At 64.9% G+C, this 112,071-nt stretch carries 101 protein-coding genes and 1 pseudogene (1 of these 102 only partly in view); 47 read left to right on the forward strand and 55 right to left on the reverse strand.

Annotated features, from left to right (window positions below; genetic code table 11):
- Positions 1-139: 139 nt before the first annotated feature.
- Complete coding sequence (locus tag ACODS5_RS09810) at positions 140-1,075, reverse strand: LysR substrate-binding domain-containing protein (protein ID WP_134690490.1); 936 nt, start codon at positions 1,073-1,075, stop codon at positions 140-142.
- A gap of 146 nt (positions 1,076-1,221) precedes the next feature.
- Here ACODS5_RS09810 and ACODS5_RS09815 point away from each other — a divergent pair, with 146 nt between their 5' ends.
- Positions 1,222-2,598 carry an L-serine ammonia-lyase gene (locus ACODS5_RS09815; RefSeq protein ID WP_489108518.1) on the forward strand — a complete coding sequence of 459 codons (1,377 nt, stop codon included), beginning with the start codon at positions 1,222-1,224 and terminating at the stop codon, positions 2,596-2,598.
- A gap of 192 nt (positions 2,599-2,790) precedes the next feature.
- On the forward strand, positions 2,791-4,065 hold the full coding sequence (locus ACODS5_RS09820) for a serine/threonine transporter (protein ID WP_489108601.1): 1,275 nt from the start codon (positions 2,791-2,793) through the stop codon (positions 4,063-4,065).
- A gap of 100 nt (positions 4,066-4,165) precedes the next feature.
- Here the strand turns inward: ACODS5_RS09820 and ACODS5_RS09825 are convergent, their stop codons facing one another.
- Positions 4,166-4,843, reverse strand: coding sequence for a DUF3313 domain-containing protein (locus ACODS5_RS09825; RefSeq protein WP_489108519.1), 678 nt, complete (start codon positions 4,841-4,843; stop codon positions 4,166-4,168).
- 179 nt (positions 4,844-5,022) lie between these two features.
- Here ACODS5_RS09825 and ACODS5_RS09830 point away from each other — a divergent pair, with 179 nt between their 5' ends.
- Together ACODS5_RS09830 and ACODS5_RS09835 are read left to right on the forward strand one after the other, a co-directional pair.
- A complete protein-coding gene (locus ACODS5_RS09830; protein ID WP_198754574.1) occupies positions 5,023-5,406 on the forward strand; it encodes a type II toxin-antitoxin system RelE/ParE family toxin in 384 nt (127 codons plus the stop codon).
- Positions 5,387-5,692 (forward strand): helix-turn-helix domain-containing protein, encoded by a 306-nt coding sequence (locus ACODS5_RS09835; RefSeq protein ID WP_046855774.1) that lies wholly within the window; start codon positions 5,387-5,389, stop codon positions 5,690-5,692. The genes ACODS5_RS09830 and ACODS5_RS09835 overlap by 20 nt, the downstream gene beginning before the upstream one ends.
- A gap of 10 nt (positions 5,693-5,702) precedes the next feature.
- Here the strand turns inward: ACODS5_RS09835 and ACODS5_RS09840 are convergent, their stop codons facing one another.
- From ACODS5_RS09840 to ACODS5_RS09850, 3 genes are all read right to left on the reverse strand, one after another.
- On the reverse strand, positions 5,703-6,998 hold the full coding sequence (locus tag ACODS5_RS09840; RefSeq protein ID WP_489108520.1) for an NAD(P)/FAD-dependent oxidoreductase: 1,296 nt from the start codon (positions 6,996-6,998) through the stop codon (positions 5,703-5,705).
- 13 nt (positions 6,999-7,011) lie between these two features.
- Positions 7,012-8,100, reverse strand: coding sequence for a polyamine ABC transporter substrate-binding protein (locus ACODS5_RS09845; RefSeq protein WP_134690500.1), 1,089 nt, complete (start codon positions 8,098-8,100; stop codon positions 7,012-7,014).
- A 132-nt stretch (positions 8,101-8,232) separates the two neighbouring features.
- Positions 8,233-9,591 carry a glutamine synthetase family protein gene (locus tag ACODS5_RS09850; protein ID WP_134690502.1) on the reverse strand — a complete coding sequence of 453 codons (1,359 nt, stop codon included), beginning with the start codon at positions 9,589-9,591 and terminating at the stop codon, positions 8,233-8,235.
- A gap of 163 nt (positions 9,592-9,754) precedes the next feature.
- Here ACODS5_RS09850 and ACODS5_RS09855 point away from each other — a divergent pair, with 163 nt between their 5' ends.
- The gene (locus ACODS5_RS09855; RefSeq protein WP_489108521.1) at positions 9,755-10,657 is read left to right on the forward strand and encodes a helix-turn-helix domain-containing protein; all 903 of its coding nucleotides are present in this window, start codon (positions 9,755-9,757) and stop codon (positions 10,655-10,657) included.
- 155 nt (positions 10,658-10,812) lie between these two features.
- On the forward strand, positions 10,813-12,729 hold the full coding sequence (locus ACODS5_RS09860) for a sigma-54-dependent Fis family transcriptional regulator (RefSeq protein ID WP_489108522.1): 1,917 nt from the start codon (positions 10,813-10,815) through the stop codon (positions 12,727-12,729).
- A gap of 72 nt (positions 12,730-12,801) precedes the next feature.
- Here the strand turns inward: ACODS5_RS09860 and ACODS5_RS09865 are convergent, their stop codons facing one another.
- From ACODS5_RS09865 to ACODS5_RS09885, 5 genes are all read right to left on the reverse strand, one after another.
- Entirely contained in the window at positions 12,802-14,295 is a 1,494-nt protein-coding gene (locus ACODS5_RS09865; protein WP_489108523.1) for an aldehyde dehydrogenase family protein, read from the reverse strand.
- A gap of 296 nt (positions 14,296-14,591) precedes the next feature.
- A complete protein-coding gene (locus tag ACODS5_RS09870; RefSeq protein ID WP_134690510.1) occupies positions 14,592-15,149 on the reverse strand; it encodes a TetR/AcrR family transcriptional regulator in 558 nt (185 codons plus the stop codon).
- Positions 15,150-15,281: 132 nt separating this feature from the next.
- The gene (locus ACODS5_RS09875; RefSeq protein WP_134690511.1) at positions 15,282-17,282 is read right to left on the reverse strand and encodes a peptidase U32 family protein; all 2,001 of its coding nucleotides are present in this window, start codon (positions 17,280-17,282) and stop codon (positions 15,282-15,284) included.
- 90 nt (positions 17,283-17,372) lie between these two features.
- Positions 17,373-18,308: a hypothetical protein gene (locus tag ACODS5_RS09880; RefSeq protein ID WP_489108524.1), complete on the reverse strand. Its 936-nt coding sequence runs from the start codon at positions 18,306-18,308 to the stop codon at positions 17,373-17,375.
- Positions 18,309-18,388: 80 nt separating this feature from the next.
- The gene (locus ACODS5_RS09885; RefSeq protein WP_134690517.1) at positions 18,389-18,769 is read right to left on the reverse strand and encodes a RidA family protein; all 381 of its coding nucleotides are present in this window, start codon (positions 18,767-18,769) and stop codon (positions 18,389-18,391) included.
- A gap of 166 nt (positions 18,770-18,935) precedes the next feature.
- Between ACODS5_RS09885 and ACODS5_RS09890 the strand changes: the two genes are divergently transcribed.
- Positions 18,936-19,631 (forward strand): tRNA (adenine(22)-N(1))-methyltransferase, encoded by a 696-nt coding sequence (locus ACODS5_RS09890; RefSeq protein ID WP_489108525.1) that lies wholly within the window; start codon positions 18,936-18,938, stop codon positions 19,629-19,631.
- Between the two features lie 58 nt (positions 19,632-19,689).
- On the opposite strand, the gene ACODS5_RS09895 is transcribed toward ACODS5_RS09890, so the two are convergent.
- Positions 19,690-20,994 carry an MFS transporter gene (locus ACODS5_RS09895; protein WP_134690521.1) on the reverse strand — a complete coding sequence of 435 codons (1,305 nt, stop codon included), beginning with the start codon at positions 20,992-20,994 and terminating at the stop codon, positions 19,690-19,692.
- Between the two features lie 99 nt (positions 20,995-21,093).
- The gene (locus ACODS5_RS09900) at positions 21,094-21,339 is read right to left on the reverse strand and encodes a DUF2790 domain-containing protein (protein ID WP_489108526.1); all 246 of its coding nucleotides are present in this window, start codon (positions 21,337-21,339) and stop codon (positions 21,094-21,096) included.
- A 113-nt stretch (positions 21,340-21,452) separates the two neighbouring features.
- On the opposite strand from ACODS5_RS09900, the gene ACODS5_RS09905 reads away from it, so the two are divergent.
- Positions 21,453-22,385 carry a LysR family transcriptional regulator gene (locus tag ACODS5_RS09905; protein WP_134690525.1) on the forward strand — a complete coding sequence of 311 codons (933 nt, stop codon included), beginning with the start codon at positions 21,453-21,455 and terminating at the stop codon, positions 22,383-22,385.
- Positions 22,386-22,512: 127 nt separating this feature from the next.
- On the opposite strand, the gene ACODS5_RS09910 is transcribed toward ACODS5_RS09905, so the two are convergent.
- From ACODS5_RS09910 to ACODS5_RS09920, 3 genes are all read right to left on the reverse strand, one after another.
- Positions 22,513-22,833, reverse strand: coding sequence for a hypothetical protein (locus ACODS5_RS09910; RefSeq protein ID WP_134690527.1), 321 nt, complete (start codon positions 22,831-22,833; stop codon positions 22,513-22,515).
- A gap of 113 nt (positions 22,834-22,946) precedes the next feature.
- Complete coding sequence (locus tag ACODS5_RS09915; RefSeq protein ID WP_489108527.1) at positions 22,947-24,245, reverse strand: MFS transporter; 1,299 nt, start codon at positions 24,243-24,245, stop codon at positions 22,947-22,949.
- Between the two features lie 266 nt (positions 24,246-24,511).
- Positions 24,512-25,141 (reverse strand): hypothetical protein, encoded by a 630-nt coding sequence (locus ACODS5_RS09920; protein ID WP_489108528.1) that lies wholly within the window; start codon positions 25,139-25,141, stop codon positions 24,512-24,514.
- A 213-nt stretch (positions 25,142-25,354) separates the two neighbouring features.
- Here ACODS5_RS09920 and ppk2 point away from each other — a divergent pair, with 213 nt between their 5' ends.
- Entirely contained in the window at positions 25,355-26,176 is an 822-nt protein-coding gene (ppk2, locus tag ACODS5_RS09925; protein ID WP_489108529.1) for a polyphosphate kinase 2, read from the forward strand.
- 30 nt (positions 26,177-26,206) lie between these two features.
- Here the strand turns inward: ppk2 and ACODS5_RS09930 are convergent, their stop codons facing one another.
- Positions 26,207-26,359, reverse strand: a complete 153-nt coding sequence (locus ACODS5_RS09930) for a hypothetical protein (RefSeq protein WP_489108530.1) — start codon at positions 26,357-26,359, stop codon at positions 26,207-26,209.
- Positions 26,360-26,614: 255 nt separating this feature from the next.
- On the opposite strand from ACODS5_RS09930, the gene ACODS5_RS09935 reads away from it, so the two are divergent.
- On the forward strand, positions 26,615-27,388 hold the full coding sequence (locus tag ACODS5_RS09935) for a hypothetical protein (RefSeq protein ID WP_489108531.1): 774 nt from the start codon (positions 26,615-26,617) through the stop codon (positions 27,386-27,388).
- Positions 27,385-27,990, forward strand: coding sequence for a hypothetical protein (locus ACODS5_RS09940; RefSeq protein ID WP_489108532.1), 606 nt, complete (start codon positions 27,385-27,387; stop codon positions 27,988-27,990). Before ACODS5_RS09935 ends, ACODS5_RS09940 begins: the two co-directional genes overlap by 4 nt.
- Positions 27,991-28,067: 77 nt before the next feature.
- Here the strand turns inward: ACODS5_RS09940 and ACODS5_RS09945 are convergent, their stop codons facing one another.
- The 3 genes from ACODS5_RS09945 to ACODS5_RS09955 form a co-directional block, all read right to left on the reverse strand.
- The gene (locus ACODS5_RS09945) at positions 28,068-29,198 is read right to left on the reverse strand and encodes an HlyD family secretion protein (RefSeq protein WP_489108533.1); all 1,131 of its coding nucleotides are present in this window, start codon (positions 29,196-29,198) and stop codon (positions 28,068-28,070) included.
- Positions 29,195-30,823, reverse strand: a complete 1,629-nt coding sequence (locus tag ACODS5_RS09950) for an MFS transporter (protein WP_489108534.1) — start codon at positions 30,821-30,823, stop codon at positions 29,195-29,197. The genes ACODS5_RS09945 and ACODS5_RS09950 overlap by 4 nt, the downstream gene beginning before the upstream one ends.
- Before the next feature lie 64 nt (positions 30,824-30,887).
- Complete coding sequence (locus ACODS5_RS09955) at positions 30,888-31,397, reverse strand: GNAT family N-acetyltransferase (protein ID WP_134690541.1); 510 nt, start codon at positions 31,395-31,397, stop codon at positions 30,888-30,890.
- A gap of 190 nt (positions 31,398-31,587) precedes the next feature.
- Between ACODS5_RS09955 and ACODS5_RS09960 the strand changes: the two genes are divergently transcribed.
- The 3 genes from ACODS5_RS09960 (at position 31,588) to dksA (ending at position 33,980) form a co-directional block, all read left to right on the forward strand.
- Positions 31,588-32,148 carry a gamma carbonic anhydrase family protein gene (locus ACODS5_RS09960; RefSeq protein WP_489108535.1) on the forward strand — a complete coding sequence of 187 codons (561 nt, stop codon included), beginning with the start codon at positions 31,588-31,590 and terminating at the stop codon, positions 32,146-32,148.
- 2 nt (positions 32,149-32,150) lie between these two features.
- Entirely contained in the window at positions 32,151-33,488 is a 1,338-nt protein-coding gene (locus ACODS5_RS09965; RefSeq protein WP_489108536.1) for a dihydroorotase, read from the forward strand.
- 84 nt (positions 33,489-33,572) lie between these two features.
- Positions 33,573-33,980 (forward strand): RNA polymerase-binding protein DksA, encoded by a 408-nt coding sequence (dksA, locus tag ACODS5_RS09970; RefSeq protein ID WP_134690547.1) that lies wholly within the window; start codon positions 33,573-33,575, stop codon positions 33,978-33,980.
- On the opposite strand, the gene ACODS5_RS09975 is transcribed toward dksA, so the two are convergent.
- Both ACODS5_RS09975 and ACODS5_RS09980 read right to left on the reverse strand, forming a co-directional pair.
- Positions 33,977-34,690: an MgtC/SapB family protein gene (locus ACODS5_RS09975; RefSeq protein WP_489108537.1), complete on the reverse strand. Its 714-nt coding sequence runs from the start codon at positions 34,688-34,690 to the stop codon at positions 33,977-33,979. The genes dksA and ACODS5_RS09975 overlap by 4 nt on opposite strands.
- 341 nt (positions 34,691-35,031) lie before the next feature.
- The gene (locus tag ACODS5_RS09980; RefSeq protein WP_489108538.1) at positions 35,032-35,802 is read right to left on the reverse strand and encodes a class I SAM-dependent methyltransferase; all 771 of its coding nucleotides are present in this window, start codon (positions 35,800-35,802) and stop codon (positions 35,032-35,034) included.
- Between the two features lie 72 nt (positions 35,803-35,874).
- Here ACODS5_RS09980 and ACODS5_RS09985 point away from each other — a divergent pair, with 72 nt between their 5' ends.
- A complete protein-coding gene (locus ACODS5_RS09985) occupies positions 35,875-36,336 on the forward strand; it encodes a sterol desaturase family protein (protein WP_134690552.1) in 462 nt (153 codons plus the stop codon).
- A gap of 48 nt (positions 36,337-36,384) precedes the next feature.
- Here ACODS5_RS09985 and ACODS5_RS09990 read toward each other — a convergent pair whose 3' ends face one another.
- Entirely contained in the window at positions 36,385-37,284 is a 900-nt protein-coding gene (locus tag ACODS5_RS09990; RefSeq protein ID WP_134690554.1) for a bile acid:sodium symporter family protein, read from the reverse strand.
- 172 nt (positions 37,285-37,456) lie between these two features.
- Here ACODS5_RS09990 and ACODS5_RS09995 point away from each other — a divergent pair, with 172 nt between their 5' ends.
- Entirely contained in the window at positions 37,457-38,335 is an 879-nt protein-coding gene (locus ACODS5_RS09995; protein ID WP_489108539.1) for a Dyp-type peroxidase, read from the forward strand.
- A 55-nt stretch (positions 38,336-38,390) separates the two neighbouring features.
- On the opposite strand, the gene ACODS5_RS10000 is transcribed toward ACODS5_RS09995, so the two are convergent.
- The 6 genes from ACODS5_RS10000 to ACODS5_RS10025 form a co-directional block, all read right to left on the reverse strand.
- A complete protein-coding gene (locus tag ACODS5_RS10000) occupies positions 38,391-39,704 on the reverse strand; it encodes an alginate export family protein (RefSeq protein ID WP_489108540.1) in 1,314 nt (437 codons plus the stop codon).
- Between the two features lie 203 nt (positions 39,705-39,907).
- The gene (locus ACODS5_RS10005; protein ID WP_489108541.1) at positions 39,908-40,681 is read right to left on the reverse strand and encodes an SDR family oxidoreductase; all 774 of its coding nucleotides are present in this window, start codon (positions 40,679-40,681) and stop codon (positions 39,908-39,910) included.
- A complete protein-coding gene (locus ACODS5_RS10010) occupies positions 40,678-41,469 on the reverse strand; it encodes an SDR family NAD(P)-dependent oxidoreductase (protein WP_489108542.1) in 792 nt (263 codons plus the stop codon). The genes ACODS5_RS10005 and ACODS5_RS10010 overlap by 4 nt, the downstream gene beginning before the upstream one ends.
- Positions 41,466-42,284 carry a molybdenum cofactor biosynthesis F family protein gene (locus ACODS5_RS10015; protein WP_489108543.1) on the reverse strand — a complete coding sequence of 273 codons (819 nt, stop codon included), beginning with the start codon at positions 42,282-42,284 and terminating at the stop codon, positions 41,466-41,468. Before ACODS5_RS10015 ends, ACODS5_RS10010 begins: the two co-directional genes overlap by 4 nt.
- A gap of 76 nt (positions 42,285-42,360) precedes the next feature.
- A complete protein-coding gene (locus tag ACODS5_RS10020) occupies positions 42,361-43,017 on the reverse strand; it encodes a helix-turn-helix transcriptional regulator (protein ID WP_489108544.1) in 657 nt (218 codons plus the stop codon).
- Between the two features lie 2 nt (positions 43,018-43,019).
- A complete protein-coding gene (locus tag ACODS5_RS10025) occupies positions 43,020-44,507 on the reverse strand; it encodes an aldehyde dehydrogenase family protein (RefSeq protein ID WP_134690566.1) in 1,488 nt (495 codons plus the stop codon).
- A gap of 273 nt (positions 44,508-44,780) precedes the next feature.
- Between ACODS5_RS10025 and ACODS5_RS10030 the strand changes: the two genes are divergently transcribed.
- The 5 genes and pseudogenes from ACODS5_RS10030 to feaR all read left to right on the forward strand — a co-directional run bounded on the left by ACODS5_RS10030 (position 44,781) and on the right by feaR (position 49,868).
- Positions 44,781-45,950: a p-hydroxyphenylacetate 3-hydroxylase oxygenase component gene (locus ACODS5_RS10030; RefSeq protein WP_489108545.1), complete on the forward strand. Its 1,170-nt coding sequence runs from the start codon at positions 44,781-44,783 to the stop codon at positions 45,948-45,950.
- A 68-nt stretch (positions 45,951-46,018) separates the two neighbouring features.
- Positions 46,019-46,528 (forward strand): annotated as a pseudogene (locus ACODS5_RS10035) (flavin reductase family protein); the annotation flags it as partial.
- Between the two features lie 194 nt (positions 46,529-46,722).
- On the forward strand, positions 46,723-48,222 hold the full coding sequence (locus ACODS5_RS10040; protein ID WP_134690572.1) for an APC family permease: 1,500 nt from the start codon (positions 46,723-46,725) through the stop codon (positions 48,220-48,222).
- Positions 48,203-48,757, forward strand: a complete 555-nt coding sequence (locus ACODS5_RS10045; protein WP_489108546.1) for a DUF3156 family protein — start codon at positions 48,203-48,205, stop codon at positions 48,755-48,757. The genes ACODS5_RS10040 and ACODS5_RS10045 overlap by 20 nt, the downstream gene beginning before the upstream one ends.
- A 145-nt stretch (positions 48,758-48,902) precedes the next feature.
- Complete coding sequence (gene feaR, locus ACODS5_RS10050; RefSeq protein WP_134690578.1) at positions 48,903-49,868, forward strand: transcriptional regulator FeaR; 966 nt, start codon at positions 48,903-48,905, stop codon at positions 49,866-49,868.
- A 57-nt stretch (positions 49,869-49,925) separates the two neighbouring features.
- On the opposite strand, the gene ACODS5_RS10055 is transcribed toward feaR, so the two are convergent.
- The 7 genes from ACODS5_RS10055 to ACODS5_RS10085 all read right to left on the reverse strand — a co-directional run bounded on the left by ACODS5_RS10055 (position 49,926) and on the right by ACODS5_RS10085 (position 57,018).
- A complete protein-coding gene (locus tag ACODS5_RS10055; RefSeq protein ID WP_489108547.1) occupies positions 49,926-51,035 on the reverse strand; it encodes a class II histone deacetylase in 1,110 nt (369 codons plus the stop codon).
- A complete protein-coding gene (locus tag ACODS5_RS10060) occupies positions 51,032-52,195 on the reverse strand; it encodes an MFS transporter (protein WP_489108548.1) in 1,164 nt (387 codons plus the stop codon). Before ACODS5_RS10060 ends, ACODS5_RS10055 begins: the two co-directional genes overlap by 4 nt.
- Positions 52,196-52,204: 9 nt before the next feature.
- Positions 52,205-53,074, reverse strand: coding sequence for a transporter (locus ACODS5_RS10065; protein WP_489108549.1), 870 nt, complete (start codon positions 53,072-53,074; stop codon positions 52,205-52,207).
- Positions 53,075-53,165: 91 nt separating this feature from the next.
- Complete coding sequence (locus ACODS5_RS10070) at positions 53,166-54,137, reverse strand: helix-turn-helix transcriptional regulator (RefSeq protein ID WP_489108550.1); 972 nt, start codon at positions 54,135-54,137, stop codon at positions 53,166-53,168.
- Between the two features lie 138 nt (positions 54,138-54,275).
- Entirely contained in the window at positions 54,276-54,641 is a 366-nt protein-coding gene (locus ACODS5_RS10075) for a cupin domain-containing protein (RefSeq protein ID WP_134690584.1), read from the reverse strand.
- Between the two features lie 30 nt (positions 54,642-54,671).
- Positions 54,672-55,970 carry an NAD(P)/FAD-dependent oxidoreductase gene (locus tag ACODS5_RS10080; RefSeq protein WP_134690586.1) on the reverse strand — a complete coding sequence of 433 codons (1,299 nt, stop codon included), beginning with the start codon at positions 55,968-55,970 and terminating at the stop codon, positions 54,672-54,674.
- A 259-nt stretch (positions 55,971-56,229) separates the two neighbouring features.
- On the reverse strand, positions 56,230-57,018 hold the full coding sequence (locus ACODS5_RS10085; RefSeq protein WP_489108551.1) for a formate/nitrite transporter family protein: 789 nt from the start codon (positions 57,016-57,018) through the stop codon (positions 56,230-56,232).
- Between the two features lie 315 nt (positions 57,019-57,333).
- Between ACODS5_RS10085 and ACODS5_RS10090 the strand changes: the two genes are divergently transcribed.
- The 3 genes from ACODS5_RS10090 (at position 57,334) to ACODS5_RS10100 (ending at position 60,905) form a co-directional block, all read left to right on the forward strand.
- Positions 57,334-58,272, forward strand: a complete 939-nt coding sequence (locus ACODS5_RS10090) for a Dyp-type peroxidase (RefSeq protein ID WP_489108552.1) — start codon at positions 57,334-57,336, stop codon at positions 58,270-58,272.
- Between the two features lie 86 nt (positions 58,273-58,358).
- Complete coding sequence (locus tag ACODS5_RS10095) at positions 58,359-59,189, forward strand: DNA-binding protein (RefSeq protein ID WP_489108553.1); 831 nt, start codon at positions 58,359-58,361, stop codon at positions 59,187-59,189.
- A gap of 147 nt (positions 59,190-59,336) precedes the next feature.
- A complete protein-coding gene (locus tag ACODS5_RS10100; RefSeq protein ID WP_489108554.1) occupies positions 59,337-60,905 on the forward strand; it encodes a sensor domain-containing diguanylate cyclase in 1,569 nt (522 codons plus the stop codon).
- Between the two features lie 116 nt (positions 60,906-61,021).
- Here the strand turns inward: ACODS5_RS10100 and ACODS5_RS10105 are convergent, their stop codons facing one another.
- The 3 genes from ACODS5_RS10105 to aceE all read right to left on the reverse strand — a co-directional run bounded on the left by ACODS5_RS10105 (position 61,022) and on the right by aceE (position 66,357).
- The gene (locus ACODS5_RS10105; RefSeq protein WP_489108555.1) at positions 61,022-61,981 is read right to left on the reverse strand and encodes a ribonuclease Z; all 960 of its coding nucleotides are present in this window, start codon (positions 61,979-61,981) and stop codon (positions 61,022-61,024) included.
- A 163-nt stretch (positions 61,982-62,144) separates the two neighbouring features.
- Positions 62,145-63,302: a cationic peptide resistance protein CprA gene (gene cprA, locus ACODS5_RS10110; RefSeq protein ID WP_489108556.1), complete on the reverse strand. Its 1,158-nt coding sequence runs from the start codon at positions 63,300-63,302 to the stop codon at positions 62,145-62,147.
- A 385-nt stretch (positions 63,303-63,687) separates the two neighbouring features.
- The gene (gene aceE, locus ACODS5_RS10115) at positions 63,688-66,357 is read right to left on the reverse strand and encodes a pyruvate dehydrogenase (acetyl-transferring), homodimeric type (protein WP_489108557.1); all 2,670 of its coding nucleotides are present in this window, start codon (positions 66,355-66,357) and stop codon (positions 63,688-63,690) included.
- Between the two features lie 121 nt (positions 66,358-66,478).
- On the opposite strand from aceE, the gene ACODS5_RS10120 reads away from it, so the two are divergent.
- Positions 66,479-66,928 (forward strand): MarR family winged helix-turn-helix transcriptional regulator, encoded by a 450-nt coding sequence (locus tag ACODS5_RS10120; RefSeq protein ID WP_134690603.1) that lies wholly within the window; start codon positions 66,479-66,481, stop codon positions 66,926-66,928.
- 33 nt (positions 66,929-66,961) lie between these two features.
- Here ACODS5_RS10120 and ACODS5_RS10125 read toward each other — a convergent pair whose 3' ends face one another.
- Positions 66,962-67,792: an alpha/beta fold hydrolase gene (locus tag ACODS5_RS10125; protein WP_489108558.1), complete on the reverse strand. Its 831-nt coding sequence runs from the start codon at positions 67,790-67,792 to the stop codon at positions 66,962-66,964.
- Positions 67,793-67,906: 114 nt separating this feature from the next.
- On the opposite strand from ACODS5_RS10125, the gene ACODS5_RS10130 reads away from it, so the two are divergent.
- On the forward strand, positions 67,907-68,335 hold the full coding sequence (locus ACODS5_RS10130) for a MerR family transcriptional regulator (protein ID WP_134690607.1): 429 nt from the start codon (positions 67,907-67,909) through the stop codon (positions 68,333-68,335).
- A gap of 28 nt (positions 68,336-68,363) precedes the next feature.
- On the opposite strand, the gene ACODS5_RS10135 is transcribed toward ACODS5_RS10130, so the two are convergent.
- Positions 68,364-69,290, reverse strand: a complete 927-nt coding sequence (locus ACODS5_RS10135) for an acetoacetate decarboxylase (ADC) (RefSeq protein WP_489108602.1) — start codon at positions 69,288-69,290, stop codon at positions 68,364-68,366.
- A gap of 243 nt (positions 69,291-69,533) precedes the next feature.
- Between ACODS5_RS10135 and ACODS5_RS10140 the strand changes: the two genes are divergently transcribed.
- Both ACODS5_RS10140 and arfB read left to right on the forward strand, forming a co-directional pair.
- A complete protein-coding gene (locus ACODS5_RS10140; protein ID WP_134690609.1) occupies positions 69,534-70,760 on the forward strand; it encodes an NADH:flavin oxidoreductase/NADH oxidase family protein in 1,227 nt (408 codons plus the stop codon).
- 56 nt (positions 70,761-70,816) lie between these two features.
- Positions 70,817-71,230: an alternative ribosome rescue aminoacyl-tRNA hydrolase ArfB gene (gene arfB / locus ACODS5_RS10145; protein ID WP_134690611.1), complete on the forward strand. Its 414-nt coding sequence runs from the start codon at positions 70,817-70,819 to the stop codon at positions 71,228-71,230.
- A gap of 50 nt (positions 71,231-71,280) precedes the next feature.
- Here arfB and prpR read toward each other — a convergent pair whose 3' ends face one another.
- A complete protein-coding gene (prpR, locus tag ACODS5_RS10150) occupies positions 71,281-73,236 on the reverse strand; it encodes a propionate catabolism operon regulatory protein PrpR (protein ID WP_489108559.1) in 1,956 nt (651 codons plus the stop codon).
- A gap of 201 nt (positions 73,237-73,437) precedes the next feature.
- Between prpR and ACODS5_RS10155 the strand changes: the two genes are divergently transcribed.
- The 7 genes from ACODS5_RS10155 (at position 73,438) to ACODS5_RS10185 (ending at position 80,844) form a co-directional block, all read left to right on the forward strand.
- On the forward strand, positions 73,438-74,496 hold the full coding sequence (locus tag ACODS5_RS10155) for a phosphotransferase family protein (protein WP_134690615.1): 1,059 nt from the start codon (positions 73,438-73,440) through the stop codon (positions 74,494-74,496).
- A complete protein-coding gene (locus ACODS5_RS10160; protein ID WP_489108560.1) occupies positions 74,493-74,849 on the forward strand; it encodes a DUF6285 domain-containing protein in 357 nt (118 codons plus the stop codon). Before ACODS5_RS10155 ends, ACODS5_RS10160 begins: the two co-directional genes overlap by 4 nt.
- Before the next feature lie 56 nt (positions 74,850-74,905).
- Positions 74,906-76,078, forward strand: a complete 1,173-nt coding sequence (locus ACODS5_RS10165; RefSeq protein ID WP_134690619.1) for an acyl-CoA dehydrogenase family protein — start codon at positions 74,906-74,908, stop codon at positions 76,076-76,078.
- Positions 76,078-76,845, forward strand: a complete 768-nt coding sequence (locus tag ACODS5_RS10170) for an SDR family NAD(P)-dependent oxidoreductase (protein ID WP_489108561.1) — start codon at positions 76,078-76,080, stop codon at positions 76,843-76,845. Before ACODS5_RS10165 ends, ACODS5_RS10170 begins: the two co-directional genes overlap by 1 nt.
- Positions 76,846-76,969: 124 nt before the next feature.
- Entirely contained in the window at positions 76,970-78,625 is a 1,656-nt protein-coding gene (locus tag ACODS5_RS10175) for a long-chain-fatty-acid--CoA ligase (protein ID WP_489108562.1), read from the forward strand.
- 142 nt (positions 78,626-78,767) lie between these two features.
- Positions 78,768-79,802, forward strand: a complete 1,035-nt coding sequence (locus tag ACODS5_RS10180; RefSeq protein ID WP_489108563.1) for an AraC family transcriptional regulator — start codon at positions 78,768-78,770, stop codon at positions 79,800-79,802.
- Positions 79,795-80,844 (forward strand): AraC family transcriptional regulator, encoded by a 1,050-nt coding sequence (locus ACODS5_RS10185; protein ID WP_489108564.1) that lies wholly within the window; start codon positions 79,795-79,797, stop codon positions 80,842-80,844. The genes ACODS5_RS10180 and ACODS5_RS10185 overlap by 8 nt, the downstream gene beginning before the upstream one ends.
- A 255-nt stretch (positions 80,845-81,099) precedes the next feature.
- On the opposite strand, the gene ACODS5_RS10190 is transcribed toward ACODS5_RS10185, so the two are convergent.
- From ACODS5_RS10190 to ACODS5_RS10230, 9 genes are all read right to left on the reverse strand, one after another.
- Positions 81,100-82,026 carry an NAD(P)-dependent oxidoreductase gene (locus tag ACODS5_RS10190; protein ID WP_489108565.1) on the reverse strand — a complete coding sequence of 309 codons (927 nt, stop codon included), beginning with the start codon at positions 82,024-82,026 and terminating at the stop codon, positions 81,100-81,102.
- Between the two features lie 49 nt (positions 82,027-82,075).
- The gene (locus ACODS5_RS10195) at positions 82,076-83,455 is read right to left on the reverse strand and encodes an aspartate aminotransferase family protein (RefSeq protein WP_489108566.1); all 1,380 of its coding nucleotides are present in this window, start codon (positions 83,453-83,455) and stop codon (positions 82,076-82,078) included.
- A 96-nt stretch (positions 83,456-83,551) separates the two neighbouring features.
- Positions 83,552-84,805, reverse strand: coding sequence for an aspartate aminotransferase family protein (locus ACODS5_RS10200; RefSeq protein WP_046855845.1), 1,254 nt, complete (start codon positions 84,803-84,805; stop codon positions 83,552-83,554).
- Between the two features lie 43 nt (positions 84,806-84,848).
- Positions 84,849-86,273 (reverse strand): gamma-aminobutyraldehyde dehydrogenase, encoded by a 1,425-nt coding sequence (locus ACODS5_RS10205; protein WP_489108567.1) that lies wholly within the window; start codon positions 86,271-86,273, stop codon positions 84,849-84,851.
- A gap of 79 nt (positions 86,274-86,352) precedes the next feature.
- The gene (locus ACODS5_RS10210) at positions 86,353-87,684 is read right to left on the reverse strand and encodes an APC family permease (RefSeq protein ID WP_489108568.1); all 1,332 of its coding nucleotides are present in this window, start codon (positions 87,682-87,684) and stop codon (positions 86,353-86,355) included.
- 12 nt (positions 87,685-87,696) lie between these two features.
- Positions 87,697-88,854: an iron-containing alcohol dehydrogenase gene (locus tag ACODS5_RS10215; RefSeq protein ID WP_489108569.1), complete on the reverse strand. Its 1,158-nt coding sequence runs from the start codon at positions 88,852-88,854 to the stop codon at positions 87,697-87,699.
- 218 nt (positions 88,855-89,072) lie between these two features.
- Positions 89,073-89,948 carry an alpha/beta fold hydrolase gene (locus tag ACODS5_RS10220; RefSeq protein WP_489108570.1) on the reverse strand — a complete coding sequence of 292 codons (876 nt, stop codon included), beginning with the start codon at positions 89,946-89,948 and terminating at the stop codon, positions 89,073-89,075.
- On the reverse strand, positions 89,945-91,471 hold the full coding sequence (locus tag ACODS5_RS10225) for a flavin-containing monooxygenase (RefSeq protein WP_489108571.1): 1,527 nt from the start codon (positions 91,469-91,471) through the stop codon (positions 89,945-89,947). Before ACODS5_RS10225 ends, ACODS5_RS10220 begins: the two co-directional genes overlap by 4 nt.
- A gap of 260 nt (positions 91,472-91,731) precedes the next feature.
- Entirely contained in the window at positions 91,732-92,313 is a 582-nt protein-coding gene (locus ACODS5_RS10230; protein ID WP_102682332.1) for a TetR/AcrR family transcriptional regulator, read from the reverse strand.
- Positions 92,314-92,633: 320 nt separating this feature from the next.
- On the opposite strand from ACODS5_RS10230, the gene ACODS5_RS10235 reads away from it, so the two are divergent.
- The 7 genes from ACODS5_RS10235 to ACODS5_RS10265 all read left to right on the forward strand — a co-directional run bounded on the left by ACODS5_RS10235 (position 92,634) and on the right by ACODS5_RS10265 (position 102,655).
- On the forward strand, positions 92,634-93,521 hold the full coding sequence (locus ACODS5_RS10235) for a phytanoyl-CoA dioxygenase family protein (RefSeq protein WP_489108572.1): 888 nt from the start codon (positions 92,634-92,636) through the stop codon (positions 93,519-93,521).
- A 65-nt stretch (positions 93,522-93,586) separates the two neighbouring features.
- Positions 93,587-94,954 carry an NAD(P)/FAD-dependent oxidoreductase gene (locus ACODS5_RS10240; protein ID WP_489108573.1) on the forward strand — a complete coding sequence of 456 codons (1,368 nt, stop codon included), beginning with the start codon at positions 93,587-93,589 and terminating at the stop codon, positions 94,952-94,954.
- An 88-nt stretch (positions 94,955-95,042) separates the two neighbouring features.
- Positions 95,043-95,690, forward strand: coding sequence for a hypothetical protein (locus ACODS5_RS10245; protein ID WP_489108574.1), 648 nt, complete (start codon positions 95,043-95,045; stop codon positions 95,688-95,690).
- A 474-nt stretch (positions 95,691-96,164) separates the two neighbouring features.
- On the forward strand, positions 96,165-97,586 hold the full coding sequence (locus ACODS5_RS10250; protein ID WP_489108575.1) for a DUF1329 domain-containing protein: 1,422 nt from the start codon (positions 96,165-96,167) through the stop codon (positions 97,584-97,586).
- Between the two features lie 26 nt (positions 97,587-97,612).
- A complete protein-coding gene (locus tag ACODS5_RS10255) occupies positions 97,613-99,259 on the forward strand; it encodes a DUF1302 domain-containing protein (RefSeq protein ID WP_489108576.1) in 1,647 nt (548 codons plus the stop codon).
- An 8-nt stretch (positions 99,260-99,267) separates the two neighbouring features.
- Positions 99,268-101,682: an efflux RND transporter permease subunit gene (locus ACODS5_RS10260; RefSeq protein ID WP_489108577.1), complete on the forward strand. Its 2,415-nt coding sequence runs from the start codon at positions 99,268-99,270 to the stop codon at positions 101,680-101,682.
- Between the two features lie 10 nt (positions 101,683-101,692).
- Positions 101,693-102,655: a WD40/YVTN/BNR-like repeat-containing protein gene (locus ACODS5_RS10265; RefSeq protein WP_489108578.1), complete on the forward strand. Its 963-nt coding sequence runs from the start codon at positions 101,693-101,695 to the stop codon at positions 102,653-102,655.
- A 127-nt stretch (positions 102,656-102,782) separates the two neighbouring features.
- Here ACODS5_RS10265 and ACODS5_RS10270 read toward each other — a convergent pair whose 3' ends face one another.
- Positions 102,783-103,652, reverse strand: a complete 870-nt coding sequence (locus tag ACODS5_RS10270) for a phytanoyl-CoA dioxygenase family protein (RefSeq protein ID WP_489108579.1) — start codon at positions 103,650-103,652, stop codon at positions 102,783-102,785.
- Between the two features lie 242 nt (positions 103,653-103,894).
- On the opposite strand from ACODS5_RS10270, the gene ACODS5_RS10275 reads away from it, so the two are divergent.
- The 3 genes from ACODS5_RS10275 (at position 103,895) to ACODS5_RS10285 (ending at position 107,544) form a co-directional block, all read left to right on the forward strand.
- Complete coding sequence (locus ACODS5_RS10275; protein WP_489108580.1) at positions 103,895-105,106, forward strand: PucR family transcriptional regulator; 1,212 nt, start codon at positions 103,895-103,897, stop codon at positions 105,104-105,106.
- Between the two features lie 280 nt (positions 105,107-105,386).
- Positions 105,387-106,925: a catalase KatB gene (gene katB / locus ACODS5_RS10280; RefSeq protein ID WP_489108581.1), complete on the forward strand. Its 1,539-nt coding sequence runs from the start codon at positions 105,387-105,389 to the stop codon at positions 106,923-106,925.
- A gap of 88 nt (positions 106,926-107,013) precedes the next feature.
- A complete protein-coding gene (locus ACODS5_RS10285; protein WP_134690658.1) occupies positions 107,014-107,544 on the forward strand; it encodes an ankyrin repeat domain-containing protein in 531 nt (176 codons plus the stop codon).
- Here the strand turns inward: ACODS5_RS10285 and ACODS5_RS10290 are convergent.
- From ACODS5_RS10290 to ACODS5_RS10300, 3 genes are read right to left on the reverse strand one after another with little or no spacing between them, the layout of a single operon-like run.
- Positions 107,541-107,792 (reverse strand): MoaD/ThiS family protein, encoded by a 252-nt coding sequence (locus ACODS5_RS10290; RefSeq protein ID WP_489108582.1) that lies wholly within the window; start codon positions 107,790-107,792, stop codon positions 107,541-107,543. The genes ACODS5_RS10285 and ACODS5_RS10290 overlap by 4 nt on opposite strands.
- Positions 107,792-108,292, reverse strand: coding sequence for a cyclic pyranopterin monophosphate synthase MoaC (gene moaC, locus ACODS5_RS10295; protein WP_489108583.1), 501 nt, complete (start codon positions 108,290-108,292; stop codon positions 107,792-107,794). The genes ACODS5_RS10290 and moaC overlap by 1 nt, the downstream gene beginning before the upstream one ends.
- Positions 108,289-109,206: a LysR family transcriptional regulator gene (locus tag ACODS5_RS10300; protein ID WP_489108584.1), complete on the reverse strand. Its 918-nt coding sequence runs from the start codon at positions 109,204-109,206 to the stop codon at positions 108,289-108,291. Before ACODS5_RS10300 ends, moaC begins: the two co-directional genes overlap by 4 nt.
- Before the next feature lie 239 nt (positions 109,207-109,445).
- Between ACODS5_RS10300 and moaB the strand changes: the two genes are divergently transcribed.
- Together moaB and ACODS5_RS10310 are read left to right on the forward strand one after the other, a co-directional pair.
- Positions 109,446-109,985: a molybdenum cofactor biosynthesis protein B gene (gene moaB, locus ACODS5_RS10305; protein WP_134690665.1), complete on the forward strand. Its 540-nt coding sequence runs from the start codon at positions 109,446-109,448 to the stop codon at positions 109,983-109,985.
- The gene (locus tag ACODS5_RS10310) at positions 109,982-111,181 is read left to right on the forward strand and encodes a molybdopterin molybdotransferase MoeA (RefSeq protein WP_489108585.1); all 1,200 of its coding nucleotides are present in this window, start codon (positions 109,982-109,984) and stop codon (positions 111,179-111,181) included. Before moaB ends, ACODS5_RS10310 begins: the two co-directional genes overlap by 4 nt.
- 80 nt (positions 111,182-111,261) lie before the next feature.
- Here ACODS5_RS10310 and ACODS5_RS10315 read toward each other — a convergent pair whose 3' ends face one another.
- Positions 111,262-112,071: the 3' portion of a bestrophin family protein gene (locus tag ACODS5_RS10315; RefSeq protein ID WP_134690667.1), read on the reverse strand. It continues 90 nt past the right edge of the window; only the last 810 of its 900 coding nucleotides appear in the window; its start codon lies off the right edge, out of view; its stop codon occupies positions 111,262-111,264.

Raw genomic sequence — 112,071 nt, forward strand, 5'->3', positions numbered from 1 at the left:
TCCCTTCGCAAGGCCTGCGTTCGGCCTCCTGAAGTCGCGAAGTTACGGGCGGCGCTTGCACTGGCGCAGCTGTCGCTCGCTGGGGTTGGCGCTAGCCTTTTGATCGGCAACGGCAACGGCAACGGCAACGGCAACGGCATCAGCCTCGCTCCCACATCGATCTGAAACCTTGCGCTTCCTCCACCAGCCAGTCATGCACCGCCCGTGCGCCTGGCTGGTTCAACCCACCCGGCGGGTACAGCAGCACATAGCGCTTGTGGTTGGCGATCGGCACGCCGAACGGCACGATCAAGGCGCCACGCTCGAGCTCGTCGTTGAGCAGCGTGCGCCGGGCGATGGCCACGCCGATGCCGGCAATGGCCGCCTCGATGGTCAGGTGGTTGCGGTTGAACGTATGTCCACGCCGCACGTCCAGCCCGGCGGCACCGATACCGTCGAGGTAAAACTCCCATTCCGCGTACTCCGAGCTGCCGCGCCAGGCAGTGATGTCGTGCAGCAGCGGATAGTGGGCCAGGTCGGCCGGGCCATGCAGCGGCGGGCGGCCACGCAATAGTGCCGGGGAGCAGACCGGGAAGATCTGCTCGTCCAGCAGCGGAGTGGAGAGCATGCCCGGGTAGCTGCCGTCGTTGAGGTCGATGGCCAGGTCGAAGTCCTGCGGATGCAGGGCCTGGTTGCTGTCCTCGGCCACCAGGCGCAGTTCGATGTCCGGGTAGCGCTGCTGGAAGCGCGGCAGGCGCGGCGTCAGCCATTTGGCCAGGAACGAGGGGATCGAGCGCAGGCGCAGGGTACCGCGGATTTCGCCAGCATCCAGGCGCAGCAGTTCGGCTTCGATGCTGCCGTAGGCCTCGGCCACGGTCTGGGCCAGACGCTGCCCCTCGGCCGACAGCTCGACCCCACGGGCACGACGCAGGAACAGGCGAAAGCCCAGGCGCTCCTCGAGCTGGCGCATCTGCTGGCTGACCGCGCCGGGAGTGATGTGCAGTTCCTCGGCGCAGCGGGTGAACGACAGGTGCCGCGCGGCGCAGGAAAACACATGCAGCCAGACGAACACCTGGCCATTGAGCGGCCCTTTCATCGTTTAGTCCTGCTAAAGGCTTGTGTAGGAAGTTTCGTTGGTCAAGCCGACCTGAGCGCGGCAGTATCGCGCAACTTTGTAATACCGTTCAATTTTTTCAGAGAGCCATGGCGTGTTTCTGTTGTGCGTCATGGTCAGGCATTAGCATGGCTATCAGTGTTTTCGACCTTTTCAAGATTGGCATCGGCCCGTCCAGCTCCCACACCGTCGGCCCGATGCGCGCCACCGCGACCTTCGCCCAGGCCCTGCGTGAACAAGGCCTGCTGGCCCAGGTGACGCGGGTCGAGGTGCGCCTGTATGGCTCGCTGTCGGCCACTGGCGTGGGGCATGCCACCGACCGCGCGTGCCTGCTGGGGTTGATGGGCCAGTGGCCCGACCGTATCGACCCGCAGAGCATCGAGCCACGCATCGACCAACTGATGCAGGAAAACTGCCTGCTGCTCGATGGCAGCCATCCAGTCGAATTCCAGTATGCCCGCGACATGCGCCTGCTCGACGAGAACCTGGCCTACCATCCCAATGCCATGACCGTCGAAAGCTTCGCCGGCCAGGCCAGCCTGTTCAGCCAGACCTATTATTCGGTCGGTGGCGGTTTCATTGTCGAGGCTAGCGAGATCGATGCGCCGCAGGGTGGGGGTGGGCAGGTCGAGCTGCCTTACGAGTTTTCCAGCGGTGCCGAACTGCTGGCCCTGTGCAAGGCCCACAACCTCAGCGTCAGCCAGCTGATGCTGGCCAACGAATGCGCCTGGCGGCCAGAAAGCGAAGTGCGCGAAGGGCTGCTGAAGATCTGGGCGGCGATGGGCGAGTGCGTCAGTAACGGCCTGCGCAACGAGGGCATCCTGCCCGGTGGGCTCAAGGTCAAGCGCCGTGCCGCGCGCCTGCACCGCAGCTTGCAGGAACTGGGCAAGCCCAACGTGATCGGCTCGACCCTCAGCGCCATGGAGTGGGTCAACTTGTTCGCCCTGGCGGTCAATGAAGAGAACGCCGCTGGCGGGCGCATGGTCACCGCGCCCACCAACGGTGCGGCAGGGATCATCCCGGCGGTGCTGCACTACTACATGAAGTTCAACCCCGGTGCCTGCGACGACGACGTGGTGGCGTTCCTGCTGGCCGCCGCCGCAGTGGGCATCCTGTGCAAGAAGAACGCCTCGATTTCCGGTGCCGAAGTCGGTTGCCAGGGCGAGGTCGGTTCGGCCTGCTCGATGGCCGCCGCCGGCTTGGCCGAGGTGCTGGGCGCCACCGCGCCGCAACTGGAGAACGCCGCCGAGATCGCCCTGGAGCACAACCTGGGGCTGACCTGCGACCCGGTCGGTGGCCTGGTGCAGATTCCCTGCATCGAGCGCAACGCGATCGCCGCGGTGAAGGCGATCAATGCCGTGCAGATGGCCCTGCGCGGCGATGGCGAGCACTTCATTTCCCTGGACCGGGTAATCCGCACCATGCGCGACACTGGTGCCGACATGCATGCCAACTACAAGGAAACCTCCCGCGGCGGCCTGGCTGTCGCTTTCGTCGAGTGCTGAAAAACAAGCGCTGACTGCATGGGAGCGGCGGTGCGCCGATGCGACTTGCCCGGCGATGGCAAACCCATCGCGGGGCTAGCCTGCTCCCTCGCAGTGCCCCGCAAACCTGAATGAACCTGCAATACCCGCTGTACCTGCGACAAAAACAACTACAAGGCGATACCCATGACTGATGTACAAAGCACCACGCGCATGCGTGCGGATTCGGCTGCCCCGGCTGCGGGCTCGACCACCTGGAACCGTCACGACACCACCTGGGCCCTGGGCCTGTATGGCACGGCCATCGGCGCCGGCACCCTGTTCCTGCCGATCAACGCCGGGGTTGGTGGCTTCTGGCCATTGCTGATCCTGGCACTGCTGGCCTTCCCGATGACCTTCTTCGCCCACCGCGCCCTGACCCGCTTCGTGCTGTCCGGGCGCAAGGGCGGCAACGAAGACATCACCGAGGTGGTCGAAGAGCACTTCGGCACGGGTGCCGGCAAGCTGATCACCTTGCTGTACTTCTTTGCCATCTTCCCGATCTTGCTGGTTTACAGCGTTGCGCTGACCAATACCCTGACCAGCTTCTTCGAGCATCAGTTGCACATCGAGCCGCCGCCCCGGGCCTTGCTCGCGTTGCTGCTGATCTGCGGGCTTATGATCGTGGTGCGCTGTGGCCAGCAGATCATCGTCAAGGCCATGAGCGTGCTGGTCTATCCCTTCGTCGCCTCGCTGCTGTTGCTGGCCCTGAGCCTGATCCCCAACTGGAATGGCGCCTTCTTCGCCCAGGCCAACGAGGGCTTGAGCGCCTCGAAACTGCTGCTGACCCTGTGGCTGGCGATTCCGGTGATGGTGTTCTCGTTCAACCACTCACCGATCATCTCGGCCTTCGCCGTCGACCAGAAGCACCGCTACGGTGGCGATGCCGACCGCAAGAGCGGCCGCACCCTGGCCACCGCCCACGTGATGATGGTGCTGACGGTGATGTTCTTCTGCTTCAGTTGCGTGCTGGCCCTGAGCCCGGCGGACCTGGCCGCGGCCAAGGCGCAGAACATCTCGATCCTGTCGTACCTGGCCAACCACTTCCAGACCCCGGTGATCGCTTTCGTCGCGCCGCTGATCGCCCTGGTGGCGATCACCAAGTCGTTCCTGGGCCACTACATCGGTGCCAGCGAAGGCTTCCAGGGCATGATCGTCAAGAGCCTGCGCGGGCGTGGCAAAGCCTGGCCGGCCAAGCGCCTGGAGCGCGTCACGGCGCTGTTCATGGTGCTGACCTGCTGGGCGGTGGCGACCCTGAACCCGAGCATCCTTGGGCTGATCGAGAGCCTGGGCGGCCCAGTGATCGCCTGCCTGTTGTTCCTGATGCCGATGTACGCCGTGCACCGGGTGCCGGCGCTGCGCCAGTATTCGGGGCGGCTGTCGAATGTGTTCGTGGTGCTGATCGGCCTGATCACGCTGTCGGCGATTTTCTACAGTTTCATCGCCTGAGGCGCTAAAGCATCGCGGGACAAACTCGCCCCCACGCCATGATGCGGACCTGGGGTGAGTTTGTCCCGCGCGGGTTTCACCGCTCAGGCGCTGTGCACCCTCACTTGGCTTTCTGTCGCAGGGCCACGAAGCTGCGGCGCATGTCGCTAGCCCAGCCATCGAGCACCGGTTTGACGTCGTTCAGGGTCAACTGGGTGGTCTTGTTCTCCAGTTCCTTGCCGCTGCCTTTGCGCACCACCTGGGCCACGACCTTCTGGCTGGCAGCGTCGAGGAAAGCCGCTTCCACGGCGATGTCGACTTGCTGGTCGCGGCCACCGGCGGCGGTGTTGACCGCGGCGGCGACCAGTGCGATGGGGATCACTTCATAAGGTTTGAGGCCTTCCGTGCTGGTGGACACGGCGGTGATCGCCGGGCGCACCACGATGGTATTCGGCCCGGGGGTCTTGACCAGGGTCAGCACGCTGCCCAGCTCCCGGCGCATCGCTTCGTTGAAGTAGCGGGTGATCTCTTGCAGGGTCTGCGCCGAGATCACGTCGGTGGGCTGGGGCTTGGGATAGAACTGGCTCGGTTCGATGAACACCTTGGTGTACTGGCTGGCCTTGATGTCTGGGTCGATCCAGCGCATCACCGGCGCGCCGGAGACGCTTTCGGCCGGCTTCAGGCGGCTGTAGTCCTTGAGAAACCCGGAATAGTCCTTGGGATCGACACGGTTGCTGGAGCAGGCAACCAGGGCCAACAAAGCAGCGCACAGCAGGGTGGTGCGAGGCAGGTGCTTCATGATGACGAGGTCCATGAGGGAAGGGGCCAGAACAACGCTAGCAGGTGGTGGGCCGAAGGCCAGCGTTCGGGCTGTCGACAGTTGCCGTTTCCCACCAATCAACCTGATTGGGCTGACTATCCATTCATCACTGAAAGTGGAAAAGTATGCCCTTTACGGGTATGTTTAGAGTGCCGATCATGGATGTCTACAAGCGTAGGGAGTTTGCCCGCTGGCAAGCCAGGGAGTGCTTGCCGGACCACCTGCTCTGTCGGGCAGTTGCAGAAATGCAGAGTGGGTTGGTTGACGCGAGTCTTGGCGGTTTATTGTTCAAGAAGCGCATTGCTGGCCTTTGCAGTGGCAAGCGGGGTGGTTACCGCACGCTACTGTCGGCTCGTATAGGCGATCGATATGTGTTCCTGCATGGATTCGCCAAAAGCGACCTGGCCAATGTCACGCCGGCCGAGCAAAAGGCCCTGCAGTTCACCGGCAAGGTATTTCTGGAATTATCACCCCACGCCCTGGCCAAGGCATTGGGCTGTGGGGTATTGATGGAGGTCCACTGTGACCAGCAAACTCATTGAGTCATTGCGTGCCGACCTGTCGGCCCTGGAGCAGGCCGGTGCTGTCGGCAAGGTCACGCTGAGGGACTTCGAGGCGATCTGCCCGGCTCCGGTGCGAGCGTTCACTGCCCAGGACATCCGCCACTTGCGTGAAGCCCTTAACTTCAGCCAACCGGTGTTCGCCCTGCACCTGCACACCAGCGCATCGACAGTGCGCAAATGGGAGCAGGGCGAAACACGCCCGGCCGGTCCGGCCTTGAAGCTGCTGAACATCATTGCCGACAAGGGGCTGCAGGCCATTCTTTGACGGTGGGCCGTCAGCCCAGTGTCTCGCGCAAGCGGTACCACAGCATTCCCAGCGCCAGCAGCGGCGAGCGCAGTGCCTTGCCGCCGGGGAAGGTCAGGTGCGGCACCGCGCGGAACACATCGAAGCCATGGCTTTGCTCGGTGGCGATGGCTTCGGCGAGCAGTTTCGCCGTCCAGTGGGTGACGTTCAGCCCATGCCCGGAATAACCCTGGGCATAGAACACGTTGGGGTGCTGGCTGAGCCGGCCGACCTGGGGGAAGCGGTTGGCGGTGATGCCGATCATGCCGCCCCACTGGTAGTCCAGACGCACCTCGGCCAGATGCGGGAACACCTTGAGCACCTTGGGCCGCATGTAGGCGCCGATGTCCTTGGGGTCGCGTCCGGAATAGTGGCAGGCGCCCCCGAACAGCAGGCGGTTGTCGGCGGTCAGGCGGTAATAGTCCAGGCCCACTTTCTGGTCGCATAGCGCCATGTTCTGCGGGATCAGCGTGCGCGCCAGGCCTTCGGGCAGTGGCTCGGTCGCCACCACGTAGCTGCCGGCCGGCAGCACCTTGCCGCTCAGGCGTGGCTCCAGTTCGTCGAGGTGGGCGTTGCAGCCGAGCACCAGGCTCTGCGCCCGCACCCTGCCGCGGGCGGTGTGCAGGGTCACCGTACTGCCATGTTCGATGCGCAGTACCGGGCTTTGCTCGAAGATGCGCACCCCCAGGCCATGGGCGGCGCGGGCTTCGCCCTGGACCAGGTCGAGCGGGTGCAGATGGCCCGAGCCCATGTCGACCAGGCCACCGGCGTACAGGTCGCTGGCGACGATCTCGTGCATGCGCTCGGGGCCGACCAGGTGGGTCTCATGCGGATAGTCCAGGTCGGCGAGGTCGCGTTGCTCGTCCTCGAATGCGGCGAACTGGGCAGGAGTGTTGGCCAGCTCGCAGAACCCCCAGCGCAGGTCGCAGTCGATGCCATATTGCGCGATACGGCGGGCGACCAGCGCCACCGAGTCGATGCCGGCCTGCTTGAGGTAACGCACGCCCTCCTGGCCGACGTGCCGGGCAAAGCCCGAGACGTCATGGCCGATGCCGCGGATCAGTTGCCCGCCATTGCGCCCGCTGGCGCCCCAACCGATGCGGCGGGCCTCCAGCAGGATCACCGAGAGGCCGCGCTCGGCCAGCTCCAGGGCGGTGTTGACCCCGGTCAGGCCGCCGCCGAGCACGCAGACATCGACCTGCAGGTCCTGGTCCAGCGTGGGGTAGGTCGTGCCCTGACGCGCGCTGGCGGCATAGTAGGACGCGGTGTGTTCATTCATCTGTGGCATGGGCGGGCTCGGCTCAGCGGTTGGACTTGATCTTGCTCCAGGAGCGGGTCATCTGCCGCAGGATCCCGGGGCTGGGCATGGTCGAGACATACAACTTGTCCAGCACCTCCTGGGGCGGGTAGATCTCGGGGTTGTCGACCAGCGCCGGGGCCATGTCGGCCTTGGCATCCGGGTTGGCGTTGGCGTAGCCGACCGTGGCGCTGACCTTGGCGATCACCTTCGGTTCGAGCAGATAGTTGATGAAGGCCAAGGCCTGGTCGGCGTTCTTGGCATCCTTGGGGATGGCCAGCAGGTCGAACCACAGGTTGCTGCCCTCCTTGGGAATGCTGTAGGCGACCTTGACGCCGTTGCCGGCTTCCTCGGCGCGATGGCTGGCCTGGAACACGTCGCCGGAGTAGCCGAAGGCCACGCAGACATCGCCGTTGGCCAGGTCCGAGACGTACTTGGAGGAGTGGAAGTAGGTGATGTACGGGCGCAGCTCCAGCAGGCGGGCCTCGGCCTTCTTGTAGTCGTCGGACTTCTCGCTGCGTGGGTCCATGCCCAGGTAGTTGAGCATGGCCGGGAACAGTTCGTCGGGAGAGTCCATGAACGCCACGCCGCACTGCTTGAGCTTCTTCAGGTTGTCCGGCTCGAACAGCACGGCCCAGGAGTCGACCTTGTCGATACCCAGCACGGCCTTGACCTTGTCGACGTTGTAGCCAATGCCGTTGGTACCCCACAGGTAGGGCACGGCGTACTGGTTGCCAGGGTCGTTCTGCTCCAGTTGCTTGAGCAGTTTCGGATCCAGGTGCCGCCAATTCGGCAACTTGCTGCGGTCCAGGGGCAGGAACGCGCCAGCCTGGGCCTGGCGGGCGAGGAAATGGTTGGAGGGCACCACCACGTCGTAGCCGGTGCGCCCGGCCAGCAGCTTGCCCTCCAGGGTCTCGTTGGAGTCGAACACGTCGTAGACCACCTTGATGCCGCTGCTGGCTTGGAAGTCGGCGAGGGTCGTCTCGCCGATATAGTCGGTCCAGTTGTAAACGCTCACCGTCGGCTGGGCCTGGACGCTGGCGCCGAACAGCAGGGCGAAGGTTGCGGGAAGCAGGGCTTGTGGATGACGCATGTCGACACCTCGTTGGTCTTGTTCTGGGTCGTGATGGTTCGGTGTTGGGACGTCGTGGGAGCGGGCTTGCCCCGCGATCGGGTTGAAGGTCTCGTCGCGGGGCAAGCCCGCTCCCACAAGGTGTGTAATTGATCAGACGCTGAGCAGCAGGAACTCCCGCTCCCACGAACTGATCACGCGCTTGAAGTTTTCGTGCTCGGCACGCTTGACCGCCACGTAGCCCTGGACGAATTGCTGGCCCAGGTACTGGCGCACCACCTCGCAGTCCTCCATGTGTTGCAAGGCGTCCTCGATGGTGATCGGCAGGCGCAGGTTGCGCCGCTCGTAGGCGCGACCTTGCACCGGGGCGCTCGGCTCGAGTCGTTCGACCATGCCGATGTAACCGCACAACAGGCTCGCGGCGATGGCCAGGTAGGGGTTGGCGTCGGCGCCCGGCAGGCGGTTTTCCACGCGCATGGCCTCGGGGCTGGAGGTTGGCACGCGCAGCCCGGCGGTGCGGTTTTCCTCGCCCCACTCGACGTTCACCGGCGCCGAAGTGTCGGGCAGGAAGCGGCGGAACGAATTGACGTTCGGCGCGAACATCGGCAGCAGCTTGGGGATGTACTTCTGCAGGCCACCGATGTGGTGCAGGAACAATTCGCTCATGCTGCCGTCTTCGTTGGCGAAGATAGGCTTGCCGCTGGCGATGTCGATCACGCTCTGGTGCAGGTGCATGGCGCTGCCCGGTTCGTCGGTGATCGGCTTGGCCATGAAGGTGGCGGCGACATTGTGCTTGAGCGCCGCCTCGCGCATCGTGCGTTTGAATACGGTGATCTGGTCGGCCAGGTCCAGGGCATCGCCGTGGCGGAAGTTGATCTCCATCTGCGCCGGGCCGTCTTCGTGGATCAGCGTATCCAGGTCCAGGCCTTGCAGTTCGCACCAGTCGTAGACGTCTTCGAACAGTGGGTCGAATTCGTTGGCCGCGTCGATGGAGAACGACTGGCGACCACTTTCGGCGCGGCCCGAACGGCCCATTGGCACTTGCAGCGGCAGGTCCGGGTCTTCGCAGCGCTGGGTCAGGTAGAACTCCATCTCCGGCGCGACGATCGGCTGCCAACCCTTGTCGGCGTAAAGCTTGAGCACTTTTTTCAGGACGTTGCGCGGCGACAGCTCGATGGGCTTGCCCTGTTTGTCGAAGGTGTCGTGGATGACGATGGCGGTCGGTTCGATGGCCCAGGGGATCTGGTATACCGCCGTGGGGTCGGGGCGGCAGACCATGTCGATGTCGGCGGCGTCGAGCAGGCTGTAGTAGATGTCGTCATCGACGTAGTCGCCGGTGACGGTCTGCAGCAGCACGCTTTCAGGCAGGCGCATGCCGCGCTCGTGGAGGAACTTGGCGGTCGGAGCGATCTTGCCGCGGGCGATGCCGGTCAGGTCGCTGATCACGCATTCGACTTCGGTGATCCGGTGTTCTTTCAGCCAGGTGGACAGCTGATCGAAGGGGGCGTTCATACAGACCTCTTGGTTGGGTTGTTGTGGTGGGACGCAAGGCGCGCTGTGCCGTGGGGCACTTCCCACAGGTGACGCTGAGGGCTATCTTGGGCGCAGCCCCGCGGGGCGATCTATCCACTTTCTTCGCTGTTTAATGCACCAAAAGAGTGCAATAGGACCGTGCGTGAATACGCCAACCGCCTTGCAGGTCCAGGATTTACGGACCACCGATGTGACCGAGCAGATCCGCGCCACCCCAGGTTGGCAGCAGCAGTACCGGCAGATGTCCCCGGGGCATTTCAACGGGCAGTTGCGCTGGCTCGAGCTGGAGGGCGTGGAGGTCTACGAAGAGCGCCTGAACACCCGGGTCGAGCAGTTTTTCCGGGCGCCGAGTGGTGCCTTGGCGTTCTGTTTCGACCGCAGCGAGAACAGCCTGTACCTGCTCAACGAAGACAGCCGCAATATCTGGATCACCCCGGAGAACTACCAGGAGGTGGCGGTGGTGTTCGAGCAGCCGTTCCTGGCCAGCCATGGCCTGGACCTGGAGCGCTTGCGCGGGCTGTTCATGGTGCCGCTGAGCTGCCAGCAGAACGCCCTGTTCGGCAACTGGCTGAGCGCCACGCTGACGCGCCTGGGGCAGGCTGAGCGCCCGCTGGAGGGGCGGGTGCTGGCCGAGCAACTGCTGGAGGACTGCCTGTTCATCCTCGACAACGCCGGCCAGCGCCTGCAAGGCCAGGCCCTGGGGCGGCGCGACGAGGAACGGGCGATCATGCGCCGAGTCAGCGAATGGGCCGCCGATTGCCCGGAGGAAACCCTCAACCTGCTGGAGCTGGCCCGGGTTGCCGGGGTCTCGCTGCGCCAGTTGCAGCAGGCGTTCAAGGCCTTCACCGGCTTGCCGCCGGCGCACTGGCTGCGTTTGCGCAGGCTCAATGGCGCGCGGCGCGATCTGCTGCGCGAAGACGGCGTGACGGTAGCCGAAGTGGCCATGCGTTGGTCGTTCTGGCACCTGGGGCGGTTTTCCGAGAGTTATCGGCAGCTGTTTCGCGAGTTGCCGAGCGAGACGCTGCGACGGGCCCGCGGGTTTTGACGCGCGGGGGGAGCCGGTGCTCGGTCGCATAGGCGCCGAGTATCTAACGGTAGATCCCTCTCAACGCCAACAGCAGATGACGCCAAGCCATTTCTGACGCACACTGCCGAAAAATCCGATGCCTCGTCCCCACGAGACACCGCAGGAGCATGCCAATGGCGCGACCCAACACCTCGACCCCCAACGCCAGCGACCCCCTGCAGCAATCGCGCCTGGTGCGTTTGAAACTGGCCAATGAAGGCGAGCTGCCCTCGGGCATGCTGCGTGACGAGATCGACGCCTCCTGGCGGCGCAGCCTCAGCCATGGCCTGGACTGCCTGCAAGGCGAGCAGGTGGGCCTTGGCACCGACCAGGGCCTGGACCTGCGTACGCTGCTGGAGCACAACCGCCAGCTCATCGATGCCGTCACCCCGGAGCTGGATTACCTGGTCAAGCGCCAGGGCAAGAGCGGCATCGTCATTCTTGGCGATGCCCAGGCCAATGTGCTGGCCATCGAGGGCCAGAAGCAGGTGCTGGCCCGCGAGGGCCTGCGCGACCTGCACCCAGGCAGTTGCTGGAGCGAGGCGCTGCGCGGCACCAACGCCATTGGCACGGCGGTGGTCGAAGGCCAACCGACCCTGATCAACTGCGGCGAGCACTACCTCGACCGGCTCAGCCCGTTCTCCTGCACCTCGGTGCCACTTCGCGACCCGCAAGGCGAGGTGGTCGGCGTGCTCGACGTGACGCGCGAGGGTGTCATGGCCCAGCCCCAGGACAGCCTGTCGACGCTGCTGCTGGCCGCCGGGCAGATCGAGAACCGGTTGTTCGCGCTGCAACAGGCCGAGCACCTAGTGCTGGCCTTCCATAGCCGCCCGCAGTACCTGGCCAGCGCCTGGCAGGGCTTGCTGGCGTTGAGCCTGGACGGCGAGGTGCTGGCCGCCAACGACAATGCCTGCCAACTGCTGCGGACAAGCCGCCAGGCCCTGCTCGGTCAGCATGCCAGTGACCTGCTGGGCGAACGCTCGCCAGCTTTCATCGCCCGTCTGTGGCAGGGCGGGGTGAGCAGTGCGCAGACCGCCCGCGGCGAATTCTTCTTCCGTGCCCTGCAACTGCCGCGGCAAACGGCGCTCAAGGGCGCGGTGGCGCCGCCCCGGTCGACGTCGACGGCCAAGGCCCAGGCCCTCGAGGCTCTGGCCGGTGGCGACACGCGTCTGGCCCGGGCCTTGCGCATGGCCCGCCAAGGCCTTGCCAGTGGATTGCCGGTGTTGCTGCTGGGCGAGACCGGCACCGGCAAGGAAGTCACCGCCCGCGCCCTGCACCAGGCCGGGCCGCGCGCCGACAAGCCGTTCGTGGCGGTCAACTGTGCGGCGATCCCCGAAGGTTTGATCGAGTCGGAACTGTTCGGCTATCGCGACGGCGCCTTCACCGGGGCGCGCCGGGGCGGCATGGTCGGGCGGTTGCTGCAGGCCCATGGTGGTACGTTGTTCCTCGACGAGATCGGCGACATGCCACTGGCCCTGCAGGCCCGCCTGTTGCGTGTGCTGCAGGAGCGCCGAGTCGCGCCGCTGGGCGCCGGCGACGAACAAGACATCGACGTCGCGCTGATCTGCGCCACCCACCGCGACCTCAAGCGCCTGGTGGCCGAGCAGCGTTTTCGCGAAGACCTGTACTACCGGGTCAACGGTGTATCACTGCGCCTGCCGGCCTTGCGCGAACGCGAGGACCTGGCGGCGATCGTCCGGGGCTTGCTGGATAAGTCTGGCGGCCGTGGCGTGAGCCTCGACCCGCCATTGACCGCGTTGCTCGAGGGTTTCGACTGGCCAGGCAACATCCGCCAGTTGGAGATGGTCCTACGCACCGCCCTGGCCATGCGCGAGGTCGATGAACAGGTGCTGACCCTCGGTCACCTCACCGATTGCCTGCTCGACGAGCTGGCCAGTGAGGCGGCGCCCTCCGGCAGCCTGCGCGACAACGAAATGGAGTTGATCCGCGCCGCCCTGGCCCGGCACCAGGGCAATGTCTCGGCCGCCGCCGGGGCCCTGGGCATCAGCCGGGCGACGCTGTACCGCAAGCTCAAGCAGCTGCCCGGCTGAGCCACCGGGCGCCTGCTCTCGTGTGGTGCGCCAGCAAGGCTGGCGCCTACAGGTGCACTTGAGGTCGGGCCGTCAGAGCTTCATCATCACCGCCTTGAGCTCGGTGTAATGCTCGATCGCCGCCGCGCCCATTTCCCGACCCACGCCGGACATCTTGTAGCCGCCGAACGGCAGCGCCGGGTCCAGGGCGCTGTGGCAGTTGACCCACACCGAACCAGACTTGATCCGCGGGATCATGCGGTGCACCGCCGCCAGGTCGTTGGACCAGATGCTCGCGCCCAGGCCATAGGGGTTGTCGTTGGCCAGGCGCACCACTTCGTCGAGGTCATCGAACGGCATGGCCACCAGCACCGGCCCGAAGATCTCCTCCTGCACCAGGCGGTGGCGCTGATCGACATCCACCAGCACCGTGGGCTTGACGAAGTAGCCCGGGCCGAAGCCTTCGCCGCCGCAGGCCAGGGTCGCGCCCAGTTCGCGGCCCAGGTTGATGTAGCCAGTGACCCGGTCCTGCTGCTTGGCCGAGATCAGCGGGCCCATCTGCACCGAAGGGTCCAGGCCGTTACCCAGTTTCATGCCATTGGCGATGCCGGCGATGTCGGCCACCACGTTGTCGAAGTGCTTGCGGTGCACGTACAGGCGCGAGCCCGCGCAGCACACCTGGCCCTGATTGAAGAAGATCGCCATGGCGGCGCCGGCGGCGGCTTCCTGCAGGTTGGCATCGGGCATGACGATGGTCGGCGACTTTCCGCCCAGCTCGAGGGTGACACGGGTCATGTTGTCCATGGCCGCCTTGCCGATCAGCTTGCCGACCTCGGTGGAGCCGGTGAAGGTCAGCTTGTCCACGCCGAGGTGGCGGCTGAGGGCCGCGCCGGCGTTCAGGCCAGTGCCGGTGACCACGTTGAGCACCCCAGCCGGGTAGCCGGCTTCATCCACCAGCTCGGCGAGCTTGAGCACGCTCAACGGAGTTTCGTCGGCGGGCTTGAGGACCATGGTGCAGCCGGTGGCCAGGGCCGGGCCGAGTTTCCAGCAGGCCAGCAGCAGCGGGAAGTTCCAGGCGACGATGGCGCCGACCACGCCCACGGCTTCGCGGCGGACGAAGGCGTGGAAGTCGCCTTCGGGCATCAGTGGCATGGAAGGCTCGACCGTGCTGCCTTCGATCTTGGTGGCCCAGCCGGCCATGTAGCGCAGGAAGTCGATGGCCAATTGCACATCCATCACCTTGGCCACCACGGCGCTCTTGCCGTTGTTCAGGCACTCCAGTTCGGCGAGCTGCTGGGCATCGCGCTCCATCAGGTCGGCCAGGCGCCACAGCAGGTTCTGCCGTTCGCGGGGGCGCATGCGGCTCCACGCCGAGTCGTCGAAGGCCTGGCGCGCGGCCTGTACCGCGCGGTCCACGTCCTGGGCCTGGGCCGAGGGCACTTCACCAAGCACTTCCCCGGTGGCCGGGTTGCGGAAGGTCATGGTCTGGCCACTTGCGGCATCCTGCCACTCGGCGCCGATACGCATCTTCAGCTTGCGCGCCAGGAAGGCGCGGGTAGCGGGGAGGATCGGCAGTTCGGTATTCATGGGACGGTGCCTCTTGGCTTTTGGGGGTGGCCAGGGCTTTGGCAAGGGGCGTGCCAAGGGCTGTGAAGTTGCGATGAGGCCCGGCGCTAACGGGTTTGGTCCTGGGTGGCGCGGGCTGGGGTTGGCGTGGGGTGTCGCAGAATGAGACGGGGTGAGACAGGGGCTTGGGGTTTGCGTGATGGCTGACAGGTGTTCGACGACGCAGATGCAGCGCCTATCAAGCCGAGCGCCGCCCGCGCGGCACTCGGCTTGATAGGCGACACAAGGTGCTCGCCGAGCGCTAGCTGCCGCTGGCTTCAGGCTGGCGCCAGGGCCCCGTGCAGGAACAACTGCTCGAGGGTCTGGGCGGTGTTGGCGCTGGCGGCTCGGCCGCGGCGTTCGGCATCGACCATGCCGTAGATCATGGTCATGAACATCTCGGTGAATACCGCCGCGCTGATGTCGATGCGCAGCACGCCCAGTTGCTGGGCGCGCAGGAAGAAGGCGTCCATGGCCTGGGTATAGGCCAGCCAGCGCTGGTCCTCGGCGTCATTGAGCAGGGTGTCGGGGCGATACTGAAACATTAGAAACACCAGCATCTCCCGATGCTTGAGGTGTTCGGCGATCAGGTGACGAATACCGTTGAGCGGCTCGGCCTGGGTCAAGTCAGCTTCCTGGATGACATGGTTGAGTACTTGTTCGCCATGGTCTTCGAGCATGCTCACCAGCTTTTCCCGGGTGCCGCAGAAGCGGTGCAGGGTGGCCTTGCTGACACCAGCGGTTTCTGCCAGTTCCTTCAGGGTGGCGCGGGGGTGGACCACGATGGCGTGGGCCAGCGCCTTGAGCAGGCGTTCTTCTTGGAGGGTGATACGCATGGGTGGCCTCGAGTCGATGTCTGGCTATGCCAAAGAAGATCAAGTGTGCCATATGAGACTAAAAAGACTCAAATTTACTGATGCGTCTTGCCGACGAACCGCTGGTTCGCCGGCAAGCTGGCTGCTACTGGATCAGTGAGGGGCGCGTGGGATGGTCTTGAGCAGGTCTTCCGGGCTTATGTGCCCGACCACCTGGGCCACCGCGCTGCCGGGGGTCGGCAAGTCGATGATGTGGCTTTTCATCTTGCCGATCACATGCATCTCGCACGGTTTGCAGTCGAACTTCAGGGTCAGCACTTCGTCGCCCTGGATCAGTTGCATCGGCGCTACCTTGGTGCGCACCCCGGTGACGCCCTTGGCCTGCTTGGGGCACAGGTTGAACGAGAAGCGCAGGCAGTGCTTGGTGATCATCACCGGCACTTCGCCGTGCTCCTCGTGGGCTTCGTACGCCGCGTCGATCAGTTGCACGCCGTGGCGATGGTAGAAGTCGCGGGCCTTCTGGTTGTAGACGTTGGCCAGGAACGACAGGTGCGACTCCGGGTACACCGGCGGTGGCGTGGTTTCGGCCTTGCGCGAGCCGCGTGGGTGGGCCTGGACGCGGGCCTGGGTCAGTGCCTCGATGGCTTCGCGGCGCAGGGCCTTGAGCTGCGAGTTGGGGATGAAGTACGCCTGTGGCGCATCCAGCTCGATGGCGTTGGCGTGGTACATCGTGGTACCCAGCTGGCCGAGCAGATCATGCAGTTGCTCCAACGCCTGCTGTGGCTTGTTGGCCGCGCCGAATGGGCCGTCCAGCGCTACTTGCACGCTGATGCCTTCCTCACTGCCGAGGGTCAGCAGCAAGCGCTGTTCGCGCAGCACCGCGTGCCATTGGACGCCGACACGGCGCTCGGACGAGGTGCGCTGCAGGGCCTGCTGCCAGTTGTGGTCGAGGTTGCGCGACAGCGGGTGGTTCGGCCGCAGCTTGTCCAGGCCCTGAGGCATTTCGTTGGGTTCGACGCGGTAGCGGTAGCGCTTCTGGCCGTCCTCCTCGGACTCGCTCTTGAGCTCGGCGATGTTCGCGCGAAAACCTACGACTTCGCGCTTGACCAGCACGTTCAAGCCGTCACCGTTGGTCAGCGGCACCTCGGTGACCACTTGCAGGTCGCGCTTGCCGACTTTTTCCACCACGCCCACCGGCAAACCAGTGAAGGTCGGCGAGTCGAAGGCGCCGATGTCGACTTTGCGGTCGGTGACGAAATAGTCGGTGCTGCCGCGGTGGAAGGTCTTGTCCGGGTCGGGCAGGAAGAAGTGCTCGGTGCGCCCGCTGGAAGCGCGAGCCAGTTCCGGGCGGCCTTCGAGAATGGCGTCGAGTTCCTTGCGGTAGTGGGCGGTGATGTTCTTCACATAACCCATGTCCTTGTAGCGGCCCTCGATCTTGAACGAGCGCACGCCGGCATCGACCAGGTCGGCCAGGTTGGCGGTCTGGTTGTTGTCCTTCATCGACAGCAGGTGTTTTTCGAAGGCGACCACGCGGCCCTGGTCGTCCTTGAGGGTGTACGGCAGGCGGCAGGCCTGGGAGCAGTCGCCACGGTTGGCGCTGCGCCCGGTCTGGGCGTGGGAGATGTTGCACTGGCCGGAGAAAGCCACGCACAGCGCGCCATGGATGAAGAACTCGATGGCCGCGTCGGTTTCGCTAGCGATGGCGCGAATCTGCTGCAGGTTCAGTTCACGGGCCAGCACCAACTGGGAAAAACCGGCCTGGTCGAGGAACTTGGCCCGCTCCAGGGTGCGGATGTCGGTCTGGGTGCTGGCATGCAGCTCGATTGGCGGGATGTCCAGCTCCATCACCCCCAGGTCCTGGACGATCAGCGCGTCGACGCCGGCGTCGTACAGCTGGTGAATAAGCTGGCGCGCGGGTTCCAGTTCGTTGTCGTGGAGGATGGTGTTGATGGTGGTGAACACCCGGGCGTGATAGCGCCGGGCGAACTCGACCAGGCCGGCGATGTCGCTGACATCGTTGCAGGCGTTGTGGCGCGCGCCGAAGCTCGGGCCGCCGATATAGATGGCGTCAGCGCCGTGCAGGATCGCCTCGCGGGCGATGCTCACGTCACGGGCAGGGCTGAGCAGTTCCAGGTGGTGCTTTGGAAGGGACATGTCGTTATAGGTCGGGCTTCACGGTGAGGCGGGCATTGTAGCGGTGAATGCGCTTTGGCGCACGGCCAGCAGGAATATACAACTCAACGGCTAAAGTGAAGCCAGCCACTGGTCGTGACTGTACTCGAAACCAGCAAGGTTCGCGCTAGCCAGAAACCTGTCCAGTTGCGTGAGGATCGCTGATGCGTTGCCGATACCGGCGAACACTCGTGGTTCCGGCGCAGCCACTTGCATAATCCGGCTCAGGATCGCCAGTGACACAAGCGCAGGATTCGCACTCAAGCCTAACGCGGTGTTTATGGTGTCCTCATAGGTATCGAGGATTCCCTCGATCAGCGCCGCATCCTGGCTGAAATCCAGTGCGCTTTCCTGCGCCGTCGCGTGCATGAAGCAGTCTACCGAGGCCGCCGCTGGGTGAGTCAACTCGCACAGGTCGCTGTACAGCGCCTTCGCCCCGCTTGCGCCCATCGCTTCGAGCCCGGCGATGTATTGCGCATTACTGCGATTGGCGTGGTGAGGAAGGGCTTTTTCCTGTTTTGAATGCCTGCGTGCGAAGGCGTAATGAATCAGCAAGTTTTCCAAGTGCTCCAGGTCGGGAACTGGAAGGTTTCGCTGCGATTTGTGCAGGCGCAAATAGAGTAAGGGAAAGGAGTGGTGCAAGCACTGCAACAGGTACATCAGTACATCATTGGCATCTGCCGCGGCCTCCAGAAACCCTCTCAAGGATGCCGAAAAACCCAGAATATTCGCGGCGTCACGTTGTTGCTCGGTAGCTCGCATCCAGCGTACGGATCTGGCGAGGGAGGTGATGCAGGCCAGATGGCAGCGCTCCAGTATCCCCATCAGATACACATCGACATAGTCCTCTGCCTGTTCATGGCTAAGTTCCTCTACCGGGACCGCGGGTTCGATGTAATGGGCGAAGTAGCGCTGGCCTTGGGCGTGCCTCTGCAACTCTTCGATCAGCTTGGTATAGACAGAAAACCTGAGGCGTGCTCGAGGTTGCGGTGGACCATCGACGGTCATGGCAGCTTGCTCCGAAGGCAGTGGTTCACATGCGGTTTGGAGGGTGCGAAGCCCGCTGCTTGGCGAGCTTCACACGGCAATCAGCCCTTGGCCGCCATCGCCGTCACTTCCACGCGCATCCCTTCGAACGCCAGCGCCGCCACGCCCACTGCCGCGCGCACCGGCCATGGCTTGCTGAAGAAGCGCTGATAGACCTCGTTGAACGCGGCGCGGTCGGCCATGTCGGTGAGGTAGATGGTCAGGTGCAGCACCCGGTCCATCGAGCTGCCCGCGCGCTCCAGGGCGACTTTCAGCGCCTGCAGGGTGCATTCGCACTGGGTGGTGATGTCGCCGAGTTCCAGGCTGCCATCGGCGCGCACCGGGATCTGGGTACTGACCAGGATGCCGTTGTACTCGGCGACGTCCGAGGAAATCGAGTCGGTGTCCGGGTCGGGGGTGTAGATGATGTCGTTATTGGCCATGGGGGCTCGCCTTGCAACCGAAGGAAAGCGCCAAGCCTACTTGAGCGCGCCGGGCAGGTCGAGGCGGGTGCTGGTCGCGGGCATTTGAAATGCACGGCCAGGCCCGGCAGAATCGCGCCCCGACCCGGCCGTAGGCGCCGGGGCCAGGTTGTGAGAGAGGCAGCAGTTGAACCAACACAGATTGTCCGCGCGCCTTGAGCGCGTGGCGGCCCATGTACCGGCGGGCGCGCGCCTGGCCGATATCGGCTCGGACCACGGCTACCTGCCGGTGGCGCTGGTGCGCCGTGGGGCGATCAGCGCCGCGGTGGCTGGCGAGGTGGCATTGACGCCGTTTCTTTCGGCGCAGCGCACCGTGCGTGAGAACGGCCTCCAGGCGCAGGTCAGCGTGCGTCACGCCGATGGCCTGGCGGCGATCGCGGCGCAGGATGGCATCACCGCGGTCAGTGTCTGCGGCATGGGCGGCGAGACCATCCGCGCCATCCTCGAGGCGGGCAAGGCGTATCTCAGCGGCCAGGAGCGCCTGATCCTGCAGCCCAACGGCGGCGAGCAGGCGCTGCGTCAGTGGTTGATGGATAACGGCTATCGGATCTTGGTCGAGGAAGTGCTGCGCGAGAACCGTTTCGACTACGAGATCATCGTTGCCGAACGCAGCGAGGCGGTGAGCTATAGCGCCGAGCAGCTGTATTTCGGCCCGTTGCTGATGGAGGCGCGCAGCCCGGCGTTCCTGGTGAAATGGCGGCGCATGCTGCGCCAGAAGCAGCAGACCCTGGAAAACTTCGCCCGGGCACGGCAGGCGGTACCGGAGGAGAAAGTACGTGAGATGACCCAGCAGGCCCGCTGGATCAGCGAGCTGCTGGGCTGATTGCTGCGCGCGACACCCCGCTAACCATAGGAACCAGGCTGGCCGGAGCCTAAGGCGATCACCGCGGATTCGCCAGTGCCGCCGGCACCTTGAGCACCAGCAAGCCTCCCAGCATGATCGCCACCGCCAGCACCTGCAGGGCCAGCCCCGGGCTGCCGGCGGTATCGCGCATCCAACCGATCAGGTAAGGCGCCAGGAACGCCGCGATGCTGCCGAACGAACTGATCATGGCAATCCCGGTGGCCTGGGCAGCGCCCGCCAGGAACGCCGGCGGCAGTTGCCAGAACATCGGCAGGGCCGCGCTGGCGCCCATGCCGGCGACCACCAGCCCAGCCATCACCAGCACTGGGCTAGCTGGCACCAGGCCCGCCAGGGCGATGCCGGCGGCGGCCATCAGCAGCGGCACGCACAGGTGCCAACGACGTTCAGCCAGGCGATCGGACGAGCGCCCGCAGGCCAGCATGAACAGGCAGCCGGCCAGGTAGGGCATGGCACTGAGCAGGCCGACCTGGCCGTCGCTGCCGATACCGGCGCCATGGATCAGGCTGGGCATCCAGAACGCCAGGGTGTTGACCGCCAGCATCACCGCGAAATACACCGCCACCAGCAACCACACATGGGCATCGCTGAACAGCCCGCGCCAGGAGGTGACCGGTTTGCGGCGCTGCTCGCCGGCCATTTCCGTGCGCAGGGCATGCTTTTGCGCGGTGCTCAGCCAGCTCACCTGCTCGAAGCTGTCCGGCAGGGCCTTGAGCACCAACAGGCCCAGCAGGACCACCGGCAAGCCCTCGATCAAGAACATCCACTGCCAGCCGCGCAGCGCGCCGTGGTCATGGAAGGCCTGGAGGATAGCGCCGGACAGCGGCCCGCCGAGCACCCCGGCCAGCGGCACGGCGATGGCGAACAGCGCGGTCACCTGGGCCCGGCGTCGGGCCGGGTACCAGCGGTTGAGCACCACCAGGATGCCGGGGAAGAAGCCCGCTTCGGCCACCCCCAGCAAAAAACGCAGGGCATAGAACCCGGTGGCGCCCTCGACGCTCATCATGGCGCTGGACAGCAGCCCCCAGGTGATCATCAGCGTGGCGATCCAGCGGCGCGGCCCGACCCGTTCCAGGGCCAGGTTGCTGGGCACGCCGAATAGCGCGTAGGCGATGAAGAACAGCCCGGCGCCAAAGCCGTAGACCGTGTCGGAAAAGCCTAGGTCGGCGCTCATCTGCATCTTGGCGAAGCCGATGTTGATGCGGTCCAGGTGGGCGAACAGGTAGCACACCAGCAATAGCGGCATCAGCCGCCAGGTAACACGGGCATGGGCGCTGGACGAGGCGAGCGCGCGGGGCGCGGCGGAGGTATCGGTCGGGTTCATGGTCCGGGCTGTTCTTGTTGTTGTCCCGGAAGATCATGCGGTGCGGCGAGGGCAGGGCAAATGCACTTTCAGCACGTTGGCTGGTATTTTTCCCGCGGCTCACTGCTGCGAGCAGTTGCCCATTTCGCGGTAGTCGACTTCGCGGGTCTGGCCCTGGCGGTCGATGTAGACCATGTGCGCGGTGCCGAGCTGGCAACTGGCGGCGTTGCTCGCCGGGGTGATCGAGATGACCTTGGCCACGTCGAGCGGCATGCCGTATTCGTAGGCTTGCGCTTCGGTGGCGGCAAAGGCGCCGAACGAAGCCAGCGAAGTGCAAAGGGCGATGAAGGCGAGTGAAGATTTCATGAGCAGCTCCTGTTTATGAAACATGCCTCATGATCCATTCATTTACGTTTCACAATAAATGGGCTATCCCGTGATAGATTCATGCCCATTATGTATGAATGAGGCATCAGCTCATGGATATGCTGCATGCAATGCGCACATTCGCCCGGGTCGTGGAATGCGGCAGCTTCGCGGCGGCGGCCACGGCCCTGGACATCTCGGCGGCGCAGGTGTCGCGGATCGTTGCCGAACTGGAGAACCAGTTGCAGACCCGCCTGCTGCATCGCACCACCCGACGCCTGCGCATGAGCGAGGCGGGCGAGCGCTTCCTGGAACGTGCCCGCCAGATCATGTTGCTCACCGAAGAAGCCATGGACGAGGCCCGTGGTGCCCACCTGACTCCGCGTGGGCGCTTGCGCATCCATTGCACCCACGGCCTGGGGTTGTTGATGATGCCCCTGGTGGCGCGCTACAACGCGACCTGCCCGGAAGTGGTCATGGAGCTGACCCTGTCCCAGCGCAACCCCGACCCGCTGGCCGAAGGACATGATGTGGTGATCGCCATCGGCCAGGGCCTGCCGGACTCGCAACTGATCGCCATCCCCTTGGGCAGCATCCACAGCATTCTGTGCGCCTCGCCTGACTACCTCGAGCGCCAGGGCGTGCCACGGCGCCCTGAAGACCTGCACGGGCATGTCTGCCTGCGCACGGTCGACCCGTTGTTCGAGGAGGACTGGTCGTTCGAGGGTAACCCGCAGGAGTGCGTGATCGTGCCGCAGGACACCTTCCTGACCAACGTCGCCGACGCGATGCTCAAGGCCACGGAGCTGGGCATGGGGATCGGGCTGCTGCCTTATTATTCGGCGAGCCTGGCGATGGAAGAAGGCCGCCTGCTGCGTTTGTTGGCCCCGCACCGTCTACGCCAGCGCGAGATCTATGCGATCTACCCGTCGCGGCATTACCTGGATGCCAAGGTGCGCACCTGGCTGGATTATCTCAAGGCACAGTTGCCGTTGCTGTTCGCCGAGCACGAGCGGGTGGTGGAGCAGGCGCGATATTGGCGTTGAACGGCCTGATTGGCGGCCCTGCCGGCAGGCGCCAACCTTGCTGGCGAATCACGCGCCCCGGTGCCTGGCACCGAGGGCGCCGCTGGTTCGCCGGCAAGGCCAGCTCCTACGGCAATTGCCTCAAACCTTAGCGGCTGTCCTGGTCCTCGGCGGTACCTCCCGATGCCCCAGCGCCACTGCCGGTTGCCTCGCCGGTGCTATTGGAGCCGCCAGCGGCCCCGTCGGCGGCATCCGCACCGCTGCCGGTATCGTTGCTGTCATTGCTCCGGCCGCCGCCGGGAGCGTTCACGCTGCCATCCTCGCCGGCAGTCTTGCCCTTGGGCTGATCCCCCGATGAATGTTCACTGTGGCTAGAACCACCGTGCATATCGGTGGCGGCGAAGCTGGCGGTCGAGGCCAGGCCCATGGCCAGGGCCAGCAGGACGGCGAGGGGGCGGTTACGGACCATGATGCGTCTCCTGTCGGATGAACTGTCATGGCTTTGGCCGCCGATGCGGCGCCGGGGTGCCGGCGGCGCGACGACCGGTCATGAGCAGGGCCGCGCAGCGGCCCTTGGCGGGCTCAGCCGAGGTCGGCCCGAGCGCTCGGGGGCGCGGCCTGCATCGCATCCAGGGTCGGATGCTCTTGGGCCGCGTGCATCAGGTCCTCGGTGACCCGCAGTTCGGCACCGGTCGGCGAGAAGGTCGCCGTCGGCGCGAACGGTGCCGGGTGCTCCGGGGCCGGGCGTTTGCCACGGCGCCACAGGAAGAACCCGACCATGGCCAGGTTGATCACCGCGAAGGCCCAGAACAGCCCGACCTCGCCGTAGGAGGTCATCATCGGCGAAATGGCCAGCGGCGCCAGTGCCGAACCCAGTGAGTTGATCAGCAGCAGGCCCTGGATCATCGGTACCAGCGCATCGGCCGGGGCGCGATCGGCGGCGCTGCTGACCGCCACCGGGTACAGCGCGAACACACCGCCGCCGAGCAGGAACAGCAGGGCCGGCAGCAGCACGGTGTCGGTCGGCAGCAGCACGATCAGCAGCGACAGCACGGTACACAGCGCCGCCAGGGCGATCAGCACGGTCTGCCGGTCCTTGCGGTCGGACCAGCGGCCCACCGGGTATTGCAACAGCATGGCACCGAGGATCACCCAGGCCATCATCCCGCCGACCTCGCCCACATCCATGCCGATGCGCTGCAAGTACAGCGGCAGCAGGGTGTAGATCGCGGCAATGGCCACGCCGGAGCCAAAGCAGCCGACCAGCCCGGTCGGCGCCACGCCCAACAGTTGGCGCGGCTTGAGCGGCTCGACCTGGTCCAGCAGCGGCGATACCCGCGGCAGGATCACGATCGGCAGCACCGACAGCGTGGCCAGCATGCCGGCGAGCATGAACGGCGCGGTATCGCCCAGCCGGGTGATCTCGCCGAGGCCGGCCTGGGCGATCACTCCGGCGCCGTAGAAGGCGATCATGTACAGCGCCAGCAGACGACCGCGGATCTTGGCGTCGCCGGCCAGCAGCAACCAGCTCTCGATGACCAGGAACACGCCGACGGCGGCCCAGCCGTTGATCAGGCGCAGCACCGACCACCAGATGGTGTCGTAGAACAGCCCCTGCAGCAGGATGGTCGCACCGATCAACGCGGCGAAGCTGCTGTAGGCGCGGATATGGCCGATGCGCAGGATCAACCGGTCGTTGAACACCGCGCCCAGGGTCAGGCCGATGAAGTAGGTCGAGGAGACGATACCGATGGTGGTTGCCGATTCGCCGGCGGCGCCCAGGCGCAGGGTGGTCAGGGACGACAGGAAGCCATTGCCCAGGGCAATGATGAACAAGCCGAGCAGGGGAGCCAGCGCCATCGCCAGCAAACGCGCAGACATACGTACCTCAAGTTGGAACACGCGGATGTACGCCGTGTCGGCGTGCGAGCGCTGCGCTTGGGCAGGAGGCGCAAGGCCGGGGGCGACGGGAAAAGGAGGCGGGATTTTACGGTGTGTGGCGGATTTGCCAAGGGGGAGGTGCCTGCGACGAGAGGCCGCAGCGGTGTTTGTCCTGGCATTTACAGCGCCTGGGGCACCGAGCGCCGCCCGCACGGACGGCACTCGGTGCCCCAGATGCAGCCTGATTCGCGGCAAACACCCCTATTTCAATTGACCAGCAACCGCTCATGCACCCAGCCCTGTTCGGTCAGCACCATGCCGCGGGTTTCCTCCAAGGGTTGGCCAGCGCTGGCCACCGCCTGGCCAAGCCCGGCGATGCCCGCCTGCACCGCGCGATCGGCGGCCCAGCTCGGCAGGTCGGTCACCCGGTAGCTATAGGTGACCTGTGCCTGGGTGCGTCCCTGGCGCTCGCTGGGTTCACTGAAGCCCTTGATGGCGGTGACCTCGGCCTTGCCAAAGCACAACCCACCCAGGCTGCCAGCCTTGTTCCGGCGCACCTCGGGCTTGTAGTAGCGGCGGCCCTCGTCGGTGAGCTCGTAGGCATAGTAGATATCGGTGCGCGCCGGTTGCCAAAGGCGCTCGGGGACTTCGGTGCGGCTGATCTCGCGTTCGCTGACCACACCGACCTGGGCCAGCGCATGCAGGGCCTGGTTGGTTCCCTCGACATCGAAGTCGCGGGTGCGGGTAGGAAAAGCGCTGATCACGAAACAGTAGGGGTACTGGGTATCGAGGTAGGCCTGGGCGGCCTGGCGCAGGTCGGCTTCGTTGGGCTGCTGGCCCTCCGAGCAGCCGGCCAAGGTGGCCAGCAGTGCCAGCACTATGAGCTTCCTGTCCATCGTAAGGCTTCCTTGAATGTACGACGCCAGGATTAAAACCCGTGCCCCAGAGCCCCCGCAATCATGGCAAGACGACATATCGGCGAGGTTGTGCGGCGCTTGGCAAAGAACGCTGGCATCGCGACTGCTGCTTGCCCGGCAATATGCCTGTGCTCATCCATACTCTTCTGATCCGCCCCGGTTGCACCGGGGCCCGTCAACGAGGAGCAGGCGATGACCAAGGCCGGGGGCAGCAAACGCAAGCGCGACAACGGGTCGGAAAAGCTCGGACGCAAGCCCTACGAGGCGCAGCTCAAACGCCTGCACGTGGAGCTGGTCAAACTCCAGCAGTGGGTGTTGGCCAAGGGCCTTAAGGTATGCATCGTCTTCGAGGGCCGCGACGGTGCCGGCAAGGGCGGGACGATCAAGGCCATCACCGAACGGGTCAGCCCGCGGGTGTTCCGCGTGGTGGCGCTGCCAGCGCCCACCGAGCGGGAAAAGACCCAGATGTACGCCCAGCGCTACCTGACCCACCTGCCGGCCGCCGGCGAGGTGGTGATCTTCGACCGTAGTTGGTACAACCGCGCCGGGGTCGAGCGGGTGATGGGTTTTTGCAGCGACGAGCAGGCGCGCAAGTTCCTCACCGTGGTGCCGATGTTCGAGCGGATGATGGTCGAGTCGGGGATCATCCTCATCAAGTATTGGCTCGAAGTCAGCGCCGAGGAGCAGACCCGGCGCCTGCAGGACCGTATCAACGACGGACGCAAGCTGTGGAAGCTGTCACCCATGGACGTCAAGTCCTATACCCGCTGGGACGACTACACCCGCGCCCGCGACGACATGTTCGCCGCCTCCGATTCATCCTGGGCCCCCTGGTACATGGCGCGCTCGGAAGACAAGCGCAAGGCGCGGCTGAACATCATCAGCCACCTGTTGCAGCAGATCCCCTACAAGGACCTGCGCGGCGAACACACAGTGGTGCTGCCCAAGCGCGGCAAGATCGGTAAATACAAGGCCCAGCCTTATCCGTTCAAGATGGTTGCCGAGTGCTTTTGACTCCGGAGGGCAGCATGCACGACAGCACTTTCAGGCCCGCTGTCGATGCGACAGGTGGGAACGCTGGTTGCCCGGCCTGCGGGCGCTGGCGATCCGTTCACGGCCATCATCCTGGTCAGCGCCATGGCCCTGGTGTCGGGGCTTACCTGCGTCGCGGTCGGTGCTGCTGCGCCAGGGCTTCATCACCGAACTTCTGTGCAAGCCGATCTGCTAAGGCTTTATGAACGGCATAGTCCTGACCGTGCTGAGCAGCCAAACGTCGAAGTTGTTCGGTATCCTGCATCGATGTCACCTTCGCCGACCTGCGAGTGGAGCTTAAGCGAGCCCTGCGCGGCGCGGGTGTCGAGTTGCGCATTGCCGATTTTACTGGACAATGCCCCCTTCTGTTTGATCGCAAGGATCAAAGCCCCCGAGTAAGTTGTATCAACGAGGAAAACGATGCTGACCGCAATATTGCATGGGAAGGCAGGGCGAGTGGGGCTGGATGGACAATCGTTGAGCTGGCGCGAAGTATTCCGCCGACGTGAGGATTTGCTCAGCGCCGTTTTGTTCGGGCGAATGCCGTACTTGTCAGATCAGGCTCAAGCACATTTCGCCACTTTGCTATTGGGGCAGGAAATCGCCCAGGCATTGGGTCCTCTGGAGGATATCGCGTTCTGGCCGAAGTTGGGCAAGGAGGGAGGTGGATTCGTTGAACCGGATGTCGTCATCGAGTACACCCAGCACAGGATTCTGGTCGAAGTGAAACCACCGGCAGGAGGAAAACAGTCACTCGCTCAATGGCGTGCCGAGCTGCAGGCTCTGTATTTACAGGATGACGACTCCAAGCAAACGGTGCTGCTCGCACTAGGGAACAATCCTGCTCGATGGAAACAGTGGGTCGCGACCTTGCAGAGCGAATACGCTGATCGCCAGCTGCGCGTGGTATGTCGGGAGTGGAAGGCGCTGCATAAGGATCTGGTGGCGCACAGCACTCGGTCCCAGGGCCGGGATGCGAGGGTGTATGACGAGTGGCTCCAGGCATTTCGCCTGTTCGGCATGAGCGTCGAGGCCTTGCCCTTCAGAGACTTGCTTGCTCCGGCGCTCAGGCTTGGCGATCTACATTGCGCACTAGATGCTCTGCGATGTTGGCCGGCGTGCCTGGATGGGCGCGGCATGGGGGTGGATATTCGCATAACGGCAGTCACAACGGATGAGGGCATGCAACCGTGACAATCACTCAAAATGAGGCAGCCGCGCTGGTCAGACAAGTTCAAGGCGCCCACCGATTGCTGGCGGGCTATTATGGTCGGCTGCTGATGACGCTGGACAGTTTGGCGGCCAAGTTTGGTGCCAATTTCTGGTATTGGAATCCGATTGATTTTGATCGTCCATGCCGCTCGTATACGTCACCTACAAGTAAATGGTCATGGGATTTTCTGCCCTTGCTCAACGCCAACCTGGTCTATACCCGCACTGACGATATCCAGCAGGTCGCGATCCAGTTCAGGGTGTTGACGGACCCATCGTTGCTCAAGGAAAACCGTCGTGGCAACAACCAGCCCGATCCAGTTTCTCTGGCAACATCGACACCGTTGCTGCGGATCTACGCCTACAGGTTAAAGGACGGCTCGCCGCAAGCGATCAAAGATGCCTGGGATGATATGTCTTACCCTAAGAGCGAACCCCTAGAAGTCTGCGACCTGTCGGAGCATGTCAGTTGCATCTGGTGGGAAAGTGACCTGGGTGATTTCATCGTATCCACCCAGGACACACTCTTGAAACTCACATCGTTCATTGCGCAGCCGCAAATACATGACGGACAGGATGGCTGAACCTCGCGTCTTGCCATACCGGGCACAAAGCTAGGCGATAAGCGCTAACGAGCAGTGATCGTGACGGCCAAGGACTATCATCGTTCGCGGGTATCGATACTCACCACCACCGACATCCCCGGCCTCAGGTGCCGGGCATCGGCCTGGTCGGCGTCGACGGTGATGCGCACCGGAATGCGCTGGGCGATCTTGACGAAGTTGCCGGTGGCGTTGTCGCCTTGCAGCAGGGCGAACTCGGAACCCGTGGCTGGCGAGATCTGTTGCACATGACCGCGTAGCTTGAGATGGTTGAGCGCATCGACGGTGAAGGTCGCCGCCTGGCCGATGCGCACGTTGGCCATCTGTGTCTCCTTCATGTTGGCGATCACCCACAGGGTGTCGGGCACCAGCGCCATCAACTGCGCGCCTGGGTTGACGTAGGCGCCCAGGCGAGTGCCGATCTGGCCGAGCTGGCCGTCGCGCGGGGCCTTGACCCGAGTGTTGTCGAGGTCGATGCGGGCCAGCTCCACGGCAGCCTTGGCGTTCTCCACCGAAGCCTCCAGGGCGGCGCGATTGACGATCACCGTTTCGCGGTCCTGGCGGGCGATCTCCAGCGCCGCCTTGGCCTGGGCCAGGCTGGCGATGGCGGCGGCCTGGCTGGCGCGGCTGAGGTCGAGTTCGCGGCGCGACACCGAGCCGTCGCTGACCAGCGCCTGGTTGCGCTGCAAGTCGGCGCGGGCCTTGTCGGCCTGGGCGGCTGCGTCGGTTATTGCCGCCTGGCGCTGGGCGATGGTGGCCTCGGCGCTATTGCGTTGCTGCAGGTTGTTGGCCAGCGCCGCCTGCTGCTGCTTGAGCTGGGCAATGGCCTGGGCCAGGCGCTGGGTGTAGATGCGGTCATCCAGGCGCACCAGTAGGTCGCCTTGCTTGACGAACTGGAAGTCGTGCACCGGCACCTCGACGATATAGCCCCCCAACTGCGGGCCGATGATCGTCACCTGGCCGCGTACCAGGGCATTCTCGGTGCTTTCGATGGCACTGCTGAACGGTGGCAGGCGCCAGGCATAGAGCACCAGCAGGATGCCAGCCAGGGCCACGGCAGCGAAGCTCAGCGACGACAGCAGGCGTACCCGCCGGGTGCGCGCCGGGCTGCTTGGCTCGCTGGGTGGCGAGCTGCCCTCCGGGGTTTCGGCGATGGCGGTTGTGGTGGTCGTTGGCGTTTCCTGGGTCATCGGGTCGGGGCACCACTGGTGGAGTTGAGGTAGCGCAGGTACAGGCTGCGGATGAAGATCCAGATCATGGTCAGGATAGCGATCACGCCGATCAGCATGAACACATCGTTGTAGGCCAGCACGTTGGCCTCGCGGGTTGCCGCGTTGGCCAGCAGGCGCATGCCCACCTCGTTGCGCAGCGCCGGGTCGACGATGACCCCGGCATAGCTGGCGCCGCCGCCCTGGATTCGCGCGCCGACCAGGGGTTCGAGGCTGCTGAGCTGCTCGACCAGGGTGCTGGAATGGAACTTCTCGCGCAGGGTCTGGAAGGTGCCCAGCAGCGCCGAGCCGATCAGCCCGCCGAGGTTGTTGCAGATACCGAACAGCACCGAAAAACTCACCAGGTTGCGCGGGTTGGCGCGCACATGGCTGATACCCAGGGCCATCGATGGGCCGAAGAAGAAAGTACTGCCGAAGGCCAGCAGGAATTGGCTCAGGTACATCTGCGCAGGGCGGGTGAGGTTGCTCGAGCTGCTGTCCATGAAGGCGCCAGTGGCCATCGCCGCCAGCGAGATGAACAGCGGCAGCACCAGGTGGGCGGGGTTGATGGTCAGGGCGCTGCTGGCCAGCCCGGCGATAGCGCCCAGCAGCATGATCGCGTAGAGCGTGCGCATCTGTTCGCTGCTCATGTTCAGCGCCTGCAGAAAACCCACCGCGCCGGTGGATTGCTCGGAGGTGACCATGCGGATCAGGATCACGCACAGGGCCAGGCGGATAATCGCGCCGCTGCCCAGCCAGCGCGTCATCAACAGGGGGTTGCTGCGGTTATGCTCGATGGCCAGCCCCGAGAAGATCAGGGTGATGGCCGCCGCCAGTGCCACGCCGATCCACGGCGCATCCAGCCACCAGTCGATGCGCCCGAGCGACAGCGCCGCGCAGAGCAGGGCGGTACCGCTGGCCATCAGCGTGAAGGTGAGGAAATCCAGCGGCTCGAAGGTCTTGAAGCGGTCGCCCGGTGGCAGCTTGAGCAGCAGCACGCAACCCAGCGCCGCCAGCGCCAGGCCCAGTTCGAACAGGTACAGCCCGCGCCATTCGGCGATCTGCAGCAGATCCTCGGAGAAGATCCGCGCCAACGGCACCGCCAGCTGGGAGGCGCCCAGGCCCAACACCATGGCCTTGAGCCGCCACTGGGCGGGGAAGGCCTGGATCATGTAGTACAACCCCAGCGAGCTGAGCGCGGCGCCGACCATGCCGTGGGCGGCGCGCACGGCGATGGCCGAGTTGAGGTCGTTGACGAACAGGTGGGCGAAGGTGACCAGGGCATAGAGCACCAGGAACACCTCGGTGAAGGCGCGCAGGCCGAACTCCTGGCGGAACTTCACCAGCAGCAGGTTCATCGACACGTTGGTCATCACGAAGGCGGCCGGCAGCCAGGCCATCTCGGCGCTGGTGGCGCCCAGGGCGCCTTGCAGGAACGGCAGGTTGGCCACCACCAACGCGTTGCCCAGGCCACCGGTGATGGCCACCAGCAGGCCGACCACGCCGAAGGCCAGGCGCTTGGCCGGTGCGTGCAGGGGCGTGGAAGGCGAACCGGGCAGGCTGGGCTTTTCGTGGGGCAGCCACTGGCGAGGGGCGAATTTATCCATCGGGTTGTCCGTTACCGCAGGTCAGCTGACTTTACGTGAGAGGCGGGGCCTTGGAAACCGCAGCTCACAGGGTGAGCGACAGGCGCATGGCGCAGCGGTTCTGCAGGCCGTGGGCGAGTTCCGCGGCGAGCACGGCTGAAAGGCGCGCGTCGAGTTGCCGGGCGGGTAGCGAGACGAAACCATAGCGCTGGTAGAACGGGGCATTCCAGGGCACCTCGGCGAAGGTGGTCAGGGTCAGGCAGCGCTGGCCGTGTTGGCGGGCGTATGCGCCGGCCTGGTCGAGCAAGCGCCGCCCCAGCCCATGGCCCTGGGCCTCGAGGCGCACCGACAGCTCGTCGATGTGCAGGGCGTCGCCTGCGACCGTCGCGCAGAGAAAACCCACCGGGGTGTCCAGTTCATCCACCGCGACCCAACTGCTGGCGGCGCTGACATACGCCAGGTGGTCGCTTTCAGCCATGACGGCGCTGTCGGCCAGCCAGGCCAGGGTCGGCAGTTGCCGGAAGGCCTGGGCGGCCGAACGCTCGAGGGCGGGCAGCAGGGCTACGTCGCGGGTGAGGGTGGGACGAATGCGCATGGTAAAGGCCTGGTTGTGAGACTTGAGGGGTAGGAGCCAGCTTGCTGGCGAACCAGGCCACAGGGTGAATGGCGCCGGCAAGGCCGACTCCTACAAAGGGCCGAGTGTGCCAGATCCTAGTGCAAGGGTGTTGCAATGTAATTGTTATAACGTAACATCCAGGCTCTTCCTTTTGCCCAGGACCGCCCCCGTGATCCGCAAGAACCCCTCCGGCCATCTCCCTGAAATCGCCGAGTCGGCCTACATCGACCACACCGCCATCATCTGCGGCAAGGTGATCATCCATGACAACGTGTTCGTCGGCCCCTACGCAGTGATCCGCGCCGACGAGGTGGACGCCAGTGGCGACATGCAGCCGATCGTCATCGGCGCCAACTCCAACATCCAGGATGGCGTGGTGATCCATTCCAAGTCCGGCGCCACGGTGCGCATCGGCCAGTACAGCTCCATTGCCCATCGCTCCATCGTGCATGGCCCCTGCGAGGTGGGCGACCGGGTGTTCATCGGTTTCAACAGCGTGCTGTTCAACTGCAAGGTCGGCGACGGCAGCGTGGTGCGGCACAACTCGGTGGTCGACGGCCGCGACCTGCCGCCGCGCTTCTACGTGCCGCCCACCGAGCACATCGGCCCGCACACCGACCTGACCAGCTACCCGCCGGTCAGCGTATCGGCTGCGGAGTTCTCCGAGGACGTGGCACGCACCAACATCGACCTGGTCCAGGGCTACAAGGCCCTGCAGAACGAGTTCTGACGATGAACAACTTGTTGGTGCGCAACGCCCGGTTGGTCAATGAGGGGCGCGAATTCGAAGCCGACCTGCTGGTGCGCAATGGCCGCATCGAGCGGATCGCCGGTAGCCTCGGCAACGTCCAGGCGGCGTTGGAGCTCGATGCCGCAGGGGCCTGGCTGTTGCCGGGGATGATCGACGACCAGGTGCATTTTCGTGAGCCGGGCGCGCCGCACAAAGGCAGCATCGCCAGCGAGTCGCGGGCGGCGGTGGCAGGTGGCATCACCAGTTTCATGGACATGCCCAACACCCAGCCCGCGACCCTGACCCTAGAGGCCCTGGCCGACAAGCAGCGGCGCGCGGCCGCCGGCTCAAGGGCCAACTACGGTTTCCACTTCGGCGTCAGCCACGACAACCTCGACACCATCGCCGCCCTCGACCCCTGCGCAGTGGCCGGGATCAAGGTGTTCATGGGCGCCTCCACCGGCAATCTGCTGGTGGACGACCCACAGGTGCTGGAGAAGCTGTTCATCTATGCGCCGACCATTGTCCTGGCTCATTGCGAGCACACCCCGAGCATCCTCGAAAACGAGGGCTGGTGGCGCAGCCGCCACGGCGAGTTCATTCCGCCGGCGGCGCACCCATTGATCCGCGACGCCGAGGTTTGCTACCGCTCATCCAGCCTGGCGGTGGAGCTGGCCCGGCGTTTCGGCACGCGCCTGCACGTGTTGCACCTGACCACCGCCCGAGAGCTTGGGTTGTTCCAGCCGGGGCCTGTGGCCGGCAAACACATCACCGCCGAAGTGTGCCTGCATCACCTGCTGTTCGACGACAGCGACTACGCCACCCTTGGGCATCTGCTCAAGTGCAACCCGGCGGTCAAGACCGGCAGCGACCGCGATGCCCTGCGTCGGGCGTTGGCCTGCGACCTGATCGACGTGATCGGCACCGACCATGCGCCGCACACTCTGGAGGAAAAGCGCCGGGTCTACACCCGTGCCCCGGCCGGACTGCCGCTGGTGCAGCATGCGCTGCCGGCAGCGCTTGAGTTGGTCAGTGAGGGGGTGTTGAGCATGCCCCAGGTGGTGCGCAAGACCAGTCACGCGGTGGCCGAGCTGTTCGCCATTCGCGAGCGGGGTTTTCTGCGCGAGGGCTACTGGGCCGACTTCGCCCTGGTCGAGCGCCTGACCACGCCGCGTCCGGCAGCCGACGACCCGGTGCTGGCGCGCTGCGGCTGGACTCCATTCCAGCAGCGCAGCTTCCACCACGTAGTGCGCAGCACGGTGGTGTCGGGGCAACTGGCCTGGCACCTGGGACGGGTGCGCGATCAGTGCCAGGGCTTGCCATTGCTGTTCGACCGCTGACAGCGTGGGGCTGCGTCGCAGCCCTGTAGGAGCGGGCTTGCCCCGCGAAAAGGCGCTTGGCGCCTGGCTTTTGGGATGTTTTCCATGACTGAAGAACAACTGCTGCAACAACCCGCCACCGCCTACATGAACGAACCGCAGCGCCAGTACTTTCGCAACCTGCTGCTGGCCCAGCGCGCAGCCTTGCAGGTACGTATCGAGCAAGATTTCCGTGCCTTGCGCGAACAGGAGGTGCACAGCGACCCTGCCGACATCGGCAGCGCCGAGCAAGAGCGGCATTGGCAACTGCGCACCCTGGAGCGGGAAAAGAAGCTGCTGGACAAGCTCGACCAGGCGCTGGAGCGCCTGGCCCGAGGGGACTACGGCTGGTGCGCCGAGACCGGCGAGCCGATCGGTCTGCGCCGCCTGTTGCTGCGACCCACCGCCACCCTGTGCATCGAGGCCAAGGAGCGCCAGGAATTGCGCGAGCGGCATGTGCGCGATGACGTCTAGTCGCTGTTCAGACCCTGGACCTGGAGCTGCCAGCGCACCGAGCTGACGCCTTTCTCCAGGCTTACCCGGCCGACCAGGCGCTCCAGCTGGGTCGGCGCCTGCGGCGTGCCGAGCAGTTCGGCGCGCACTTCCAGGCGCGCAGGGTCGGCCAGGTCCTCGCTGTGCAGCGACTGTAGGCGTAGCCCTGGGTCGCTCAGGCTGTGCAGCATCAGGCTGCGCACCTGGATCTCGTCTTCGGCGCGGCAAACGATGCGCACTTCAAAGCGCTGCTCCACCTCGCTGGCCGGCAGCACTTCCTGGCGGTCCAGGCGCTGGGCCAGGTCGCGCAGAAGGATATTCGCGCACAGCACCACCAGGCTGCCCAGGCTGGCCTCGAGCAGCAGGCCGAGGCTGCACAGTACGCCGATCGCGGCGGTGCACCAGAGAGTGGCGGCGGTGTTCAGGCCGCGCACGTTGAAGCCGTCGCGCATGATCACGCCGCCGCCAAGAAAACCGATGCCCGACACCACATAGGCGGCGATGCGCGAGGCATCGGTGGGGGCCATGCCCGGCACCGCCTGGGTCATCAGCACGAACAGGCAGGCGCCGGTGCTGACCAGCGCGTTGGTGCGCAGGCCGGTCAGGCGTTGGCGCAGTTGACGCTCGGCGCCGATCAGCGCGCCGAGCAGCAGGGCCACGCTGACGCGCAGCAGAAAGACTTTCCAATCCATAGCGAACCTCGTTCCACGGGTGAATACCCGTTCAGGCGCCGGTCCAAAGGCGGCGCGATTGAAAGCAACGAATGCGCAGGACCACCGACCCGGCCCGTCAGCGGGCAAGGTATGAGGAAACAGGGGGAAGAACCGGCCGCCAAGGGCCGGGGAACCACCGTCTACCGTGTGCGGCGAGACAGTGGCAGGGACGCTGCCGGACTAGCTCGCCGTGTGGGCCTGTCGCAATCGACTGGGGCTACTGTCCAATGCAGGGGTCTCCTGTGAGGGGATGCTTGAGTGCGCGGCGGACCATACGCCTCGACCTGCTCGGGGTCAAGGCGTGGCGCATGACGATTGTGTTACGCCAGGCGCTGGCAGACGTAGGCCTGGGTCTGGTAGGGGAAGGCGATGCTGTCACGGCCCTTGAGGTCCGGGTGGCTATCGATCAAGGCCTGCAACTGGCCCATGACCTTGTCTTGTTCGGCCTGGGGCAGGGCGGCGATGAAGCTCACCGAGCGCAGGCGTTCGAGAATCACCGTTTGCGGGCTGCCGACGTGGGCGTGGGGCAGGGTGGTCAACTGCGGTGCACTGAACCAACGGCCATCGAAGGCATCGCGCCAGCGCCCGGTATGGAAACGGGGTGTGTCACCTTCGTAGGGGGTGATGATCGCGGTGATGCGCGCCACCCAGTCCACCGACTCGTCGCGCACGTTCCACACCATGCCCAGGCGGCCACCGGAGGCCAGCACCCGGTGCATCTCGGCCAGGGCGGCGCTGTCGGCGAACCAGTGAAAGGCCTGGGCGCACACCACCACCTGCTGGCTGGCGTCGGCCACCGGGATGTGCTGGGCGGTACCGTCGAGCACCGGCACCTGCGCCAGGTGCTCGGTGAACTGCGCGCGCATCGCCGCCACCGGCTCGACGGCCGTCAACCGCGGCGCAAGGGTACTGAGCAGACGGGTGAACTTGCCGGTGCCGGCGCCCAGGTCCAGCACCGCTGTGCCGTTGGCAATGCCCAAGGTGTGGCGCAGCCAGTCCTGCAAGGCGGCGGGATAGTCCGGCCGGCCTTGCTCGTAGTTGCCCGAGTAGCGGGTGTAGCCGGTGCTGGCTGCTGCGTGTACATCCTTCATGGAAAACCCCTCCGAATGACCTGCCGGCAATGTTACCCTTGCCGCTTTCGTTGCCAACCCCCGGATCGTCTGATGTTGTTCAATCTCGCCGTGCTGTTCGGCACCCTGGTGGCCATGGAGGGCGTCGGCACGCTGGCCCACAAGTACGTCATGCATGGCTGGGGCTGGTGGTTGCACCGTTCGCACCATGAGCCGCAGCTGGGCATGCTGGAGACCAACGACCTGTACCTGGTTGCCCTGGGCCTTGTCGCCTTGGCCCTGGTGGCGCTGGGCAAGGCCGGGCATGCGCCGCTGCAGTGGGTCGGCGCAGGGGTGGCAGGGTATGGCGTGGCCTATGTGCTGGCCCACGATGGTTTTTTCCACCGGCACTGGCCGCGGGCGCCGAAACCGGTCAATCGCTACCTCAAGCGCCTGTACCGTGCGCACCGCCTGCACCATGCGGTGAAGGGGCGCCAGGGCTGCGTGTCGTTCGGGTTCTTCTATGCGCCGCCGCTGCGCGTGCTGAAGCGGCAGTTGAAGCAGCGGCGCGGCTGAGGCGCACGTTTACCGGCGGCGGGCCTGGTTCGCCAGCAAGGCTGGCGTCTAGGGTGCCGGCGGCAGTGGGGCGACCACTTCCGCGGCGCGCTGCCCGCGGCTGACCCACCAGCCGAACCCCGCCGCGGTGAAGAACATGATCAAGCTGTAGATTGCCGCCGGCACCGCCATGGTGGCGTTGTTCAGCAGCGAAGGGCTAAGCGCCAGGGCGATGGCCAGGGTGCCGTTGTGGATGCCGATCTCCATGCCGATGGCAATTGCCTGGCGCTTGGGAATGCGCAACAGCCGTGGCAGCCAGTAGCCCACCCCCAGGCTGAGCAGGTTGAACAGCAACGCTGCGCCGCCAACGATCGGCGCGTACTCGACCACCGTCTGCCAGTCCTTGGCCAGCGCCAGGACAATGGTGAAGGCCAGGAACAGCGCCGCCACCAGTTTCATGGGTTTCTCCATGCGCGCGGCGAAGCCCGGTGCCCAGTGCCGTATCAGCATGCCCAGCGCCACTGGCAACAGGACGATGGCGAACACCTGCATGACCTTGGCAAATTGCAGCGGGATGGCCTGGTCGGAGGCCATGAACCAGGTCAGCGACAGGTTCACCAACAACGGCATGGTGAGGATGGCGATCAGCGAGTTGACCGCGGTCAGGGTGATGTTCAGCGCCACATCACCATGGGCCAGGTGGCTGAACAGGTTGGCGGTGGTGCCGCCCGGCGAGGCGGCCAGCAGCATAAGGCCCACCGCCAGCGCCGATTCCAGGCCGAAACCGTTGGCAATCAGAAAGCACACCAGCGGCAGCAGCAGGATCTGGCACGCCAGGCCGACTACCACCGGCTTGGGGTACTTCACTACCCGGGCGAAGTCGGCCAGGGTCAGCGACAGGCCCAGGCCAAGCATGATGATGCCCAGGGCCAGGGGCAGGATGGCGGTCAGCAGGGGCGAGGCGGTCATGGGCGGGTTCTCGGGCGAAGGATTTTTCGAGTGTAGGCGGCGCCTGAACGATAGCTAATTGCAATGCGCGAGCTTTGGTAACCGTTTATTACCAAGGCTGTGCGCCCGCGTCGCGTTGCGGTCAGGCGCCTGGCGCAGTAGCATTCGCGCTTTTGCCGAGGATTCGCCCGTCATGCCGTTCCAGCAAGGTCTGCTTGCCACCCCGGTGCCGGCCCATGCCCGCCACCTGTTTTTTGCCCTGGATTCGCACGAGGCCCTGCCGGGGGTACTCGACCAGTTGATCACCCAGGTCGACGGCCAGAATCTGATCCTCGCTATCGGCGCGCCCCTGGTCAAAGCCTTGGGCCGTGAAGTGCCGGGGCTGCGCAGTTTCCCGCAACTGGACGCGGTGGTGGAGAACCCGGCGACCCAGCACGCCCTGTGGCTGTGGCTGCGTGGTGACGAGCGCGGCGAGCTGTTCCTGCGCGCCGAAGCCTTGCGCCAGTTGCTGGCCCCGGCGTTGCGCCTGGTCGATAGCGTCGACGGCTTCCTGCATCGCGGTGGCCACGACCTGACCGGTTATGAAGACGGCACCGAGAACCCGGTGGACGAAGACGCCGTGGCCGCCGCCATCGTGCCTGGCGATGTGCCGGGCCTGGCCGGCTCCAGCTTCGCCGCTTTCCAGCTGTGGAAGCATGACCTGAACTACTTCAAGTCGCTGCCTCAGGCCGAGCAGGACAACATCATCGGTCGTCGCCTGAGCGACAACGAAGAGCTCGACGACGCGCCGGCATCGGCCCACGTCAAGCGTACCGCCCAGGAGAGCTTCGAGCCCGAGGCGTTCGTGGTACGCCGTTCGCTGGCCTGGGCCGACGAGCGCGGCGCGGGCCTGGCATTCGTTGCCCTGGGCTTCTCGCTGGACGCCTTCGAAGTGCAGCTGCGGCGCATGAGCGGGCTGGAAGATGGCGTGATCGACGGCTTGTACCGCTTCAGCCGGCCGTTGAGCGGCGGCTACTACTGGTGCCCGCCACTGGCTGCTGACGGCGCCGACCTGAGCTTGCTGCTGGGCTGAACCCAGCAATGGCCTGCGCTGGAGCCAAGCATCGCCTTGCTTGGTTCGCGGCGGCCTAGAACGGCACCGCCACCGTCAGCTGGCTATACAGGTTAGTGCCACTACCCACCTGATTGCCGCCATTGCTCTGATCCTTGCGCGGCTTGAACAGCCCCAGCAGTGGGGTGACGATCAGGTGCGGGGTCACCGCCCATTCCACATACAGGTCCAGCTCCTGGGCATCCAGGTTCAGGTGGTCGCGGCTGCGCACGGTATTGAAGTCGAAGTACAGCGCGCCGAGGGTGACATCGTCCCGCGGCGTGGCCTTGAGGCCGACATGGTGGATGCCGCTGTTGGTGTTGAAGGGCCCGGCGTAGTTGCCGGCCACCTCGCCCTGGATCCAGGTGCCGTAGCCGCTGGACAACCCGGTGAACAGCAAGTCCCAGCCCGCAGAGTAGCGTGTGTAGCGGTAGGTCAGTTGCGGCGCCCAAGGCGCTTCGGCGAAGGTATAGCCAGCCTCGCCGTACCAGGCGGTCTCGCTGCCGCCGCGCTTGTCCTGCCAGGCGTATTCGAAGGCGAAACGGGTGTTTTCCAGCCCGGCGCTGCCTTCGCCACGCAGGCTGTATACATCCATGCCTTCACGGGCTTTCTGGAACTCGCTGGCCCACTGGTCGGCGACATCGATACCGTGAATATAGGTCAGCCCCAGGGTGCCCAGGTCGTGGGTATAGTCCAGGGTGCCAGCGGCCAGCTCGGTCTCGGCCTGGGCGCGGTTATCGGACTTGAGCCAAAGCACGCTGCCGTGCAGGCCTTCCTTGCCGCCCAGGCGCAGTACCGCGGTGCGGTCGAAGGCATGGCGAGCCCCCAGATAGAACCCCCCGCCACGGTTGAGCTGGCCATCGGCCGGGCCCTTGCCAAGGTTGGGGCCGTCATCGTTGATCAAAAAGCCGCTCCCCAGCTGGATCACCTGGCGGCCGCCGGAAATGTCCACGCCGTCCTGGCCCAGCAACGGGAACAGTGCGCCGGAGCGCCAGCCCAAGTAAGCGTCCTCGATCTTGGTGGTGCGCTCGGAGCCGTCCTGGTTGCCGCCGGCATCGCCATCGCCCCAGGCGCCGGAGCTGACCCACTGCAGCGAGCCGTACAGCGTACCGTTGCTGCCCAGGCCCTGGTCGCCGCTGAGCCCGTACTTGACGAAGCCTTCGCGCCAGGTCGAGCCGCCGGGCCTGCCATCGTAGTTGTGACGGCTATTGAACATGCCCCAAACGGCGAGCAGGTCGGCATTCAGATGGGTGTCGTCGTCGGCGTACAGTTCATAGGCCGAGCTGGCCGGGCCGTGGACCAGCAAGGTCAGGGCTGCGGCCAGGGCGGTGCGACGTGGGTTCAGACGCATGGAGCGATCCTCGTTTGTTGTGTGCGGTCTTGGTTGCCGCGTTGTTGTGGAGGCAGGTTGCGCGGGTATTAGCGCCTGGAAGCCAGGCGGCGGTCTTGCTCGTGGCTGCCAGGCGGCTTGGCTGTCACCGCCAGGGTTGCGCCATGTAGAGTGCGCTGTCCCTTGTGGGAGCGGGCTTACCCGCTCTCACAGAATCATGTCGCTTACAGGGCTTGGCCGGCCAAGGTCTCCGGCAGGGTCGCGCCACCGTCGACCACCAGCGTCTGGCCGGTGACATAGGCCGCCGCATCGGATGCCAGGAACAACATCGCCGCGGCGATATCAGCCGGCTCGCCCAATCGCCCGAGCGGCACCCCGGCGCCGATCCTCGCGTTCAACGTCGCATCACCCAGGTTGTCCATGGCCGGGGTGCGGATCATTCCCGGCTCCACACCGTTGACCCGCACCTTCAGCGGCGCCAGTTCCAGCGCGGCATTGCGGATGAAACCGTTGACCCCGGCCTTGGACGCGGCGTAGTGACAGAGGCCGGGATAGGCCACCCGTGGTCCGGTCACTGACGAGGTGACCAGCACGCAGCCACCACCCTGGCGGGCGAACAGCGGCAAGGCGCCCTGGGTGAGCCAGAACAGCGCCTCCAGGTTCACCGCCAGGGTACGTCGCAGCCGTGCCGGGTCGAGTTCGGCGAACGGCGTGAGCGGAAAATACGCGGCGTTGTGGACCAGCACGTCGAGGCGTTCCAGGCTCGCCAGCAGGCTGGCAATGGCGCCAGGGTCGGCCAGGTCCAGGGCATGGGCCTGCACCTCATGGCCCAACGCCGAATGCCGCTGCGCCAGGCTCTGCAACGCGTGCTCATCGAGGTCCACGGCCAGCACCTGGGCGCCGCCACGGGCGAATCCCTCGACGATGGCCTGGCCAATGCCGCCGGCCGCGCCGGTGACCAGTACCCGGTTGCCGGCAAAGTCGTAGCGGGCATTCATGGCTGTGACGCCAGGCGGGTGTAGGCCAAGGTCGGCACATCGACCACGGTGGCGCCGCCATCGGCAGTGATCACCGCGCCGGTGACGATGCTGGCCTCACTGCCGGCCAGGAACTGGCACACCGCGGCGATCTCGTCGCTGCTGGCGGCGCGGCGTAGCGGCACATCGGCGCTGACCCGCCGGTAGGCCGCATCCAGGTCCTCCTGGTGGTGGTTCATCAGCGCCTGCATCTCCTGGTCCGCCATGGGGGTGCGCACCCAACCCGGGCAGACGCAATTGACCCGCACCCCGTACGGGCCATAGTCGCGGGCCAGGGAGCGGGTCAGGCCGACCAGGGCGTGCTTGGCGGTGGTGTAGCCGCACACCTCGGGGCCGGCCGCGAGCGAGGCGATGGAGCCCAGCAACACCAGGCTGCCGCGCCGTTCGCGCAACAGTGGCAGGCAGGCGCGGGCGGTGTGGAACGCACTGTCGAGGTTGCTGCGCAGCGCTTCACGCCAGGCCGCGTCATCGATATCACCAGCACGGCCAAGACCATGGCCACCGGCACAGGCGATCACCGCATCGAGTCCGCCGAAGCGTTCGCGCACCTGGCCGATGAAGCCTGGCCAGGTGGCGCTGTCCGCCGCGTCGCCGGCCAGTACCAGGCCCTCCGTGGCCAGCGCCACCTGCTCCAGTGCTGCCTGGCGCCGGCCGACCAGCGCCACCTGCCAGCCCTGGCGGGCCAGGCGCTGGGCGCACGCGGCGCCGATGCCGCTGCCAGCGCCGGTGATCAACACGCTGCGGCTCACAGCGGGTACTCCGTGCGGTTGACCACCTGGCAATAGGAAGAGACCGGGAAGTTGGCCAAGGCATCGAAGCCACCGCCTTGGTAGCCGAAGATCTTGCCGTCGCTGCGGTGCTGGGCCAGGTCGATCATCACCAAGCCCAGGGTCGGCACGATCTTCTCGCACCAGACGAACAGGTACAGCTGCTCGGCGATCTTGTAGTAGTAGGCCCGGTCGGTGTCGCACAGGCCCTGCTCGACGCCTTTGAGGCACTGCCAGCTGTAATGGTTGGGGTTGAGGTAGAGGTGCTCGTATTCCTCGGTGGGACTGTAGCGGTAATGGTTGCGCAGGCCCACCAGCTCGGTGGTCGGCGCATGCGGGCAGGCGCCGGGCTGCCAGGGCAGGTCGAGGCTGCCATGCAGGAAGGTGGCCTCGACCCCGGTCAGTGGCTCGCCGGCCAGGGCCAGTTGGTACAGCCCGCGCTGCGTGCGGGCCTGGTCGGGCAAACGGCCGAGCACGGCGGTGAAGGCCTGGGTGTGGGTGTCGAGCACCAGCGACACCGACAAGGCCTGGCCGCCTTCGTGCTTGATGAAATCGACCAGGTAGATGCCTGGCCGCACGGAGGTGGCGCGATAAGCGGCGCTGCCGTTGCTGTGGCCATCGGCGGCCTGCCAGTGCAGGCGTTGGCTTTCGAAGCAGTGTTCGATGACCCAGCCGTTGGCGAAGTGCAGGGTGAGGCTGCGCCCGGACAGGTCGGCCAGTTGCGGCAGGATGAAGGCGTCCGGGGCGAAGCCTTCGGCGAGGGCGCCCACGGTAATCCAGTCGGCGTGCTTGGTCATGGCGGTGACTCCTGTGGTTGAAAGGCTCACAGGGTGCAATGCGGCAGAGGCCGGCGGTATCAACCGGAAGGTTGAGTCACAGGTACAGCAGCGTCACCAACTCGGTGCGGTTGCGCACGTCCAGTTTGCGGAACAGGTTGATCAGGTGGGTCTTGACGGTCGGCAGGCCCAGGTCCAGGGCGCGGGCAATCAGCTTGTTGCTGCAACCTTGGCGCAGCAACTCGGCGATCTGTTGCTCTCTTGGCGTCAGTTCAGGCAGGGCCCGCCTGGCCGGCGGCTGGCTGGCCAGTGCCAGTTGCATCAGGCCATGCAGCGGTAGCAGGCGTTCCAGTTCGTCGGCCTGGAACGCGCCGAGCCCCGGGCAGCGCAACAGCGACACGCCAGCCACGGGGCGCGCATCGACCTGGGCGATGATCTCCACCACATCCACCACCTGGTGCTGGGCCAGAAAGCGTCGGTAAGTCTGCCCCTGGGCCTCGGGCAGGCAGGCCAGGCCCTGGCCCAGCGACACCACCGGCCTGCCGATGGCCATGCAGCGACTCGGCTGCAGTGGGTCGTAGGCCCGGTAGTGCGCCAGGTAACGCGCATGCATGGGCGCTTGCAGGTCCTGCAACAGGAAGTCGCAGGCCTGCTGCTCGGCGTCGATGCGATAAAAGGCCGCCAGCGATGCCGGCACCTGCTGGCTGAACGCCTGCAGGCAGTAGCGGCCAAGGTCCTGCCCGCTGCCAGCCATGATCAATAGCGGATCATCACCGACTTGAGCTCGGTGAAGTCGTCGATGAAGGCCGAACCGAACTCGCGGCCGATGCCGGAGGCCTTGATGCCGCCGAACGGCACCGCCGGGTCGAGCAGGGTGTGCATGTTCACCCACAGCGTGCCGGCCTGGATCTCGGGGATCAGGCGCATGGCCTTGGCCAGGTCGTTGGTCCACAGGCTCGCGCTCAGGCCGTAGGGCGAGGCGTTCATCAGGTGCAGCAACTCGTCCTCGTCATCGTAGGGCAGGAAGGTCGCCACCGGGCCGAAGGTTTCCTGGTTGAGCAGGGTGTCGCTGGCCTGGTTGGCAAGGATCACCGTGGGCTCGACGAAACAGCCCGGGCCGTCGCCCAGGCGCCCGCCGTGGACGATCCGGTTGCCCTCGGCGCGGGCGGTGGCGAACAGCTCGCCGAGTTTTTGCTGGTGCGGCTTGTTGGCCACGGGGCCGAACTGGGTGGTTTCGTCCAGTGGCGAGCCGATCTTCAACTGGCCCAGGCGCTGGCACAGCGCTTCGAGCAGGGGCTCGAGCCTTGAGCGATGGACGTAGAAACGCTCGCCGGCGGCGCAGATCTGCCCGCAATGCAGGAAGCCGGCCTCGATGATGCCGTCCACCGCCTTGTCCAGGCCGACGTCGGGGAGGAAGGCCACGGCGTTCTTGCCGCCCAGTTCCAGGGTCGCGCGGGTCAGCTTGGCGCCCATGGCCGCCTGGCCGACGGCGATGCCGGTGGGCACTGAGCCGGTGAACGACACCTTGTCGGTGCCGGGGTGCTCGACCAGCGCCTTGCCGACGTGACCGGCGCCGGTCACCACGTTGAGCGCACCAGCCGGCAGCCCAGCTTCGCTGCCCAGCTCGGCGATGCGCAGCAGGGTCAGCGGGGTGAACTCGCTGGGCTTGAGCACGATGCTGCAGCCGGTGGTCAACGCCGACGCCAGCTTCCACAAGGCGATCATGGTGGCGAAATTCCACGGCACGATACCGGCCACCACGCCCACCGGTTCGCGCAGGGTGAAGGCGCTGTAGCGCTCGCCGGCGAAGGAGGGCAGCGACGGGGTGATGGTCTGGCCGGTGATCTTGGTCGCCCAGCCGGCGTAGTAGCGCAGGAAGTGCGCGGCCTGCTCGACCTCGAAGGCGCGGGCGATACCGATCAATTTGCCCGATTGCAGGGTTTCCAGCTGTGCCAGCTCTTCACGGTGGGCTTCGAGCAGGTCGGCCAGGCGCAGCAACACACAGGCCCTGGCGGCAGGACTGCTGCGCGACCAACTGGCAAAGCCCTGGCGCGCGGAATCCACGGCACGCTCAACGTCGGCCTGATTGGCGTCGGCGATCTGCGCGATGGCCTGGCCGTTGGCCGGGTTGTACACCGTGAGGCGAGCGCTGGCCTGGCTGGCGACGTGCTCGCCGTGGATGTACAGCCCGTGGTCGCGGGCGAGGAAGGCGCTGACGGCGGGGAGAAGGGCAATGTCGCTCATGGCGTGGCTCCGGACAATGGATGCGCTGGCATGCCAGCGATGGGCCCACAGCGGCCCCGGTTGCCCGCAGATTACGGCTCTAGCGGCGTTGGCTTCTTGTCTGCCCATGCCACCCCCATGACCGAGCCTGCCAACTCGAGGAAAAGTGCAATGCGAGCTGCGGAATTTGCATTTTCCACACCCTGGCTGGCTCCCATACTGGCCTGGCATTCAGCGGCGGGCAGCCTGCTCCGTGCCGACGCTCGCCAAGGTCCAATAACAATGAGCCAGACCATGAAAAAGCCAAACGCCCTGCTCGAAGACTTAAAGCCCCTGCTGCCGGCCATTGCCGCCCGTGCCGACCAGGCCGAACGCGAGCGCACGGTCCCTGCCGAGAACATTGCCGCGCTCAAAGGCGTTGGCCTGCACCGGGCTTTTCAGCCAAGGCACTACGGTGGCCTTGAAGTCAGCCTGGCGCAGTTCGCCGAATGCATTGCCGCCCTGGCCGGTGCCTGCGCCAGCACTGCCTGGGCCATGAGCCTGCTATGTACCCACAGCCACCAACTGGCAATGTTCCCGGCACGTTTGCAGGATGAAGTCTGGGGCCGCGACCCACACGCCACCGCCAGCAGCAGCATCGCCCCCTTTGGCCGTGCCGAGGAGGTCGACGGCGGCGTGCTGTTCAGTGGCGAGATGGGCTGGAGCAGCGGCTGCGACCATGCCGAGTGGGCGATCATGGGATTTCGCCGGGCCAATGGCGAAGGCGGCCAGGAGTATTGCTTCGCCGTGCTGCCACGCAGCGATTATCAGATCCGTGACGACTGGTACGCGGTGGGCATGCGCGCCAGCGGCAGCCGCACGCTGATCGTCGACCGTGCCTTCGTGCCCGAGCACCGTATCCAGAGGGCCAAGGACATGATGGAAGGCACCTCGGCAGGTTTCGGCCTGTACCCGGACAGCGCGATCTACTTCAACCCGTACCGGCCCTATTTCGCCAGCGGCTTCTCCACCGTGAGCCTGGGTATCGCCGAGCGCATGCTCGAGGTATTCAAGGACAAGACCCGCAACCGCGTGCGCGCCTACACCGGGGCTGCGGTGGGCGCCGCCACCCCGGCGCTGATGCGCCTGGCCGAGTCGACCCACCAGGTGGCCGCGGCACGGGCGTTGCTGGAAAAGAGCTGGGAGCAGATCGCCGACTACAGTGCCCGCCACCAGTACCCGACCCGCACCGAGCTTGCGTTCTGGCGCACCAACCAGGGCTATGCGGTCAAACTCTGCATCCAGGCGGTGGACCGGTTGATGGCGGCGGCCGGTGGCGGCGCCTGGTTCGACAGCAACGAATTGCAGCGGCTGTTCCGCGACGCGCACATGACCGGGGCCCATGCCTACACCGACTACGACGTCTGCGCGCAGATTCTTGGCCGTGAGCTGATGGGCCTGGAGCCGGATCCGGCGATGACCTGAGCCGCAACAGCTGACCGTGGTCGGAACAACCGCGCCGGCCCAGACCCACGACAATCAAGGAGCCTTGCATGGCCATTTCTTTCGATAGCCGCGCCTTGCGCCGCGCCCTGGGCAACTTCGCCACCGGCGTCACGGTGATCACTGCCACCGATGCCTCGGGGCGCAAGGTGGGCGTCACCGCCAACAGTTTCAACTCGGTGTCACTCGATCCGCCGCTGGTGCTCTGGAGCATCCACAAGCGCTCCAGCAGCCATCCGGTGTTCGAGGCCGCCGGGCATTTCGCCGTCAACGTCCTGGCCGCCGACCAGATCGAGCTGTCCAACACCTTCGCTCGGCCCAGCGACGACCGCTTCGCCGGTATCGAGCACGAGACCGGGGAGGGGGGCGCGCCTCTGTTGCCGGGCTGCTCGGCGCGTTTTCGCTGTGAGAAGCTCCAGCAGATCGATGGCGGTGATCATTGGATTCTCATCGGCCGGGTGCTGGCGTTCGACGACCTGGGGCATTCACCGCTGCTTTATCACCAGGGGGCCTATTCCAGGGTTATGCCCCATGCATTGTTGGACCGTTGCGCGCAGGGGTAACTGTTTCGAGGTGTTCGACGCAAGAGTTGCAGCACCTGGCACCTGGCAACACGGATCAAGACCGGCGGCAGGCAGTGGCAAGACCCGCCCGGGTGCAGGCCGCAAAGTGACAGGGACGACCCGGCGATCGCCAGCACTTGCGGCGCGCCGGGCAAGCGGTCATCTTTCCCTCGTCCACCCAGGGCCCAGCCATGACAATCAACAATAAGCTCACCGAGCACCTCAACCGCGGCAGCGTCGGTTTCCCCACCGCGCTGGCCAGCACTGTCGGCCTGATCATGGCCAGCCCCGTGATTCTCACCGCGACCATGGGCTTCGGCATCGGCGGCAGCGCCTTCGCCGTGGCCATGGTGATCGCCGCGGTGATGATGCTGGCCCAGTCGACCACCTTCGCCGAGGCGGCGGCGATCCTGCCGACCACCGGTTCCGTGTACGACTACATCAACTGCGGCCTGGGCCGCTTCTTCGCCATCACCGGCACGCTTTCGGCCTACCTGATCGTCCATGTCTTCGCCGGTACCGCCGAGACCATCCTCTCCGGGGTAATGGCGCTGGTGAACTTCGAACACCTCAACACCCTGGCCGAATCGGCCGGCGGCTCCTGGCTGCTGGGGGTCGGCTTCGTGCTGGTGTTCGGCGTGCTCAATGCCTTTGGCGTCAGTGCCTTCGGCCGCGCCGAAGTGGTGCTGACCTTTGGCATGTGGACCACGCTGATGGTGTTCGGCGTGCTTGGCCTGCTGGCGGCGCCGGCGGTGCAGCTGGACGGGCCGTTCGGCGTATCGCTGGTCGGCACCGACCTGATGACCATCCTCTCGCTGGTGGGCATGGCCATGTTCATGTTCGTCGGCTGCGAGTTCGTCACCCCACTGGCCCCGGAACTCAAGCGCTCGGCCTGGGTGATGCCCAAGGCCATGGCCCTGGGCCTGTTCGGCGTGGCCAGTTGCATGTTCATCTATGGCGCGGCGATGAAGCGCCAGGTGGAGAACGTGGTGCTCGACGCCGCCAGCGGCGTGCACCTGTTGGATACGCCCATGGCCATCCCGCGCTTCGCCGAACAGGTGATGGGCGATATCGGCCCGCTATGGCTGGGCATCGGCTTTCTGTTCGCCGGCGCCGCGACCATCAACACGCTGATGGCCGGCGTGCCGCGGATTCTCTACGGCATGGCGGTGGATGGCGCGCTGCCGAAAGTGTTCAGCTACCTGCATCCGCGTTTCAAGACGCCGCTGCTGTGCATCCTGGTGGTGGCGCTGATCCCGTGCCTGCATGCCTGGTACCTGGGCGGCAATACCGACAATATCCTGCACCTGGTGCTGGCGGCGGTGTGCGCCTGGAGCACCGCGTACCTGCTGGTGACCCTGTCGGTGGTGCTGCTGCGCATTCGTCGCCCAGACTTGCCGCGGGCCTATCGCTCGCCGCTGTTCCCGTTGCCGCAGATCGTCTCCAGCATCGGCATCCTGCTGGGCATGTGGTTCATCACCCCGCCGGGCATGAACCCCGCCGATGTCTATGTGCCCTTTGCCGTGATGCTGGGCGCCACGGCGGCCTATGCGCTGTTCTGGACCCTGTGCGTGCAGAAGGTCAACCCGTTCAAGCCAGCCAGGGTCGAAGACGTGCTGGAGAAGGAATTCGCCGCCGAACCCGGCCAGGCCCACAGCGAGCAGGTGCAGCATGTCGGCAAGCTGGCTTGAGCGCCTGAGCGCGCCGCGCGCCCCGGCCGGATACCGGCCGGGGGCGACCCTGGCGCGGGTGGCGCGCAACCTCGGCGTCGAGGATGCGCGCAGCTTTACCTACCGGGAGGATGGCCCGCTGATCGAGGTGCGTGAACGCACCGAGAGCCACTTGTTGATGCACCTGGTGATGTGCGAGTTCATCCTGCGTCTGCCTGCCAGCGGCCAGGGGACGCTACGCGTCGAACTTCAACATACCGGCGTATTGCGCCGCACCGGCCTGGCCTGCCGACTACGGGGTGGCGATCCGACGTTGTTCAATGCGCTCAAGGCCCGTCTTGGGGAGGTTGACGCCGCACTGATGCCCCTGGATTTCAAGCGCCTGCTCATCGACTGCATCGAAGGTGAGTGGCGGGTCAGCCTGGAACACATGGGCGCAAGCGAGGTGGTCAACCGCATGCCCGCCTTGCGTCGCTACATTCCCCTCGACGCCGAGCAGCTGCGCCTGCTCTGGCAGGCGTTCGACATACTGCTGCATACCCTGCAAGCCCTCTGAACCCAACGCGCCCCTCTGTAGGAGCGGCGCAAGGCCGCTCCCACAGGGCGTGTGCGCCATTTTCAGAGGCAATCATGGTTGTACCTTTATAGATAACATGTTAACAATTACCCCATAACAACAACCGTTGCGTGTGGAGGTAGCCATGCCCCAGTCCACTTCTCCGTACAGCGCAACCCTGGCCGCCGATGGCCTGGAGCGCTGGACCACCGCCATGCAGCAAGTCTGCGGCCGTTTCCAGACCGAACTGGCGTTCAACCGCTCGCTGTTCATCGGCGAAATCGCCACCTTCAACCGCGCCGGCCTGGCCCTGGCCAACCTGCGTACCAACGCCGGCAATATTCGCCGGCTGGGCGACAACGCCGACTGCGACGACGACCAGCACTGCTTCCTGGTCAGCCAGCGCATGGGTTATTCGCAGATCACCCAAGACGGCGTCAGCATCCAGTTGTCGCCCGGCGAAGTGCTGTTGATGGATTCGGTGGGGCCTTGCGAGATCACCCCGTTCGGCTTGATCGAGCATGTCTCGCTGTCGTTGTCCCGCGAACAGGTGCGCAAGCATTTGACCGGACCGGGGCCGACCTTCGGCAAGATCTCCTCGACCAATGCCTGCGGGCGCATGCTGCACCTGCTGATGGACCAGCTGTGCCGCGAGGGCGACGACAACGGCGAGACCCAGGGCGAAGCCTTGCAATCGGCGTTCATCGCCTTGCTGGCACCGGGTTTCGAGCGCGGCGAGGATCACCCCGGGGCGCTGACGGGACTTGGTGGCGCGAACCTGCGTGGCTATGTGCAGAAAGTCATCGATGAGTCGCTGGGCCAGCCTGGCCTGACCCCGGCCAACCTGGCCGAGCGCCTGAGCATTTCGGTGCGCCATCTATACCGCCTGTTCGAGGAGGAGGGCGACAGCGTCTGCCGCTACATCCAGCGTTCGCGGCTCAAGCGCAGCGCCGACGACTTGTCCAACCCGTTCCTAAAGCGCGAATCGATCACTTCGATTGCCTACAAGTGGGGGTTCACCGATTCGGCGCATTTCAGCCGGGCATTCAAGAAGCACTTCGAGCAGTCGCCGAAGGATTATCGGGCCATGGCCCTGATGGCAGGGCGCTGATCCTCATCGCTGCCACAGGTTATGCCGCGAAAGGGCCGCAGAGCGGCCCCAGCAATCTCAAGCCAGACGCGCAGCCAGTCTCTCTACATAATCAGCCACAAACCGCCCATGCTCCGCCCCCGGCTGCTGTAACTCGATGAACGTCAGCATCGGGTCCTCCACCGCCGTCCTCACGCCCGCCAGCTCCTCCATCACCGCCAACCCGCAGAACGGCACATACGCCTCGGCATATCCCCCCTCGTGCACCATCACCAAGCGCCCCGCGCAAAGCCGCTCGGCGGCCTCGCGCAGCATCCGTGTCATGACCCGGAACGACTCGCTGTGCAGCAGCATCCGCGCCAGCGGGTCGACTGCGTTGGCGTCGTAGCCGCAGGCCACCAGGATCAATTCCGGCTCGAACCGCTGCAATGCCGGCAAGACGATCCGTTCCATCGCCTGCAGGTACCCCGCATGCCCGGTACCGGCCGGCAGCGGAATGTTCAGGTTGCAGCCTTCGCCATCGCCCACGCCACGGTCCTCGGCGCCGCTGTAGCCGGGCGGGTAGCAATGTTCCTGGTGCAGCGAGACGGTCAGCACATCAGCCCGCTGCGCGTAGATCGATTGGGTGCCATTGCCGTGGTGCACATCCCAGTCGATCACCGCCACCCGGCCCAATCCATGACGCGCCTTGGCGGCCTCGATGGCGATGGCGATATTGGCCAGGAAGCAGAAGCCCATCGCCTGGTCGGCCAGGCAGTGGTGCCCTGGCGGGCGCGAGAGCGCATAGGCGTTGTCGGCCTCGCCGCGCAGCACGCAGTCCACCGCGGCGATGGCCAGCCCGGCGGACAGCTTGGCGATCTCGTAGGTGCCCGGGCCGATGGGCGCCTGCAGGCCCAGCTCGCCGCCGCCGGCATCGCTCAGGGTCTTGAAGCGTTGCAGGTAATCGGCAGGATGGACGCGCAACAGGTCGACCTCGCTGGCGGGCTCGGCACCGTGCAGGTGCAAATGCCGCGTCAGCCCCGACACCAGCAGCAGGTTCTTCAACCGCCGTTTGGTTTCCGGAGATTCGGCAAACCCTGCGGCGGCGGGGGGCTGCACCCAACCGCCGACCGGCAGGGTCAGGGCATGCAGCCCGGCGCTGTGCCAGAAACACAGCTCATCGGAAAAAAACGCGGTACGGCGGCTCATGGGTGAACTCCAGTGGTGGCGAAGGAACGAGAGCGGCGGGCGAGCATCAGGGCGATGAGCGCCAGCAGCAGGCAGGCGATGGCGCCGAGCAATACGGCAGGCATGCCATGGCGAGATTCGAGCAGCGGCCCGGCGATGGCCGGGCCTAGGGCCAGGCCGCCGCCGATGACCAGGTTGGCGCTGCTCATCAGTCGTCCCTGGCGGTCGTGTTCGGCCAGGCAGGCGAGGATGAACGGCAGGGCGAAGGTCCAGCAGTACTTGAACAGCAGGGCGGCCAGGGCGAAGCGCGGCAGGTTCGGGCGTCCCAGCAGCAGGCCGATCGCCGCGGCCATCAGGCCCAGGCCTAGTAGCAGTAACAGGTTGCGCGGCCAGCGTGGCCCGATGGCCGTGGCGCAGAGCGAGCCGACGATGCCCATCAGGGTGGCGAGCGACAGGATGCGGCCACTGCTAGCCGGGTCGATGGCAGCTGCCGCGGCGACACTGCCGATGAAGGTCCACACCGCGCTGAGCCCGGTGTAGAACAGCAACACCGCGAACAGCCCGCACAGGCCGGGCAACCAACGCGTCGTGGACGCCTGAACAGAGCGTTCGGCCTGACCAGCCGCCGCCGGGAATGCTGTGGCCAAGGGCAGGCACAACCCCATCAGCAGGGCCAGCCCCAGATACAGCGCCTTCAGGCCGACCTCGGCGAACAACGGCGGTAACAGCCATAGGCCAACGGCACCGAGAATGAGCTGGCCACTGACCCACAGACCGTACACCCGGTCCGGCTGTTGGCTGCTGGCGGCACTGGCGATGCATACCACCATCAGCGTGCCACCGGCGAGGGCGCTGAGCACGCGCAGGGCCAGCAACTGAGTAAAGCCGTCGCACAATGCCGACGCCAGGTTGGCGAGGATGAACAGCAGTGCCGCCAGCCGCGCCACTTGTCGCCAGTCCCAGCGCGGCTGCCAATAGTAGGCGGGCAGGGTGGCCAGGCTCATGGCCGCCAGTTCCGCGCCAAACAACTGGCCGATGCGCGCCGGCCCGAGGCCCAACTGGCTGGCGTACTGGGCGGCGACCGCCGGTGCGGTCATCAGGACGGCGGGGACCACGGCGGCGAACAGGATGATGGCCAGCAAGCGCAGCGGGGGCAGGCCGAAAGCATTGAACGTGGGCATGGCGGCTCCTCAGAAGACATGGACCAGGCGCAGCAGCAGGTTGTCCTGGGCGTAGGCGTTGTCGGTGGCGACGTTGCGGGTCAGGCCCAGCAGCACCTGGTTGCGCTTGTCGAGCCAGTGGCCGAGCTCGAAGCCGACCTGGGTATAGCGCTGGTGGCTGTCATCCAGGCGCCGGCCGCCCAGTTCGAGCTCGCCACCATCGGCATGGATCAGGCGCAACGCGCCGTAGGTGGTTGCCGTTAAGTCGTAGGAGGCGAAGGCCTGCAGGCGGTACAGCGGTTTCTGCTTGAGTGTGCTGTCGAAGTAGCCGTTGTTGCGCCCGTACAGTTGAGCTTCGAGGTTGGCCTCGAGCAGCCAGCGCTCGCCGACGCCCTGGGTGTAGTTGTAATTCAGGTGCAAGGCCCAGCGGTTGGCGCCGGGCGAGACGCCGGGATTGTTGCCGTGGTACTCGCCGACCGGCACGCTCAGCAGCGCGAGCAGGCCGCTGTAGGTGCGGGTTTGCGGGTCGTTGATGAAGAACAGCGTGCCGCCGACCTGCGGGTCGCCGATGCCATGCTCGCGGCTGTGCCGGTCGCTGCCGGGCAGGCGAGCCTCGGTGTCGACATAGGAGATGATGAACTGCGGCGTGCACAGGGCGCCGCAGATATCGCTGAACCACAACTGGCGCCAGGCCACGGCATTCACGGCGAGGTCGGCGTTGCCCCGCCTGTCGGCGGTGCCGTGGTAGTCGTTGGCGCGGGTCAACGGCAGGTAGGCGACCCCCAGGTGGGTGCCCAGCGGGGCGCTGACGAAATCGCGGGCATTGAGGTCGGCGGCGTCGACGCCCGCCCCGGTCAGGGCGAGTGTCAGCGGCAGGGTTCGGGCGAGGCGAGCGGGCATGGGCGTGTTCCTTTTGTTGTTGTAATTGGCGAACAGCGGGCAAAGCTTCCCCGGCCCGCCATGGCGCATGGCGGGTGCAAGAGGCTATGGCCTAGAGCGGTGGGTGGTGCAGCAAGTGGGTGATGCCGGCTTTGCTGTTGACCCCAAGCTTGGAGTAGATGCTGCGGATGTGGTGGCGCACGGTGTTGGGCGCCACGCCCAGTTCGCGGGCGATCTGCTTGTAGGTGCCGCCGCCGCCGAAGCGTTCGGCCACGTCCGCCTCGCGAGCACTGAGCTGGGCCAGCGCCGAGCGCGGCCGCGCGGCGAGCAGGAACAGGTCGCCCACCGCGGTGGCCTCCAGTTGCAGGTGCTGGCCGCGATAATGGCTAGGGCTGACTTCGGCGGGCAGGTGCGGGCCGCTCCAGCGTGGCCACTCCAGCAGCAGGCGCTCGACGAAACCGCGCTCGGCGTGGTGCAGGGTGCCGAGACGGTCGCACACTGCCAGCGACAAGGTGTTGGCGCCGTCCAGCGTCTCGCGCAGAGCCACCAGGGCGCGGATCTGGTTGGCGCCTTCAGCGGCGACCAAGTGTGGCATCAGGTGTTCGAGCAGGCAGCGTTCGGCGTCGCTGAACGGGGTGTCGCCGGGGCCGCGATAGAGCGTCAGGTGCACGCTCAGGCGGGTTTGCGGGTCGATATGGATGATGCACAGGAACTGCCCGAAACCATGGCGGGCGCCGAGCCAGCGCAGGCCTTCGGGGGCATCGGTGGCCTGGCTGTCGACGATCACCGCGTGGCCAGGGTGGGCATGCACCCGCTGCACGGTGATGTCCTGGTCGCGGATCGATTGCCAGTCCTGCACATAGCTGGCCGGCAGGCCGTAGACATGGCTGCTGTGTTCATGGGGCAGGCCGTCTATAAGTGCGGCCCGCCCCCACCAGGCCTTGGCGAACGGCAGCATCTCGCCGCTGCGCTCGAGCATCTGGTCGTGAAAGCGTTGCAGCGGCTGTTCCTGGGCCAGGCGCTGAAGTTCCAGCACCAGGGCGTTGAACAGCATGAAGCCGGGGGACGCAAGGAAATCGGACATGGGCGGTACCTGGCTGCGACGTTCTTGTTGTTGTCAGGGCCTGGGGGGAGTATCGCCAAAGGGGGAGGGGCAAGACCATCCTGCAGATGCAGGATGCGGGGGCGCCGCGAACGGGCCGCAGCGCGGCCCCGCGGTGGATCAGGCAATCGCCAGGTAATGCTTGACGAAGGTCTCGCTCAAGACCTCCCACAGCACCGGCGTACCCTTGGTCACGAACCAGGCATCGCCTGCCTTGTAGCGCGTCACCTGACCGGTGGATTCGTCGGTCAGCTGGATTTCGCCGGTGACGATCACCGCCTGTTCATTGAACGGATAGACCATGCGGAACTTGCCTTGGGTGGTGCCGAAATAGGCGCTGCTCAGCGGATCGGTCGGCGCGCCATGGGTCATCTTGCCGTAGCACTTGAGCTCGCCTTCGAGGATGGTCGAGCCGAGGTCGGCAACGGTGCCCCAGGCGTCGAGTTCGGACAGTTGCACACCCTGGCGGACGGCGGTGAGGGTCATGGTGGTTCTCCTGGTCTTGTTCAAAAGGAATCAACGGCGGCCGTTGAAGAAGCCCGACAGCTGATGCACGGTCTTGCCGGCGGTCAGCAGCAGCGGGCGGATATGGTCCTTGCCGAGGATGCGCGCATGCTTGACCGAGCTGATCAGGTCATAGCGGCTGGAGCCTTCGCTCATGCCTTCGGCGAGAATCTTGCAGATGATGTGGCTGGGGGTGACGCCAAAGCCCGAATAACCCTGTACGTAGAAGGCATTGGGGCGATCGCTCAAGGTGCCGATCTGCGGGAACAGGTTGGCGCTGGTAGCCATCGGCCCGCCCCAGGCGAGATCGATGCGCACGTCCTTGAGGTAGGGGAAGATCTTCAGCATCAGGTTGCGGTTCCAGGCCTTCAGGTCCTTGGGGATATGCTCGACGAAAGGCGTGGCGGCACCGAATAGCAGGCGGTTCTCGCGGGTCACCCGGTAGTAGTCGATGACCGGGCGGATGTCGCTGTAGGCGCCGCGTATCGGGCTGATGCGCTGGATCAGTTCGTCCGACAGTGGTTCGGTCATCAGTTGGAAGGCATAGGTGTTGACAGTGCGCGCATGCAGTTCGGGCTCGAGCTTGTTGAGGAAGCTGTCGCAGGCCCACAGCAGCTTGCCGGCCTTGACCGAGCCGCGCCCGGTGCGCACGGTGATGCGTTCGCCGTAGTGCACTTGCAGCGCCGGACTGTGCTCGAAGATCCGCGCGCCGTGGCCGACCAGGGCCTGGGCTTCGCCCAGCAGCAGGTTCAGCGAATGCACATGCCCGCCACCCATGTGCAGCAGCGCGCTGCTGTAGGCGTCGGAGCCGATGATCTGCTTGACCTCCGAGCCGCCGAGAAAACGAATCTCATCCTTGCTGTTGATCGCCTTGAAGTCCTTTTCCCAGGCTCGCAAGGTTTTCTCCTGGCGGGCGTTGAAGCCCATGTAGCCGTAACCGTGGCAGAAGTCGGCGTCGATGGCATAGCGGGCGATGCGGTCCTTGATGATGCCGGCGCCCAGCTCGCTGATTTCGAAGATCTCGCGCAGGCCTTGGTCGCCGACGCTGCTCTTGATCTTCTCCAGGTCGTGGCCGATGCCGGCCATGATCTGCCCGCCGTTGCGCCCGGTGCCGCCGAAACCCAGGTAGCGGGCTTCGAGCACGACGACGTTGGTGATGCCTTTCTCGGCCAGTTCCAGGGCGGTGTTGATGCCCGAGAAACCGCCGCCGATGACCACCACGTCGGCGTCTATGTCGCTTTCCAGGGTCGGGAAGCTCAAGTTGTACTTCTTGGTGGCGGTGTAATAGGTGGGCGTTTCTATGTTGATCATGGCGCAGCCTGGACAGTTGGAATTATTGGAAAGCAGGGCTTGCACAAGCGCTGGCTGTGATTGGCATTGAGCACCTAACGATCGGTAGGTGTCTTGCCTGTGGCTGCCAGGGTTTTGATCGAGGGTGCCAGCCTGGTATGGGCTGGAGATGGCGGGAAAGCGGCAGATGCCAAAACCTCGAACAAGGTTCCGGCATCATGCGCCTCATGAAGATGTTAAGTAAATCGCGAGCGGGGGCGATTCACTGCAAAAGGAGGGACTACTGCGCGGCTTGCTGCTTAGCTGCAGGCTCAGCGTAGGAAACGTAATAGGCCAGGCCGACGAAGATCGCCCCGCCCACCGCGTTGCCCAGGAACACCGCCAGCAAGTTGTGGGCGAACTGGGCCCAGTCCAAGTAACCGGCGAAGATCGCCGCCGGGATCAGGAACATGTTGGCCACCACGTGCTGGAAGCCGATGGCGACGAACGCCATGATCGGGAACCAGATACCCAGGATCTTGCCGCTCATCTCACGGCTGGCATACGACAGCCAGACCGCCAGGCACACCAGCCAGTTGCAGCCGATGCCCGAGACGAAGGCATGGACGAAGTCGGCGCTGGCCTTGCTGGTTGCCGCGGCCAGGGTCTTGCCCAGGTAGGGGCCTTCGGTGAGGCCGAGCAGGTGACCGAAGCACCAGGCGACGAACAGTGCGCCCATCAGGTTGGCAAGGGTCACCAGCAACCAGTTGCGCGCTACCGCGCCGAGGCCGATGCGCCGGGCGAACATCGCCAGTGGCAGGCTCATCATGTTGCCGGTCAGTAGTTCACCGCCGGCCAGGATCACCAGAATCAAGCCGATCGGGAACACCGCTGCACCCAACAAGTTGCCGAACGACGCCCATTGCGCGGGAATCATCGTGCTGACATGAATCGCCAGGAGGAACCCCAGCGAAATGAACGCGCCGGCGAGGAAGCCGAGGATCAGCGTGGCGCGGGTGGGCAGGTGGGCTTTCTTCACGCCAGCTTCGATGACGAGCTCGGTGATCTGGGACGGGGCAATGACGGACATGTGGCAACTCGAACGCAGGCACGGCGGTGGCACAGGGCCTACCGCAATACGGGGTTGAACAACTGGGGCGCTGGGAGATGGGGCGAAGGGCAGGGCGACGGCAATCTCTGAAGCAACTTCGAACAGGACGGCACGTTATCTGAGGCAATTTGACGCAGTCAAATCGATAGCTTGGATGAGTTGATAGATATTATCGATCATGCACTTTCGTGATAACCAGGTGTGCTATACCACACGGGTTGTCATGGTATTGAATTAGTTGAATGCAACGCAATAATTCGAAGTTTCCCACTCTTCACGCGAGGTATGAATGCCATGGATGTCCAAGACATCGAATCCCAATCCGTCGACAGCCCGGTGACCCGCAGCGCGATTTTCCTGGTGGCCACGCTGAACCCTGACGAGCCGGCCCGCGAGCAGGTGCGGGCCTTGTGCGGTGACTTGGGCGGGCTGGTCCGTTCGGTGGGCAAACGGGTGCCAACAGGCAACCTGTCGTGCGTGATCGGCTTTGCCGCTGCGGCATGGGAAGGGCTGTTCGGCGCGCCACGGCCCGCGTCGCTGCACGCCTTCCGCGAATTCGGCAGCGGCCAGCGCAAGGCACTGGCGACACCGGGCGATATCCTTCTGCATATTCGCGCCGAGCACATGGACCTGTGTTTCGAACTGGCCGCGCTGGTGGTCAAGCGCCTGGGCGCGACGGTGACGGTGGTCGATGAAGTTCAGGGTTTTCGTTACTTCGACATGCGCAGCATCATCGGTTTCGTCGACGGCACCGAAAATCCCGGCCCACGGCAAGTGGCCAAGTTCACCCTGGTGGGTGAGGAAGATGCCAACTTCACTGGTGGCAGTTATGTACTGGTGCAAAAGTACCTGCACGACATGGCCGGTTGGGAAGCGTTATCCACGGTCGAACAGGAACATATCATCGGCCGCACCAAACTGTCCGATATCGAACTCGATGCCGCGATCAAGCCAAGTTGCTCCCATAGTTCGCTGACGACCCTGGAAGAGGGCGGCGAGGAAATCAAGATACTGCGCGACAACATGCCCTTCGGTCGCCCCGGCGCGGGGGAGTTCGGCACCTACTTCATCGGTTATGCCCGTTCACCGGCGCCCATCGAGCAGATGCTGGAAAACATGTTCGTCGGCAAGCCGGTGGGCAACTACGACCGTTTGCTGGACTACAGCCGGGCCGTGACCGGTGGCTTGTTCTTCGTGCCGAGCGTGGACTTTCTCGAGGGGCTCGAGGGCTGAGGTGTGTTGAATTGTGCGCGCCTTTGGCTCATCATTTGCATCGTATTACATGTTACGTACCATGGTACGCTTAAGCGGAGTAACGAATGGCCAGGGCGGGGATCGATAAAGGTATAGTGGAGCGGGCGCGCGATGCATTGCTGGCCCGGGGCGTACACCCCAGTATCGATGCAGTACGTATCGAGTTGGGCAATACCGGTTCGAAGACCACCATCCATCGCTACCTGCGCGAACTTGGCCGGCAGCCCAAGGTCGGGCTTGAAGGCACGGCCTGCCTCAGCCAGCCGTTGGCCACGTTGGTCGAGCAACTGGCCAGCCAACTGCAGGCAGAAGGGCAGGCGCGGATCGAGGCTGCCGAAGCGGCGCTCAACCAACAGGGCGAGCAGTTGCAGGCGCAGTTGGCCTTGGCCCAGCGTGCCCTTGCCGCCGCGCACCAGCACAACGAGGCCCAGGCACGGCAACTGGCGATGGCCCAGGAGCGGTTGCAGGCCGAACAGTTGCGCAGCGCCAGCCTCAAGCAGGCACTGGGCGAGGTGCAACTGCGTCTGGCCGACAAGGACGGGCAGATCCACTCCCTGGAAGCCAAGCACCGCGATGCCCGCGAAGCGCTGGAGCTATACCGCACCCAGCGCGAGCAGGAACAGCGCCGCATCGATACCCAGGTGCGCCAGGTGCAAGGGCAGTTGCAGACATTGCAGCAGGGCGCGCTGGCCCACCAGCAGGAATCGACCCAGCTCAATCGCGCCAACGAGCGCCTGCTCGCCGAGCAGCGCCAAGCCCTGGCGCAACAAGCCGTGTTGGCGCAGCAACTGGAACAGCGCGATGCCCAGGTGCAGGGGCTGCGGGCCATGCTTGCCCAGGCCCAGGGCGCGAGCGAGGAAATGCGCCGGCGCCTGGCCGTCTGCGAACAGCGCTGATCACCTGGCATTGCTGCAAACGAAGCGTAGGCGCCAACTTTCTCGCCTCGGTAGTGGTCCCGCAACTCCTTGCCCAGCCCCTGGGGATGGGCGCACGCCGCTGAACTATAGTCATTTGCGGCAAAAGCTCGATGACAAGGGACTTCAATGCGCACAGCCAGGAAACAGACCGACGACGGTGTCTTCCCGGTGACGGGGGAGGCCCGCGCGGTGTCGTTGTTCCGCCTGATTCTGGGTTTCATGGCGGTGGTGATGCTCGCCTTCGTGCTGGTCGAGGGCTGGCGGATCTGGCGCGACTATCGCCAGGTCTTCATCAATGCCGAGAACGCGGTGAGCAACCTGTCTCGCGCCACAGCCCAGCACGCCGAGGATGCCATGCGCCAGGTCGACGCGATCACCGCCGCGCTGTCCGAACGGCTGGAGGGTGATGGTTTCGCCCTTATCGACCGGCCACGCTTGCACGCGCTGCTCAAGCAGCAGGCGCAGATCATGCCGCAGTTGCATGGCTTGTTCGTGTATGGCGCCGATGGCAGCTGGATCGTCACCGACAAGGATGTGGTGCCGGCCAACGCCAACAATGCCGACCGCGACTACTTCATCTACCACCGTACCCATGCCGACCGCCAGGTGCGCATCGGCTCGGTGGTGCGCAGTCGCTCCACCGGCGACTTGATCATCCCTATCTCGCGGCGGCTGGATCACCCGGACGGCAGCTTCGCCGGAGTCCTGCTGGGGACCATCAAGGTCGACTGGTTCGTGCGCTACTACGGCGATTTCAAGATCGACGAGCGGGGCGCCCTGGTGCTGGCCAAGCGCGACGGCACCATCCTCGTGCGCCGGCCGTTCGTCGAACAGGTGATCGGCCGCAATCTGTCGGCCAGCGACATCTTCCGCAAGTACCTGCCTTACGCCAGCGAGGGGGTGGTCGAGGCGGTGGCGGTGGTCGACGGCACGCCGCGGTTGTATGGCTTCCGGGCCTTGTCGAGCTATCCGTTGGTGGTCGAGGCGGGCCTGTCGCGCGAATCGATCCTCGCCCCATGGCGGCACGACATGATCAAGTCGGTACTGGTGTTGCTGCTGCTGTTGATCGGTTTGTCTGGCTTTGGCTGGATCGTCCTGCGCCAGTTGCGTGAACGGATCGTCATCGAGCGCGCGCTGCACCAGGCGCACCAGACCCTCAAGGCCCTGGCGCTGACCGACAGCCTGACCGGCTTGGGCAACCGGCGGCGCCTGGATGCGGTGCTCGAGCCGGAAATCCGCCGGGCGCGCCGCCAGGGCTCTGCCCTGGCGCTGGTGATGCTCGACCTGGACTACTTCAAGGCTTACAACGACCGCTACGGGCACCCGGCCGGTGATCAGTGCCTGCGGCGTTTCGCCGAGGTATTGCGCCAGGCGTTGAAGCGCCCAGGGGACCTGGCGGTGCGTTATGGCGGCGAGGAGTTCACCTTGCTGTTGCCCAATACCGATGCCCAGGGGGCGAGCCAGATCGTCCAGGAGATCCTGGCCATGTTGCGCAGCCAGGGCATGGCGCACGCTGGCAGCCCGCTGGGGCGGGTGTCGGCCAGCGCCGGGATTGCGGTGGGCGCACCTACGGTGGAAGCAGTGACGCCTGAGAACCTGATGGCGGCGGCGGATGCGGCGTTATATCAGGCCAAGCGTCAGGGGCGGGATCGTTATTGCCTGGCGGCGGGGGTGGAGGTGGGGCTGCAGCCTTGAGGTGGGTTGGGGGCCGTTGGGGGACGCCGTCGTGTTTGCAGCGCCATTGAGATGGAAAAGCGTTCGCCACAGCAGATGTTGCGCCTGGGAGGGGTTCGCACAGATGCGGCGCCCCCTCACTCCACCTCCACCAACACCCCATCACGCCCCAACCGATACCGCCGCAGATCCCGCGCCAGGGTCAGGTGCCCGCTGTAACAAGCGCGAGCCTCATCCCGCACCTCCTCGATCGAGCCGCCACGCCCGCCCTTGTCCTGGTAGCGAGCACTGAAATGCGTGAGCACCAGGTTCCTTACCCCAGCCCCCTCGGCAAAGCGCGCCACCGCGGCGGCCGTGCTATGGCCGAAACTGCCCTGGGCGCGCTCGATCACCGGTTGGGTGAAGGTCGCTTCGTGCACCAGCACATCGACATCCCGCGCCCACTCGCCCAACAGCTCCGGGCGGTCGTTGTCGCCGCAAACGATGAAACGCTGCACTGGGCGCGTGGCCAGCAGGTACTGGCGCGGTTCGAGCCTACGCCCCTGGTACTCGACGGCCTGGCCGTGGGCCAGCTGCCCCCACAGCGGCCCCGGCGCAATGCCGTCTGCGCGCAGGCGTTCAGTATCAAGGCGCGGTTGCGGGTCGCTTTCCTCGAACACAAAGCCCCAGGACGGCACCCGGTGCGACAGCGCCAAGGCGCTGACCCGCACATTGTCGAATGCCATCCCGGCGAAGGTCTCCAGGTCGGTGAAGCGCAGCTCGAATGCCAGGTAGCTTTCGCTGACCGCCAGGCTCTGCCGGACCCACGCCTGCAGCGCCGCGGGCATCACCAGCAACAGGGGCTCCTTGCGCCCGGACATGCCGGCACTGGCCAGCAAGCCTGGCAAGCCGAAGCAATGGTCGCCGTGCACATGGGTGATGAAGATGGCGCGCAGCTCGCGCAGCGACAGCGGGCTGTGCAGCAACTGGTGCTGGGTGCCCTCGCCGCAGTCGACCAGGTACCAGCCCGTGCCGCTGGCCTCGATCACCGCTGTGGCGCTGACATTGCGGGCCTTGGTCGGCACCCCGGAAGAGGTGCCGAGGAACTGCAGGTCCATTGCCTGACTCCTTGAGCTAACGACGCGCCCCGCAAACCGGGGCGCGCGGAGGCTAGCACGCTGGTGCCGGACTGTCATCGCCGGCAAGGCCAACCCCTGTAGGAGCCGGCCTTGCCGGCGAACACCGGCGCCAGCCGGTGCCCTGGCGCAGGCAACCCCAGGCTTACTTGAAATCCGCCTGCATTTGCGTGGCGATGCTCACCCCATTGGAGGACTTCACGCAGACATCCAGATAATCGGTGAAACGCGGCGGCATCGCGATGCCTTCTTCGAGCAGGCGGCTGTTGTCGAACAAGTAATTAAGGTCGGCGAAGCCGCTGTACAGGCGCAGCGCGCGCAGCACCAGGCGCGGGTTGGCCGGGCCGATGCGGGTTTCGAAGCTGCTGGCCAGGGACTTGAGGTCGTCCGGGTCGACCTTGCGGTAGCGCTCGCCCACCGGTTGTGCGCCATTGGCCAGGGCAAAGGCCTCGTCGATCTCGGCGAAGGTGCAGGCCGAGCCGTGGCCTGCGGAGATGTGATAGAGGTCATGGCCCAGCGCCGGCTTGAGCGTCAGGCCGATCAGCGCCTCGGCGCAGTAGTCCACTGGGATCACGTCGATCTGCTCGTCCAGGCCGCAGGTGAAGCTTTCCAGGGCAAAACCCATGCGGAATACCCAGAAGATGCTGCCTGATGCCTGGCAGCCCAGGCTGCGGTGGCCGACGACGATGGACGGGCGCGCCACCACCAGCGGCAGGGTGGGCAGCGCTTCGCGCATGCGCCGCTCGATCTCGGCCTTGGACGCGGTGTAGTCCACCAGTTGCTGCTCGGCCTCGGGGAACTCCCAGGATTCGCTGATCGGCGATTCGCGCTGCGGGCCGCAGCACATGGCGGTGCCGACATGCAGGAAGCGCTTGAGGCGTGGCGAGCGGCTGAGCACCTGGGCAAAGGCGAAGGTCCCTTCGACGTTGACCGGCCAGATGGTCGGGTTCTTCGAGAACGAGGCCACCGCGGCGCAGTTGATCACCCGGTCGACCTGCATCAGGCGCGGGGTTTCGCGGGCCAGCCAGGCGGTGTCGAGGAAGTCGCCGAGGATGATCTGCTGCGCGCTCAGGGCCTTGCTCTGGGCAGCGCTGACACCGTGTTGGCGCAGGTTGTCGCGCAGGCGTTGCAGGCCTTGCTCGGGGGTTTGGCCGCGGACCAGAAAGGCGAGGGCCGGGCCATGGCCGCTGGCGATCAGCTGGGCGGCCACCGAGCCACCGAGAAAGCCGGTGGCGCCCGTCAGCAGAATGCATTCGTGCGGTGGAGTAACGGTGATGGTCGCACCAGTGGCGGGGGCGTTCATAAGTTTCCTCGGCAATGAGTTGCCTGCTTTACATCACTTGAGGTGATGTAAAAGTTGTGTGAAAAGTTTGGCCTCAACTAAACATTTAACTGAGGTCGCGGGGCGTGGCCCTTGGGTTCAGACGTCTGCGTCTGGGCTGGCACAGGAAGGCAAGTGCCGACCAAGGTTGGCCGGCGACTGATTGTCGGCGGGAGAAAAAATTAATTCAATTAACAGATCAGACAGTTTGAGGGGGTTTTAGTGAAAGAATTTTAATGAGTGTTGAAAGGCTGTAAGTGTCTAGGGGGAATGTGTAAATAAGTTTAAAGTTCCCAGGTTTTTCGTTCAGCTCGCACAAGCCGCGAAAGGGCTGCAACGCAGCCCTGACAATCTTCGAGGAGAACCGTCAGACGCCGGCCGGGTCCGCCTTGTCCACGGCGATCTGCAAGCGCTCGAGCGCCTGCGCCACCACCTCGCGCGGCAACGCGCCATCATCGGCCAGGGCCTTGAGCGCCGCCAGCACGATGAACTGCCGATCTACCTCGAAATGCCGACGCAGCGCTTCGCGGGTATCGGACTGGCCAAAACCATCGGTCCCCAAGGGCACGAAGCGACGCGCGCCGACCCAGGGGCGAATCTGCTCGGCGTGGATCTTCATGTAGTCGGTGGCGACGATCAGCGGTCCTTCATGGGCTTGCAGCAACTGCGTGACGAACGGCAGTCTGGGGGTGTCCAGCGGGTGCAGCAGGTTCCAGCGTTCCACCTGTTGGGCCTCGCGGCGCACTTCGGTGAGGCTGGTGGCGCTCCAGATCTCGCTGCTGACCTGGTAATCGCTGGCCAGTATCTGGGCTGCGGCGATCACTTCGGGCAGGATCGCGCCGCTACCGGCCAGCTGGACATGCCGACCTGCAAGCACCTTGCGCTCGATGGGCAGGCGATACAAACCCTTGAGAATGTTCGCCTCGGCACCTGTGGGCAGGTCGGGGTGCGCATAGTTTTCGTTGAGCAGGGTGATGTAGTAGTACACATCCTCCTGTTCCTGGTACATGCGCCGCAGGCCGTCCTGCACGATCACCGCCAGCTCGTAGGCGTAGGTCGGGTCGTAGGAGATACAGCAGGGCACGGTGGCCGACATGACATGGCTATGGCCATCGTCGTGCTGCAAGCCTTCGCCCATCAAGGTGGTGCGCCCAGAGGTGGCGCCCAGCAGGAAGCCCCGGGCACGGGCATCGCCGGCTGCCCATAGCAGGTCGCCAACCCGCTGGAAGCCGAACATCGAGTAGAAGATGTAGAACGGCACGGTCATCACGCCGTGGTTGGCATAAGCGGTGCTGGCGGCGATCCACGACGAGGTGGCGCCTGATTCGTTGAGGCCCTCCTGGAGAATCTGGCCGTCGACGCTCTCCTTGTAGTACGACAGCGTGCCGGCGTCCTGGGGCGTATACAGCTGGCCGACGGCGGAATGGATGCCGATCTGGCGGAACAGGCCTTCCATGCCGAAGGTGCGTGATTCATCCGGCACGATGGGCACCACCAGGCGGCCTATCTCGGGGTCTTTGAGCAGGGTGCTGAGGATGCGCACGAAGGCCATGGTGGTGGAGATGGTCCGCTCGCCAGTGCCCTTTAGCTGCGCCTCCAGTGCGGCCAGCGGCGGCACCCTGAGCGCTGCCACCTGGGCATGGCGTGCCGGGACCTGCCCGCCCAGCGCGGCGCGGCGCGCCCGCTGGTACTCGGCTTCGCGGCTGTCCGGCGCCGGGCGCAGGTAAGGCAGCTCGCCCAGTTGCGCTTCGTCCAGCGCCAGGCCGAAGCGGTCGCTGAAAGCCTTGACCGCATCGGCGCCGATTTTCTTCAACTGGTGGTTGATGTTCTGCGCCTCGCCGGCCTCGCCCAGGCCGAAGCCCTTCACGGTCTTGGCCAGGATCACCGTGGGCCGTCCCGTGGTGCGCATGGCCGCGGCGTAGGCGTTGTATACCTTGACCGGGTCATGGCCGCCGCGGGCCAGCTTCCAGATCTGCTCGTCGGACAGGTCGCTGACCAGGGCCAGCAACTCGGGGTGCTTGCCGAAAAAATGCTCGCGCACATAGGCGCCATTCTGCGATTTGTAGGTCTGGTACTCGCCGTCGACGCATTCCATCATCCGTTGCTGCAGCAGGCCGCTGTGGTCCTTGGCCAACAGCGCGTCCCAGCCGCTGCCCCAGACCACCTTGATCACGTTCCAGCCGGCGGCGCGGTACAGGCCCTCGAACTCCTGGATCACCTTGCCGTTGCCGCGCACCGGGCCGTCGAGACGTTGCAGGTTGCAGTTGACCACGAAGATCAGGTTGTCCAGCCGCTCGCGGCCGGCCAGGGAGATCGCCGCCAGCGACTCGGGTTGGTCCATCTCGCCGTCGCCGAGGAAGGCCCACACCTTGCGCCCCTGGTGCGCCTTGAGCTGGCGGTTCTCCAGGTAGCGCATGAAGCGCGCCTGGTAGGCGGCGGTGATGGGGCCCAGGCCCATGGACACCGTGGGGAACTGCCAGAAGTCGGGCATCAGCCGTGGGTGCGGGTACGACGACAGGCCGTCGCGGTCGGTCTCGCGGCGGAAGTTGTCCAGTTGGTCCTCGCTCAACCGCCCTTCGGTGTAGGCGCGGCCATAGATACCTGGCGCGGAATGCCCCTGGATGTACACCAGGTCGCCGGCGAAACTGTCGCTGCGGCCACGGAAAAAGTGATCGAAGCCCACGTCATACAACACCGCCGCCGAGGCATAGGTGGCGATATGCCCACCAACCCCGGAGTGCCGGCCGGCGCGCAGCACCATGGTCAGGGCGTTCCAGCGGATATAGGCATTGAGCCGCTGTTCGATGGCCAGGTCGCCAGGGTAGGGCAGCTCGCGCTCGGGTGGGATGCTGTTGACATAGGGCGTGGTGACTCGGCCATGGAAGTCGCCATGGCGCGACACGTCGAATTCGAGCAGGCGGTCGATCAGGTAGTGCGCCCGGGGGCGCCCCTCGGCTTCCACCACCGAGGCGAGGGAGTCGAGCCACTCGCGGGTTTCCTGGGGGTCTTCATCACGCAGGGCATGTTGCGGGGTCATGGTAACGCTCCTTGTTGCAGGGGCCGGGCATCTCCGGCAGCGGATGTCGTTGCAGTTGCAATTGAATCTAACGCTGACGGCGGTATCATTGCAACTGCAACGAAAATCCCTTGGAGAAATCATGACCACCCCCGCGCCAGACCTCTGGTACAGCTTCATCCGCGCCCACCGCTGCTTGATCAGGGAAATCGAACGGCGCCTGGCCGAGCAGAAACTGCCGTCCTACGCCTGGTACGACACCTTGTGGGGGATCGAGAGCGGCCAGGATGGCGCACGACGCATGCACGAGCTGGCCGACGCCATGGCGATCGAGCGCTACAACCTGACGCGCCTGGTCGATCGGCTGGAGAAGGAAGGCCTGGTGACCCGGGAAAAGGCCCTGGACGATGGGCGCGGCGCCATCGCCCGGATCACCCCCAGTGGCCGGGCGCTGCGCAAGCAGATGTGGCAGGTGTACGAGCAATCGGTGGCCGAGCTGTTCCTGGTCGAGTTCGACGAACAGCAGCGCGGGGTGTTCGCCCGGGCGCTGGAGCAGGCCAGCCGCAACGCCCGGGTTTCAGGCAAAGGTTGAAGTGCAAGAGCCAGCCTTGCCGGCTCCTGCGCTTCAGCTACGGAAGAACGCCAGCAGGTCGGCGTTGATCACCTCGGCATGGGTGGTCGGCATGCCATGGGGGAAGCCGGCGTAGGTCTTCAGGGTGCCTTTGGGTAGCAGCTTGGCCGACAGCGGCCCTGAGTTGGCATAAGGCACGATCTGGTCGTCGTCGCCGTGCATCACCAACACCGGTATGTTCACCTGCCTGAGCGCTTCGCTGAAGTCGGTTTGGGAGAAGGCCACGATACCGTCGTAATGCGCCTGGGCGCAGCCCATCATGCCCTGGCGCCACCAGTTGAGGATCACACCCTGGTCGGCCTTGGCGCCGGGGCGGTTGTAGCCGTAGAACGGCCCTGCCGGGATGTCATGGTAGAACTGCGCGCGGTTGGCCTTGAGCTGCGCTTGCAGGTCATCGAACACGCTCTTGGGCAAACCGCCGGGGTTGCTGGCGGTCTTGACCATCAGCGGCGGCACCGCGGCGATGATCGCCGCCTTGGGCACCGGGTCCCTGGGGTGCCGCGCCAGGTAGTGGATCACCTCGCCACCACCGGTGGAGTGGCCCACGTGGATGGCACCCTGTACACCCAGGTGCTGCACCACGGCGGCGACGTCATCGGCGTAGTGGTCCATGTCGTGACCATCCCAGACCTGGCTGGAACGCCCGTGGCCGCGGCGGTCGTGGGCGACCACGCGGTAGCCCTGGGCGATGAAGTAAAGCATCTGCGCGTCCCAGTCGTCGGCGCTCAAGGGCCAACCATGGTGGAAAAAGATCACCTGGGCATCGCGTGGGCCCCAGTCTTTGTAGAAGAGGTCGATGCCTTCGCTTGTCGTGACGTAGCCCATTTCGCGTCTCCTGTTATCGAGGGGTGCTGCTCATGAGGGGGGGCCATCGCTTGGCCGCCAGGTAACTCTAGGTTTAAAGTGCACTTCAAGGTCAATCGCATTGCAAGGTGAGGCATGAGAATAGGTGAACTGGCCAAGGTCACAGGCCTTGCCCCGTCGCGGATTCGGTTCTACGAGGCCAGCGGGCTGATCCAGCCGGTGCAGCGCAAGGCCAATGGCTATCGCGCCTACGATGCCGACACGGTGTGGGTGCTGGAGATGATCACCAACGCCCAGGCCGCCGGTTTCTCGCTGGAGGAAATCCGCCACCTGCTGCCAGCCAGGGCCAAGGGCTGGCAACACGACGAGCTGCTTGGCGGGCTCAAGCGCAAGGTCGAGGAGATCGAGCGGTTGCAGGAGCGCCTGGCGCGCAACAAGGCGCAGTTGCTGCTGGTGATCGAAGGCATCGAGAGCAAGCCCGAGGGGATGGCCTGCGTGGACAATTCGCAGCGGGTGCTGGAGCGCCTGCGTGAAGAGATGGCCCAAGGCAAGGCAGGGCGTTGAGCCAGGGGCCCAACGCTGCCCTAGGGCGTCAGTTATCGGCTTGCAACGCCGCCAGCGGTTTGGGCGCATACAGCGCGCTCTGGAACGCCGGCACATACTCGTACTTGAGCATCCGCCCCAACTGCAGCTCACGGATGTACTGCGCCAGGCTACCATCGCCGAGCACCAGTTCCACCGCCTCGGCGCTCATGCTCGAGGCATGGGCGGTCTGCCGCGAGGTGGCATAGCCATAGGCCAACCGCCCCTGGTGATCCAGGTTGGTGAAGCTGTTGGTCACCAGCCCCGGCTCATGGGAGAGGTCCTCCAGCTTGCGTCCACGCATCACCACATCGACCTTGCCGGTCTGTGCGTCGATGATGTCGTAGGTCACAGCGGCCGCGTCCTCGCGGCGGTTGATCGGGGTCAGCCACTTGGGCAGGTTGTAGCCGACCACGCCGCGCACCCGCGCCAATTCGGTGTTCACCGGCAGCTTGAGGACATAGCCCCAGAAGTCCTTGGACAGCGATTGCCCGACCAGGGTGAACGGCCCGAAGTTCGACTTGCCCGGCTTGTTGGTGATGATCGACAGGGCGATTTCGTTGTAACTGTCGTTGTCGCAATAGTCATAGCTGTAGGCGGTGAGCGCCACCAGGCCGCGGCCCGGCCACACTTGCAGCGGCTGCACCTGGGCCAGTACCTCGGCGGGCATCAGCGCGCGCAGGCGCTCCAGGTCGGCGGTGTACACCGCGGTGATACGGCTGTTCTGGTAGTAGAAGTTCGGCGAGTAGGACGCGAAGCCCATGTCGACCTGGGTCTTTTGCAGCCCCTTGAACCAGCTCAGGTCCAGCTCCGGCGCTTGCTCGTGGATCACCGACAGCGGCGGGTTGGAGCGATAGCGCTCGTACAGCCCGCCCTTGAGCACCGGCACGGGATGCCCGGCAATGTCGATCAGGGTGGTGTCGGCGTGCTCGGGGATGCCGTTGGCGGCATGGCTGACAGGGGCCAGCAGGGCGCCGGCCAGGGCGGCGACAGGTCCAAGTTTCACGTTGCGGTTCTCCAGGGCGTGCTTGACGAAGCGAGAAAGAAAGTCACTGCACCGGCACCCTAACGTTCAACCCAACTTGAGAGTCAATGGTCAAGTTTTTCGCTTTGCCAAGGCTTGACCTTAAAGCTGACTTTAAGGCTAAGGTCGCCGCACCAACTCGCTGAGGTGCTGTCGATGGACGTGTTCTCCCCCCTGACCCTGCCCAATGGCTCGATCATCCCCAACCGCATTGCCAAGGCCGCCATGGAGGAAAACATGGCCGATGCCGAGCATGCCCCTTCCGCGCAATTGATGCGCCTGTACCAGGCCTGGGCCGAGGGCGGCGCGGGGTTGATCATCAGCGGCAATGTCATGGTCGATAACCGCGCCATGACCGGCCCGGGCGGGGTGGTGCTGGAGGATGACCGGCAACTGGCGCGCTTTCGCCAGTGGGCCGCCACCGGGCGGGCGAAGGGCGCGCAGTTCTGGTTGCAGATCAATCACCCTGGCCGGCAGATGCGCGCCAACCTGGGTCAGGTGACCTGGGCGCCGTCGGCCGTGGCGTTGGACCTGGGCAAGATGTCCAAGCTTTTCGCCACGCCGCAGGCGATGACGGCCGAGGTGATCGAGGAGGTGATCCGGCGCTTCGCCAACACCGCCCGGTTGGCGGAGCAGGCGGGCTTTACCGGGGTCGAAATCCATGCCGCGCACGGCTACCTGCTCAGCCAGTTCCTGTCGCCCCTGACCAACCAGCGCAGCGACCAGTGGGGCGGCTCGCTGGAAAACCGCGCGCGCTTGCTGCTGGAAATCGTCAAGGCGGTGCGCGCGGTGGTGTCGCCGGGCTTCGCCGTGGCGGTCAAGCTCAACTCGGCGGACTTCCAACGTGGCGGTTTTAGTGCCGACGATGCCAGGCAAGTGGTCGGCCTGCTCAACGGCTTGTCGATTGACCTGGTGGAGCTGTCGGGCGGCAGCTACGAGGCACCAGCGATGCAGGGCCAGGCCCGGGATGGCCGGACATTGGCGCGTGAGGCCTATTTCCTGGAGTTCGCCAAGGATATTCGCGCGGTGGCGAACATGCCGGTGATGGTCACCGGCGGGATCCGCCGTCGGTCGATTGCCGAGCAGGTGGTGCACAGCGGCGTGGAGATGGTCGGCATCGGCACCGCGCTGGCCATCGACCCGGCCTTGCCCCGCGCTTGGCGCGCGGGCAGGGATGCAGCGCCAGCGCTGCGGCCGATCACCTGGAAGAACAAGGCGCTGGCCTCGCTGGGCAACATGGCCATGGTCAAGTTCCAGTTGCGCCAATTAAGCCAAGCCAAGGCGCCCGACCCACAGGTGGCCCCCTGGTGGGCGCTGCTGCGCCAGCAATGGGCCGATGCCGCGCGCACCCGCCAGTATCGCCGGCGCATGGCGCGGCAATAACGCCACGGCACGGCCAGTAGATGTGATAATGCCCGGGTTACCACCAGGGCTTGCGCATGCTGACCATCTCCAACACCGTGCATCTGCCGGATGCCGAAATCGAGCTCACCTACATCCGTGCCCAAGGCGCGGGCGGGCAGAACGTCAACAAGGTCTCAAGCGCCGTGCACCTGCGCTTGGACATTCCTGCCTCGTCGCTGCCGACGTTCTACAAGGAGCGGCTGTTGGCGCTGCGTGACAGCCGCATCACCGCGGATGGGGTGCTGATCATCAAGGCCCAGCAGTACCGCACCCAGGAGCAGAACCGCGCCGATGCCTTGGCGCGCCTGGTCGAGCTGATCCAGGGCGCCACCAAGGTCGAGAAAAAACGCCGGCCGACCAAGCCGACCCTGGGTTCGAAGACCCGCCGCCTGGAATCGAAGGCGCGGCGTGGCACGGTCAAGGCAGGGCGCGGCAAGGTCGATTTCTAGGCGACAGAACCGTGCACTGGGGGCTGTGGGCGTGAATGCGTTCGCGCAGCTTACAACTCTTGCGCCGCGCGCAAGCGCCGCCACAGAGTCGTCCGGCTGATCCCCAACTGGCGGGCGGCCTCATCGAGATTGCCCTGGCAGTTGTCCAGGGTCTGCTGCACATGGCGCAACTGCGCGGCCTTGCCGACGCTGTGCAGGTCCGACGCCCGGGATGGCCTGGCCCGGCCCAGCGACGGGGTGCCCTCGCACAATTCAGGCAGCACGCGCGCCAGGTACTGCTCGTCCAGCTCTTCACCGCGCAGCAGCTCCCGGGCCGACAGCATCGCCCGCTCGATCACGTTCTCCAGTTCGCGCACATTGCCTGGCCAGCTATGGCGCGCCAGGTACGGCAACAGCGCCGTCACCACCTGCGCCGCGCCTGGCGGCTGGCCCTGCACCAACAGGCGTTGGCTTATGCTGCGGCTGATCAAGGCGATATCCTCGGTGCGCTCGCGCAGCGGCGTGGTCTGCAGGCGCAGGATGTTCAGCCGGTAGTACAAGTCCGTGCGGAATGCGCCTTGCGCCATGGCCGTGGGCAGATCCTGGTGGGTCGCGGCAATGATGCGCACATCGATGGCGATCGGCTCGGTGCTGCCCAGGCGTAGTACTTCGCGCTCCTGCAGCACCCGCAGCAGGCGGGTCTGCAGCGACACTGGCATGTCGCCGATCTCGTCGAGGAACAGCGTGCCGCGGTGCGCGGCCTCGAACAGGCCGGGCTTGCCGCCTTTGCGCGAACCGCTGAAGGCGCCTTCCTCGTAGCCGAACAGTTCGCTTTCCAGCAGCGTTTCGGGAAACGCCGCGCAGTTGATGGCAACGAAGGGGCCTTGCCGGCGCGGGCTTTCGTTATGGATGCCCTGGGCCAACAGCTCCTTGCCGGTGCCGCTCTCGCCGGTGATCAAGATGGTCGAGTGGCTGGCGGCGAAGCGCTCGGCCAATTGCAACATCTCACGGTTGGCCTGGCTGGCGCCGCCCAGTTGCGCCAGGCGGTAGCGCGCGGTGAAGGCGCCGGGCCGGCGACTGGCGCGGATGCGCTGGTCGGCGCGCTGCACGGCGGTGATGTCCTGGCAGGTCAGCACCAGGCCGGTGCGCTCGCCGTTCTCCAGGATCGGCAACAGGTTGCTGACCACGGCTTGCGCGCCCACGCGGATGACACGGTTGTCCTCGCCCGTGCCGTCCTGCAAGGCTTGCTGCCAATCCAGCTCGGGGCACAGTGCCTGCAACGGACGCCCCAGCGCCGCGCTGGCCGGCAACGCCAGCAACTGCGCCAAGGCGGGGTTGAGCGACTGCACCAGGCCCTGGTTGTCGATCGCGGCCACGCCAGTGGGGATGTGTTGCAGCACGGCATCGAGGTGTCGACGCTTGGCGTTTTCGATGCGTTGGCTGTCGAGAATGCCCAGGGCCTCCTCGAGGGCCCTGCGCACGGTTTCCTCGCTCAGTGACAGCACGCCCTGCAGCCCGGCCTGTTCGGCGAGCTCCACCACCGTCGACGACCCGATGATGCTGCCACAGCCCATTAGCGCCGCCTGCTCGACGGCCTGGCGGGCTTGCTCCAGCGAGCTATAGGCAGCCTGATGCATCTGCACGGTGAACAGTGCGGCCAAGGCCTGCAGGTCTTGATTGATGTGGTTGTAGCTGAGCACGGCCACTTGCCCGCCGTGATCGCGGGCCTGGCCCAGGGCTCGCAGCAGGTCGCCGCCGCCGACACGCATCGCCAGCACTGGTCGGGCCAGGTGGCGGCGCAGGTAGGCGGCGGTGGCCCCGGCGCAGACGAATACATCGACCGCGCCGCGCTGCTCCAGCTCGCGGGCAGTCTGCAGCGCCTCGGCCACCGAAGTGTCGAGTACCTCGATACGGGTGTCGGGGTAATCGGCGGTGAGCCCGGCCACTACCTGGGCGAGCCGGCTGCGTTGCCGGGGACGCTGCAGGTGGCTGATCAGCACGACGACCTGGGCGGTGGGGGAGTGCATGGCGAACCCTGTTCATGGTTGCAATGTTTCCATGGTGAACGAAAGCCTTGCATAAGTGAAACAAAGGTTGTGCCGCCGGCCTTTGCCGAGAGCACCGTAGGTTAGGTCCGACGGGGCCTGCAGCTGGATCCTTGGCAGTTGGCCCAGGCCTTGCTCTAGCCCTCCTGGCAATTCACCCGTGAACACAGGGCCCATCGACCCATGAGCAGTTCCCCCACGATTCCCCTGGCCAGCGATCCGCTCGCGGCCAGTCCCCATGACCAACGGTTGGTCGATTTCATTCGTCAACGGGCGGCCGCCGAGCGGGTGTCCATCATCGCGCGCAAGCGTTTGAGCGGCGGTGCCATCCAGGAGAACTGGCGCCTGGACCTGCAGATCGAGGGTGGCCCATGGGCCGGCGCTCGACGTTGGGTGCTGCGCAGCGACGCCTTGTCCGCGCTGCCCGCCAGCCTCGATCGCGAACAGGAGTTCGCCGTGCTGCAAGTGGTGCACCAGGCCGGGGTCAAGGTCCCCAGGCCGCTCTGGTTGTGCCGCGATCCGCAGGTTCAGGGACGGCTGTTCTTCCTCATGGAGTACGTGCCGGGTATCGCCGCCGGGCGCCTGCTCAGCGCCCAGGCCGGGCCACAGGGCCAGGCCGGGCTTGCGGCGCAACTGGGCGCCAACCTGGCACGCCTGCACCAGGTGCGCCCCCCCTCGGCGACACTGGATTTCCTGCCAATCCCTGACACCTCGCCGGCCCTGGCGACCATCGGCGCCTACCGCCACTACCTCGACAGCCTCGATGCGGCCTACCCGGCCCTGGAGTGGGGCCTGCGCTGGTGCGAGCTGCACGCGCCGCGCAGCCACGCGCTGTGCCTGCTGCACCGCGACTACCGCAGCGGCAACTACCTGGCCAGCGAGCAAGGGCTCGAAGCGGTGCTCGACTGGGAGTTCAGCGGCTGGGGCGACCCCTGCGAAGACCTGGGCTGGTTCACCGCCCGTTGCTGGCGCTTCACCCGTCCCGACCTGGAGGCGGGCGGCATTGGCCTGCTGGAGGACTTCCTGCGCGGCTACCACGAGGTGTCGACCCTGGCCATCGAACCCAGCCAACTGCACTACTGGCAGGTCATGGCCACCCTGCGCTGGGCGGTGATCGCCTTGCAGCAAGGGCAGCGCCACTTGTCCGGCGAAGAGCCTTCCCTCGAACTGGCCCTGACCGCGCGCCTGCTGCCGGAGTTGGAGCTGGACATCCTGAACATGACCGGAGCCGAAGCGCCATGACCCAACCGAATGCCGCGCAACTGCTCGACATCGCCCGCCAGACCTTGCTGGAGCAGGTGTTGCCCACGCTGGCCAGTGAGCTGCGCTACCCGGCGCTGATGATCGCCAATGCCATGGCCATCGCCGCGCGCGAAAGCCGTCTGCAAGACCAGCTGAGCGCTCAGGAACAGGCCCGTCTGGGCGCCTTGTTGGAAACGCCGCCGGCGACCCTCGCCGCTACCCGGCAGCACCTGGCCCTGGCGATCCGCGCGGGCCGCCATGACGCCCCGCAGGCGCGTCGCACCCTGGTCGAGGCCCTGCGCCGGACCACGCTTGCCCACCTGACGATCAGTAACCCCAAGGCCATGCCTTGAGCACGGCTAGCCGCCGATCCATTGCCAAGACTGCAACCGCACAAATAAGGACAACCATGAACTTCAACCTTTCCGACGACCTGCTGGCCTTGCAGGCCAGGACGCGCGATTTCATCGCCAACCACGTGATCCCTTTCGAGAACGATCCCCGCCAGGACCGTCACGGTCCCAGCGATGCCCTGCGCCAGGACTTGCTGGAAAAAGCCCGCGTCGCCGGCCTGCTGACCCCCCATGCCAGTCCCGAGATGGGCGGCATGGGCCTGAGCCACGTGGCCAAGGCGATCGTCTTCGAGGAAGCTGGGTATTCGCCCCTGGGCCCGGTGGCGCTGAATATCCACGCCCCCGATGAAGGCAACATCCACCTGATGGACGTGGTCGCCACCGAGGCGCAGAAGGACCGCTGGCTGCGCCCGTTGGTCCAGGGCCGGGCGCGCTCATGCTTCGCCATGACCGAGCCTGCGCCGGGCTCGGGTTCGGATCCGTCGATGCTGCGCACCACCGCCACCCGCGATGGCGACGACTACCTGATCAACGGCCGCAAGTGGTTGATCACCGGCGCCGATGGCGCCGATTTCGCGATCATCATGGCGCGCATGGAAGACGGCACGGCGACCATGTTCCTGAGCGACATGCAGCGTGAGGGCATCGTCCACGAACGGCAACTGGACTCGCTGGACAGCTGCTTCACCGGTGGCCACGGGCAACTGCGTTTCGACAACCTGCGCATCCCGGCAAGCGATGTGCTCGGCGAGATCGGCAAGGGTTTCCGCTATGCCCAGGTGCGTCTGGCGCCGGCACGGCTGACCCACTGCATGCGCTGGCTCGGCGCCGCGCGGCGTGCCCACGACATCGCCTGCGACCATGCGCGCACCCGCGACGCCTTCGGCAAATCCCTGGGCGAGCACCAGGGCGTCGGCTTCATGCTCGCCGACAACCAGATGGACCTGCATGTGGTGCGCCTGGCGGTATGGCATTGCGCCTGGGTGCTCGACCAGGGCGAACGGGGCAATGTCGACTCGAGCATGGCCAAGGTGATCAGCTCCGAGGCGCTGTGGCGGGTGGTCGATCGCTCGATGCAGGTGCTGGGTGGGCGTGGTGTGACCGGGGACACGGTGGTGGAGCGGATCTTCCGCGATATCCGGCCGTTCCGCATCTATGACGGCCCGAGCGAAGTGCACCGCATGAGCCTGGCGAAAAAACTCCTCGACCAGCGCTTGGGAGGTCACTGATGCAGCCGCAACTTGCTCGACTGTTCTCTCTCGATGGCCGTCGCGTCCTGGTGACCGGGGCCTCCAGTGGCCTGGGCCGGCACTTTGCCCAGACCCTGGCGGCGGCCGGCGCCGAGGTGCTGGTCGCCGCCAGGCGCGAGGCGCCGTTGCAGGCCCTGGTCGAGACCATCCAGGCCAGCGGCGGCCGCGCCCGCGCCTTTGCCCTCGATGTCACCAGCCGCGACGATGTCTGCCGGGTGCTCGATGCCGCCGGCCCGCTGGATGTACTGGTCAACAATGCCGGGGTGAGCGACAGCCAGGCGCTGCTCGACTGCGACGATGGCAGCTGGGACCGCGTGCTCGACACCAACCTCAAGGGCGCCTGGACGGTGGCCCAGGAAAGCGCGCGGCGCATGGTCGCCGCAGGGCAGGGCGGCAGCCTGATCAACGTCACCTCGATCCTCGCCAGCCGGGTGGCCGGCGCCGTTGGTCCTTATCTGGCGGCCAAGGCGGGCCTGGCGCACCTGACCCGGGCCATGGCCCTGGAGCTGGCGCGCCATGGTATCCGCGTGAACGCCCTGGCGCCGGGGTACGTGATGACCGACTTGAACGAGGCATTCCTGGCCAGCGACGCGGGGCAGAAGTTGCGCGCGCGTATTCCGAGCCGGCGTTTCAGCCAGCCGGCGGACCTGGATGGCGCCTTGCTGCTGCTCGCCAGCGACGCCGGCCGCGGCATGAGCGGCAGCGAGATCGTGGTCGATGGCGGCCACCTGTGCAGCAGCCTGTAGATACACCCCCCAGCCTTGCAAACCCCGTGATGAATGGCACCGGCTGTGCCGGTCAAGAACAACAAGAAACAGAGGTGGTTATGTGCGTGCAACCGTTGAACTGCCCATGGACGAAGGACCCGTCATGATGAACCCGAACCTGGAACACGAACTGGCACCGAATGCGGCCAACCACGTGCCGCTGTCGCCGCTGTCGTTCCTCAAGCGCGCCGCGCAGGTCTATCCGCAGCGCGATGCGGTGGTGTACGGCGACCGTCGCTACACCTACCAGCAGTTGCACCAGCGCAGCCGGGCCCTGGCCAGCGCCCTGGAGCGGGTCGGCGTGCAGCCGGGCGAGCGCGTGGCGATCCTGGCGCCGAACATCCCCGAGATGCTCGAGGCGCACTATGGCGTGCCCGGCGCCGGGGCCGTGCTGGTATGCATCAATATTCGCCTGGAAGCGCGCAGCATCGCGTTCATCCTGCGCCATTGCGCGGCCAGGGTACTGTTGTGCGATCGCGAGTTCGGCGCGGTGGTCCACCAGGCGCTGGCGATGCTGGACACGCCGCCGCTGCTGGTGGGCATCGATGATGCCCAGGCCGAGGGCGCCGACCTGGCGCCGGACCTGGACTACGAAAGCTTCCTGGCCCAGGGCGATGGCAACCGGCCGTTGAGCGCGCCGCACAACGAATGGCAGTCGATCGCCATCAACTACACCTCCGGCACCACCGGCGATCCCAAGGGCGTGGTGCTGCATCATCGCGGCGCCTACCTCAATGCCTGCGCCGGGGCGCTGATCTTCCAGCTCGGCCCGCGTAGTGTCTACCTGTGGACCCTGCCGATGTTCCACTGCAACGGCTGGAGCCATACCTGGGCAGTGACCCTGTCGGGCGGCAGCCATGTGTGCCTGCGCAAGGTGCAGCCCGAAGCGATTCACGCCGCCATTGCCGCGCACGGCGTGACCCACCTGAGCGCCGCGCCGGTGGTGATGTCGATGCTGATCCATGCTCCGGCAGGCGCCGCGCCGTCCCAGGCGGTGTCGGTGATCACCGGTGGCGCCGCACCGCCCAGCGCGGTGATCGCCGCCATGGAGGCGCGCGGTTTCAGCATCACCCACGCCTATGGCATGACCGAAAGCTATGGCCCCAGTACCTTGTGCCTGTGGCAGCCAGGCGTCGACGAGCTGCCGCTGGAGGCTCGCGCGCGGTTCATGAGCCGCCAGGGCGTGGCCCATCCGATGCTCGAGGAAGCCACGGTGCTGGATACCGATAGCGGCCAGCCGGTGCCCGCCGACGGGGCGACCCTGGGCGAGCTGGTGGTGCGCGGCAACACGGTGATGAAAGGCTACCTGCACAACCCCGAAGCCACCCGCAGCGCCCTGGCTGGCGGCTGGCTGCACACGGGCGACCTCGCCGTGCTGCACCCCGATGGCTATGTGGAGATCAAGGACCGGGCCAAGGACATCATCATTTCCGGCGGCGAGAACATCAGTTCGCTGGAGATCGAGGAGGTGCTCTACCAGCATCCCGAGGTGCTCGAGGCTGCCGTGGTGGCGCGGCCCGATTCGCGCTGGGGCGAAACCCCGCATGCCTTCGTCACCCTGAGTGCCGAGGCCCAGGCGGGCATCACCGGCGAAGAGCTGATCCGCTGGTGTCGCGAGCGCCTGGCGCACTTCAAGGCGCCGCGGCATGTCTCGTTGGTGGAGCTGCCCAAGACGGCCACCGGCAAGATCCAGAAGTTCGTCCTGCGCGAATGGGCTCGCCAGGCGGCCGCTGCAGCCAGCGATCGACCGGAAGGGTGATGCGTGGTCACCCTCCCGGTCGGCCGCCGGCCTGCTCGAGTCTGCTATATCGAGCCGAGGAAAAGCTTCACACTATGCGCCAAAATACAGGTAGGCACTGTACCTGCCTGTGAGCCAACATTCATCAGCCGGACCTGCAATGATGACGTCCTACATCCAGGGTACCGCGTTAATTGGATTCGACGACTTCGCTCTGGCCCAGGGGCTAGAGCCTCATGCGCTGCTTGCAGAGGTTTCGCTTGCCCTTGGCGAGCCCGATGGCGCAATCCAAACCCGCCCGTTCAACGCGCTACTGGCGTTGGCTGCGCACCGCTCGGGCAATCGCCTGTTCGCGCTGCAGTTCGGGCTTGAACATGGCATGCCGGGAATGGGGACCCTGCTGCATGCCATTCAGGGCGCGGACACTGTCGGTGAGGTGCTGAGGGCATTGGTCCGGTACGCCCATGTGCTCGGCACGGCAGTGGAGTTTCGCCTGGAGCGGCATGCCGGCAATGCACGCTTGATCTGTCAGGTCACCGACGCGGATCTTCCCTGTGTGCGACAGACCGTGGAGTGGGCGATGGGAATGAGCGCGCAGCTGATGCACAGTTTGCTCAAGCACCTCTGGTGCCCGCATGCCCTGCTGCTGTGCCATGGCGCAGGGGCGGAACCTTCGGCATACCGGCGTCTGCTGGGGGTGGCGCCGCGTTTTTCCAGCACGGAAAACGCCTGGGTGTTCGCCCCTTCACTGCTGGACGCAAGGCTTGGCGCAAAGGATCAACGCATCCTGCAACTGACCCGACAGTTCCAGGACGAGCTGGCGGATATCACGCTGGAGGCGTTGCCCATGCACGTGCAAAAGCTTATGCGCATTCGCATGCCCCAGGGACGTGTCACGGTCGAACAGATTGCCATGGACCTGAGGATCAGCTCGCGCAGCCTGCAGCGCTACCTGCTGAGCCAAGGCACGAGTTTCCAGGCATTGCTGGACGGGACCCGCCAGGCGATGGCCACACGCTTGCTGCGGGATGCCTCGATCAACCTGACGCAGGTGGCGGAGTTGTTGGGATACACCCAGCTTGCCGCGTTTTCCAGGGCATTCAGCCGCTGGCATGGCCTCAGCCCGCAACAATGGAAACGTCAACTGCGCCAGGCACCGGCGCTCGATGCCGTAAGCGGGCGTGGTCGACATGGCTGACGTTCCCTTCGTCCGGGCAATCAGCCTCACCGGGTTTCATGCCTTCGCCGCCGGGCAGGGGCTCGATCCGGGGCAGATGCTCAAGCACGTCGGCCTGCCGGGCCAGGGCCTTCAAGACGAGGACGATTTGCTCCCCTACCAGCAATACTGCGCTTTGCTCGAGGCCTGCAGTCGGCATTCGGGCAATGCGCTGTTCGGCCTGCAGTATGGTCAGTTCCAGGCCGCCGATGTGTTGGGTGAGTTGCTCCATCTGCTGCGCAATGCGCGCACGGTCGGTGATGCGCTGGTGGAATTGCGCAACCATTACGCCCTGTACAATGGTGCGGCCGAAGTCGGGCTGGACAGCGAAAACGGCCTGACCATACTCAGCTATCATGTTCGCCTCTCCCACGCGCCCGGCGTGCGCCAGGCAGAGGAGCTGGCCGGTGTCGTGGGCATTGCTCTGATGCGCGCATTGGCAGGCCCGCACTGGCTACCCAGCGCCCTCTGGCTCAGCCATTCGCCCAGTACCGATGTCGCCTTGTATGCCCAGGCGCTCGGCATTTCGCCCACCTTCAATGCGCGTTGTGTCGCCCTGGTGTTCGAATCATCGCTGCTGGCGCAGCCCTGTGTCCTGTGTGATGAGGCGTTGCACCAACTGGTGGTCAAGAGCATGCAGCGCCTGGAGCGGCTGTCCGGCGACGAGCTGGCCATCCAGATCAAGCAGTTGCTGCATCACCTGCTGCCCAGTGGGCGGGCCACGGCGCAGAAGGTGGCCAGCATCATGGCGCTGACCCCGAACGAGTTGCGTCAGGCCATGACGCAGGAAGGGCTGACGTTCCAGCAATTGCTCGAGGAGGTGCGCCAGTCCATGGCCCAGGCCTACCTTGCCAGGCCTTCGGCCAACATCGGCGAGCTGGCCGCGCTGCTCGGCTATTCCGACACCAGCGGATTTTGCCGAGCCTTTCATCGCTGGTTTCAGATGAGTCCGTTGAGCTGGCAGAAGGCCCACGGCATCAAGCGCCAGCCGCGTCTGTTGGGGCGCGGACGTACGCGCCCCTAGAGGGTGTCGGCCCTTCGCTAGTAACCCCGGAATATATCGCCAATGCTCGCAATCGGGTGTGCCGCGTGTGCCGTTTGTGCCACGGATCGACTGGCTATGGAAGACTGAGGGGCGTAGACCGCCGTCAGGAACAGGGCAAGTGTCACGCTGGCCACCAGAAAGGCAAAGATACGCATGGGAACCTCCAGCTTTTGTTTTTGTAGTTACCGTCGAGTCTGGTCCGTGGCGTTGGCTAAAGCTTGATAAAGCGCGCCATTAAATGGTCCTTTGTGCGGTCGTTTCGGGAAGATTGGCCGCTGCGAACACCTGGGTGGCCGCCACGATGTCCTGATCGCCGTAGCCCATGGCTTCGGCACGCTGCACGACCCCACACACGGCGTCGAAGACCGGCGTCCAGGCCCCTTGCGCGTGCAGCGCCTGGGCGATGTGGGCGAAGGCGCCGGCATGCACATCGAGCCTGGCCTGATCGCCTGCGAAATCCTGCGCTTCGAGTCGGCATACCGCTTCCTCGAGCGCATCGCTGATGAAAAACCGTGACGTGTCGAGCAGCAGCCGGGCCGTCTTCGCCACGGGCAGGCCGAAGCGCTCGCTCGCGCCCACGGCCTCGAAGAATGCCACCATCGTGGCGAATGCCTGGGCGTGGAGCACGCTGGCAAAGGCCAGTGCTTCGTCCCAAGGCAGGAACATCGTTTGACCGGCCAGCGCCTCGAGCAGCGCCCGATGCTGCTCGAAGCCCTCACGATCGCCGGTATGCAGGGTATGGCTCTGGCGATGACCGACGTTGCGTGGGTAGGCCACGATCATGCCTTTGACGTACAGGCCGCCAGCGGCGTTGACCAGCGCCTGAAGCGCCAGGCCCTCGTCGCGGCCGTTGGTGGTGTAATCGACCACCGTGCGACCTGCGAGCGCAGCCATCACCCCCGGCATGCCAAGCACGCCATGGGTCGCCTGGTCGTCCAGAAGCACGAAGACCGTGACCGGGCTTACGCTGAGCGCGGCGTGAGCCGAGTCGCACAGCCGAGCACCAGCGGCGACCAGCGCCGCCGCTTTGCCAGGCGATCGGTTCCACACCGCCACGCGTTTGCCCTGCTTGAGAAATGCATGGGCCATGATCGTGCCCATGGCGCCGAGCCCGACTACCGATACATCGAAGTCGAAGCGCTGGTCATTTTGTGTGCTCACATTCCAACCCTCATGATTTTTGTTCTAGGTGTCTAGTGTGGTGCGTCGTCTACAACAGGTTCTGTGCGCGGGCCCATTCAGTCACGTCGGCCAGCGTGCGTTCGAAGGCGCTGAAGATCGCCTCGATATCGGCCTGGGTGCAGATCAACGGCGGACAGAAGGCGATCGTGTCGTAGATGGCGCGAATGATCAGCCCGTGCTTGTGCGCCTGTTTGAACACATAGCCACCCAAGGTGCCGGGCTGGGCGAACGGTTGGCCGGTGGCCTTGTTCACCACCAGTTCGATGGCGCCCAACAGCCCGACACCGCGCACATCGCCCACCAGCGGATGGTCGGCGAATGCGCGCAGACGGCGTTGGAATTCAGGGGCCAGGCGCTGGACCTGGCCCACCAGGTCGCGCTCCTCGATGATGCGGATGTTTTCCAGCGCCACCGCAGTGGCGACGGGATGTCCCGTGCAGGTCAGGCCATGGGCGAAGGCCCCCAAACGCTGGCTCTGGCTGAGCAGGACGTCATGGATGGCATCGGACACCAGCACGGCGGCCAGGGGCTGATAGGACGAGGTGAGCTGCTTGGACAGCACCATGATATCGGGCTGGATACCGTACAGCTCGGCGCCGAACATCGTCCCGAGCCTGCCGAAACCGGTGATGATCTCGTCGATCACCACGAGGATGTCGTAGCGTCTGCACACCGCCTGGATCGCTGCCCAGTAGCCTTGGGGAGGAGGAACCACGCCGCCTGCGGCCATCACCGGTTCGCCGATGAACGCCGCGATGGTTTCCGGCCCTTCGTCGAGGATGTAATGCTCCAGCTCGTCCGCCAGGCGCGCCGAAAAGGCTTCCTCGGTCTCGCCTGGCCGGGCGAATCGATAGAAGTTCGGGCAGGTCAGGTGGTGCACCGGGATGGCCGGCAGATCGAAATCACGGTGCATCGACGGGATTCCGCTCAAGCTGGCGCAGGCGACGGTGGCGCCGTGATAGGCCTGCTGGCGGGAGATGAACTTCTTCTTGGCGGGCTTGCCCAGTGCGTTGTTCACGTACCAGACCATCTTCACCACCGAGTCGTTGGCCTCGGACCCGGAGTTGGTGAAGAACACATGGTTCAGGTCGCCGGGCGCAAGCTCCGCCAGCTTCGCGGCGAGCGCCGCGGCCGGGGCGTTGGTCTTGTGGCTGAAGCTGTGGTAGTAGGGCAGTTGCCTCAGTTGCTCGACGGCGGCGTCGACCAGGCGCTGTTCGCTGAAACCCAGGGCAACGCTCCACAGGCCCGACATGGCTTCGATATAGGCATTGCCCTGTTCGTCGAAGACCCGCACACCGTCGCCTGCGGTGATGACCAACGGCCCGATTTCCTGATGCTGGGCCAGGTTGGTGTTGGGGTGAATGAGTGCTGCCAGATCGTTGCGCGCGGTTGCAGTGAACGTGTTCATTGGTTCATGTTCCTGTCGCAGGCTTCCATCGCCCGCAAGTGAGCAGGTTGCCTGCGCCCCGTGGATCGTCACGGGACGCACGGCAGGATCCTGCGGTTACTGACCAAGCGCTGCCGCGACCGCTTCGCCGAACGCCTTGAGACCCTGTTCGAGCTGCTCGGTCGGGGTGTTCACCGGTGGCATCAGCTTGATGATCTCGCCGTTCGGCCCGCAGCGGTCGACCAGCACGCCCGCCTGCAGCACACGCTGTTGGGCATCCTTGGCCAAGGCCACGTTGCCGCGACCAAAATCGATGCCGGCGATCATGCCGCGACAGCGCGCGGAGGCGACCCCTGGAATCTCGGCGTAGCCGGCGACCGCGCGTTCCATGGCCGCGCAGTTGGCGGCCAGCAACTTCAGGAACTGCTCGTCGCGCCAATAGCCGAGGGCGATCTGGGCGGTGAGGAACGCCAACTGGTTGCCGCGGAAGGTGCCGATATGATCGCCCGGCTCCCAGACATCCAGCCCGGCGCCGATCAACACGATGGCCATGGGCAGGCCGTAGCCACCGATCGATTTGGCACAGGTGATCAGGTCAGGGACCACCCCAGAGCGCTCGAAGCCGAAGAAGTCACCGGTGCGGCCGCAGCCCGCCTGGATCTCGTCGCAGATCAACAATACCCCGTGCGCCCGGGTCCACTGGCGCAGGCGCTGCAACCATTGGTTTGAGGCCACGTACACGCCGGCCTGGATCTGCACGGATTCAACGATTACCGCTGCTGGCAATTCCGAGCCGCTGCCCTGGTCGTTGGCCAGGCGCTCGAGGAAGCCGATGCTGTCGAACTCACCGTAAGGGCTGTCTTCGTAGGGCACGAATACCACGTCGGTGGACAGCCCCGGGCCGCGCCGAGTGCGGTTGCCGGTGACTGCCAGCGCACCGGCCGTCATGCCGTGGTAGGCGCCGTAGAACGACACGATCTTGCTCCGCCCGGTCGCTTTGCGCGCCAGTTTCAATGCAGCCTCGACGGCATCGGCGCCGGTCGGGCCGGTGAACTGCACCTTGTAGTCCCAGCCGCGCGGCTTGAGCAAGTCGCGTTCCAGCGCCTCGAGGAACTGGCGCTTGGTGGTGGTGTGCAGGTCCAGGGCATGGGTCACGCCGTTGGCCGACAGGTACGCGATCAGCGCATCGCGCATACGCGGATCGTTGTGCCCGTAGTTCAGGGCACCGGCGCCGGCAAAGAAGTCCAGATACTCGCGGCCATCCTCGCCGCGGATCTTGCTGCCCTGGGCGGTATCGAAGACCAGCGGCAGATCGCGGCAATACATCCGCACGTTGGACTCGAGCCGTTCGAATGTCTCGATGTTGTTCATGCATAACCTCTTGAAGTGATCGGGCAACGTTTGCTTGGCGCTATCAGTGCTTGAACATCACGTGGCGCACCACGGTGTAGTCTTCCAGGCCATACATGGACAGGTCCTTGCCATAGCCGGACAGCTTCACGCCGCCATGGGGCATCTCGCTGACCAGCATGAAATGGGTATTGACCCAGGTGCAGCCGTATTGCAGGCGCGCAGCCAGGCGATGGGCGCGACCGACATCGGCGGTCCACACCGAAGAGGCCAGGCCGTAATCGGAGTCATTGGCCCAGGCCAGCGCCTGGGCTTCGTCCTCGAACGACGAGACCGTCACCACCGGGCCGAAGATCTCCCGGCAGACCACCTCGTCGTCCTGGCGGGCACCGGCCAGGACCGTCGGTTCGAAGAAGAACCCGCTACCTGCGGCGCGCTTGCCACCGGTGACGACTTCGATATGAGGCACTTCCCGGGCACGCTTGACGAAGCCCTCGACGCGGCCCAGGTGCTCTTCGGTGATCAGCGGCCCCATCTCGGTCGAGGGATCATCCTGCAGCCCGCACTTGATGCTGGCCACGGCCTCGCCGAGCTTGCGCACGAACTCCGGGTAGACCGACTTCTGCACATACAGGCGGCAGGCGGCGGTACAGTCCTGGCCTGCGTTATAGAAGCCAAAGGCACGAATGCCTTCGACGGCCGCGTCGATATCGGCATCGTCGAAGATCAGCACGGGGGCCTTGCCACCCAATTCCATGTGCATGCGTTTGACGCTGTCGGCGGTGCCCTCGATGATCCGGCTGCCGGTGCGCACGGAGCCGGTCAGCGACACCATGCGCACCTTGGCGTGGCTGGTCAGCGGCTCACCAACCGTGGCCCCCCGACCATGAACGATGTTGACCACGCCGGCAGGGAAGATCTCGGCCAGCAGCTCGCCCAGTTTCAGGGTGGTCATCGGCGTGTGTTCCGAGGGTTTCAGCACCACGGTGTTGCCGCCGGCCAAGGCCGGGCCGAGTTTCCAGGCCGCCATCAGCAAGGGGTAGTTCCACGGCGCGATGGAGGCGACCACGCCGACCGCATCGCGACGAATCATCGAGGTGTGCCCCGGGATGTACTCGCCCCCGGCCGAGCCTTGCAGGCAGCGCACGGCGCCGGCGAAGAAGCGGAACACATCCGACACCGCCGGCAGCTCGTCCTGCAGCACGGCGCTGTAGGGCTTGCCGCAGTTGTCGGCTTCCAGGCGCGCGAACACCGCTGCCTGGGCATCGATGCTGTCGGCGAGCTTGAGCAGCAGGGCCGCGCGGTCCTTGGGCGGGGTTTGCGACCAAGCTTCGAAGGCCGCATCGGCGGCTTGCACCGCGGCCTCGACCTGGGCTTGGCTGGCCTCGGTGGTTTGCACCAGGACGCTGCCCAGGGAGGGGTTATACACGGCCAGCTCGTCGCCTTCGCCGGCTACCAGGGCACCATTGATCAGAAGTTTGCTTTGCATGTCGATTCTCGCCATTTAACGGCGCGGCCAATGGCCGGCCTTGTGATTGTCGTCAGAGCATTCGATTGAAACGAGGTCGCTATACCAATGCCTCAGGCACGGGGCTGCGGAAGAAGCTGGTGCGACAGGCCAGGTAGACCAGCCCCAGGCCGAGCCAGCAACTGCCCATGATCAGCGCGTCTTTATCCAGGCTGATCAGCATCCACCCGGCCGTGACCAGGCCTATGAGCGGGAACAGCACGCCACGCAGCAGGCCGGCGCCATCCTTGACCCGGGCATCGAAGGTGAGCCGCAATGCACACAGATTGACGGCGGTGAAAGCGACAAACGCGCCGAAGTTGACCAGCGACGTCGCGGTGGCGATCGTCAAGGCAAAACCCGCCGTGCCGAAAACGCCGCAGAGCAGGATGTTGAAGGCCGGGGTCTTGAAGCGCGGATGCAGGACACCGAACACCTTGCGCGGCAGCTGGTTGTCCCGGCCGAGGGCGTAGAGCAGCCGCCCCACGCTGGCCTGGAACGACATGCCAGCGGCGAAGTGGGCGATGATGATCCCCGCCAACACCACGGCGAAGAACAGGTCACCGCCGATCATCCGGGCGATCTCGAAGGCGGCCCCGTCCACCTGCTCGAAGCTGGGGGAGGGATGGGCCAGGTACATGAAGTACGAGGAGCCCACGTACACCGAACCGCCGATCAACGCGACCAGCAGGATGGCGCGTGGCAGCGTCCGGCCCGGATCGCGGGTTTCCTCGCTCAGCGTGGACAGCGCGTCGAAGCCCAGGAACGAGTAGGCGGCAATGGCGGCGCCGGCCATGCTGGTGGCGAAGGGCACGTCCTGGTTGAAGAACGGCTTGGCCGAAAGCAGCCCGCCAGGGCCGTTCGCCGCCACGATGTAGTACATGCACAGGCCCAGGAACACGACGATGATCGCCAGTTGGGCCGCCATCAACAGCACGTTGAAGCGGTTGGCGACCTGGATGCCGAGGACATTGAGCAGTGACGTGGAGACGATGAAGCCGCTGATCCACACCCACTGCGGGACCTCTGCAAAGGCCATGTTGAGGTAGCTGGCACCGAGCAGCCAGATCAGCATCGGGATGAAGAAGTAATCCAGCAGGGCGGCCCAGCCCACCATGAACCCGAGATTGGCATTGAGCATCTTGCGGGTGTAGGTGTAGGCCGAACCGGCTACCGGGAATACCCTGACCAGCCGCCCGTAGCTCAACGCGGTGAACACCACCCCGGTCGCCGCGATCAGGTAGGCCATCGCCGTGGTGTTGCCGCTGGCCTGGGTGATCACGCCGTAGGTGCCGAAGACGATCAGCGGGGCAAGGAACGCCAGGCCGAACAGCAGCACCGAGAACGGCCCAAGGGTGCGCCTCAACGAGGCGCTGGAGGTTGAATGACTCATGACGCAGCCCTCCTACGCGACGAAGTGGTAAGCGGTGGTGATGATGTCGTGATAGGCCTCGACGGACATCGCCTTGGCATTGCTGGCGTCGGAGAAGTTAAGCTTGGATTTTTCGGCGATGGCCTGGAAGTCTTCCTCGCGCACGCCCCTGACCTCGGCGAAGGAGGGGATGCCCAGGTCCTTGCTCATCTGGAACAGGTGGCCCACGGCGGCCTCGGCGGCGTCCACCGGCGCCAGCGTCGGGTCGATCCCCAGGGCGTAGGCCACCTGGGCGTGGCGGAGAATGTCGGCATCGCGGTTGTGGCCAAAGACGAAGGGCAGGAAGATCGCGTTGCCAACGCCGTGCGGGGTGTCGTACATGCCGCCAATTGACTCGGAGATGCAGTGCACGCTGCCGACGTCAGCGTTGCCGAATGCCATGCCGGCGATCAGGCTCGCCACCAACATTTGCTCGCGCGCCTCTTGATTGTCTGGCTCCAGTACGACCGCCTTGAGGTGCTGGCTGATCAGGCGGATGGCATGTAGTGCCAGGCCATCGCTGATCGGGTTTGAAACGCGGCAGGTGTACGCCTCGATGGCGTGGGTCAGGGCATCCATGCCGGTGGCGGCGGCAATCGACGCGGGCAGGGTGTCGAGGATACGGGAGTCAAGCAGCGCCAATACGGGGCCGACGCGGTAATCATGGACGCTCATCTTGAAATGACGGGCAGTGTCGGTGATCACCGAGAAGCAGGTCACTTCGCTGCCGGTGCCCGCGGTCGTCGGGATGGCGACGATCGGCGGTATGGCATGCTTGAGGGTGAACGACCCTTCGTAGTCCTCGATCCGACCCTCGTGGGTGAGCAGCAGGCTGATGGCCTTGGCCGCGTCCATCGCGCTGCCGCCGCCCACCGCCAGCAGGCCGTCGATGCCTTTGCCACGATACTGCTGCGCGGTGCGGTTGATGTCTTCGCTGCGCGGGTTGGCCTTGATGTCCGCGACTTCCTCGTAGGCGATACCGGCCTTGTCCAGGCTGGCATAGACGCTGTCCAGCAGGCCGGCGGCCTTGACCCCGGCATCGGTCACGATCAGCACCCGTGCCAGGCCGAGGCCCTGGAGATGTTCACCGGTGCGCTCGCGCAGGCCAGGTTCCATCACGATCTTGCTGGGGAGTAAGAATTTGAATTCCATACGTACCTCTTGCTCAATTGTTGTCATTGTCGAAAGGGCAGTGGAGGAGCACCCGCGCCTGGTCGCGGTCGGCCGCTCAGGCGTGTGATGTGTGGCCTGGCGCTTTGGCGCAAGCCGGTATGTTGTTGTTTTGGGTGGTGTTGCAGCGTGCCGCTAAAGGCCTCCAGTGGAATAAAAAGAGGGGCGGCCAAGCTGCACGCCCCTAAAGAAAATTGTTGTTAACGCAGGTGTCCCGTCAGCAGGGACAGTAGCGTGGTGGACAGGCAAGCCGGAAAGTCATGCCCCATCCCGGGCAACAGCACCAGGCTGGAGCCACGGATCGCCGCCGCCGTGGCGTAGCCGCCGCTGGTGGCGACCATGAGGTCTTTTTCCCCATGGATGACCAGGGTGCGGCAACGAATCCGCTGCAGCTCCTCGGTGCGGTCTGCGGAGTTGATGATCGCGCCGATCTGCCTGGCGGTACCGAGGTTGCTGGCCTCGCCACCACCTCGCTCCCAGGCTAGCTGGGCATACTCACGCAAGGCAGGCTCGTTCCACTCGAGGGTCGAGCCGATCAGACGCATGATGTCCACGTAGTCGCGAACGCTTTCCTGCTCGCTGCGCGGCGGGCGGCGCAGCAACTGCAGAAGGGCCTTGAGCGCAGGTTGGCCGACGCGCAGGGAGCCTGTGGTGGAAAAGATCGACGTGAGGGTCCTGACCCGTTGCGGGTAACGCGCGGCGAGGGTCTGGGCGATCATGCCGCCCATAGACATCCCCACGACATGCGCCGCCTCCAGTTGCAAGTCGTCCATCAAGCCGATGACGTCGTTGGCCATGTCGCCCAGGTCATAGCCTGCGGTGCGCTTGCGCAGGAACTGCTGCAGGGTCGTGGGGGGCGCCACGTCGGTGAAGAACGACCTGCCCGAGTCACGGTTGTCCAGCGTGATGACCCGCAGCCCTTGCTCGACCAAGCCAGCGATAAGCGCTTGCGGCCAGTAGGTCAGCTGCAGCCCGAGGCCGACGATGAGCAGGACCGCCGGGGCACCCTCAACACCGTAGCTGCGGTAGCAGAGCTTGCCCTTGCCCGGTAGCTCGCAGAAGCGATCACGGCTCATCGGCGGCTACCTGGCTGCTGCAGTTCGACGCCGGCATGCGCGGGCACGTTCGGCACGGTGCTGAAGCTGAGGCACTTTTCCGCCACTGTGCCGCGGCGCAGCAGTTTGATATCGCGGAAGTAGTCCATCGACATCACCCAGGGTTCGCACGGCCCCTGGCGCGGCATGCTGTCGAGCGCGCGCTGCACATAGCCGGCACCAAAGTCCAGCAGAGGGCGGGTTTCGATGCCGGCCGGCGCCTTCGGTTCGCAGACGTTGTAGCCTTCGCGCGCCATGAAACCGAGCAGGCGGCAGAAGTGGTCGCACAGCAGGCAGACCTTCAAGGTCCAGGACGAGTTGGTATAGCCCACCGCGAAGGCGAAGTTGGGCACGCCGGAGAGCATCATGCCTTTGTAGGACAGGGTCTCGCTAAGCACCACCGGCTTGCCGTTCTTGTGCAGGGTGATGCCACCGAACATTTGTACGTTGAGCCCGGTGGCCGTGACGATGATGTCGGCCTCCAGCGTCCTGCCCGATTTGAGCAATACGCCGGACTCGGTGAAGCGCTCGATATGGTCGGTGACGATGTCGGCCTTGCCGGCACTGATGGCTTTGAACAGGTCGCCCTCGGGCACCGAGCACAAACGCTGGTCCCACGGGTTGTAGGGTGGGTTGAAGTGCACGTCGACCGGGTAGTCTTTCGGCAATTCCTTGCGGGTCAGCCACAGCAGCAGTTTTTTCGAGAGCTTGGGGAAACGCTGGCAGAAGCCCCAGAACGCCAGGGTGATCTTGGCGTTCTTGTAGCGCGTCAGGGAGTAGGCGGTTTGCGCCGGCAGCACCTTGCGCAGGAACGCGGCAACCCCGTCATTGGCCGGCTGATTGATGATGTAGGAAGGCGTGCGCTGCAGCATGGTGATGCTGGCGACCTTGTCCGCCATGGCCGGAATCAGCGTCACCGCGGTCGCGCCACTGCCGATGACGACCACGCGCTTGCCCGTATAGTCGAGGTTTTCCGGCCAGTGTTGCGGATGAACGATCTGCCCCTTGAACTGCTCGCTACCCTCGAAGCGGGGGGTAAAGCCCTGATCATAGCGATAATAGCCACCGGCACTGAACAGCCAGCGGCATTCGAGCGTACGCACCTGAGCCGCCTGGCCTTCCTCGATGCGCACTGCCCACAGGCCCCTGTCGCTTTGCCAGTTGGCCGAGACGACTTTCTGCTGGTACTGGATGAACGGCTCTAGCTGGTACTCGTCTATGGCTTCGCGCAGGTACTCGAGAATATCCGCGGCATCGGCCAGGGATTTCGCCTTGGTCCAGGGCTTGAAGTCGAAACCGAAGGTGTAGAGGTCCGAGTCGGAGCGGATGCCGGGGTAGCGGAACAAATCCCAGGTGCCGCCCATGCGTTCGCGGGACTCGAGAATTGCGAACGTCCTGTCGGGTTGCTGGCGTCGCAGGTAGGCCGCCGCGCCGATGCCAGACACACCGGCTCCAATGATCAAAATGTCGAGCGGCTCAACCGGAAGAGCAGTGTGCGAGGACATGTCGCCTCCTATTGTAGTGTTATAGAGACTGATCTTTTGACTTGATCATTTGACCAGAATAGGGCGGCCGATTATGTGGGGCAAGGTGCAAAATGCACCGGGTCGTCATCGTTTTGAGATGATTTGCACCTTCTCGATCCGCCGGTCAGTACGCCGGTTGACGGACAAGCTCGGGGGGCGGGGAGGAGTAGGCGAGGTGCGCCCACCTGGGAAATGCGGATTGCCGTGCGGCGGCGCAGCCCGGCAATCCGAATGGCGTCTCAGTAACTGGCCACCAGCAGCTTGACCGCCTGGCAGGCGGTCTCGGTTTCGCTTTCGAGGCGTGCACGGTCGCCGTGGGCGGACCAGGCCAGCATCAGGCCGTCGAACAGGTTGATCAGCAAGCGGCTGACGGTGGCCACTGCGGCCTGGTCCAGCGCCGAACCGGTGACTTTGGCGATGGCCTGCTGGGCCGCGTCGATGGACACGGCATAGATCTTTGTCGCCATTTCGGGGTTGTTGCGCAGGTTCCAGCAAAACAGTTCGAATTGCGTGGTGGCCATTTCCGGGTGGGCGGTGAACCAGTTGACCAGCTGGCGCAACATTTCGCCCACCGATTCAGCTGCCGTGGCACCCGCCGGCACGTGCTGCAGCGATTGCTGCGGCAGGTTGATCAAGGATTCGTAGACGGCATAGAACAACTCGTCCTTGGTGTGGAAGACATAGTGCAACGAAGCCAGCGGAGAGTCTGCCGCCGCTGCGATACGCCGCGTCGTGGCGTTGGCCACCCCATGTTCCGCGATCACCTTCACGGTGGCCTCGATGAAATCCTGCCTGCGCTCTTCTGCGCCAATTCGAGCCATAGAGCGTTCTCCCTTTTCGATGTTGTCGCCGGCCTTTTGGTCCGGCGTCGACGGTGACGAATGCTATCGCAAGGTGGTGCCTCGATCCATGCGTCGAAGCACGCCTGCGCAAAGGAACATGAAACAGCATGAAAAATAGTTAAATCAAACGACTTGATCAAATGACCATGTTCGGTGATGATGATTTTCACACCCAGGCACCACCGCACTGCGCAAGTACCGCAGGGAAGGGGATGGCCTGGTCGGCACTGGCGGGTTGAGCCACGTTGCCCAGCTTCGCTGGATCAGAACAATGACAAAACCAGACAGGTACAAAGCAGATGGATACACGAACGCTCTCGACGCTCGGCAGCGATGCATCGGTCGAGCAGGTGGTGGAGATCATTCGGCGTGACGGTGGGGTCATCATTTCCGACCTGGTCTCACCGGCCACGCTGAACGCCCTGCGCGACGAACTGGACAGCTATCTGAATGTCACCCCTTGCGGCGTCGATCCCTATTTCGCGGGCACCCAGACCCGGCGTGTCGCGCGGATCATCGGGCGCAGCGACACGGCTGTCGAAGTAGCGATGAACCCGCTGTTCCTCGGCGTGGCCAGGCAGATCCTGCAAACTCCTACCCACGTCTGGGTAGGCAGTGACCGCATCGAGATGGCCCCCGATATTCAGCTGAGCATCACCCAGGCCATTCAGATCGGCCCGGGCCAAGGCCTGCAGCCCCTGCACCGTGACGATGCCACTTCGTTGTGGCGCCACCCCCAGTTCGGGCGTGAGGCGCGGCTGCAAATGATGCTGGCGATTTCCGATTTCACCGAAGAAAACGGTGCGACCCGTGTCATCCCCGGCAGCCATCTGTGGGATGACGAGCGCATGCCGACCCAGGAAGAAACCGTCGCCGCGCAAATGCCGGCAGGTTCCGCATTGCTGTGGATGGGCTCGGTTTACCACGGCGGTGGCGCCAATACATCCGCAGCCCCACGCACCGGCCTGACCATGGCTTATGACCTGGCCTTCCTGCGTCTGGAAGAGAATCACTTCCTGTCCATTCCCATCGAGCGCGTTCGCCAGCTCCCGGCAGAAATGCAACGTCTGTTGGGCTGGAGCGCCAGTTCCACGTTGCTCGGCTGGGTGGAAATCGATGGTCAGATGCGCGACCCGCAAGAGCTCCTGAACATGCCGGCATTCTCCGAGCCTGGGAAAGGGTTCTGACAGTTCCGATCCGTCTTGGGGCCATTAGAGATGGAAGCAAGAGCCGGTATTTGGGAGTCATGTAGATGAATGCAGTGAACAAAGCAGCCCACGGTGACGCTGCACCGTTGAAGTTTCGCAGCCTGGGTGGATGGGTGGAGCGCCCCGCCGATCTGCAGCCGTCGCTCGAAGGGCACCTGAAGGCTGATGTCATCGTGGTCGGCGCCGGATTTGCCGGGCTGTCGACCGCGCTGGAACTAAGGGCGCTGGGCGCGCAGGTGATCCTGCTGGAGCAGGAGTTCGCCGGCTTCGGCGCCAGTGGCCGCAATGCCGGTTACCTGCTGGGCAGCATGGGTATCGAGTACGACATGTTCGTCAAACGTTTGGGGGTCGAGCAGGCGACGCAGTTCGTCAGGTTCTACGACGAGGCCGTGCCCTATGTGGAAGGCCGAATGAAGGCGTTGGGCATCGACTGTGACTACAACCCCTCCGGCGTGCTGCGCGCAGGTGTTCATGCCAGCCAGGAAAAGCGCTTGCGGGAAAACATGGCACTGGGGCAAAAGCTGGGGGCCGTGACCCGCTTCGTGGACGGCGCCGAGATGCGCGCTCGGGGAATCCCACCGGCGTTTCTGTTCGCGGCCGAGCAGTGTGGCGGCACCCTGAACCCGGGGAAATACGTCGCCGGCCTGCGCCGCGCGGCCATCGAGGCGGGCGTGAAGCTCTACGAGCGCACACCGTTGCTCTCCTTCAGCGAGGGGCCGGTCATTACCTGCAAGACTGGCCACGGCAGCGCGACCGCGCCAGTGATGGTACTGGCCACCAATGCCTATACCCCGCAGCTGGGGGTGTTGCGCAACAAGGTCGCGGCGATTCGGGTCTCGGCGATCGAAACGCAACCGCTCTCACCGCAGCAGCTCGCTGCCGTGGGCTGGCAGGGGCGTGAAGGGATCATCACGCCGCACTACACCATGGAGAGCCATCGCCTGACAGCACACGGCACCATGGTGCTGACCGTCAAGAAGCTGGGTTATGCCTATGGTTCGAAGACCCCCAACATCCCAGACCAGGGCGCTTACGCGGCATTGGCGCAGGTACTGCGCGAACGCCATCCGGCCTTGCACGGCCTGGGCATTCAGCATTGTTGGAGTGGCTATGTCAGCGGCGCCTATGACTTCCTGCCGATGATCGGTGCCATGGGCGAAAAGCAGAATATTCTCTACTCCACCGGCTGTTCGGGCCACGGGCTGGGCACCCAGTCATATGTCGGGTCGCTGTTTGCCGCGCAAATCAACGGCAAGACACCAGAGCTGCTGACGGCCATGCAGCACAAGACGCCGTCCATGCTGCCTGAGCCCTTGCAGTGGTGCGCCATCCATTCCGCGTTCGCGGCGGCCAAGTTACTGGATGACTGGACCGATAGAAAAGTGCGTAAACACACTGCCAGCAAAGGCTGACTGCAGTTGATGTCGTTGTCCAGTACAACGGACTGCGGGACAACGCCGCGACCCTACTGAAGAGGCTATTATCGTGGAACTAATAGATATGTTCGCGCTGGTCGCATGTGTGCTGCTGGTGATATGTGGTTTAGGTTATGGCGCGGCATTCATCAGGCAAAAAAACTATCTGCTCGGTGTCGAGTTTCTGATCGTGGGCATATCGGCAACGAACTTCACGACGTTCATCGCCACCGGTTGGCAGACTAACTACAATATTGCCATTTTTCTCGATGCGTTTTCCCGCGGTGTCGGCGTTCCGATTATTGCGACACTCGGATTGATGGCCGTGACGCATAATTACAAGCCGACACCGGCGAAAGATTTCATATTGTTTTTTCTGTCTTTCGTTGCCGCAGCTATTTACTTTCTCTCGTCCGCATTCAAGCCATGGCTCCCTTATTTCTATGTGCTGATGTGGTCGATCGCCACGGTGTACCTGCTCTACTTCACGTGGCGACTGGCGCGTGCGAGCGAGATTCTGCACGCGTTGGCAACACTCCTGGGGGCGGCAGCGGGCTTGACGATTGCACTAAGGTATGACTTTTTCCCGATCCCGGGGGATGACACGAAGATGATATTCATGAGTTGTGCCTTCGTGACCTGGTCCTATTCGATGGCGCAGTTGTTCTATGCCTATGGTGCGCTTCAACGCTCCCGAAAAGTTTGTACACAGGCCATGCTTCACTCGCATTGACGCAACAGTACCTACGCGCTTCATCATTTTTCAGAATGTCACATCTGCTATTTACTCCATGGCGGGCCGATGGCCTGCTTTTTTACCGCCCCTCGGGGCGGTTTTTTTATGGAGCTCTTATTCGCGAGAGTAGTGAGCCTGAATAAGCTTGACCTATAAAGCGGCTCGACGGCTTCAGCTTCTTCAGAGGGCGAAATACTTATACAGCGCACCAAGAATAAGCATCTTTTGGTAACACATGTTTCCTTACTTCCCACTAATGAACAGGCGCTTGCCGCCTATAAAGCAATAAGCAATTCCAACTAGCTGATTTATCTAATGTAATCCGCCTCTCAGGCTTTTTGGCATATGACTTGCGTGTTGATCATTCGACATGGTCAGTTGACCATGTCTAATGACCAAGATTCGCCAGGCACCGATTTTCCGCCCGGAAGATCGAGCACCCGGTCAAAGCCCTTTGTGTGAGGATCCCCCATGAAAGAAGTCACTGCACGGCTGGAAGGTGAACTGTCCGCCCGGCGTATTTTCAGGCAGCTGCTGGTTACCCTGGCGGCGTCGACCGCGATCTGCTCGGTGCAGGCCGCGCCCCAGGGGGCCGAGGCGCTGGGCTCCAAGTTGACGCCGCTGGGCGGTGAGGTCGCTGCCAGTTCAAGCGGGGATATTCCGGCCTGGAGCACCCCGGGGCCGCAAGGGACAGGCTGGAACTACGGTCAGGTACGCGGGGAACATTGGAAGTTCAAGGGCGACAAGCCCCTGTACAGCATCGATGCGAGCAATGTGGCGCAGCACGCGAGCAAGCTCGCTCCCGCCCAGCTCGAACTGTTCAAGAAGATTCCAGGCTACCGCATGGATGTCTACCCGACCCGCCGCACCTGCGATGTGCCGACCTTCGTGGCTGAGAACACGCGCAAGAACGTGGGCTTCGCCAAGCTCGACGCCACCGGGGTCGCCCTCGAGGAAGCGCATTTGCCGGGAGCCCCGTTCCCGATGCCGAGCAACGGCGCCGAGGTGATGTGGAACATGAAGATGCGTTACCGCGGCGTGGGCGTCGAAATCCCGAAAAGCATTTCGGGCATCTCGCCACGCAAGGGCGGGGAGTGGCTGCGCCAGTCCACCGACACCTTCTTCTTCACCCCCTGGGGCAAGAAAGGCGACAACCTGTTCTCCTCCGTCGGCCGTCTGGAAAACGCCACCTTCTTCAATTACCTGGAGCCTGCCGCCCTGGCTGGTCAGTCCGCGGTGCAGACGGCCGTGGCCGGCGAGCAGGCCACGACCTTCTACTACTTCCCCGGCCAGCGTCGCGTGCGGCGCATGCCGTCGTACTCCTACGACGCGCCGCAGATCGGCCTGGACAACCAGTACACCGTCGATGAGGGGAACATGTTCTTCGGCACCATGGACCGCTTCGACTGGAAGCTGGTCGGCAAGCAGGAGCTTTTGGTGCCGTACAACGCCTTCGGCGCCTATGACACCAACGCCAAGGTCGAGTCGTTCGCCGGCAACGATTCGCTCGCGCCGCAGGCGCGCCGCTATGAACTGCATCGGGTCTGGGTGGTGGAGGCCAATGTGCGCCAGGGCATGCGCCACCAGGCGCCCAAGCGCATGTTCTACATCGACGAGGACAGCTGGAACCCACTGTTGGCCGTCGATTACGACAAGCAAGGGCAGATCTGGAAGGTCCGTGAAGGCTTCTCGATCCCCGTGTACGAAACCGGCACTTGCGACGTACAGGCCCAGGTCCAGTACAACCTGATCGAAGGCCGCTACCTGTTCGACATGACCTCGGTCGGCGCCGGCAAGAACGATATCCGCTGGCTCACCGAGGACGGCAGCAGCCCACGCCTGAAACGCGATTTCTACACCTCCGATAACCTGCGAGCCATCAGCGAACGTTAAAGAACGACGTCAGATCGAGAGCCAGCATGAAAAGAATAATTAGCAAAGCATCAGGCCTTGTCATCGTGTGCACCACCCCACTGGCAATGGGGTTCACCTTCGAAACCGAAACCCTCAATGGTTCGTTCGACTCCACCATCACCGCCGGCATGGGTGTACGTACGCAATCGCGCGGCTGCAACCTGATCAACCAGGGGGCCACCGGGCACAATGTGCCGTCCGGCTGCCTGGCGCAGAGCTCGGGCGTGGCGGATCAGGGCGACCTGAACTACGACCGCGGCGACATGTTCACCAACTACCTCAAGGGTACCCACGAGCTGTTGCTGAAGATGCCCGAGGACGTCACCTTCATGGCGCGCGGTACCTGGATCCGCGACTTCGCGGCCACCGATACCACCGGCACGCGCTCATTCAACACCCCTGACAGCATCGGCAGCAGCGGCCTTGGCAAAGATGCCCGCGACGATCTCGCCTTCAAGGCGCGCCTGCTCGACCTGTGGGTGAGCAAAGGCTTCGACGTGGGCGGGCAGCGAGTCCGGGCGCGTCTGGGTAACCAGGTGATCAACTGGGGCGAGAGTCTGTTCGTGGCCGGGGGTATCAACAATACCAACGCCTACGACTATCAAGCCCTGGCCCGTCCGGGGGTACAGCTCAAGGAGGCCGTGCTGCCGGCGCCGATGCTCAGTGTCGCCTCGGGCCTGGGCTCGGGGGTCAACGTCGAGGCTTATTATCAATTTCGCTGGAACAAGAGCGAGCTGCCGCCGGTAGGCAGCTACTGGTCCACCACCAACGCGCTCGGCGAGGGCAGGGGCGAGTACGGGTTTTCCGAGAACAAAGCCCGGGACAGCGGCCAGTGGGGCCTTTCGCTGCGCTGGCAGCCGGAGGACAGCGATGTCAACTATGGCTTCTACGTGATGCGCTACCACGACAAGACGCCGTCGTTGCGCGTGGATATTCTCGACCCTGACACCTTTGCCGCCGCACCGTCCTGGCGCTACCAGGAAGATCGGATGATGTATGGCGTCAGCGCCAACATGCCGATCGGCGACTGGGCCGTCGGTACCGAGCTGTCCTACCGGCCAAAGGATTCGGTGATGCTCAACCCGGTCGTAGACCTGTGTTCGAGCAATGGCGGCAAATGCTGGAAGGACGAGAAGAAGTTCCAGTGGCACCTGACCGGCCTGTACAGCTTCACGCCGTCCAACTCGCCGACGCTGCTGGACTTCACGGGCGCCAGCACCGGCACCTTGCTCAGCGAACTGGTGGTCATCAAATACCCGGGGCTGCATGACCAGGTCAACGGCGAGCCGCTCGCCGCCGGGCTCAATGCCTGGCAGCTGGACCCTGCGACCGCGCCGAAGTCGCGTGGCGACAAGACCTCGTCGGGCATCAACCTGGACTTCAGCATGACCTACGACGGCACCTTGCTGCCGGGCTGGCAGGTCACCCCGGGGGTGTTCTACGCACGCTCGCTGAGCGGGCGCACACCGAACCTCACGGCCACCTTCACCAAGGACGCGAGCAGCATGAACTTCTACCTGAACTTCGTGCGCAACCCGGCCAGTTGGCAGGTATCCCTGAACTACGCCAAGTTCATGGGCGGCGATACCCCTTACGACCAGCTGTATCGTGACCGCGACTATGTCGGCATCGCGATCTCCCGTACCTTGTGAGGCCTCCTGTGAACGGTTCTGTAAAACTGACAGAGGTCCAGGCGCGTGGCGTGTTGCCACGCGTCGAGCGGGTCTTGTTCGGACATCGGCGGCTGGTGCTGGCGGGCCTGGCCGTGTTCACCCTGGTCATGGCCTGGTTCGCGGTGCAGTTGCGTATGGACGCCGGCTTCGAAAAACAGTTGCCGGTCGGCCATGAATACATCCAGACCTTCGAGACGTACCGCAACGACCTGATGGGCGCCAATCGCCTGACCATCGTGGTCAAGGCTCGCAAAGGTGATATCTGGAGCGCCCCTGGGCTGAAGCGACTGTATGAGGTGACCCAGGCGATCAGCTTCCTGCCGGGGATCTCGCGCAGCAGCGTGCGCTCGTTGTGGACGCCCAATGCCTTCGTCAACGAGATTACCGAAGAAGGCTTTCGCGCCGATCCGCTGGTGCCGGGCACGGTTTCGCCCGAGCACCTGAACGACCAGGTCATCGCCTCGATCGCCAACTCCACCGCGCAAGGGGGCTTCATCGGCACCCTGGTGTCGCGTGACCAGAGCAGCGCGATGATCACCGCGGAGCTCAACGAGTACGAGGCCGACGGGACGCACCTGGACTATGTCGCGTTCAATCACCGCCTGGAAAAAGAGATTCGCCAGCAGTTCGAAGATGGCGATTTCGAAGTGCAGATCATCGGCTTCGCCAAGCAGATCGGCGACATCGCCGACGGCGCTTCGGCGGTGCTGGAGTTCTGCTTGCTGGCGTTGCTGCTGACCGCGGCGGCGGTGTATTGGTATTGCCATTCACTGCGCTTCACCTTGCTGGCGCTGGTGTGTTCTCTGGCCTCGTTGGTCTGGCAATTCGGCAGTCTGCGCTTGCTGGGCTATGGCCTCGACCCGCTGGCGGTGCTGGTGCCGTTCCTGGTGTTCGCCATCGGGGTGTCCCATGGCGTGCAGCAGATCAACTTCATTGTCCGCGAGATCGCCACCGGCAAGAGCGCCGAAGCGGCGGCACGCTCGAGCTTCACCGGCTTGCTGATCCCGGGAACGCTGGCACTGGTGACTGCACTGGTGTCTTTCGTGACGCTGCTGCTGATCCCGATCCCGATGGTGCGGGAACTGGCGATCACCGCATCGCTCGGGGTGGCCTACAAGATCATCACCAACCTGCTGATGCTGCCTTTGATGGCGTCCATGCTGCGGGTCGACGACGAGTACGCGGCGGCCCAGGAAATTTCCCGGCAGCGCCGTACCCGCTGGCTGCGTGGCCTGTCGCGGCTGGCCGAGTGGCGCAACGCGCAGTGGGTCCTGGGCGTGGCGCTGGTGATCTTTCTGCTGGCGATCTGGCAAAGCCATGACCGTGTCGTCGGCTCGTTGCAGGCCGGGGCCCCGGAGTTGCGCGAGGATTCGCGCTTCAACCGCGACGCCGTGTCCATCGCCAACAACTATGACATCGGGCTGGATTGGCTCAGCGTGGTGTTCGAAGCCAAACCGGGGGAGGCTGGCGAAGGCGTGCCGGCGGCGTGCGAGGATGTCGCTGCGGCCCAGTACCAGGACCGCTTCGTCTGGGCCATGCAGGGCGTGCCTGGCGTGCTGTCGGTAGCGTCGTTCTCCAGCAACCTGCGCCAGTTCAACGAGGGCTACAACGAAGGCAACCCGAAGATGGCCGTGGTGCCCATCGACCCGATGAACTACGCGGCGCTGGCTACCGAGGTGGCGCGCACGCCCGGCCTGGTGCGCACCGACTGCAGCATGTCCGCCGTGCACCTGTACCTGGCCGACCACAAGGCCACGACGATCAACCGGGTGGTGGCGGCGGTCAAGGCGTTTCGCAGCGAGTATCCGCAACCGGGGCTGTCGATCCGCCTCGCCTCGGGTAACGCCGGTGTCCTGGCGGCCATCAACGAGGAGGTGGAGAAGAGCGAGACGCCCATGCTGCTGTATGTCTATGCCGCGATCGCGTTGCTGGTGTTCGCGGTCTACCGCGACCTGCGCGCGGTGCTGGTGTGCTGCCTGCCGTTGACCATCGGTACGTTCATTGGCTACTGGTTCATGAAAGAACTGCAGATCGGTCTGACCATTGCCACTTTGCCGGTGATGGTGCTGGCGGTAGGTATTGGGGTGGATTACGCCTTCTACATCTACAACCGCCTGCAACTGCACCTGGCCCATGGCCAGTCGATCACCAAGGCGGTCGAGCACGCGTTGCTCGAAGTAGGCGTGGCCACCATCTTCACCGCCATCACCCTGGCGGTGGGCGTCGCCACCTGGGCCTTCTCCGACCTGAAGTTCCAGGCGGACATGGGCAAGCTGCTGGCCTTCATGTTCATCGTCAACATGGTCATGGCCATGACCGTACTGCCGGCGTTCGCGGTCTGGCTGGAGCGGGTATTCCCGCGCAAGCGCCCCGTGCGCATGATCGGCGCGCTGCTGCACTGAGGAGATAAACATGCGATTCAGGGGTTCATTGATCGCGGCGGTGCTCGCCGCGACATTGCCGTTGCTATCTGCCCGGGCCGAGCCCTTGCAGGCAGTGCCCGCCGCGCAGGCGAGCAACGCCACCCAGGCGACCATGCTGGATGCCGTGTGGGCCGGCGAGCGGGTGGTCGCGGTGGGTGATCACGGCGTGGTGTTGTTGTCCGACGATCAGGGCAAGCGCTTCCGCCAGGCGCGTTCGGTGCCGGTATCCACTCAATTGACGGGGGTGTCCTTCGTGGACGCCCAGCGTGGTTGGGCGGTTGGCCATTGGGGCGCGATCCTGGCCACCACCGACGGTGGCGAGTCGTGGCAGATCCAGCGCTTGTCCAGCGACGAAGATCGGCCGCTGTTCGCCGTGCATTTCTTCAACGCCCAACAGGGCGTCGCCGTGGGTCTGTGGTCGTTGCTGCTGACCACCGAGGATGGTGGCAAGACCTGGACCGAGCAAGCGTTGCCGCCGCCAGCAGGCGCCAAGAAGGCCGACCTCAACCTGATGGGGCTGTTTGCCGACAGCCACGGCACGCTGTACGCCACCGCCGAGCATGGGCAGCTGTTGCACTCCGAGGACCATGGCAAAAGCTGGGGTTACCTGGATACCGGCTATACAGGCACCTTGTGGTCCGGGGCCGTGCTGAACGACGGCAGCCTGATGCTCGGCGGCCAGCGAGGCACGTTGCTGCATGGCGGCAAGGACGCAAAGGATTGGCGCAGGTTGCCTACCCACGACAAAGGCTCCGTCACTGCCATGGCGGTAGCGGGTTCCCGGGTGCTGGTGGTCGGGCTGGATGGGCTGATGATGCTGAGCGACGATGGCGGGCGCCATTTCCAGGAAAAGCAGTCGGCTGATGGCTTGTCGCTGACGGCGGTGCTGCTCGATGCGCAGGGTGCGCCTGTACTGTTCTCGCGCCGTGGCGTCGTACCGTACCAGGAGTGAGGCGTTACCGGACGAACTGGCCATGAGAGGAGGGCCGGACGCGGTCAACGCAGAGGGCAGGGCATTACCGACCAAGCAGGGCATATCCGGGGGGCAGGTGGCCTGCCCCCCGGATCAATGCCACGGGTTACAGCTGCAGATGGTCCGCCAGGTCAGCGTAGTTGTGCTGCCACAGGCCCGGGCTACCCTCGGGATACTGCGAACGGAAGCCGATGATCTTCTGCACCCGGGGAGAAAGCGTTCTTGCCACGTCCATCGGCACGATCAATGAGTAAGCTTCTTCCGGCGTGAGGATCGACGCCTGCAGTGGAATCGTCAGGCCTCGGCGGAACTCACCGGCGGTCACGTTGGCGCCACCACCATGAACGACCTTGCCGCCGAACAGCACGGCATCGCCTGCGTTCAACACGGCAGGGATGGTCATTTCCGGGGTGCCGACGTCTGCGTAGTCATCCCAGTCCTGGCTCCCGGGGATGAGGCGCGTAGCGCCGTTTTCTTCGGTGAAATCGGTCAGGGCCAACATCAGGTTGGCGATGGCCCGCGGCGCATGCTTGTTCATGGCAACGTAGGGATGGTATTGGGCCATGTCGCGGTGCAGCATCTGTGCCTTGTTGCCCGGGCCGATTTCAATCAGTTGCGCGGTGGTCAGCCACCAGTCGCCAGAATCGGACTGGTAGAGCACGCGCCCTAATTCATGAAACAGATCGTCATCGAGAATTTCCTCGCGAAAGGTCTTGCTGTGGGTCACCAGGTTGGTCAGCCGCTTGGTCTGCCGGCCATGGAACTCGACGATCAACTCGTGTTCGTGCCTGGAGCCTGCGTCCAGGGCGGCGAGGGGGGCGTCGACCTCTTGGTTGATCCGCCGTACCTGTTCAGGCGTCATGAAGTTGCGGATGATGACCGCGCCGACCTGATCGCTGAGCTGCACGATCTCCTCGGGTGAGCTCGCGCGAGTTACGCTGGGCAGCTGGGGTGGATTTATTTCGGGGGCTGACATGCTGACACTCCGATTCAAAGGCATCGTTGTCGCGCTGGCCGATTGGCACGGCGCACAGCCTGAACAAGGCACGGGGAGTGGCAAATGCCTTGCGTGTGTTTTTGTTCAGGCAGTGGCTTCATGCTATGTTTCCACTGGCCTGCGGCCAAGGTACAAAAAGCACCAATTCCTTGCGTATTTTTGAGCGTTATGCACTCTCTATGAATCGTCCTCTTTCCCCCTGGCCACGCCCCTGCGAAGCGGTGCGAGAACTGATACGCAAAGGCGCCGAACGTGCCCAGGCGCTGCCGCCGGAGTGGGTCGAGCGGCTCAACCAGGCGCTGTTCGCCTCACCGGAAGACGCAAGGCTGCTGGAAGACCCGGTCATCCTGGCCGCGTGCCGGCGCGCCAACCGCGCGGAGCTGCTGCATTGGGGCAACGCCAACATGCAGCGCCCTGGCGAACCGGTGGAGCCCTATGTATCGGCTGACATGGTGGATACGGCCCGGGAGCTTGCCCGTCGGGGGCTGTCGGAACTGCTGATGAATGTCGCCCGTTCGACACAGAACACCGCCTGGGAACTGTGGATGAAGATGGCGTTCGGCCTGACCCAGGATCCGGCGCTGCTCGAGGAGTTCCTTGACGTCTCGTCGCGCTCGATCTCGGAGTTCATCGACAGCAACATGCGGGTGATCACGCAGATCATCCTCGAGGAAAAGCAAGCCCAGGCCCACGACGATCACGTCGACAAACGCAGCCTGGTCAGCCGTTTGCTCGATGGCCGCGACCTAGACACCGAGCAGTTTGGCCGGCGCCTGGGCTACAGCCTTGCGCAGAAACACCTGGCCTATCTGGTGTGGAGCGAAACGGCCGAAGCGCAAGTGGGGGAACTGCAAGACCTGGCCCGTGCGCTGGCCAACCTCACGGGGGCTACCTCGGCGCTGATCGTGTTCGCCGGCCCCGCGACCTTGTGGGCCTGGAGCAGCGTGACCAAGCCTGTGGACCTGCTCAGCCTGCAAAGCGCCATGGCCCGGTTTCCCACGCTGCGCGCGGCCATTGGCGCACCGGCCAGCGGGCTCAATGGGTTCCGTCGCTCGCACCTGGAAGCCTTGACGACCCAACGGCTGATGGGGCGGTTGGCCGGAGCTCCACCACTGGCCAGCATCGATCAGGTGCGGATGGTGTCGTTGATGACCCAAGATGCCCGGGCGACCCGGCAGTTCATCCTGAGTACCTTGGGGCGGCTGGCCTCCGAACCGATGGTCCTGCAGCAGTCGTTGCACGCCTTCCTCGCCCAGGGCTGCAATGTCACCCAGACCGCCGAGATGCTGGGCACCCATCGCAACACCTTGCTGCGTCGCCTGGAACGCGCCCAGGACCTGTTGCCGATACCCTTCGCCGAACACCGTATCCAGATCGCCGCTGCACTGGAGCTGCTGATCTGGAGCACGCCACAGGATGAGAGCGAGAGATAACCTCCAGCGCATCATCGGCTGAGCCTTTGCTGCCTTAGCTGCCTTAGCTGCCTTAGCGCTGGCGAGCGGGAAGCGCGGCGATCAAGCGCTCGAAGGCGTCCAGTGCGTAGCGATCATCCTGTTTCAATGAGCGCGCGAGTCTATAGCATCTAGGCATAACCAGCAGGATTGAAATTACCAATAGCACTGATGGGCAGGATCAATTTAGCGATCGGGCGCAGCCTCCTTAACCTTTTCCAGGCGCATCAAGACGCCTGTATAGAGCCTTTAGGAGTACATCATGATCCCGTTCAAAACGTTCCAGCCTGGCCGTCTGCTGGTGGCCAGCGCCCTGGCCGCCAGCCTGCTGTCGCTGTCGGTGCAGGCCGCAACGCTGACCCGTGACAACGGCGCGCCAGTGGGCGACAACCAGAACTCGCAGACCGCCGGCCCCAACGGTTCGGTGTTGCTGCAGGACGTGCAGTTGCTGCAAAAGCTGCAGCGCTTCGACCGTGAGCGCATTCCCGAGCGCGTGGTGCATGCCCGCGGCACCGGCGCCCACGGCCAGTTCACCGCCAGCGCCGACATCAGCGAGCTGAGCATGGCCAAGGTGTTCCGCCCTGGCGAAAAGACCCCGGTGTTCGTGCGTTTCTCGGCCGTGGTGCATGGCAACCACTCGCCGGAAACCCTGCGTGACCCACGCGGCTTCGCCACCAAGTTCTACACCGCCGACGGCAACTGGGACCTGGTGGGCAACAACTTCCCGACCTTCTTCATCCGCGACGCCATCAAGTTCCCGGACATGGTCCACGCCTTCAAGCCCGACCCGCGCAGCAACCTCGACGACGACGCGCGGCGCTTCGACTTCTTCTCTCATGTACCTGAGGCCACCCGCACCCTGACCCTGCTGTACTCCAACGAGGGCACCCCGGCCAGCTACCGCGAGATGGACGGCAATAGCGTGCATGCCTACAAGCTGGTCAACGCCAAGGGCCAGGTGCACTACGTGAAGTTCCACTGGAAGAGCCTGCAAGGGCAGAAGAACCTCGACCCGAAACAGGTCGAGCAGGTCCAGGGCCGCGACTACAGCCACATGACCCACGACCTGGTCACGGCCATCAACAAGGGCAACTTCCCGAAATGGGACCTGTACATCCAGGTACTCAAGCCTGAGCAACTGGCCAGCTTCGACTTCGACCCACTGGATGCCACCAAGATCTGGCCCAACGTGCCGGAGCGCAAGATCGGCCAGATGGTCTTGGACCGCAACGTCGACAACTTCTTCCAGGAAACCGAGCAGGTGGCCATGGCGCCGTCGAACCTGGTGCCGGGCATCGAGCCTTCCGAGGACCGCCTGCTGCAAGGTCGGCTGTTCGCCTATGCCGACACCCAGATGTACCGGGTTGGCGCCAACGGCCTGGGCCTGCCGGTGAACCGTCCGCGCAACGAGGTGAACACCATCAACCAGGATGGCGCGGCGAACAACGGCCACACCAACAGCGGCGTCAACTACCAGCCGAGCCGCCTGCAGCCGCGTGAAGAGCAGGCCAGCGCGCGTTACTCGCAGGCGCCGCTGAGCGGCACCACCCAACAGGCCAAGATCCAGCGCGAGCAGAACTTCAAGCAGACCGGCGAGCTGTTCCGCTCGTACAGCAAGAAGGAGCAGACCGACCTGATCAACAGCCTCGGTGGGGCACTGGCGATCACCGACGAGCAGAGCCGCTACATCATGCTGTCGTTCTTCTACAAGGCCGATGCCGACTACGGTACAGGCTTGGCCAAGGTGGCCAAGGCCGATCTGCAGCGTGTTCAGCAGTTGGCGGCGAAGCTGCAGGACTGACCTTGTCATGCAGGAGCCGGCTGTGTCGGTGCCAGGTTGCAGGTTGCCTGGTTCGCCAGCAAGGCTGGCTCCTACCCAGGAGGCTGCCATGTACAAATGGATACTCGCGGCCGTGTTCGCCTTGCTCGGCGCCACGGCCCAGGCCGAGGACGCCGCGCAGGTCGAGCAACGCCTGCGCGACTACTACTTCGAGGCGGCACGCCAGGGCGACCAGGCCGTGCTCGGGCAATTCATCCAGGCCGGTTATAACCTTGACGTGCAGGATGCCAAGGGCTACACCGGGCTGATCCTCGCCGCCTACCATGGCCAGGGCGCAGCGCTGGAGCAACTGCTGGAGGCTGGCGCCGATCCGTGCGCCCAGGACCTGCGCGGCAACACCGCGCTGATGGGGGCGATCTTCAAGGGCGAACTGCGCATTGCCCGGCGCCTGCTCGAGGCCCCATGCAGCCCCGACCAGCGCAACGCCAGCGGGCAGACCGCCGCCATGTACGCGGCGCTGTTCAAGCGCGACGACCTGCTCCAGGCGCTGACCGCCCGTGGCGCCGACCCGCACGCCCGCGATGCCCTGGGCAACAGCGTCGACAGCCTGCGCCGGGGCGAGCTCAACGGGGCTCGCTAGCCGCCGGTGACCGGTGGGAAAAAGGCAATGTCGTCGCCATCGACCAAGGGCTCGTCCAGGCTGCACAGGTCCTGGTTGCGGGCACTCATCAGGTTGGCCTGGCCCAAGGTTGCCGCCCACGGTTCGCCACGCGCGACCAGCATCTGGCGCAGGTCGCGCAAGGTGGCCAGGGCCGGCGCCCAGGGCAGCTCCTCGCCGTCGCTGCCCAGCAACTCGCGGTAGCGGGCAAAGTAGTTCACCCGGATCATCAGGCGTCCTCCAGCTGGTACAAACCCGAGCGCCCACCCGACTTGCGCAGCAGGCGCAGCCAGTCGATCTGCAGGCTGCGGTCCGCCGCCTTGCACATGTCGTACAGGGTCAGCGCCGCCACGCTGGCGGCGGTCAAGGCCTCCATCTCGACCCCGGTAGCCCCCTTGAGGGTGCAGGTGGAGATGATCCGCACCGAGTCCGGCGCCACCGCCTTGAGCTCGACAGTCACCGCAGTCAGCAGCAGCGGGTGGCACAGCGGGATCAGCTCGTGGGTGCGCTTGGCGGCCATGATCCCGGCGATGCGCGCCACCGCGAAGACATCCCCCTTGGGGTGGCCGCCGGCACTGATCAGGGCCAGGGTCTCGGGCTTCATCCGCACCCAGGCTTCGGCCACGGCCTCGCGGCGGGTGTCGGCCTTGTCGGTGACATCGACCATGTGTGCGTGGCCGTGATTGTCCAGGTGGGTCAGCGGGCTGGCTGGGGCAGGGGTGTCGTTCATGGGGTCTCCAGGGTATGGCTGGGGGCGAGGTCCGGGCACAGCAGGGCGCGGGCCTCGGCGAAGCACTGCTGGGCCAGGGCCGAGCGCGGTTCGCTGCGGCGCAGCAACAGGCCTACCGGCGCATGGATGGCGGCAGCGTTGATCGGCAAAATGCGAATATGCTCGCTCAGGCCTTCCAGGCCGTGGTCCAGGGGCATGATCGCGCAGCACAGGCCGGCACTGACGCCCTGGATCAGTTGGTAGGTCGAGTCGCTCTCGAGGATCGATTGCGGGTGCAGGCCACGGCTGCGAAAGCTCAGGTCGATCGATTGACGGTAGTGCATGCCCTGGGACAACAGCCCCAGCGGCAGTTGCTCCAACGCTTCCCAGGCCAGGCTCGGCGAGCTGAAGCGAAAGTGCCGGGTGTCGTAGAGCAGGCCCATGCGCGTGGCGCCCAACTCGATGACGTCGAAGTAGTTGCGGTTGATCCGGTCGAGGTAGCAGATGCCCAGGTCCAGCTGGTTACGGCTCAGGCCATCGGTCACCTGTTCGGAGCTCAACGAGGTCAGCTGGACCTGCAATTGCGGGTAGCACTCGATCAACGGCTTGAGCAGGCCCATCAGGTTGAAGCTCGACAGCGGCACCATGCCGATGCGCAAGCTGCCGACCAGGCGCCCACGGCAACTGGCGGCCTCGGCGAGCAGGCCGTCATAGGCCGCCAGCAAGGTGCGGGTCCAGGCCAGGATACGTTCGCCGGCCTCGGTAAATCCCTCGAACCGCTGGCCACGGGTCACCAGCACCAGCCCGAGTTCGTCTTCCAGGTTGCGCAGGCGCATCGACAGCGTTGGCTGGGTGATATGGCACAGCGCGGCGGCCTGGCCGAAGTGCCGGGTCTGGTCCAGGGCGATCAGGAACTTGAGTTGTTTGATATCCATGTGACGCCTTGCCGGTAAGTTGCAATCGGGACATGGCGTTGCCGACCATGTTTCAAGGCGATGGAAAGTAAAGTGAAGCGCCCAGAGCGTCCAATGAGAAATAACGAAGAACTGATAGAGGTGATTGATGATGAGCCTTGATAGAGCCTGTTGATGGACCGGTACATATTATCGATTGGACGCCTGTTAATAGCCGCTCTAGTTTCAGTGAATTATTCGCCAGCACTGTGTGGTTAGCCATGAGCGTAAAACCTGATGCCGTATTTGTTCCGTTGAATATCGCCGTATTGACTGTCAGCGATACCCGTACTTTCGAAACCGACACTTCCGGCGAACTGCTGGCCAGCCGCGCGGTGGACATGGGCCATCGCCTGGTGGCGCGGGTGTTGCTCAAGGACGACCTGTACCGGATCCGTGCCCAGGTGGCCAACTGGATCGCCGACGAAGGCGTGCAGGTGGTGCTGATCACCGGTGGCACCGGCTTTACCGGGCGCGACAGCACTCCCGAAGCGGTGACCTGCCTGCTGGACAAGCAGGTCGAGGGTTTCGGCGAGCTGTTCCGCGCGCTGTCGATCCTCGATATCGGCACCTCGACGGTGCAGAGTCGGGCCCTGGCCGGGCTGGCCAACGGCACCCTGGTATGCTGCCTGCCGGGTTCGACCGGGGCATGCCGCACCGCCTGGGAGGGCATCCTGGTGGAGCAGCTCGACGCCCGCCACCGGCCCTGCAACTTCGTGCCCCACCTGAAAGCCGCAAGCCTCTGCGGGCCGCGCTCATGAGCGCGCTGATGAGCGTCGAGCAGGCCTTGGCCGAGTTGCTCGGGCTGGCTCGCGCAGCGCCGTTCACTGCCCGTGAGTCGGTCGCCGTGGGCGACGCTGACGGGCGTGTGCTGGCCGAGGACCTGCAGGCCGCGCTCGACTTGCCGCCCTGGGACAACAGCGCCATGGACGGCTACGCCTTGCGCCTGGACGATCTGGCCGCCGGGCCCTTGCCGGTCTCCCAGCAGGTATTCGCCGGCCAGGCCCCCGCGCCGCTGCGGGCGGGTAGTTGCGCCCGGGTTTTTACCGGCGCGCCGGTGCCTGCCGGTGCAGATTGCGTGCAGTTGCAGGAAAACTGCTCGGTCGATGAACAAGGACGGGTAGTTTCGCTGACGGCGCTGCGCCGAGGCGACAATATTCGCCGGCAGGGCAACGAAATCCGCGCTGGCGCCCCTTTGCTGGCGGCGGGCACGCTGTTGCGGCCGGTCGCCCTGGGGGTGTTGGCGGCCCAGGGCATCGCGCAGGTCATGGTGCTGCGCCGGCCCAGGGTCGCGCTGCTTTCCAGCGGCGACGAACTGGCGCAAGCGGGCGCGGTGCTGCAGCCAGGGCAGATTTTCGACAGCAACCGCGTGCTGCTGGCCACCTTGCTCGAACGCCTGGGTTGCGAGGTGGTGGACCTGGGGCGGGTCGCGGACGATGCGCGGCAGGTACGCGCGGTACTGGCCGGGGCCAGGGACTGCGAACTGATCATCAGCAGCGCCGGGGTGTCGGTGGGCGATGCCGATTGTATCGGCGCGCTGCTGCGTGAAACTGGCGAGGTGAAGCTGTGGAAGCTGGCGATCAAGCCGGGCAAGCCGTTCACCTTTGCCCAGTTGGGCAGCGTGCCGTTGCTCGGCCTGCCGGGCAATCCGGGGTCGGCATTGGTGACCTTCCTGTTGCTGGCAAGGCCGTATTTACTGGCGCGCATGGGCGTTGCCCGGGTGGCGCCGCCACGCGTGCCAGTGGTCGCCGGCTTTGCCTGGCCCAAGGCCGGCAAGCGCCAGGAATACCTGCGGGTCAGGCTCGAAGGCGGGCGGGCGCGGTTGCTGGAGAACCAGAGCTCGGCGACCTTGCTCAGCGCGGTGCAGGCCGATGGCTTGCTGGAGGTGCCGGCGGGGGAGACTTTCGCGGCGGGGGATATCCTGGATTTCATCGGGTTTGATGGGCTGGGCTTGTAGGAGCCAGCTTGCTGGCGAACCGACAGCGCGTTGCCTGGTTCGCCAGCAAGCTGGCTCCTACGGTTTGCCGCAAGGCGCACTCAACTCAACACATGATCAACCGGCTGCAACAACGGCGGTAGCTCGGTGCTGCCCAGGGCGCTCAGTACATCGCGCTCCACCGTGCGCACGATGGCATCCAGCGGCAAGTCGTTCTCATCCCGGCCGAACGGTTCCTCCAGCTCGTCGCTGATCGCATCCAGGCCAAAGAACGTATAGCTGACGATGGCCGTGAACAACGGCGCCAACCAGCCCAGCGGCTCGGCCATGGCGAACGGCAACAACACGCAGAACAGGTAGATGGTGCGATGCAGCAGCAAGGTATAGGGGAATGGCAACGGCGTGGCCTTGATCCGCTCGCAGGCCGCCTGGGCCTCGGACAAGCCCTTGAGCCGCTGCTCCAGGGTCATGTAGCGCCACTCGCTGATCTGCCCCTCTAGCGCCAGGCGTGAAATACGCGCGCCCAGCGCCTGCAGGATGCCATCACTGAGGTTGTGTGGCGGCAGGCTGGCGGCGTCGGCAACCCAGGCCGCCGCAGCCTTGTACTCATCCTCGCCGCGCAACCGCGCATTGAGCGCATGGGCATAGCCGCACAAGCCCTGCAACAGTTGCCGGCGTTGGTGGGCATCGGCGACCACGCAACTGGCACGGATGAACGAACGCACTTCGATAACCACCTGGCCCCAGGCCTTGCGACCCTCCCACCAGCGGTCGTAACAGGCGTTGTTGCGAAAGCTCATGAAGATCGACAGCGACAGCCCCAGCAGGGTAAACGGCGTGGCGCTGACCTTGGCATAGAACGCTGGATGCAGGGTTTCGACCAGGACGATCAACGAGGCCAGGGCGCTGAC

This window comes from Pseudomonas sp. FG47 (assembly GCF_057809115.1).

What these genes read in the sequence shown, in the direction of transcription:
- ACODS5_RS09810 (WP_134690490.1), bottom strand. Translation starts at nt 1,075, where the DNA reads ATGAAAGGGCCGCTCAATGGCCAGGTGTTCGTCTGGCTGCATGTGTTT.
- ACODS5_RS09815 (WP_489108518.1), top strand. Translation starts at nt 1,222, where the DNA reads ATGGCTATCAGTGTTTTCGACCTTTTCAAGATTGGCATCGGCCCGTCC.
- ACODS5_RS09820 (WP_489108601.1), top strand. Translation starts at nt 2,791, where the DNA reads ATGCGTGCGGATTCGGCTGCCCCGGCTGCGGGCTCGACCACCTGGAAC.
- ACODS5_RS09825 (WP_489108519.1), bottom strand. Translation starts at nt 4,843, where the DNA reads ATGAAGCACCTGCCTCGCACCACCCTGCTGTGCGCTGCTTTGTTGGCC.
- ACODS5_RS09830 (WP_198754574.1), top strand. Translation starts at nt 5,023, where the DNA reads ATGGATGTCTACAAGCGTAGGGAGTTTGCCCGCTGGCAAGCCAGGGAG.
- ACODS5_RS09840 (WP_489108520.1), bottom strand. Translation starts at nt 6,998, where the DNA reads ATGCCACAGATGAATGAACACACCGCGTCCTACTATGCCGCCAGCGCG.
- ACODS5_RS09845 (WP_134690500.1), bottom strand. Translation starts at nt 8,100, where the DNA reads ATGCGTCATCCACAAGCCCTGCTTCCCGCAACCTTCGCCCTGCTGTTC.
- ACODS5_RS09850 (WP_134690502.1), bottom strand. Translation starts at nt 9,591, where the DNA reads ATGAACGCCCCCTTCGATCAGCTGTCCACCTGGCTGAAAGAACACCGG.
- ACODS5_RS09860 (WP_489108522.1), top strand. Translation starts at nt 10,813, where the DNA reads ATGGCGCGACCCAACACCTCGACCCCCAACGCCAGCGACCCCCTGCAG.
- ACODS5_RS09865 (WP_489108523.1), bottom strand. Translation starts at nt 14,295, where the DNA reads ATGAATACCGAACTGCCGATCCTCCCCGCTACCCGCGCCTTCCTGGCG.
- ACODS5_RS09870 (WP_134690510.1), bottom strand. Translation starts at nt 15,149, where the DNA reads ATGCGTATCACCCTCCAAGAAGAACGCCTGCTCAAGGCGCTGGCCCAC.
- ACODS5_RS09875 (WP_134690511.1), bottom strand. Translation starts at nt 17,282, where the DNA reads ATGTCCCTTCCAAAGCACCACCTGGAACTGCTCAGCCCTGCCCGTGAC.
- ACODS5_RS09880 (WP_489108524.1), bottom strand. Translation starts at nt 18,308, where the DNA reads ATGACCGTCGATGGTCCACCGCAACCTCGAGCACGCCTCAGGTTTTCT.
- ACODS5_RS09885 (WP_134690517.1), bottom strand. Translation starts at nt 18,769, where the DNA reads ATGGCCAATAACGACATCATCTACACCCCCGACCCGGACACCGACTCG.
- ACODS5_RS09895 (WP_134690521.1), bottom strand. Translation starts at nt 20,994, where the DNA reads ATGAACCCGACCGATACCTCCGCCGCGCCCCGCGCGCTCGCCTCGTCC.
- ACODS5_RS09900 (WP_489108526.1), bottom strand. Translation starts at nt 21,339, where the DNA reads ATGAAATCTTCACTCGCCTTCATCGCCCTTTGCACTTCGCTGGCTTCG.
- ACODS5_RS09905 (WP_134690525.1), top strand. Translation starts at nt 21,453, where the DNA reads ATGGATATGCTGCATGCAATGCGCACATTCGCCCGGGTCGTGGAATGC.
- ACODS5_RS09910 (WP_134690527.1), bottom strand. Translation starts at nt 22,833, where the DNA reads ATGGTCCGTAACCGCCCCCTCGCCGTCCTGCTGGCCCTGGCCATGGGC.
- ACODS5_RS09915 (WP_489108527.1), bottom strand. Translation starts at nt 24,245, where the DNA reads ATGTCTGCGCGTTTGCTGGCGATGGCGCTGGCTCCCCTGCTCGGCTTG.
- ACODS5_RS09920 (WP_489108528.1), bottom strand. Translation starts at nt 25,141, where the DNA reads ATGGACAGGAAGCTCATAGTGCTGGCACTGCTGGCCACCTTGGCCGGC.
- ppk2 (WP_489108529.1), top strand. Translation starts at nt 25,355, where the DNA reads ATGACCAAGGCCGGGGGCAGCAAACGCAAGCGCGACAACGGGTCGGAA.
- ACODS5_RS09930 (WP_489108530.1), bottom strand. Translation starts at nt 26,359, where the DNA reads ATGAAGCCCTGGCGCAGCAGCACCGACCGCGACGCAGGTAAGCCCCGA.
- ACODS5_RS09935 (WP_489108531.1), top strand. Translation starts at nt 26,615, where the DNA reads ATGCTGACCGCAATATTGCATGGGAAGGCAGGGCGAGTGGGGCTGGAT.
- ACODS5_RS09945 (WP_489108533.1), bottom strand. Translation starts at nt 29,198, where the DNA reads ATGACCCAGGAAACGCCAACGACCACCACAACCGCCATCGCCGAAACC.
- ACODS5_RS09950 (WP_489108534.1), bottom strand. Translation starts at nt 30,823, where the DNA reads ATGGATAAATTCGCCCCTCGCCAGTGGCTGCCCCACGAAAAGCCCAGC.
- ACODS5_RS09955 (WP_134690541.1), bottom strand. Translation starts at nt 31,397, where the DNA reads ATGCGCATTCGTCCCACCCTCACCCGCGACGTAGCCCTGCTGCCCGCC.
- ACODS5_RS09965 (WP_489108536.1), top strand. Translation starts at nt 32,151, where the DNA reads ATGAACAACTTGTTGGTGCGCAACGCCCGGTTGGTCAATGAGGGGCGC.
- dksA (WP_134690547.1), top strand. Translation starts at nt 33,573, where the DNA reads ATGACTGAAGAACAACTGCTGCAACAACCCGCCACCGCCTACATGAAC.
- ACODS5_RS09975 (WP_489108537.1), bottom strand. Translation starts at nt 34,690, where the DNA reads ATGGATTGGAAAGTCTTTCTGCTGCGCGTCAGCGTGGCCCTGCTGCTC.
- ACODS5_RS09980 (WP_489108538.1), bottom strand. Translation starts at nt 35,802, where the DNA reads ATGAAGGATGTACACGCAGCAGCCAGCACCGGCTACACCCGCTACTCG.
- ACODS5_RS09985 (WP_134690552.1), top strand. Translation starts at nt 35,875, where the DNA reads ATGTTGTTCAATCTCGCCGTGCTGTTCGGCACCCTGGTGGCCATGGAG.
- ACODS5_RS09990 (WP_134690554.1), bottom strand. Translation starts at nt 37,284, where the DNA reads ATGACCGCCTCGCCCCTGCTGACCGCCATCCTGCCCCTGGCCCTGGGC.
- ACODS5_RS09995 (WP_489108539.1), top strand. Translation starts at nt 37,457, where the DNA reads ATGCCGTTCCAGCAAGGTCTGCTTGCCACCCCGGTGCCGGCCCATGCC.
- ACODS5_RS10000 (WP_489108540.1), bottom strand. Translation starts at nt 39,704, where the DNA reads ATGCGTCTGAACCCACGTCGCACCGCCCTGGCCGCAGCCCTGACCTTG.
- ACODS5_RS10005 (WP_489108541.1), bottom strand. Translation starts at nt 40,681, where the DNA reads ATGAATGCCCGCTACGACTTTGCCGGCAACCGGGTACTGGTCACCGGC.
- ACODS5_RS10015 (WP_489108543.1), bottom strand. Translation starts at nt 42,284, where the DNA reads ATGACCAAGCACGCCGACTGGATTACCGTGGGCGCCCTCGCCGAAGGC.
- ACODS5_RS10020 (WP_489108544.1), bottom strand. Translation starts at nt 43,017, where the DNA reads ATGGCTGGCAGCGGGCAGGACCTTGGCCGCTACTGCCTGCAGGCGTTC.
- ACODS5_RS10025 (WP_134690566.1), bottom strand. Translation starts at nt 44,507, where the DNA reads ATGAGCGACATTGCCCTTCTCCCCGCCGTCAGCGCCTTCCTCGCCCGC.
- ACODS5_RS10030 (WP_489108545.1), top strand. Translation starts at nt 44,781, where the DNA reads ATGAAAAAGCCAAACGCCCTGCTCGAAGACTTAAAGCCCCTGCTGCCG.
- ACODS5_RS10040 (WP_134690572.1), top strand. Translation starts at nt 46,723, where the DNA reads ATGACAATCAACAATAAGCTCACCGAGCACCTCAACCGCGGCAGCGTC.
- ACODS5_RS10045 (WP_489108546.1), top strand. Translation starts at nt 48,203, where the DNA reads ATGTCGGCAAGCTGGCTTGAGCGCCTGAGCGCGCCGCGCGCCCCGGCC.
- feaR (WP_134690578.1), top strand. Translation starts at nt 48,903, where the DNA reads ATGCCCCAGTCCACTTCTCCGTACAGCGCAACCCTGGCCGCCGATGGC.
- ACODS5_RS10055 (WP_489108547.1), bottom strand. Translation starts at nt 51,035, where the DNA reads ATGAGCCGCCGTACCGCGTTTTTTTCCGATGAGCTGTGTTTCTGGCAC.
- ACODS5_RS10060 (WP_489108548.1), bottom strand. Translation starts at nt 52,195, where the DNA reads ATGCCCACGTTCAATGCTTTCGGCCTGCCCCCGCTGCGCTTGCTGGCC.
- ACODS5_RS10065 (WP_489108549.1), bottom strand. Translation starts at nt 53,074, where the DNA reads ATGCCCGCTCGCCTCGCCCGAACCCTGCCGCTGACACTCGCCCTGACC.
- ACODS5_RS10070 (WP_489108550.1), bottom strand. Translation starts at nt 54,137, where the DNA reads ATGTCCGATTTCCTTGCGTCCCCCGGCTTCATGCTGTTCAACGCCCTG.
- ACODS5_RS10075 (WP_134690584.1), bottom strand. Translation starts at nt 54,641, where the DNA reads ATGACCCTCACCGCCGTCCGCCAGGGTGTGCAACTGTCCGAACTCGAC.
- ACODS5_RS10080 (WP_134690586.1), bottom strand. Translation starts at nt 55,970, where the DNA reads ATGATCAACATAGAAACGCCCACCTATTACACCGCCACCAAGAAGTAC.
- ACODS5_RS10085 (WP_489108551.1), bottom strand. Translation starts at nt 57,018, where the DNA reads ATGTCCGTCATTGCCCCGTCCCAGATCACCGAGCTCGTCATCGAAGCT.
- ACODS5_RS10090 (WP_489108552.1), top strand. Translation starts at nt 57,334, where the DNA reads ATGGATGTCCAAGACATCGAATCCCAATCCGTCGACAGCCCGGTGACC.
- ACODS5_RS10095 (WP_489108553.1), top strand. Translation starts at nt 58,359, where the DNA reads ATGGCCAGGGCGGGGATCGATAAAGGTATAGTGGAGCGGGCGCGCGAT.
- ACODS5_RS10100 (WP_489108554.1), top strand. Translation starts at nt 59,337, where the DNA reads ATGCGCACAGCCAGGAAACAGACCGACGACGGTGTCTTCCCGGTGACG.
- ACODS5_RS10105 (WP_489108555.1), bottom strand. Translation starts at nt 61,981, where the DNA reads ATGGACCTGCAGTTCCTCGGCACCTCTTCCGGGGTGCCGACCAAGGCC.
- cprA (WP_489108556.1), bottom strand. Translation starts at nt 63,302, where the DNA reads ATGAACGCCCCCGCCACTGGTGCGACCATCACCGTTACTCCACCGCAC.
- aceE (WP_489108557.1), bottom strand. Translation starts at nt 66,357, where the DNA reads ATGACCCCGCAACATGCCCTGCGTGATGAAGACCCCCAGGAAACCCGC.
- ACODS5_RS10120 (WP_134690603.1), top strand. Translation starts at nt 66,479, where the DNA reads ATGACCACCCCCGCGCCAGACCTCTGGTACAGCTTCATCCGCGCCCAC.
- ACODS5_RS10125 (WP_489108558.1), bottom strand. Translation starts at nt 67,792, where the DNA reads ATGGGCTACGTCACGACAAGCGAAGGCATCGACCTCTTCTACAAAGAC.
- ACODS5_RS10130 (WP_134690607.1), top strand. Translation starts at nt 67,907, where the DNA reads ATGAGAATAGGTGAACTGGCCAAGGTCACAGGCCTTGCCCCGTCGCGG.
- ACODS5_RS10140 (WP_134690609.1), top strand. Translation starts at nt 69,534, where the DNA reads ATGGACGTGTTCTCCCCCCTGACCCTGCCCAATGGCTCGATCATCCCC.
- arfB (WP_134690611.1), top strand. Translation starts at nt 70,817, where the DNA reads ATGCTGACCATCTCCAACACCGTGCATCTGCCGGATGCCGAAATCGAG.
- prpR (WP_489108559.1), bottom strand. Translation starts at nt 73,236, where the DNA reads ATGCACTCCCCCACCGCCCAGGTCGTCGTGCTGATCAGCCACCTGCAG.
- ACODS5_RS10155 (WP_134690615.1), top strand. Translation starts at nt 73,438, where the DNA reads ATGAGCAGTTCCCCCACGATTCCCCTGGCCAGCGATCCGCTCGCGGCC.
- ACODS5_RS10160 (WP_489108560.1), top strand. Translation starts at nt 74,493, where the DNA reads ATGACCCAACCGAATGCCGCGCAACTGCTCGACATCGCCCGCCAGACC.
- ACODS5_RS10165 (WP_134690619.1), top strand. Translation starts at nt 74,906, where the DNA reads ATGAACTTCAACCTTTCCGACGACCTGCTGGCCTTGCAGGCCAGGACG.
- ACODS5_RS10170 (WP_489108561.1), top strand. Translation starts at nt 76,078, where the DNA reads ATGCAGCCGCAACTTGCTCGACTGTTCTCTCTCGATGGCCGTCGCGTC.
- ACODS5_RS10175 (WP_489108562.1), top strand. Translation starts at nt 76,970, where the DNA reads ATGATGAACCCGAACCTGGAACACGAACTGGCACCGAATGCGGCCAAC.
- ACODS5_RS10180 (WP_489108563.1), top strand. Translation starts at nt 78,768, where the DNA reads ATGACGTCCTACATCCAGGGTACCGCGTTAATTGGATTCGACGACTTC.
- ACODS5_RS10185 (WP_489108564.1), top strand. Translation starts at nt 79,795, where the DNA reads ATGGCTGACGTTCCCTTCGTCCGGGCAATCAGCCTCACCGGGTTTCAT.
- ACODS5_RS10195 (WP_489108566.1), bottom strand. Translation starts at nt 83,455, where the DNA reads ATGAACACGTTCACTGCAACCGCGCGCAACGATCTGGCAGCACTCATT.
- ACODS5_RS10200 (WP_046855845.1), bottom strand. Translation starts at nt 84,805, where the DNA reads ATGAACAACATCGAGACATTCGAACGGCTCGAGTCCAACGTGCGGATG.
- ACODS5_RS10205 (WP_489108567.1), bottom strand. Translation starts at nt 86,273, where the DNA reads ATGCAAAGCAAACTTCTGATCAATGGTGCCCTGGTAGCCGGCGAAGGC.
- ACODS5_RS10210 (WP_489108568.1), bottom strand. Translation starts at nt 87,684, where the DNA reads ATGAGTCATTCAACCTCCAGCGCCTCGTTGAGGCGCACCCTTGGGCCG.
- ACODS5_RS10215 (WP_489108569.1), bottom strand. Translation starts at nt 88,854, where the DNA reads ATGGAATTCAAATTCTTACTCCCCAGCAAGATCGTGATGGAACCTGGC.
- ACODS5_RS10220 (WP_489108570.1), bottom strand. Translation starts at nt 89,948, where the DNA reads ATGAGCCGTGATCGCTTCTGCGAGCTACCGGGCAAGGGCAAGCTCTGC.
- ACODS5_RS10225 (WP_489108571.1), bottom strand. Translation starts at nt 91,471, where the DNA reads ATGTCCTCGCACACTGCTCTTCCGGTTGAGCCGCTCGACATTTTGATC.
- ACODS5_RS10230 (WP_102682332.1), bottom strand. Translation starts at nt 92,313, where the DNA reads ATGGCTCGAATTGGCGCAGAAGAGCGCAGGCAGGATTTCATCGAGGCC.
- ACODS5_RS10235 (WP_489108572.1), top strand. Translation starts at nt 92,634, where the DNA reads ATGGATACACGAACGCTCTCGACGCTCGGCAGCGATGCATCGGTCGAG.
- ACODS5_RS10240 (WP_489108573.1), top strand. Translation starts at nt 93,587, where the DNA reads ATGAATGCAGTGAACAAAGCAGCCCACGGTGACGCTGCACCGTTGAAG.
- ACODS5_RS10245 (WP_489108574.1), top strand. Translation starts at nt 95,043, where the DNA reads ATGTTCGCGCTGGTCGCATGTGTGCTGCTGGTGATATGTGGTTTAGGT.
- ACODS5_RS10250 (WP_489108575.1), top strand. Translation starts at nt 96,165, where the DNA reads ATGAAAGAAGTCACTGCACGGCTGGAAGGTGAACTGTCCGCCCGGCGT.
- ACODS5_RS10255 (WP_489108576.1), top strand. Translation starts at nt 97,613, where the DNA reads ATGAAAAGAATAATTAGCAAAGCATCAGGCCTTGTCATCGTGTGCACC.
- ACODS5_RS10265 (WP_489108578.1), top strand. Translation starts at nt 101,693, where the DNA reads ATGCGATTCAGGGGTTCATTGATCGCGGCGGTGCTCGCCGCGACATTG.
- ACODS5_RS10270 (WP_489108579.1), bottom strand. Translation starts at nt 103,652, where the DNA reads ATGTCAGCCCCCGAAATAAATCCACCCCAGCTGCCCAGCGTAACTCGC.
- katB (WP_489108581.1), top strand. Translation starts at nt 105,387, where the DNA reads ATGATCCCGTTCAAAACGTTCCAGCCTGGCCGTCTGCTGGTGGCCAGC.
- ACODS5_RS10285 (WP_134690658.1), top strand. Translation starts at nt 107,014, where the DNA reads ATGTACAAATGGATACTCGCGGCCGTGTTCGCCTTGCTCGGCGCCACG.
- ACODS5_RS10290 (WP_489108582.1), bottom strand. Translation starts at nt 107,792, where the DNA reads ATGATCCGGGTGAACTACTTTGCCCGCTACCGCGAGTTGCTGGGCAGC.
- moaC (WP_489108583.1), bottom strand. Translation starts at nt 108,292, where the DNA reads ATGAACGACACCCCTGCCCCAGCCAGCCCGCTGACCCACCTGGACAAT.
- ACODS5_RS10300 (WP_489108584.1), bottom strand. Translation starts at nt 109,206, where the DNA reads ATGGATATCAAACAACTCAAGTTCCTGATCGCCCTGGACCAGACCCGG.
- moaB (WP_134690665.1), top strand. Translation starts at nt 109,446, where the DNA reads ATGAGCGTAAAACCTGATGCCGTATTTGTTCCGTTGAATATCGCCGTA.
- ACODS5_RS10310 (WP_489108585.1), top strand. Translation starts at nt 109,982, where the DNA reads ATGAGCGCGCTGATGAGCGTCGAGCAGGCCTTGGCCGAGTTGCTCGGG.